This window comes from Paraburkholderia gardini, from assembly GCF_907164545.1.
Lineage (GTDB): Bacteria > Pseudomonadota > Gammaproteobacteria > Burkholderiales > Burkholderiaceae > Paraburkholderia > Paraburkholderia gardini.
In genome coordinates this window covers 112,088-201,333 of record NZ_CAJQZB010000004.1, presented here as the reverse complement: position 1 = coordinate 201,333, position 89,246 = coordinate 112,088, and the positions used below count along the sequence as shown (strand labels likewise).

General features: G+C 60.4%; 71 protein-coding genes and 1 pseudogene (1 of these 72 cut by a window edge). 38 read left to right on the top strand and 34 right to left on the bottom strand.

The window, feature by feature from the left end:
• The first annotated feature begins 285 nt into the window (after positions 1–285).
• The 3 genes from LPA37_RS05380 to LPA37_RS05370 are packed head-to-tail and all read left to right on the top strand — an operon-like array spanning position 286 to position 5,506.
• Positions 286–3,060, top strand: coding sequence for a hypothetical protein (locus tag LPA37_RS05380; RefSeq protein WP_229011958.1), 2,775 nt, complete (start codon positions 286–288; stop codon positions 3,058–3,060).
• Complete coding sequence (locus LPA37_RS05375; RefSeq protein WP_229011955.1) at positions 3,057–4,079, top strand: hypothetical protein; 1,023 nt, start codon at positions 3,057–3,059, stop codon at positions 4,077–4,079. Before LPA37_RS05380 ends, LPA37_RS05375 begins: the two co-directional genes overlap by 4 nt.
• Positions 4,076–5,506, top strand: a complete 1,431-nt coding sequence (locus LPA37_RS05370) for a hypothetical protein (RefSeq protein ID WP_229011953.1) — start codon at positions 4,076–4,078, stop codon at positions 5,504–5,506. Before LPA37_RS05375 ends, LPA37_RS05370 begins: the two co-directional genes overlap by 4 nt.
• A gap of 81 nt (positions 5,507–5,587) precedes the next feature.
• Here LPA37_RS05370 and LPA37_RS05365 read toward each other — a convergent pair whose 3' ends face one another.
• Both LPA37_RS05365 and LPA37_RS05360 read right to left on the bottom strand, forming a co-directional pair.
• Entirely contained in the window at positions 5,588–6,301 is a 714-nt protein-coding gene (locus tag LPA37_RS05365) for a hypothetical protein (protein WP_229011951.1), read from the bottom strand.
• A 32-nt stretch (positions 6,302–6,333) separates the two neighbouring features.
• Positions 6,334–6,582: a helix-turn-helix domain-containing protein gene (locus LPA37_RS05360; RefSeq protein ID WP_229011971.1), complete on the bottom strand. Its 249-nt coding sequence runs from the start codon at positions 6,580–6,582 to the stop codon at positions 6,334–6,336.
• Between the two features lie 196 nt (positions 6,583–6,778).
• Between LPA37_RS05360 and LPA37_RS05355 the strand changes: the two genes are divergently transcribed.
• From LPA37_RS05355 to LPA37_RS27800, 3 genes are all read left to right on the top strand, one after another.
• On the top strand, positions 6,779–7,249 hold the full coding sequence (locus LPA37_RS05355; RefSeq protein ID WP_143788288.1) for a hypothetical protein: 471 nt from the start codon (positions 6,779–6,781) through the stop codon (positions 7,247–7,249).
• A gap of 187 nt (positions 7,250–7,436) precedes the next feature.
• Positions 7,437–8,099 carry a type IV toxin-antitoxin system AbiEi family antitoxin domain-containing protein gene (locus LPA37_RS05350; protein WP_229011949.1) on the top strand — a complete coding sequence of 221 codons (663 nt, stop codon included), beginning with the start codon at positions 7,437–7,439 and terminating at the stop codon, positions 8,097–8,099.
• Positions 8,100–8,229: 130 nt separating this feature from the next.
• Positions 8,230–8,607, top strand: coding sequence for an MbcA/ParS/Xre antitoxin family protein (locus LPA37_RS27800; protein ID WP_324251871.1), 378 nt, complete (start codon positions 8,230–8,232; stop codon positions 8,605–8,607).
• A gap of 71 nt (positions 8,608–8,678) precedes the next feature.
• On the opposite strand, the gene LPA37_RS05340 is transcribed toward LPA37_RS27800, so the two are convergent.
• A complete protein-coding gene (locus tag LPA37_RS05340) occupies positions 8,679–8,834 on the bottom strand; it encodes a hypothetical protein (protein ID WP_229011945.1) in 156 nt (51 codons plus the stop codon).
• 642 nt (positions 8,835–9,476) lie between these two features.
• On the opposite strand from LPA37_RS05340, the gene LPA37_RS05335 reads away from it, so the two are divergent.
• The 3 genes from LPA37_RS05335 to LPA37_RS05325 all read left to right on the top strand — a co-directional run bounded on the left by LPA37_RS05335 (position 9,477) and on the right by LPA37_RS05325 (position 11,764).
• Positions 9,477–10,244, top strand: coding sequence for an HNH endonuclease (locus tag LPA37_RS05335; RefSeq protein WP_229011943.1), 768 nt, complete (start codon positions 9,477–9,479; stop codon positions 10,242–10,244).
• Between the two features lie 12 nt (positions 10,245–10,256).
• A complete protein-coding gene (locus LPA37_RS05330; protein ID WP_229011942.1) occupies positions 10,257–11,096 on the top strand; it encodes a hypothetical protein in 840 nt (279 codons plus the stop codon).
• Between the two features lie 248 nt (positions 11,097–11,344).
• On the top strand, positions 11,345–11,764 hold the full coding sequence (locus LPA37_RS05325; protein WP_229011939.1) for a hypothetical protein: 420 nt from the start codon (positions 11,345–11,347) through the stop codon (positions 11,762–11,764).
• Between the two features lie 439 nt (positions 11,765–12,203).
• Here the strand turns inward: LPA37_RS05325 and LPA37_RS05320 are convergent, their stop codons facing one another.
• Positions 12,204–12,743 (bottom strand): hypothetical protein, encoded by a 540-nt coding sequence (locus LPA37_RS05320; protein ID WP_229011938.1) that lies wholly within the window; start codon positions 12,741–12,743, stop codon positions 12,204–12,206.
• A 225-nt stretch (positions 12,744–12,968) separates the two neighbouring features.
• Between LPA37_RS05320 and LPA37_RS05315 the strand changes: the two genes are divergently transcribed.
• From LPA37_RS05315 to LPA37_RS05275, 9 genes and pseudogenes are all read left to right on the top strand, one after another.
• A complete protein-coding gene (locus LPA37_RS05315; RefSeq protein WP_229011936.1) occupies positions 12,969–13,514 on the top strand; it encodes a hypothetical protein in 546 nt (181 codons plus the stop codon).
• 655 nt (positions 13,515–14,169) lie between these two features.
• Positions 14,170–14,604, top strand: coding sequence for a hypothetical protein (locus tag LPA37_RS05310; RefSeq protein WP_229011934.1), 435 nt, complete (start codon positions 14,170–14,172; stop codon positions 14,602–14,604).
• A 182-nt stretch (positions 14,605–14,786) separates the two neighbouring features.
• Positions 14,787–14,960: a hypothetical protein gene (locus tag LPA37_RS05305; protein ID WP_229011932.1), complete on the top strand. Its 174-nt coding sequence runs from the start codon at positions 14,787–14,789 to the stop codon at positions 14,958–14,960.
• A 54-nt stretch (positions 14,961–15,014) separates the two neighbouring features.
• Positions 15,015–15,497 (top strand): hypothetical protein, encoded by a 483-nt coding sequence (locus LPA37_RS05300; RefSeq protein ID WP_229011930.1) that lies wholly within the window; start codon positions 15,015–15,017, stop codon positions 15,495–15,497.
• A 99-nt stretch (positions 15,498–15,596) separates the two neighbouring features.
• Positions 15,597–15,803 (top strand): hypothetical protein, encoded by a 207-nt coding sequence (locus tag LPA37_RS05295; protein ID WP_229011928.1) that lies wholly within the window; start codon positions 15,597–15,599, stop codon positions 15,801–15,803.
• Positions 15,804–16,125: 322 nt separating this feature from the next.
• Positions 16,126–18,915 (top strand): UvrD-helicase domain-containing protein, encoded by a 2,790-nt coding sequence (locus tag LPA37_RS05290; protein WP_229011926.1) that lies wholly within the window; start codon positions 16,126–16,128, stop codon positions 18,913–18,915.
• 146 nt (positions 18,916–19,061) lie between these two features.
• Positions 19,062–19,259: pseudogene (locus LPA37_RS05285) on the top strand (diguanylate cyclase); the annotation flags it as partial.
• 453 nt (positions 19,260–19,712) lie between these two features.
• Complete coding sequence (locus tag LPA37_RS05280) at positions 19,713–21,455, top strand: hypothetical protein (RefSeq protein WP_229011924.1); 1,743 nt, start codon at positions 19,713–19,715, stop codon at positions 21,453–21,455.
• Between the two features lie 39 nt (positions 21,456–21,494).
• On the top strand, positions 21,495–22,043 hold the full coding sequence (locus LPA37_RS05275) for a hypothetical protein (protein WP_229011922.1): 549 nt from the start codon (positions 21,495–21,497) through the stop codon (positions 22,041–22,043).
• 199 nt (positions 22,044–22,242) lie between these two features.
• Here the strand turns inward: LPA37_RS05275 and LPA37_RS05270 are convergent, their stop codons facing one another.
• Complete coding sequence (locus LPA37_RS05270) at positions 22,243–23,196, bottom strand: DNA-binding protein (protein WP_229011920.1); 954 nt, start codon at positions 23,194–23,196, stop codon at positions 22,243–22,245.
• 179 nt (positions 23,197–23,375) lie between these two features.
• On the opposite strand from LPA37_RS05270, the gene LPA37_RS05265 reads away from it, so the two are divergent.
• The 13 genes from LPA37_RS05265 to LPA37_RS05205 all read left to right on the top strand — a co-directional run bounded on the left by LPA37_RS05265 (position 23,376) and on the right by LPA37_RS05205 (position 43,506).
• Entirely contained in the window at positions 23,376–24,530 is a 1,155-nt protein-coding gene (locus tag LPA37_RS05265; RefSeq protein WP_229011918.1) for a tyrosine-type recombinase/integrase, read from the top strand.
• A gap of 387 nt (positions 24,531–24,917) precedes the next feature.
• Entirely contained in the window at positions 24,918–26,132 is a 1,215-nt protein-coding gene (locus tag LPA37_RS05260) for an ABC-three component system protein (protein WP_229011916.1), read from the top strand.
• Entirely contained in the window at positions 26,129–26,644 is a 516-nt protein-coding gene (locus LPA37_RS05255; RefSeq protein ID WP_229011914.1) for a three component ABC system middle component, read from the top strand. The genes LPA37_RS05260 and LPA37_RS05255 overlap by 4 nt, the downstream gene beginning before the upstream one ends.
• A gap of 71 nt (positions 26,645–26,715) precedes the next feature.
• Positions 26,716–28,587, top strand: coding sequence for a DUF3732 domain-containing protein (locus tag LPA37_RS05250; protein ID WP_229011912.1), 1,872 nt, complete (start codon positions 26,716–26,718; stop codon positions 28,585–28,587).
• A 182-nt stretch (positions 28,588–28,769) separates the two neighbouring features.
• The gene (locus LPA37_RS05245; protein WP_229011910.1) at positions 28,770–29,537 is read left to right on the top strand and encodes a hypothetical protein; all 768 of its coding nucleotides are present in this window, start codon (positions 28,770–28,772) and stop codon (positions 29,535–29,537) included.
• A 24-nt stretch (positions 29,538–29,561) separates the two neighbouring features.
• Entirely contained in the window at positions 29,562–30,488 is a 927-nt protein-coding gene (locus LPA37_RS05240) for a toll/interleukin-1 receptor domain-containing protein (RefSeq protein ID WP_229011908.1), read from the top strand.
• Positions 30,489–30,672: 184 nt separating this feature from the next.
• Positions 30,673–31,101, top strand: a complete 429-nt coding sequence (locus LPA37_RS05235) for a hypothetical protein (RefSeq protein ID WP_229011907.1) — start codon at positions 30,673–30,675, stop codon at positions 31,099–31,101.
• Between the two features lie 418 nt (positions 31,102–31,519).
• Positions 31,520–33,196 carry an ATP-dependent nuclease gene (locus LPA37_RS05230; protein WP_229011905.1) on the top strand — a complete coding sequence of 559 codons (1,677 nt, stop codon included), beginning with the start codon at positions 31,520–31,522 and terminating at the stop codon, positions 33,194–33,196.
• Positions 33,193–34,722, top strand: coding sequence for a UvrD-helicase domain-containing protein (locus LPA37_RS05225; protein ID WP_229011904.1), 1,530 nt, complete (start codon positions 33,193–33,195; stop codon positions 34,720–34,722). The genes LPA37_RS05230 and LPA37_RS05225 overlap by 4 nt, the downstream gene beginning before the upstream one ends.
• 101 nt (positions 34,723–34,823) lie before the next feature.
• Positions 34,824–39,827 carry an AAA domain-containing protein gene (locus tag LPA37_RS05220; RefSeq protein WP_229011902.1) on the top strand — a complete coding sequence of 1,668 codons (5,004 nt, stop codon included), beginning with the start codon at positions 34,824–34,826 and terminating at the stop codon, positions 39,825–39,827.
• The gene (locus LPA37_RS05215; protein WP_229011900.1) at positions 39,824–41,260 is read left to right on the top strand and encodes a hypothetical protein; all 1,437 of its coding nucleotides are present in this window, start codon (positions 39,824–39,826) and stop codon (positions 41,258–41,260) included. The genes LPA37_RS05220 and LPA37_RS05215 overlap by 4 nt, the downstream gene beginning before the upstream one ends.
• Positions 41,261–41,566: 306 nt before the next feature.
• Complete coding sequence (locus tag LPA37_RS05210; RefSeq protein WP_229011897.1) at positions 41,567–41,845, top strand: TIR domain-containing protein; 279 nt, start codon at positions 41,567–41,569, stop codon at positions 41,843–41,845.
• 662 nt (positions 41,846–42,507) lie between these two features.
• Entirely contained in the window at positions 42,508–43,506 is a 999-nt protein-coding gene (locus LPA37_RS05205; protein WP_407672482.1) for a hypothetical protein, read from the top strand.
• A 15-nt stretch (positions 43,507–43,521) separates the two neighbouring features.
• Here the strand turns inward: LPA37_RS05205 and LPA37_RS05200 are convergent, their stop codons facing one another.
• The 18 genes from LPA37_RS05200 to poxB all read right to left on the bottom strand — a co-directional run bounded on the left by LPA37_RS05200 (position 43,522) and on the right by poxB (position 68,841).
• Positions 43,522–44,040: a DUF3828 domain-containing protein gene (locus LPA37_RS05200; RefSeq protein WP_229011896.1), complete on the bottom strand. Its 519-nt coding sequence runs from the start codon at positions 44,038–44,040 to the stop codon at positions 43,522–43,524.
• 618 nt (positions 44,041–44,658) lie between these two features.
• Positions 44,659–46,170, bottom strand: coding sequence for an efflux transporter outer membrane subunit (locus tag LPA37_RS05195; RefSeq protein WP_229011894.1), 1,512 nt, complete (start codon positions 46,168–46,170; stop codon positions 44,659–44,661).
• Between the two features lie 20 nt (positions 46,171–46,190).
• Entirely contained in the window at positions 46,191–49,307 is a 3,117-nt protein-coding gene (locus tag LPA37_RS05190; protein ID WP_229011967.1) for an efflux RND transporter permease subunit, read from the bottom strand.
• On the bottom strand, positions 49,307–52,687 hold the full coding sequence (locus LPA37_RS05185) for an efflux RND transporter permease subunit (RefSeq protein ID WP_229011892.1): 3,381 nt from the start codon (positions 52,685–52,687) through the stop codon (positions 49,307–49,309). The genes LPA37_RS05190 and LPA37_RS05185 overlap by 1 nt, the downstream gene beginning before the upstream one ends.
• Complete coding sequence (locus LPA37_RS05180) at positions 52,684–54,036, bottom strand: efflux RND transporter periplasmic adaptor subunit (protein ID WP_229011890.1); 1,353 nt, start codon at positions 54,034–54,036, stop codon at positions 52,684–52,686. The genes LPA37_RS05185 and LPA37_RS05180 overlap by 4 nt, the downstream gene beginning before the upstream one ends.
• Complete coding sequence (locus LPA37_RS05175; RefSeq protein ID WP_229011888.1) at positions 54,033–54,692, bottom strand: TetR/AcrR family transcriptional regulator; 660 nt, start codon at positions 54,690–54,692, stop codon at positions 54,033–54,035. Before LPA37_RS05175 ends, LPA37_RS05180 begins: the two co-directional genes overlap by 4 nt.
• Positions 54,693–54,807: 115 nt before the next feature.
• The gene (locus tag LPA37_RS05170) at positions 54,808–55,791 is read right to left on the bottom strand and encodes a GlxA family transcriptional regulator (protein ID WP_228983096.1); all 984 of its coding nucleotides are present in this window, start codon (positions 55,789–55,791) and stop codon (positions 54,808–54,810) included.
• A 108-nt stretch (positions 55,792–55,899) separates the two neighbouring features.
• Positions 55,900–57,237, bottom strand: a complete 1,338-nt coding sequence (locus LPA37_RS05165; protein WP_229011886.1) for an MmgE/PrpD family protein — start codon at positions 57,235–57,237, stop codon at positions 55,900–55,902.
• Between the two features lie 3 nt (positions 57,238–57,240).
• Positions 57,241–58,041, bottom strand: coding sequence for a crotonase/enoyl-CoA hydratase family protein (locus tag LPA37_RS05160; RefSeq protein WP_229011884.1), 801 nt, complete (start codon positions 58,039–58,041; stop codon positions 57,241–57,243).
• Between the two features lie 2 nt (positions 58,042–58,043).
• On the bottom strand, positions 58,044–59,624 hold the full coding sequence (locus LPA37_RS05155) for a class I adenylate-forming enzyme family protein (RefSeq protein WP_229011882.1): 1,581 nt from the start codon (positions 59,622–59,624) through the stop codon (positions 58,044–58,046).
• Between the two features lie 18 nt (positions 59,625–59,642).
• Positions 59,643–60,833 carry an acyl-CoA dehydrogenase family protein gene (locus LPA37_RS05150; RefSeq protein WP_228983103.1) on the bottom strand — a complete coding sequence of 397 codons (1,191 nt, stop codon included), beginning with the start codon at positions 60,831–60,833 and terminating at the stop codon, positions 59,643–59,645.
• Positions 60,834–60,842: 9 nt separating this feature from the next.
• On the bottom strand, positions 60,843–61,727 hold the full coding sequence (locus tag LPA37_RS05145) for a nitrilase-related carbon-nitrogen hydrolase (protein ID WP_229011880.1): 885 nt from the start codon (positions 61,725–61,727) through the stop codon (positions 60,843–60,845).
• Between the two features lie 43 nt (positions 61,728–61,770).
• Positions 61,771–62,667: a glycine betaine ABC transporter substrate-binding protein gene (locus LPA37_RS05140; protein WP_228983111.1), complete on the bottom strand. Its 897-nt coding sequence runs from the start codon at positions 62,665–62,667 to the stop codon at positions 61,771–61,773.
• A gap of 36 nt (positions 62,668–62,703) precedes the next feature.
• On the bottom strand, positions 62,704–63,441 hold the full coding sequence (locus LPA37_RS05135; protein ID WP_228983115.1) for an ABC transporter permease: 738 nt from the start codon (positions 63,439–63,441) through the stop codon (positions 62,704–62,706).
• Positions 63,438–64,556, bottom strand: a complete 1,119-nt coding sequence (locus tag LPA37_RS05130; protein ID WP_229011878.1) for an ABC transporter ATP-binding protein — start codon at positions 64,554–64,556, stop codon at positions 63,438–63,440. The genes LPA37_RS05135 and LPA37_RS05130 overlap by 4 nt, the downstream gene beginning before the upstream one ends.
• A 2-nt stretch (positions 64,557–64,558) precedes the next feature.
• Positions 64,559–65,284: an ABC transporter permease gene (locus tag LPA37_RS05125; RefSeq protein WP_228983122.1), complete on the bottom strand. Its 726-nt coding sequence runs from the start codon at positions 65,282–65,284 to the stop codon at positions 64,559–64,561.
• A gap of 314 nt (positions 65,285–65,598) precedes the next feature.
• The gene (locus LPA37_RS05120) at positions 65,599–66,774 is read right to left on the bottom strand and encodes an MFS transporter (protein WP_229011874.1); all 1,176 of its coding nucleotides are present in this window, start codon (positions 66,772–66,774) and stop codon (positions 65,599–65,601) included.
• Positions 66,775–67,119: 345 nt separating this feature from the next.
• Complete coding sequence (gene poxB, locus LPA37_RS05115) at positions 67,120–68,841, bottom strand: ubiquinone-dependent pyruvate dehydrogenase (RefSeq protein ID WP_229011872.1); 1,722 nt, start codon at positions 68,839–68,841, stop codon at positions 67,120–67,122.
• Between the two features lie 428 nt (positions 68,842–69,269).
• Here poxB and LPA37_RS05110 point away from each other — a divergent pair, with 428 nt between their 5' ends.
• Complete coding sequence (locus tag LPA37_RS05110; RefSeq protein ID WP_229011870.1) at positions 69,270–69,995, top strand: DeoR/GlpR family DNA-binding transcription regulator; 726 nt, start codon at positions 69,270–69,272, stop codon at positions 69,993–69,995.
• A 73-nt stretch (positions 69,996–70,068) separates the two neighbouring features.
• On the opposite strand, the gene LPA37_RS05105 is transcribed toward LPA37_RS05110, so the two are convergent.
• The 8 genes from LPA37_RS05105 to deoC form a co-directional block, all read right to left on the bottom strand.
• Positions 70,069–71,115, bottom strand: coding sequence for an ABC transporter permease (locus LPA37_RS05105; protein WP_229011868.1), 1,047 nt, complete (start codon positions 71,113–71,115; stop codon positions 70,069–70,071).
• A gap of 25 nt (positions 71,116–71,140) precedes the next feature.
• The gene (locus LPA37_RS05100; protein ID WP_229011866.1) at positions 71,141–72,691 is read right to left on the bottom strand and encodes a sugar ABC transporter ATP-binding protein; all 1,551 of its coding nucleotides are present in this window, start codon (positions 72,689–72,691) and stop codon (positions 71,141–71,143) included.
• A gap of 64 nt (positions 72,692–72,755) precedes the next feature.
• The gene (locus LPA37_RS05095) at positions 72,756–73,760 is read right to left on the bottom strand and encodes an autoinducer 2 ABC transporter substrate-binding protein (protein ID WP_229011864.1); all 1,005 of its coding nucleotides are present in this window, start codon (positions 73,758–73,760) and stop codon (positions 72,756–72,758) included.
• A gap of 104 nt (positions 73,761–73,864) precedes the next feature.
• The gene (locus LPA37_RS05090) at positions 73,865–74,938 is read right to left on the bottom strand and encodes an ABC transporter permease (RefSeq protein WP_229011861.1); all 1,074 of its coding nucleotides are present in this window, start codon (positions 74,936–74,938) and stop codon (positions 73,865–73,867) included.
• A gap of 58 nt (positions 74,939–74,996) precedes the next feature.
• The gene (gene rbsK / locus LPA37_RS05085; RefSeq protein WP_229011859.1) at positions 74,997–75,959 is read right to left on the bottom strand and encodes a ribokinase; all 963 of its coding nucleotides are present in this window, start codon (positions 75,957–75,959) and stop codon (positions 74,997–74,999) included.
• Positions 75,956–76,429 (bottom strand): RbsD/FucU family protein, encoded by a 474-nt coding sequence (locus tag LPA37_RS05080; protein WP_228983150.1) that lies wholly within the window; start codon positions 76,427–76,429, stop codon positions 75,956–75,958. Before LPA37_RS05080 ends, rbsK begins: the two co-directional genes overlap by 4 nt.
• Before the next feature lie 58 nt (positions 76,430–76,487).
• Complete coding sequence (locus tag LPA37_RS05075; RefSeq protein ID WP_229011857.1) at positions 76,488–78,875, bottom strand: aldehyde dehydrogenase family protein; 2,388 nt, start codon at positions 78,873–78,875, stop codon at positions 76,488–76,490.
• A 16-nt stretch (positions 78,876–78,891) separates the two neighbouring features.
• On the bottom strand, positions 78,892–79,902 hold the full coding sequence (gene deoC / locus LPA37_RS05070; protein ID WP_229011856.1) for a deoxyribose-phosphate aldolase: 1,011 nt from the start codon (positions 79,900–79,902) through the stop codon (positions 78,892–78,894).
• Positions 79,903–80,152: 250 nt separating this feature from the next.
• On the opposite strand from deoC, the gene LPA37_RS05065 reads away from it, so the two are divergent.
• The 3 genes from LPA37_RS05065 (at position 80,153) to LPA37_RS05055 (ending at position 84,050) form a co-directional block, all read left to right on the top strand.
• On the top strand, positions 80,153–81,787 hold the full coding sequence (locus LPA37_RS05065) for a sugar ABC transporter ATP-binding protein (RefSeq protein ID WP_229011854.1): 1,635 nt from the start codon (positions 80,153–80,155) through the stop codon (positions 81,785–81,787).
• Entirely contained in the window at positions 81,784–82,788 is a 1,005-nt protein-coding gene (locus tag LPA37_RS05060) for an ABC transporter permease (protein WP_229011852.1), read from the top strand. Before LPA37_RS05065 ends, LPA37_RS05060 begins: the two co-directional genes overlap by 4 nt.
• 116 nt (positions 82,789–82,904) lie before the next feature.
• Positions 82,905–84,050, top strand: coding sequence for a substrate-binding domain-containing protein (locus tag LPA37_RS05055; RefSeq protein ID WP_229011849.1), 1,146 nt, complete (start codon positions 82,905–82,907; stop codon positions 84,048–84,050).
• A gap of 65 nt (positions 84,051–84,115) precedes the next feature.
• Here the strand turns inward: LPA37_RS05055 and hpnK are convergent, their stop codons facing one another.
• From hpnK to LPA37_RS05040, 3 genes are all read right to left on the bottom strand, one after another.
• Positions 84,116–85,021, bottom strand: coding sequence for a hopanoid biosynthesis-associated protein HpnK (gene hpnK, locus LPA37_RS05050; RefSeq protein WP_229011964.1), 906 nt, complete (start codon positions 85,019–85,021; stop codon positions 84,116–84,118).
• Between the two features lie 31 nt (positions 85,022–85,052).
• A complete protein-coding gene (gene hpnI / locus LPA37_RS05045; RefSeq protein WP_229011847.1) occupies positions 85,053–86,273 on the bottom strand; it encodes a bacteriohopanetetrol glucosamine biosynthesis glycosyltransferase HpnI in 1,221 nt (406 codons plus the stop codon).
• Positions 86,274–86,579: 306 nt separating this feature from the next.
• Positions 86,580–87,503, bottom strand: coding sequence for a sterol desaturase family protein (locus tag LPA37_RS05040; RefSeq protein WP_228983174.1), 924 nt, complete (start codon positions 87,501–87,503; stop codon positions 86,580–86,582).
• A 322-nt stretch (positions 87,504–87,825) separates the two neighbouring features.
• On the opposite strand from LPA37_RS05040, the gene LPA37_RS05035 reads away from it, so the two are divergent.
• The 3 genes from LPA37_RS05035 to LPA37_RS05025 all read left to right on the top strand — a co-directional run.
• Positions 87,826–88,812, top strand: a complete 987-nt coding sequence (locus LPA37_RS05035) for a hypothetical protein (protein ID WP_229011845.1) — start codon at positions 87,826–87,828, stop codon at positions 88,810–88,812.
• 66 nt (positions 88,813–88,878) lie between these two features.
• The gene (locus tag LPA37_RS05030; protein ID WP_228983191.1) at positions 88,879–89,169 is read left to right on the top strand and encodes an EF-hand domain-containing protein; all 291 of its coding nucleotides are present in this window, start codon (positions 88,879–88,881) and stop codon (positions 89,167–89,169) included.
• Between the two features lie 26 nt (positions 89,170–89,195).
• A protein-coding gene (locus tag LPA37_RS05025) for a response regulator (RefSeq protein ID WP_229011842.1) crosses the window boundary here: on the top strand, positions 89,196–89,246 show its 5' portion. The gene runs 663 nt beyond the window's last position; 51 of the gene's 714 nt are visible here — the first part of the coding sequence; the start codon lies at positions 89,196–89,198; its stop codon lies beyond the right edge, outside the window.

Sequence of the window (89,246 nt, the reverse complement as noted above, 5' to 3'; positions counted from 1 at the left end):
TCGCAGTTGCGCTTCGCTTCGCTCGCTGTGATCAACTTACGGTGGGACTTGCACCCACAAGAGTGCGCCCATGCTGGGCGCACAAATAAAAAAGCCGACTGGCGGGTCGGCTTTCTTGAGAGGTGCTATCGAGTACGCAACTACCGTGCAATCCACTACTAACTGGGGCCAGGCGATCTTTGCGGTGATCCTGGCCACCCGCGTCATTTTGATTCTCTACCATTCACGGGGAAAGTCAAGAGGATTCTTTTTCCGACGCGGGCGTGTGCAAGGAGATGATTTTTCATGCCTCGTCTTTTTAGCATGTCCCCTGGATTTTCGAAGGCAGGGGAAAGCGCGGCTCGGCTAATCGAGCATCGCGCTGACCCCCGGGCCAATTATTGGATTTTCCACTCCAATAAAATAAACCATCTGATGGTGGCGGAGACAGATGTTGTTTTTGCTTGCTCAATTTTTTTTGAAATGGATCCGCAAGTCGTCTGGTACGGCGCCGCGCCGCCACAGACTCCCGATGCAGATCAGGAAGCGGATGGTTTTAAGCCCGATCTGATAGCCCGCTATGCAGATGGCAGACAGGAACTTGTCTGCTGCAGAAGGGAGCCGGGGACGTCAAAAAAGTCGATGTTGAAGCGAATTCCGCTTGGGGTGCGCCTGGTCACTGGTCGCGACGTCGTGGAGCGGCAGATCGAATTCGACAATTGTTTGTCGCTGTCGACCTGGCTTACTGCAACGCTTGACTACACATCGCCGGCAGCGAGACTCGCGATCCTGGATCGAATCGGTCCGGGGACCCAAGGCACTATCCGGCAGATATTCGATATTCCCGGTGTTGATCCTGGCCTATTAAGAGGTGCTCTGGCATCCCTCGTAGCCGAGGGCACATTGGTGACCGACCTGACGCGATTACTGTCTCTTGAAACGGTAATGGCCAACATTACAGGCAGTAGCGCGAGCAAGTTCTCGGCCCTTAAGCGGTCGGAGAATTCGTCGGGCGACGGTGCGATACCTGGCGCTCACAATCCATCTGCCGACGGGCACGGTCTGGATGAGACGACGCTCGATACCGCAAATTCATTCGGCACCGCGAGATCGCGGCGGCGGCTGATTCCGCCGGAGCACCGCTTTGCCGAATGGCCGACCCCGGAAGAGTCCAACATGTCAGACGACGACCGCAAAAAATTCCGCGCGAAGAAAGAGGGGATCGTTGCATACCGTAGGGGGGCCGAATTCTCGGAAATTAAAGAAAAACATCTGCTGTCCAAGAATGAGGTGCTTCGTCTGGTAAAGCGATGCATCACACCCGCCGGACCCGGCTCGATTCACGGCTATTTCGCCCTCCAAGAGTACTACCGTATCGCTCAGCCAGGGGAAGGGGCTACGACGACGCGAAGGAAGGTTAAGGAACAGGACGGTGGCGAGGACGAAAAGAGTCGTAACGGCCCATGGGCATGGACGCGGCTGCTTCAGGGCGTTGTCGGCCTCGAGGAGCTCATCACGGACCTCGTGCTTGGTCACGAGCCTACGGAAAACGGGAAAAGGATTGATCTGGACGACTGCTGGGCGAAGATGAAAGACTTCCTGCGAACGAAAGGACTCGGGGACAGTGATTATCCGTTTACCAACACTGACCTCGGTCGCAATGCGCTCCAGAATTATATCAAGACGATTTGCGACCGCCACGCGGACCGCTACATAGGAATTTATCATGGGGAGACTTCGAGCAAGCGCGCCCGGCAGATTGGCGGGACCCCCGTGCGGATCATTCGCCCGATCCGTCCCGGGTCCTTCCTTCAACTGGATTACTACAGGATAGACCGGCCCACAGGGGTCATGCGACGTAACCCGGCGGGCGAGCTCTTCAAACAGACACTGCCCCGCTGGTACTACGCCCTGCTCGTGGACGCATACCACTGGTCCGTCTTATCGCGATATCCCACGCTCGAGATCAACCCAAGTACGGCAAGTGCGATTGAAACTTTTGATCGCTATGTGCATCCTGAAGCCTACCGTCTGGAAAATGACCCTGATGGGGAGGACCGGTTGTTCTATGAACAGTTTGAGGGGATGACTGGCAATGGCTTCAACGTGTTGTCTGCGGACAATGCCAAGTGCAACCTGAACGATAGCTTCATCAGGGCGAGCATCTACACATTTGGCTGTGCAGTCAATTTTGGACCGACTTATAACTGGGTGACGCGCGCTGTTTGTGAGAGGGCGATCGGCGATGTTTCGAGGCGAGTGAACGCCTTGCATGACGGCGAGTCAGCGATCGATCTCGATTCGTTTATCCTTGACCTGGCGCGAGCCTGCAATCAGCATAACACCGAGCGTACAGAACGGCTTTGGCAAACTTCGCCGCTCATCGCGTTCCGAAATGCATTGAACAATGTAAGCGCCGGTCTCATCGCTGCGCCGCTTCCTCGCGCCACTATCGTCGACAGCAAATACCTTGATCATTACTTTGAAGCTGTAGTGCGGGGCAACCTGGCCAAAGGCGTGATGCCTTACTGCAACTCGCTGGGACGACGTTATACAAATGACACGTTAAGGAGTCGCCCGGATCTGATCCAGCCTCACGGGTCGAACGAAACGAACCTGGTTGGCCGGGTGAAGCGCTGGGACATCCGCCAGGCGTCCGGCGCCGTGAATAATATTCCCATAGGCAAACTCAAACCAGACAGACAGCGTGACGCCAAAATATCGGTGTCGGATTGGAAATTCTTCGACAAAACGGGAGGGAACTTGAAGACGCGTGAGCGCCTGGAACAGGCGGCCTCGTCGGTCAAAGAGGAGGCGCTGGACCAAGGTTCTCGAAAAGCAAAAAGCAAAAAGCCAGGAAAGGCGAGTGCTCCTACGCTAGAAGAGGAGAGGCAGCGTCGCAGGGGGACCTATCATGGCCAGCAGGCGGATGCTGAGAATGCCACCGCTAATGTTGACGCGGAGTCGATTGAAACGGTGCAACCCGTGGAATCACGGGGACAGCCGGATAAGACTATCTGGGAAGGCGGGGTAGACCGGTTCCGCCTGCGTGTTATCAGGGGTAGCAGGAGGTTCGGGTGAGCGACATCCAGCCGCTTACAGTGCCGCAAGGATCTTCTGACCAGCAGTCGCAGCAGCTAGATATCCTGGCGCCGAATCAGCGCACGGAGCAGGAGTTGCTGATCAGGATTCCTTTTTATTCTTCGCCAGTGATCCAAACCGAGCCAGCTATTCAGGCATATCTGGAATTCAAAGACGAGTTTCTGTTTGGCGCATCTGGCTTCACGCTGCTCGGACAGCGCGGCGACGGCCGAAAGACCGCGTTACTGGTCATGAGAAATTTGCTTCGGCAGGAGTTTCCAGAGGTTGAAGCTGTGACTTGGGCTCCGCTAGGTGAGGAACTGACAACGCCCACGGCAAGATGGGGTTCGCTGCTGGCCGCAGCAGGTTATCGTTTCTGGCGCGGAACTCCCGAAGAAATCAAATGGCGACTACTTAATCTGATCGACGAACGAACAGCAATCACCGGTGTGTATAGATTTGTGCTCTTTGTGCAGAGCGTTGAAAAACTGGAATGGGAAATGATACAAGCGCTGGCCGCTCTCAAAACCAATCTGCAGGTAAAGGGCATTCAGCTTTTCCTCGTGGGCACCGCCGAGATTAACGCGTTCAAGGCGATGGTCGAAGACACGAAAGCTCTCGATCGATTGGCAACGATCCGCTCACTTCTGGGTTCAGGTCGCGTTCTGCGGCCACTCACTTCGGCTCTCGATCTTGATTCGGTACTGCGCGAGATCGAAACCTCTGTTTATACGGAGGCGGGCTCTGTGACATGGGTGCAATTTCTCCTTCCGAAGGCGTGCAAGGCGGGTTTCAAACTTTCAGATCACGCGGAGGCGTTTAAAGTAGCTGTGGATGAGTATGCGGCAAACGGACGCGTGACAGCCGAATTCATATTTAGGACTATCAAGCGCTCGCTGGGAGAGGCTTCAAAGAATGACCAACCTGGGCTGACGATTGGTGTCGACCAGTGGAAAAAAGCCATGGGGCTCGTTCTGGACGGCATTGTCTATCTGCCCGAGCCAAAGGAGGGGAATTGATTCGACAAACAAATGGACGCGTGACAGGAGAGACGCTCACGCGCTTGCCGCATGAGTCAACCTTCTCGGTCGCCGCAAGGATTATGTGGCTCAACACCCTTCCGTTTGGTCAATTTGCAAAACTGTGCGGTGTGTCGTCTGTGCGTAAAAGCTTTTGGACAGATAGCAACTGGATCGATCTTCACATTGATTTGCTGATGGGATGGAGCAAGGGGGAAGCTTCTGGAAGAAGCGATGCAAGATGGTTGTCCGCGTTTTCTCCAAACGTGTGGTTTATCGACAGACTCCGAATATGCCCGGAGTGTGCGGGCGCGCTCTATCACAGCATATGGTACCAGTGGAAGGCACTCGACTGTTGCCCGCTTCATGGATGCGCACTTGTCGAGACCTGCTGGCGTTGCGGACACGAATTTGGGATGTATGAGTTTGATAGAGCGATACTTCGCTTGCCATATGAGTGCGTGCACTGCAGTGCTTCACTCACTCCCGGAAATTTGCCATCTGTACGTGCACATGTGGAACTGAGGAAGTCAACAGACCTCGGTCGGATTTTTGCATCGTGCCTCAAACGTCACAAGAGGGCCGTACACCGCATGATTCCGCTTGGTCCGTTTGCTGAACTTGTAAATAAGCGTGCGATCGACCAATGGTGGGGAACATCGGAGATGATTTTTCAGATTGCCCGATCATTGAGCGCGGATGCACAAGACGGAATCATGCCAAAGCCGAAACTGTCGTGGCTATTATGGGCGGACGAGAATAACGCCTCGGCGTCCGTTGCCGATGGTTCCACGAACCGGTATCCGAATCGCCATCTGGAGGAAGCGGACCTCATATATATGGAGACGCTCTCGGATCTCAAGTTATGGCTGACAGGAGCCTACGGGCACATGGTTCCAGATGAGCCGTATCCGTCGCTGATTGGCGAGGACGGCTTGCTGTTGCGCGATGCGGCTCCTCCGGCCGTAATGGCATACATGTTGTTGCGTGGGGCATGGGAGGGCGACAAGCCCAAGGGGTTACACTCACCAATCGGCAACGCTCGTGTTGTCCGCTGGAGGTCCGCTTCAGCCCGAATCTGGCCCACAACTCTGTCCGGGCGAGGTTGGGAGGCCGTTTTCCTTAGTACGTTTGCTGCGTTCTACTGGAGATTGAACGGCACCCGGCCCAAATATGCAGACTTTTCCGCGGAGGCGGGGTTCGACACATATTTTCAGTATCAGGTCTCGCCTGTGCTGCGCATCTCTGCAACCGTTTTTCCGGAAGTTGAGGGTCTCCCACTTCGTCACTTCGATCCGCCTCGTCTGCGGCTAAGAGACGCCTTGGTACTCTTGCGGAACGCGAACCGTCATAACAGGAAGTTAGAGACGGATTTCCGTGCCTTGCTTAACCCTGGCTTCGATGAGTATGGGGGCGGGCGAATATAGCCTGAGGGCAACTCAAGCGGTGCGAAGTTCACTCCGTTGCGCGCCGGCGATCCTTGCGGCGGGGTGGAAACACTGGGTGCTTCACGAGTGGAACGGCAGGATGTCCGGAATCTCAGTCACGTAGCATCCTGGTTTGGTCCCGCCATCGACAAGGACCTGTCCGCGTGGCGATACGATGGTGCTACCTCCACAATCATGATTGGCAGAAAATACTCCCTCACGGACGGCGAACCGGGCCACCATCCTGTAAGCGTTCAACCGATGTGACGATCGGAGATCCATCGGACCCGAATCGGCTTCGACTCGCGCCTCCCGGTGAGAGGCCGATACCATCAGTATCTGCGCGTCCTCCAGTCGGAACATCTGCAAATGGTCGTCTGCTAAAAGTAGCCCCTCATCCGGCGCAACATCCTGGAACACGCCGGCCCTCACGGACTCCGTGGCGACGTAGCATGGCCGCCAGTCGTTGATCATCCTGGCCTTGGATGAAGTTACGGAGCTTGTATAAAGCCTGCCGTCGTATGCAGCATGGACGGCGCACGAGACTTCACGTCCAATGTACGTCCTGATCCCAAAACCGATGAGGGCGTGCTTCCTCCTGCTCAATTCCATGAAATACGAAGCGATTTGTGTGGAAGTATCTGTTTCAGCCTCACGGGCACATGCAATCGACGGGGTGGGTAAAACCAGCACATCGAATTCTGCGCGGCAAACGGCCTGCTCGACGAGCGCTATGAAAGCTGAAGGATCGTCGGAGAACCAATGGAACTCGGGCTGTAGTACTGCGAGGAGCATGGGAATCTCCAGGGCCGCCATACCGGGCGACGCTAGCCGCTTACGATGTCGTACTTCTCAAGTCCGGCAATCTCAGAGCGAACAACGTGGCCCAGCTCACGAACTTCTTGCGGCGTCAAGCCAACTGCGTACGCATAGTAGAGAACACTGAGGGGATGAACGCCTATGGCTCGCGCGATTTCGTCGAGCTTGTCTAGCGTAGGCGTCTGCTTTCCAAGCTCGAGCGCACTTAGATATGTCCTGCTGGATACGCCGAGACCGTCTTGAGAAACGCCGCGCATTTTGCGAGCAGCTCTCAATCCGCGTGCCAGGCCAAGACGAATCGACATCAGTCATGTAGGTAAATTTTGAAGATGTCACTGTCGTCGGACGCACACGATTGCGCTACAATTGATAATGTGCAAAATGTAACGAACGATCCCTTGCGGACCATACATCACCCGAACCACAGGGCTGGATCTCGCAAGCCCCTGCGCTTTGGGCAATGACGCCGATGACTTCAGCCCATTGATTTTTCTCGAAAAGATGCTGTTTACAAAATCTCCCTGGGAGACGCCGTATCGGATCAGACATGACCCGTTTAACCGTTGGCGCCTCGCCGGCATCAATCACGTAGCCACGACGTTCCTGATTCGGGCTGCTGAGGTGCGCCCCGATGATCCTGACGGCTATTCCTTTATCGTCGCGGATCCATCAATTCTTGTTTCGGTTCTCGAAGGATACGGAGACGCCAAGCCTCGTTTGTTGGCGATCGATTGGGAAACGTTGGTTCCTGTTTCGAGCGTGTGGTCGTACACGTATGCTGAAGATGGCCGGAATTATCTTGCCTATAGGGATGCACACGGTCGTCTGCGAGCCTGCGAACCTCAGCAACCCGATCCTGTTGAAGCTCGTAGCAAGATGCTTGTTTGGGCGCATGCAGATTCGGACGCGGCGTGCCTGTCTTGACTCAAAAACTTATGGATAAGCGTAGACGGCCAATCTTCCAGATATCTCTGTACGAATATCTGCTGATGTGATGTCGGGCGGCGGGGCGTTCCTTTACTGGACTGTCCGCGCCGTCTCCATGAGCGAATCGGCGCACCGCCGCTTTTCGGCGCCGACTACGCGACTCGGTACATCGGCTAACAAGAACATGTTCAACCCCACTCAAATCGTGCAGTTCCTGATGGACTTCGCGCCACGATCGCAGCCGCTTGGTCTGCGCTACTTCGCGGCACTTGGAATTGACGCGCAGCAGTTGAGCGAACTCGTGCAACAGGGATGGTTGCGACGGTTGTCCGACGATGCTTATCTGCTTCGCGGCGACCAGCCGGGCGTCGATGGAACGATCGCCTATTTGCGGGCGTTTATCCCAAATCTCCATGTAGGAGGAAGAACGGCGCTAGAGTGGCACCGGATGGTGCATCATCTTCGTTTCCGCGAACGGATTGATTTATGGGGGCGAGGCTATTGCAGCATTCCTTCCTGGGCGGTGGATAGGCTTGCCTGCTCCTACAATTCCCACTCCTTGTTCGACACGGGGATGGACGAAGGCTACGGGTTGAAGCCGCTTGCGTGGCGCCATCCACAGGTGCTGGTTTCGGTTCCGGAACGCGCAATTCTCGAATACGTCAGTGTCTCACTGGAGCTGGTCCTGATAGAAGACGTGAGAGACCTCATCGGCAGCCTGAGGAACATTCGGCTGAACGTTCTGCAGGAGCTGGTCGATTGCTGTCCCCGCAGGGACGTAGTGTGGGGGCTGAAGTTTCTCGCGGAGGATGAGGGCGTGGATTGGGCTCAGCAGTTGCGCGCCTGAAAAGACCTTGCTGTGACGACGCCGATTCCCTCACAGATGTGACGTAAATGATCACCTCTTCCATTCCTGAGAACTCGTCTGAGGCCGACCTAAGCCACTTGGCTCAGATGGTCATGTCGTTGTTCGATCACTGGAATCTGTCCAACGAAGATCAGGCATTCCTGCTTGGCTTGGCGCCGGGAAACCGGGCTGCCTTGGGCCGTTACCGGGAAGGCGCCCGTATATCGGTACGACGCGAGAGGAGTACGAACGTGTCGGGCATCTTCTCGGCGTTCACAGGAGCCTTCGTCTGCTGTTTCCGCGCAACCGGGACGTGGCGTACGGCTGGATGAAGATGTGTAATCGCGCCTTCGGCGGCATGACACCTGTTGATGTGATCAAGGAGTACGGGTTCGCCGGATTGCTGATGGTGCGCGCATATCTGGATCGCGTTGAGAAACAGCGAATTGGCGCAATCAATAAAAATGAATTGAGGCCATACAGCGCTTCCCATCCAGTTCTGGACTAATCAACTAGCATTTCATGAGGCGGGACTTTGCGATACCTGCCAACTCTGAAAGTTGGCCGACCGCACGTCGGTCATTTAGTGAATTTGTGAACCACCCACGCGTTTAGGGCGAAGGCCGCTAGAGCAACCACCATCACCGCGCCGACGGGACTGTGCTGGAAGGCTTCGGCCATCTTGCTCACGGCAGTGGCGACGACGGGAATGAGATTCTGATACGAATACGACATACAGACTCCTGTGAAAAGGGTAGATGGTGCGTATAGCGAATCTGTCGTCACGACTCGCGACGCGCCTTGCCGTTCCGTCCGGCTGCAGTCTGGTGACGTTCGTCACGATCAGCGGTTGTCAAGGGGGCACATTCGAAAATGTACGTGGGCCTGTCGATGGCAGCCATCACAAAAGAGCCACGTATTGAGGGGGTCTTTCAGGTGTTTAAGAGGAAACGGTATGGGTCAGGCGGGGAGTCGGTCGAAGATCCGAGATCGCCGCAGGGGCCGTGTCGTTGAAGGAAGATGGATCGTGCAATCCATTTTTCGCGGGCGCAAAAATGCATGCCGTCAACAACTATCCAAAATGAACAGGGTGCGTGAAAGATGACGCGCGAGGCCTCACAATCAGCCGTGGGCGTGGGCGTGGGCGTGGGTGGGGTGAGCAACGTCTCGTCCACCGCGATTGTGCAGAGACTGTCTGCAAATTTTTCGCGCCCGCGAAAAATTTCCGCGAACTCTTACCATACATCAGCTCTGAGCCGCTTTCGGGGCTACGGGATGGATCAACGAGCTTGCTCTTCCCGTTGGACATCGATGCGGGTATGCTGGCCCGTCCCAAACACCACCGGACAGCAGCACAGGCCTGCTGTCCGTCGCAAAATGGCGAAATACGACTCCCTCGAAGCGCACCTGCGCGAACTGCCCGGCGATTCGGCCCGGCTCACGTTTGCGGAGATCAACGCGATACTTCCTTCGCCACTACCCCGCTCAGCCTATGAGTATTCGCCGTTCTGGAGCAATACAACGGTCGGTAGCACTCATGTCTGGGCCGACGCCTGGCAGAGGGCGGGATGGCGCGTAACGGGCCACAACCTAGAGCAACAGTATGTGGATTTTGGCCGCTTTCAGGGATCGTCGCATGACGCGACCCAGAATCACGCGGGAAACCTGGATGAACCGACGGCCTCGCAGCCAGAGGAAATGTTGCCCGCGGCGCCAGGCAATGACGGCCAGACGGACGAAGAGGAAAAGCAGCTCGTGGCCATCAGGACGCGCCGTGGCCAAGCGGATTTCCGCAACCGGCTGCATGGTGCGTACGGTGCTACCTGCGCCATCAGCGGCTCGACGGTCGAACCGCTGCTCGAGGCGGCGCATATCGTCCCGCATGCGCTCGAAACCAACTACGCCACCTCCAACGGTCTCCTGCTGCGCGCCGACATTCACACCCTGTTCGATCTGCACCTGATTGCTGTGGATACCGACGGTCGCGTCGCTGTTTCGCGTTCGCTGGAATGGACTGAGTACGCCCAGTTCCGTGGTCGTCGACTCGTCGCTATTCCTGCTGACGAGAAGGCACGACCGGCACCCGATCAGCTGAAACGTCATCACGACCTGTTCATGGCACGCGAAGAGGCATTGGACGCCTAGCCCACCAGATTGATGCAGCCCGTGAATTCTCTCCCCGTCCCGACGCGGACCATTTTCCTGCTCGACCGCAACGTCGTGGCGCTCATCAAGGATGCCGCAGTCGATGGCAAGCAGCGCGACGCGAAAAAGCAGGCCTACCTGGACTGGCTGCGAACACTCGATCGCCCGGAGAATGGATTCAGCCCGCTCCTGTCGATCATGGAGGGCGAGAAGGGTTACGCTGACAACGCGGTCGACAAAGCAGCGTGCCTTGAGACGGAAGCGGGTGCCGTGGGACGGTTCTTCACACACGCGAGCACGGACGCAGCGCAGTTGCGACTCTTTGCGGACGGTGTTGCGACGATGCTTTCGGGGTTGCAGGAAAGCCAGTGGGGCAACCGGGTGGTTTTTTTCACGAGCGCAGCCCCGCTCGTTGTCCAGAAAGTCGCGCAGCGGGAACGTCGGGGTGTCGAGGATAAACTTATCCAGCTCGCGGCAGGGTCCGGACTGGCTACTGACGATGCGATCGTGATGCTTCTGCTCGCCTGCCTGTACGGGAGTGATGCAGCGCGCAGGGTACTTAAGCCAGCGAGGCCAAACGCCTACAACGTGCTCTCCGATCTCCATGTCATCTCGCGCGTGGGCCTGATCAAGGCAGTTGCGCAACAATCACCGGTTCCTGTCAGGGTCCGGTTTCTGACGCTGGACGAGGGGCTGTTTGGCATCCTCGATCACATCGGCATCGTGCGCCCGCAGCTCACTGCTACCGGCGGCTTGGCGATGCAGATCCGTTACAGTCCGGCGCTCTTTCCTGCGCTTTCCGCCGCAGACGCCGTTGCACTGTTGCGGCGACACGTGAGAACCGAGCCCTAACTGCGTACGCGCAGCGCGAGCACATACAGCGCGTATCCCGTCACGTTGAGAGCCAGCGCAACGGATGGCGAATCCCGCGCTCCGGGCGGTGAACGGGTAAGATGTGCGTGCGCCGTCCATCAATGCGCCGGAGCATTAATACCCGGTGTGAAAGAGGCGCATGGGTGGCTCCTCCCGAGGGCCACCCCAAGACCTGCTGACGACGGATTGCGCTTCGCCGCAACCAGCCTAGCCAAAGTGAGAACCGTATGACCACACCGACACCAATCCCCGATGATCCAGATTTCGAAGCCGATTCCGAGGCGATCCAGGAACTGGCCGAGCAGGCACCCAATGCACCCGCTCCGGCAGACGTGGCCCATCGCGTGCAATGGCATGTGACCGACATCGCGGAAACACTCGAGCCTATCCGCGAAGCCATCGACAATGATTTCGACGAGATGATGCGCAATAACCCGGACATGGACCCCATCATGGCCGCGCGCAGTGACGCAGGCGAAAGCTCGGCCCAACTGAGCAGGAGCGAGGATGCCGTCGAAAAGGCTGAGCGGACCCTGAGCGGCCCCGCTCCGATAACGAATCAACAGGCCCACGCCATACTGCAGAGCATGGCCGAAGCGCTGAGTCAGGCAGAAGAAGCAAAACCGGCTGACTTCAAATACCGCTGACCGCAAGGAACGCAAACGGCCCTCGTTATTCGAGAGCCGAAGCTCTGCGCTCGGCCGGCAAAGAGGTCGGATGGACCCGGTGAGCGCGGAAGACGAGGCGGTGGATCGGGTGATGGATCGGGCAGCAGAACACCAGCGGAATGTGGAACTTCCCCCTTCCTAAGGACTGGTTGGGAGGGGCAGCCGAAGCATAACGTGATGCGCGCACGGAACCCGGCTAAGGCCGGGTTTTTTCGCGCCCGCGAAATCCACACGGACTGTCGCCATCGGCCTGGCCAGCGCGCATTCATAGGTTGCGAACAATGCAATGAACGAAGCAGCCCGCTTTATCTGGTAAGCCAGGCGGAGCAATCGCCCAACGCGTCGCCGTTTCACGGCGCCCCGACTCGGCAGCGGCACTATCAAAGAAATTCCTGGAAGGCAACCGGCCCATACCTGTCTACTCGGCGACATGGGAGTCCAGCAGTCCAAGTCGAGGCAGGGCCCGCGACCAGATGTAATCGAGCAATAGTACGAGGTCCGGGCCAGAGATGCTGTTGCGGGGCGTTCGGACCATGATTTCATCCTGGCCGCGCAGTTCGTGAACGGTGGTCTCCGGGGCGACCTGAAACTCGATGGTGGTAAGCACTTCGAGGCCCGTGTCTTGTCCAACGTCGAAATGCTTGGCGGCAGTGGCAAGTTGAAAGCACACATTCATCCACGGGCTGTTTTCGCACAGGAACGTACCGAAGTCTTTCTTTCCCCGAATGATGCGGCCCGCGAATTCGTTCAGGTGATTGAGTGCGCCTGCCTCGCGCAGAGCCTCGTAGACCCAATCTTTCATCTGCCACGCGGTAGTAACCGCGTTCATGACCGCGTACGCACGGTGCTCCAGGTCGTTGGGGGGATTATTGTGGAGCTCCAGGGCTTCGAAGTTTAGTTTTCTGTAAAGATCGGCGGGAGTCTGAAGCGAGAACGTTCGGCGGTTTGGCGTGGCCATGGAGTCTCCTATCGATAACGGCGATGACAGAACTATTGCAGTCTACGGTTTTCGCGCCCGAGAAAACTCCCCGCGAACGGTCGTACCCGGCCGGTTAAACTGGCAGCTACGATAGGTTGTTCAGGGGCGCGTGTACATGGGTATCAAGAAAGCCGCCAAAGTCATCGTGGCCTATGCGGGCGAGCCGCTTCCAATTCTCCATGGCGCAAGACTGCGACACGACCTATGAAAGTTGCTGACTTTCACATTGGCCTCGAATTCATTTGCGGCCCATTTTGGTGGCGTTGTACCGATATAGGTACCCGCACGGTTGCAGCAATCCGGCTGGTTGAGGATGACCCTCGGTGGTACGAGGGCCCACCGTATATGGTGGAGGAGCTGGTGCTTGACGAAACCGAACTGGAAGACGCCCACCTGACAGAAGATGACCATATCCGTAGCTCACTGGCCGAAGCTGACGCGTCAGGGCATCCTGGCTTTCCTGGCGAAGCGGTGAGACGGATGCATGCGCGGCGCGACGACGATTGCTATCCCAGAAAGCAGCTATTCCGTTTTGACCGTGTGCGTGCGGACGGTGAGATCCTTCACCCTTATGCCGGTCGGCGGGAGGACGAAAAATGGGTCATCTGTTTTTATCTGCCATTCACAGAGGCATGGGGAGAGATGCCCGAGGCTGAGTTCATCAGGCTCCCGGTTTCAACCACGGCCGATCTACGAAAGCGGGCGCTTCGACTGACCACGGGCTCCGCACCGACGGACACTGACCAATGACCGGCATTGTCCGCACCATCCGCCGGCGCGCGCAGCGGCGCCGGCCCGTCCTCGAAACCGCGCACTTGGCCAGGTCTATCGGCCAGCTCCGGCTCGCCCGGAAGAACACCGCCGTGCCCCAGGCAGTCCCGGGGAGGGCGGTGCAGGACAATCCGGACCCGCGACCTTCGTCGCCAAATACCTTGGCTGCGACGGCCGAAGCGCGTGCACGTGCATCCATCGCTGCGGGCCGCCTCGCCGGCCTGGGCGGCAGCGAGCCGGCTGTCACGGCCGGCCGGCGCCGTCGATGCGATTTGCCGCGTTCAGGGCGAGGTCTGGCGTCGCCGCCTACGCTGATAATTCCCATTATCAGCGTAGCATTTAACGCGCAAAAATCCCGGGGGTAACGCCTTCACGCCATGTCTTGACGTGGCCTGCCGCCGGTGTACTGACCGTAGCAGTTCGTTCCTGCCCGGCCGCGCGAATGATGATGGCTTCCATGTCGGTCATCACGTGGCCATGTGGCATGTTGGGACGCGGGTCGTCGAGCTAGGCCTGAATCTTGATCTGAAACCAGCGCTCATACGTCCCGGTGTCTTCGACCGTGGCGAACTCCGACTCGATGGGGAAAGGACGTGTGCTATGAGTGCAGCATAGTCGTCTGGAGGGGGATGTAGTGGTAACGAAGAATAAATTGCCTGGCACCGTGTCGGCGATTGAGTTCCGTGACGAACTGCTTGAGAAGGAGTGGCCCGACGATCACCGGGTTGCTGAGCTGGCCGGCAACGCGTCCGGTCCCGAAGCCACAACGTACGCGATCCGGGCGCAAGCGAGCGGTGCCTTGCTGGGAGTGTGGTCTGCGCCCCGGCATTGCTTCCTTTACCCGGACTTCCAGTTCGACCGCTCAGGCGCCATACGGAAGGACGTTGCCGGACTCCTCGTCGTCCTGCCCAGCGAAGACGATCGCGGCGGCTGGAGACGGACGTTCTGGCTGTATCCGCCGCATGCGTTGCTCAATAACCGGACGCCGGCGGAGATATTTACTGACGATCCGAAGCGGGTGATTGCTGTTGCGCAAGAGGAATTTCTGGGCGATCGCGAGGCGACCTAGTGAATCGTCAACTGGCCACTGACGGCCCGTGCGGCCGGCAGGATTCCGATATCGCGTATGCCTCGGTGGGTCCGCGGCACGCCGAGGTGGCAATGAACAGCAGACGACCCGCTGGCCGGTACACTGGCAGCATTTTTCCCCCGGGGACGAACCGTGACGGTGCGTCGCATCGAGAACGAGGTATGAACGACGAGGAATACCGCGAAGCGCTCTGGACCGTCTCAGCGCTGGTTGATCTCGATCTGGTGCCCGGCTCGCCGGACGGCGACCGACTGGTGGCGCTCGTGCGCCTGATGGAGCAGTACGAGCCGCGGTTCATGCACGAGGTGGAGTCAGGCAAGCCCGCTGTACGATAATGGCCTGCCGTCCGTCGGGCGGAATCTACGGGCAGATTCAAACGAGGACCCACAATGGCAATGGTCAGAACAAAAACACAGTCCCTGCTCGAAGCAGCCGGATTCGAGCTGCAACCGGGCCACGGCCTCGGTATCGGTGACACCTACCATCGTCGCCTCGACGACGAATGGTTCGTCCAGGCAACGGGCCTGTACGCCCATCCTGACGGCGAGGCGATCGATGAGACGCGCTACAGGTTCATGCACCTGTCGTTGAACGGGCACGGCACGCGGCACGATTTCACGACCTTCGCGGCGCTGGAAAAGCACCTGGCCGCGGCGATCAAGGAGATGGAAACGGTCGCCGCGCATCCCGCGCGCATCCATTGCCCGAAATGCAAGGTCAGGATGGTCCGTGTGAAGGAGCCACACGCGGGCTCGACGAAATCGTTCAAGGCTTTTCTGTCCTGTGACGGGATGACGATCAACCGAAGCACGCGCAACGTGTCGTGCGACGGCGTACTCAAGAGTGAGCCCGCGATACGGCACTGGGGATGAAGCGTCGTCGAGTGCAATTCGTCGAACGTAGGGAAAAGCCACGGCTCCGTGTCGCCGTAGCCTGTGGCTACACGAGAGCATAACCATCAAGGTCGATCGATGACACCTGCCGAAGTACGTGAAACGCTTCTGGACTTGGGAAACACGTTGTTTCCCGTTACCTTCGCAAGTTATCTGACGGCTCAGGGCCGGCCGCTGTGGGGCCTCCTGATAGAACCGGAACACCGCCGCTTTTCGGAGCTGTTCGGTAATATTCTGGATCGCGATCTCCAACTGTTCAACACTAGGTTCGCGATGTTCGCGTGACGATCTATTATTGGGCGGTCCACCGTTCCGTTGACGGCACAAAGTGCTGAAATTTGTAATACTGTAGTGCGTGCGGGGTCACGTGAATCACCGTTGTCCTGGGAACGGAAACTATCCATCCGGCATGTCGACGTTACAGATGACGGGTGCAGATGTGGACGGGTATTCGCCAGTACTACTGCATTCTTATGTGCCGTCGAGCAGCTCTGCGCTTCAGGCGCGCGCAATGACACCAGGAACACTCCGGCCATCGCCGGACGACCGGCCCCGCTAGAACGCGCGGAGTCGGTGTCGTATAAAAAAGAATCGAATAAAGGAATATATGATTTCATTTTCGCCGAGTTGGTGGGGACGCCTAGTTGCAGGAGTATCCCAATGGACGCTTGTTCTGAACTCACCTGAGAGTGAGATCAATGAAGCAGACGGAAGTCGCCGGAGCGTCGCGGTAGCTGCTATCGAATCCGCGCGCATTCTTCCAAAGTGGTTCTGGGCGACCGTCGTCATTGATTTTCACGGGGAAGAGTTTGCGCTTGCCGGGTTGACGAGAAGAAATGCATCTGCCCTGGTGAAGTCTGCAGCCAATCTCGAGCAGCAACGGAAAACCGGTCTGGAAAAAGAGTTGCGAAGAAAATACACCGAGATCCTTCCACATGTGCGGGCACTTGACACTGAGATCAAGACACTCATCCAGCGAAACCGCTATATCCGTGACTATGACGTGCGTGTTCTTCTCGATGCAGTTCACCCACATCTGGCACATCTTCCGGTCATGACAGCGCTGCTCGACAAATGGCCCTTCGTTGGCGACGTCCGATACGACAAGGCCAGGGCACGGGCTCTTGAAATCTCGGAGATGATCAAACCACCGCACACGGGTGTCCACAAGTGGAACGCTGACTATGTCAAGCGCGAAATGGCTGATCCTCACTGGATTGACTTCTTCCAGCGGGTGGAGAAATCGGAACTAACGGTGGAACAGCAGGAAGCCGTGGTCGTTCACGAGGATCGTAACCGACTGGTGGCGGCCGCAGGTTCTGGCAAGAGCTCAACGCTCGTCGCGAAGGTCGGATATGCGATACAAAAAGGCTATGCCGACGCGGAGGAAGTGCTTGCCCTTGCATTCAATGACAAAGCGGCGGAGGAGATCCGGATTCGCCTCGCAGACCGGCTTGGCATATCGATCAGGGCACAGACGTTCCACAGCCTTGGAAATTCGATTATTCGCGATGTGACCGGGCAGAAGACCCGTCCTGAAGTCGGTTCGCGGCAACTCATGCAAAAAGTGGTCACCGAACTCAGGACGAGCGACAGCTCGTTTCTGTCGCGCTGGCTCCTCTTCAAGGCAGTCCATTGGGAAGCGGAGCCGGAAATGGAGTTCGACGACGTCGAATCCTATGAAGCCTACATCCGGAGCAAGGGAAGGAACGAAGGTGACCCGGAAAAATGGGGTATTCCGACGCTTCAGGGAGACCCCGTAAAGTCGTTCGAGGAGCTCTCGATCGCTAACTGGCTTTACGTTCATGGGGTGCAGTACCGCTACGAATCACCGTACGAACACAGCGTTGCCGAGCATGGCTGGAGAAAATACGAGCCGGATTTCATGTATGTCCTGCCTGATGGTCGTCGGCTCTATCACGAGCATTTCGCGTTACGAGGGGACGGAACATCGCCCTTCGGCGAATCCTATGTCAGGTCGTCGGCAAGCAAGCGCAGATTGCACGCTGCTTGCGGAACGATCCTGATCGAAACGTCGAGCGCCCAGTTCAAGGATGGCTCCATATTCACGTATCTGCACGATACGCTCAGTTCATATGGGGTGACTTTTTCACCCAGATCGATTGAAGAACTGCAGCGACGTCTGAAAGATCGCAATGATCTGGATTTGGTAAAGCTCATGCTGACAATCGTCTCGCACTCCAAGGAAAGCGGGCACAGCGAAGATCACATAAAGAGCCAGACGAAACACCAGACTAATCTGGTTCGCGCACTTGCATTTGTGGATCTGCTCGTTCCGGTTTGGCAAGCCTATGATTTCCGCCTTCATGAGGGGCTTAACTCGATCGATTTCGCAGACATGATCGGCATGGCCGCAACTCACGTTGAAGAAAAGCGCTACCCGTCACGTGCGAAGCTCATTCTGGTGGATGAATTTCAGGACATCTCCCCCGGACGCGCAAGGCTGGTCAAGGCTTTGCTAGCCCGGCATCCTGATTCTGTCCTTTTCGCCGTAGGAGACGACTGGCAAGCGATCAACCGCTTTGCTGGTTCGGACCTGTCCATCATGCGTTCGTTTGATGAGCATTTCGGAAAGACTGAAACCCGCTATCTCAGCAAGACCTTTCGAAGCAACCAGGGAATCAGCACAGTTGCGGCGCGATTCGTGGCGAAAAATCCGACGCAGATTCCGAAGACGGTGTTGGCGGACAACAAGGAGAGCAGGGGCGTGATCCGGATCGTCGAATATTCGGGCGACGCTGGCTTACTGGAGTGTATCGAGACCAAGATCAGCGAACTTGCCGCACTTGCGGTTGAGCGCAAACAGGTCATCACAGTCCTTTTGCTCGGTCGCTACAGGTATCAAACGACCGGCCCGGTTACCGAAGCACATGTAGACAAATGGAATCAGCAGTACAACGGACGCATCGAGATAAAAAAGAAGCTGACGAACAGGGAAAAGGCCTCGGAGCCGCTTGATACGGTTCACAAGTCGAAGGGGCTCGAAGCCGATTTCGTCATTGTTCATAGTTTGCAGGCAAAGTGGTATGGGTTTCCGTCGGAGATGGAAGACGATCCACTCTTGAGCCTGTCTTTCACGGGTCGGGAGGCCTTCGAATACGCGGAGGAGCGCAGACTGTTTTACGTAGCTCTCACGCGGGCTCGCGAGCAGGTGACCTTGCTGATGTCATCGAAGGAGCCTTCGAGATTTGCGCTTGAGTTGCTCGACAAAGAGTATGACGGTGCCGTCGTTTTCGAGGGAAAGCCTGACAAGCCCAGGAGATGTGACGTCTGCAAACAGGGCTACATGACACCGAGATTCGGGCGGCGGGGCCCATTTTTCGGTTGTACGAGATTTAGCTCGGCACAATGCTTCAATACGGCGGACACGATTTAACTATTCCGACGATGTAAATGGCCTCGACTTGCCGGATGTCGGCGCTTCTGGCCACACAGTGCACCGTTGCGCCCGAATGGATCTAACGACGGGCGACCACTGAAGACCGCATTTGCACACAGTTGGCCAATCTCGCGCGCACGATCGCGGACAAACTGCGTCAGTGCATCGAGTTGTAGAATTTCGAGCACACGTGGCGCCAGAAGCCGATTCCGTTCACCGTCAGTATCGGCATGGTCACACGAGAGGCGGGCGAGTGCGACGTCGACGCGTTGATAAGGCGCGCGGACCGGGCGCTCTACCGGGCGAAGGAATCGGGCCGCAATCGCGTCGAGGTTGGATAAGTGTTGAAAGCGTCGAGTGATCGGATAGCGTTGTCCCGACCGGGGGGATCGATGACCTGAACTACGCACTGGAAGCCCCCCATATGCGGAAACTACCAATCAAAAAGACCTTGGATGGACTTGAGAAGAACTGGTTATCGAGAGTTCTTTTGGCACGAAGCTCAACACGCTGCTCCGGCGGGGCAAAAAGTAGGTATCGTGCAGTGGCAGTGAGCTTGCCTTGTTGCACGTGCCCGCTCAGGAGAAATGCCACAGACCGTTTCGGATCGCCAATCGGCCATTCGATTAGTGAAGTCGAACGCGGGCTTGGGTCGTGTCACGAGGTTCAACGCTATGATGATATAGAGGCCCGGAACACCGGGGAAAACACTGGCGCCCAAAAGCGCTTTCGCAATCAGGCATGACATGGTGTCCTGCCACCTTCGCGCCGTTCGTTTATAAGATATTACAAGCATGCGCATCATCGACTTGATTCATCATCTCCTTCCCGCCGGGACCGACGCTGCATATCTGCTGGAAGCGCCAACGAAAGAAGTGCTGAACCGGCCGGGAGGCGTACGCGCAACATTCCCCAGCTACACGCTGTGCCCTATTTGGCCACCCGATCTGTTTGCGGTCACGGGCGCAATCATCGATCGTAGTGGTTGTTACACAGAAGCAAGCCCGGACCGCAACGCCCTCCGGGAACATGAGAGCTATATCGAAGATGTTCTCGTGATCGCCACTTGCTGGGATTCGCTGTTTTCGCCCCCACCGCAGGTGGAGGCATTGTGGCGGAAGATTGTCTCGGACTACGGACAGGTCGCCATATCCGAGCTGTGCGAAAATAAGCCGGCCGTGGACGCCCTGCTAAAGCTGTTTGCCATTGCCGACGAAGCTAGCATCGGCATGGGGTGGGACGCATCTGCGTCAGGCAAGGCGCTTACAGAGTTCGCCTCCGTGGTGATGCTCAATGCGGCGCAAGGGGACCACTCGAGGTTCGTACTTCCGTACTGGCCGACGTCCCTTTGTGGCATGGTGTCGCCCGACGTAGCAGTTGTCCTGCCAAAGTCGATTACCACGACCAAGGGCTGCACCATACGCTCACTGAGTCATCATCTTGCGCTGCTGCCTTGTCGCTCGACTATCGAACCTTCATGGTCGCTCGTTTCGCGCTTGCCCGATGCAGCAGATTCGTCAACAGACATTCGGCTGCTGCTGGTGCCGTTCCCGTTCCACGTATCTAACGATAGTTTTCGGCTCAGCGTGCCTAAAACGAAGTTGTCGAACAACACCTCCCTCGCAGCGTTTTTCGATCTTGAACAGAAGTGGCTTACCGACTCCAAGGGCGAAATTTCAGGAGCTCGACTTGCAAAGGAACTCGTTTTACCCCTGATTAAACGGGCGAAGTTGGAAGCAGGGGGAGCAGTCCCCCATGGAATCGTCCTGCCAGAGTGCGCGCTCTCGCCGCGCGTAGCAAAGGGGCTCGTGGCAGCAGTAGCCTCTTCAGGCGTCGAATTCATTACCACCGGCGTTCTTGAATTTGACCCGGCCAGCCAACGCTGGTTGAATCAGGCCCAGACATTCGTCATCACCGATCCGCACAGGGCAGTCCCGCTTACGCAGAACAAGCACCATCGGTGGCGCATCGACAAGACCCAAGCCACGCAATACGGATTGGACTTCGACGCAGACCCGACGAATGATCAATGGTGGGAGGATATCGGCGTATCGCATCGGACGTTGCCGTTTTATGCGATCCGGGAAGACATGACAATGGTGACGCTGATTTGTGAAGACCTCGCGCGAATGGATCCAGCAATGAATGCCATCCGTGCGATCGGCCCCAATCTGGTTATCGCTCTCCTCATGGATGGTCCTCAACGAAGCGCCCGCTGGCCGGGCAGGTATTCCGGGGTGTTGGCCGATGAACCGGGTTGCGCGGTCCTGACTCTTACATGCGCCGCCATGATGGACCGGTCGAACAGCGGATTTACCGGTGGAGAGCCGCGACGCGCAACGGGTCTGTGGTCACAGGCGGACGGACGGAAAGAGGAAATCATCCTTCCGGAAAATGCCAATGGGATGCTACTGACCGTGGCATCCAAAAGCAAACACCAGACAACCTTGGACAACCGTTCAGACCAAAGCCTGTCACGAGAGCTGTCTTACAAGGGAGCAATTCCGCTATATGCAGGCGCGCGACTTGCGACCTGATCTGCGGCCCTATAGACTTGAAAGCAAAGGGGTGACCTCATGAGCAAGAGAAAATTTAGCTTCAATGTGACTGGTCGGGAGCTTTTTGCTTCCGAATGGCCGATCGCGCAGGCTTTAGACGCGAAATACGGAAAAGCAGAGGTGGTTGTCACTCCAAAACTGAGTGCGCAGAAGATAGCCACCGTCCGGCGTACAGTGCAAAGCGGCAAGCCGCGTGAATCCGCATTCTTCGGCATCGTCGAGGAACTCCGGAAAGCCGGCACGGTCACCGTGACGGTGCTCAAGTCCCACAATCGCAAGCCTCTCGTAATCCAGGCGCATAGTGCCAAGAGTGGTGGTGCGCTCACGACTGCGGCAAAGGCTGGCGTCGTGAAGTCCGCCGCTGCCAAAACCGGCGGTGGCGTGAAGGCCAAAGTTGGGAAAGCCGGTCGCGCTGTGAGCGTCGCGACTCCCGGAACCGCTGTGCATAAGGCGCCAGCCAAGAAAGTGGCGACTACGAATGTCGCAGCCGTGAAGCGTCCGACTGTCGCTGTCAAATCGACCGTGCGGCGTACTCGCAGCAATCCGGTGATTAGCAAAACCATCTGAGAAACGTCAGGACGGACCGAAACAAAAAGCGGCCCTAGGCCGCTTTTTGTCTTTTCGTCGTGCGAGAACGTAATGGTCGTCACGCAAGCTGGCTGATGGCACGCTCGCCATCACAGGGGCAGCATCGGCGTCCGATGCGGCGACCTCTGTTGACGGTCCGGCGAGGTGTTCACGGACGTCCGAATAGCCCGGCGTACTATCAGGCTTCCTGACGCGAACGCCTGGTTTTACGCGCCGACGAGGACTCATCACGGGCCTTGAGTTGTCCCTGGAGTCGCGCGAGTTGCTGGGCGAGCGTGTCGCGTTCGCGCCGCAGGTCGCGAGCCTCTTCCATAGCACTACCGAGCTGCCGCTCATGCCTCCCGGCAAGCCGCCTGTGCTCGGCGGCGTCTGCCGAGAGCCGCTGGACATCGGCGACAAGCTGCTCATTTCGCTGCCGGGCTTCCGAAAGCGCGGCTTCCGCGCGCCGTTGCGCATCTCGCGCCTCCTCGGTCTGCAGCATCACGCGCTTCTGGACGCCCTCGAGCCGGGACGTCGCCCGATCAACCTCTGCCCGCAACGCCGCTTCATGTTCGGTGTGGGTGGTGCGTAAAGCTTCGAGTTCATGGAGATGGGCAGATCGCATGTCGTGCAGCGCCTGTTCCGATTGCGTGCGGAGGGTGTCCCTTTCGGCTGCAGATGCTTCGGCCAGCCGGAGGGAGGCGTCACGTCCGGTTTGGGTCTGTGCGAGTTCCGCAAGCACCGTGGCAAGTCGTGCCTGCTGGTCATCAAGCTGGCCGCGAACGCTGCGAAGTTCGCCCTGAAGTTCCGCATTGGCGGTCTCGAGTGTCCCGGCGCGTGTGAGGGCCGCGGCCGCTTCCGCTTCGAGTTCGTCGCCACGCTGCGCAAAGACTCGTTCGCCTTGTTCGACCGCGAGCGCCCATACCGACAGCATCGCATTGGCGACCGGCGGCGGCAGCGCTGCGGCGAGCGCGTCATTGCGCGTCTGCTCGTCCTTCCACAGTTTCAGTTCGTCATTGATGGTGGTGCGGCTGCCCTGGCGGATTTCCGCGTAGATCAGGTCGACGGTGAGTTCATGCGCGAGCCGGCCTGAGGTGACGAGCCGCACTGCGGCTTCGCGAGTGCGGATTCGGGTATCACTGATACGGCTCATGGATGGAGTTTCACCGTGCAAAGCGGTTGAAGAGGGCGTCTCGCCGGAAAATTATAACTGTATATTGCTGTATAACATTATATGCATAACGATTACCGAGTAAAATTTGTGATAACGCCCATAATCGCAAGTGCTGATCGTGTACGCTGCGAAAACTCCATTCGAAAACGCGTCTCACCATGAATCTGCCAGCCACCACCCCGGAGTCGCGAGAGCCAGTCCTGCCGATTGCGCTGCCGGCGGCCCTCGATGGGCGCGACGGTATCAACCGCGCACGCGGCGGGCATCGGCAGATCGCCGCTGACAGCGACGTCGAGGCCGTGCGCCTGTGGCTCGCGGAATATGCGGGTTCGCCGCACACATTGCGCAGCTATCGCAAGGAAGCGGTGCGCCTGCTGCTGTGGGCCACCCAGGCGCTGGGCAAGCCACTCTCGAGCCTGACGCGCGAGGACTTTCTGCTCTATGAGCAGTTTCTCGCGGCGCCGACCGGCAGCTGGGCCGATCCGACCCGGCCGCGGCGCGGGGGCACGCGACGACTGTTCGACGGGCCCTTGTCCGAGCGCAGCCAGCATCAGGCGCTTGGGATCGTGTCGGGTCTGCTGTCCTATCTGGTCAGTGCCGGCTATCTGGCCGGCAATCCGCTCGCGTTGCGCCGCCGGACGGGTGCAGCGGCGAGGCGCACGCGGCGGGTCGAGAGGTATCTGGATCACGCGCTGTGGGACCACGTGCTCGCCAGCGTCGAGCAATGGCCGCGGATCACGACCCGCGATCACCAGCACTATGAGCGCAGCCGATGGCTCATCCGCCTGCTGTACCACACGGGGCTGCGGGTCTCGGAAGCGGCAAATGCGAAAGCCGCAGACTTCTATCAGCGCCGGAGCAAATGGTGGCTGCACGTGGTCGGGAAGGGCGGCACCGAAGGGGAGGTGCCGGTGAGCGCCGCGCTGATGGCGGACCTCGCGCGGTACCGGGTTTTTCATGGGCTGGCACCGACGCCGTCGGGAAATGAGACGGCGGCCGCGGTGATGAGCGTCGCGGGCGATCCGCACAGACACCTGACGCCAGCCGCGGTCTATCTGATCGTCAAGGAAGTGTTTCGACGCGCCGCCGATATGATCGAAGCGGGCGACGTGGCCAGCGCTGAAACGCTGCGACGCGCGTCAACACACTGGCTCCGCCATAGCGCTGCGACACATCAAGCCGATGCAGGCACGGACCTGCGCTTCATCCAGAAGAACATGCGTCATGCGTCGATCCAGACAACCGGCATCTATCTGCACGCTGAAGATGACCAGCGGCACGCCGATACCGTGCGCGAACTCGAGCAGAACTGATCCCTGCAACACATAAACATAATGTGAGAGAATCGCTTCGCTATTTAAAACCATAAGAAATCGGGGGCAACATGGCGGACGAGAGCGCCAATCTCTGTTTCGACAAGTCTAGGGCGAAAGCCGACGATGTTCCGCAATCTCATGCAAATCGCATATTCAATGAGATGCCACAGCGTCGGCTGCACTCAACGTGTGTGACCAGCGCAAATACTTGCCCCCGCCTACCCCCCCCCGCAACGGACGTGGCAACCCGGCTGCCATCACGGGCACCCCGTTTTATTTCGAGGCCTGGACCTGGTCTGCTGCGCTTTCACCAGAAGGTGGAAGGCCGTAATGTGCCGAGCAGTTGCACGTAGTCCGAGCGCGGTGAGCAGGAGCAAACACACGATGAAGCAGACGAGCGTTAGTGCTTTCAACGCCGGGCCGTCAATGCTCGGATACCTCTATCAGGTTCGGCTTGCGCTAGTGTGGGCAGTCAGGAAAAGCCGGACTGCGGACTTCGTTGTCAAAATCGAAGCACTCGATGACGTGAGTTTTCACGCCGACGGTGATCCTGTTGCGGTGTTGCAAACGAAACATGCACTCAATACCGCCGCGAGCCTTGGTGATCTGAGCGCCGAGCTCTGGAAGACATTGCGCGTCTGGCTGGTCGGTTCTTCGTCCGGTGAGATCCCGGTAGCTGTCTCGCATTTCCTGATCACGACGTCCACCGTCTCGGAAGGAACGGCATGTGAGGCACTTTCCTGCGACCAGACGAAGCGGAACGTGGAAACCGCCGCGAAGCTTTTGAAGCACGCCGCTACTACGTCAACGAACGAAGAGCTTTCCGACATCTTCAAGGCCTATCTCGCGTTGGAAGACGGCGCGAGAAAGGCGCTCCTCGAGAATATCTTCGTGGTCCCAGCGCAGCCGAACGTGGACGAAATCACTGATCAGTTGCAGTCAGAGCTTTACCACGTCTCACTCCATCACCATGAAATGGCCGTCCAGATGCTTGAGGGCTGGTGGCTGAGCCGCGTGGTCCACGGACTCGTAAGCGCCGATGACGGCATCAGCCGTGCGGAAATGGATGCGCAGATACTTGAAATACAGGAGTCGTTGAAGCCTGATTCATTACCTATTGATCACGAGATCGATGCGCTCATGGTCGCGCTCGATTCCTTGCCAGAGTTTGCTAACCGCCCCTTCTACAAGCAGATCGAACTGGTCGGTGGCAGCAGGTTGCGCATCCACAATGCGATCACAAGTTACTTGCAGGCATTCCGCCAGAGATCCCTCTGGACCCGTCATGATCTGCTCTTCGAGACTGATCTGAAGCAATACGAAACGCGGCTGCTTCGTGAGTGGGAACTCGTCCGCGCCCAGGTTTGTGATGAACTGCAAGAGACCGCGGGCGAAGAAGAGATGATGCGGGCTGGCCGGGCAATTCTGAAGTGGGCGGAAGACGGATTGGTGCCTATCAAGAAAGGCGTCAGTGTTCCGTGGGTATGTCGCGGGTCACTGCATATGCTCGCCGACGAGCGACGGCTTGGCTGGCATCCCGATTTTGCGGGGCGGCTTGAAGCACTTCTCGATCTGCAGGTCGAGGGCAGTACGTCATGACATCATGGCATGAGCGAACTATTGAGCAGCGCAATCTCCTGAATCCTGCATTCTGTGCAGTTGTCCTGTGGCACATCGCGCTGGGATACAGGGAGGAGGCGCTCTCGACGGAATCAGACGAAGACGGTTTGCCGCTGGAACTATCGTTTGTGGGTGCAAGCCTCGTGCTTCGTGGCCAGACGCGCTCGCAGCTACCCAGCACCATCCGAACCTCTCTCATCGCCTGGCTTCAGGATAATCCGCTTGAGCGATCCGCGATCGCAAGAGGAGTCGAAATATTGCGACCCTACGTGAGGGAAGCAATCATTTTTGGCGTTCATCACGGGGCGCTTATTACTGCCGGGCCGAGCGTGGCTCCGATTGACAGCGCAAAAAAGAAAATGACAAGCTATGTGAAACACGCGGGTCCTGATGTGCAGGATTGCGCCCGCCGGGGCCAGTTTGTAGGCCGCTGGCTACAAAAGAACGGAACATCCGCTACCACGCTTGCGCTTCTGGGACTTCAGCCATGATTCAGATAAGAGCGATCGTCGCATATAGTCATGACGGTCGTCACCGGGTATTGCCATTGGAGCCCGGAAAGGTGAACATCATCTCCGGCGACTCGCGCACGGGAAAATCCGCAATCCTCGGCGTAATCGACTATTGCTTCGGCTCGTCCGCACTCGATGTTCCCGAGGGAATCATCCGGCGGGGCGCCGGATGGTTTGGTCTTTTGTTGCAGACAACGCACGGGCAGGCGTTTATAGCGCGGAAGCTGCCTGTCGGTAACGGCAAATCGAACGAGGCAGTTTTCATCAAGATTGGCCAATCGCTCGATATTCCGCAATCCGCCGAACTTCGGCAGACCACGAACACCGACGGGCTGGCGGCGATGCTGGCGTCCTGGGTGGGGATAACAGACTATCTGCACGAGCCGCCGGCAGGACACTCACGTCCGCCGCTGTCCGCGACCTTTAATCACGCGCTTACGTTCTGCTTCCAGTCACAAAACGAGATTGGCCAGAAGGGCGTCCTGTTTCATGGTGCTAGCGATCGCTTTGTAGCCCAGGCGATCAAGGACACGTTGCCATACTTTCTTGGCGCCGTTACAGACGAATACATCCGGAACCAGCAGCTGCTGAAGCAGGTTCGCGCCGAAATCCGGCAACTCGAAAAGCGGCTGGCCGAAGCGTCCGCAATCGTCGGCGACGGCGTGAGTCGTGCTGACACCCTGCTGGCAGAGGCTAAATCGGTCGGGCTGTCCGACCTCGCGGATGACGCTTCGTGGGCTGACAAAGTGGAAGTCCTAAAACGGATACAGAACTCTCCGATCGCTCCGCCTGTTGCCGAAGGTGATGACCAGGCCGAATTCCATAGACTGACACAGAAACGTACTGAGTTATTGCAGGCGCAACGCGCCATACAGGTTGCAATTGACAGGGCGCGCGCGTTTGAAGGCAATTCCCGGGGATTCGCAAAAGAAGCCGCCGAGCATGTCGCGCGACTGGGGGCAATTTCCGTTTTTGAACCTTCTGCTCAAGGTCACGCGTGCCCATTGTGTCTGCAGGACCTTCCGGCAGCGTCCGCTGCACCGTCAATCGATGAGCTGCGCGCAGCGAAGGACAATATCGGAGAGCGCGGCGGCGCGATGGATTCGGCGACGCCACGCATTGAATCCGCGATTGTCGAGATTGAAGAAAAACTCATAGAGAACCGTCGCGACCTGGAGACGAATCGCGAGTTACTTGGTTCCATCAAGCGGTCAAGCAAGCGACTACAGCTCGCGTCGGACACAGAGGCGCGTCAGGCCCTGGTAGTCGGGCGTATCAGCCTGTACGTCGAAAACATTCCGGAGATGCCAGACGTAAGTGAGCAACGCAACAAGCTTGCAAAGCTCAGAGAGCAGGAACTGGAGCTCTACGAAGCCGTCAGTGCGGACGCCATCCAGGAACGTCTGGAGTCGTGCCTGTCCAACGTCAACCGCAGTCTCTCCGACTACGCTGAACGTGTCGACCTCGAATACTCGGATAGTCCGCTGCGCCTCGACCCGAGGGCGCTGACTATTGTTGCAGACACCCCGAATCGGCCGATCCCGATGCGAGAAATTGGCAGCGGGGAAAACCACGTTGGCTACCATATCGTTGCGCATCTTGCCCTGCACAAGTGGTTCGCAGAACGGAAGCGCCCCGTTCCCTCATTTCTTCTGCTCGATCAGCTTTCGCAGGCGCATTTCTCTCCAGATGCCGTCCAGCGCGAAAACGTGGATCCCAGCAAAATCGATACAGACCGCAAGGCGGTCAAAGCGCTTTACAGGTTGATATTCGACGTGATTGAAGAAGAGGAAGGCCGCTTCCAGGTCATTATCACGGACCATCCTGACTTCAGCGATGACCCACGGTTTCAGGCAGCCGTGCGTGAGCGTTGGCGCAACGGGGTCAAGCTTATCCCGCAAGACTGGCCGCTATTGAGTTAGTAGTGCATTTCTATTTTCGTGCGTTTGTCGGACTGCTTTTCTACTGATTTTCTTCTGTGAGTCCAGACTAAGAGCGCTGTTCCGGCTTTCCTCGACCTTCGCCTGTTCCCGCGACGGTTCCGCGCAAGGGTCGCACACCGGAAGACGCAGCAACCGTGGATCATAGAAAGAGAGGGCGTGTCATGGTTAGTCAACGAACAAGGCTATCGCTGTGTCAGTTTCTGGCCCTTCAGGAGCCGACGGTCTGCACCGTACTGCTCGGCAAGGCCGGTATCTTTTCGGATCTGTATCCGGCACTGCTGCTTCGCGGCCTCACGGATACGCTGACGCGCGCCGATCAGAATGCAATGATGGTCGTGCTTGACGAAATTGTTCGCACGCAAGGCAACCTGCGGTCCGCAGTTAGCCCAAGGTACCGCTTCGACGAACGCTGGACCGATCTTGTGCAATGTCTCGTGCTCGATGGCTACGTGGTTGAGGACAGGGAGATCCGGGCGAGCGATCCGTCAATCGGGGATGCTACTCCGATCGACGATGATCTGTTGCGGGAGTTGGGAAGCTGCGGTGCACCACGTGCTTCAGAGATCATTCGCAAGATCAACGAATCGACAGAAATGTTTCGCGCAACTCCTCCAAATTACAACGCGTCTCTCAACGACGCTCGCATCGCTCTAGAAACGCTTGCGGTAGATATCGCGGAAAGTATGAAGGCACCGAAGGACCATAACTACAACGCGTCAAAATGGGGGACAGTGATCTCCTATCTGAGGACGGCTGGCCTGATCACCCTGGAGGAAGAGAAAGGCCTGGCAGGCGTGTATGGTTTCGTCAGCCCCGGGTCCCATCGGCCAGTCGGAGTCTCAGAAGAGCAAATGGCTCGGCTTGGCCGATCACTCGCACTGGGCATGTGCTGGTTTCTGCTGAAGCGAAAACTCGGCTCGGGATTGTAAGCACAACGTTAAGCAGGGATTCTCATGCAAAACCAATATTACAATTTGCTGATGTCCGGCAATGACGAAGCTTGGACCGGTACATCTTGGACGATGGGTTACGACCGGGTCTTCGAATATACGCACGATAGTGTGAAGCAGCGTTTCAGCATTGCGGACGAGAGCGCGCTCGCCGCGCTGATGTCATTGCCCACTCTATTTGCGTACGAGAAATATGTTCAGGCGCCCGCCCGGGTCGGCCGGATTACCGGGTTGATGCGCAGGCAGTCAGAGTTCGGCTTGACGTTTGCGCTTGATCCCACCATCCCGGGAATATCTCCACAAGTTCTTTCTGGCCTGTGGGATGCACTGGACATCGGGTCCAAGGGGGAGGTCACCCGTACCCATTGGGCAGTGAAGAACGTTGATCTCGGCCACGTACTCCACGCTGCAGGCATTACATCCGACCCGATACTCGCGCCGCAAGCGCGACCTCCGCGCGTCTTCATTTCGTATTCCTGGGATTCACCGGAGCATCGTACGTGGGTCGCGCAGCTGGCAACGGCCCTGCGGCGCGACGGCATCGACGTAGTCCTGGATCAGTGGCATCTCGGCCTTGGTGAGGACCTAAGCACGTTTATGGTCAGAGGCGTTCGCGAAAGTGATCGCGTGCTTGTTATCTCGACCGAGCAATATGTGCGTAGGGGCTACGAACGGCAGGGCGGCGTGGGCTATGAACAGATGCTCTTAAGCAGTCACATCATGCGCGACGTCGGAACAAATAAATTCATTCCTGTTGTGCGTCGATCTTCGGCCGGCGAGGCTTTCGTCCCGCAGGATCTGCAGGGACGGAGATATTTGGACCTGACCGACGGCCCGGATGCGGAAAATGCATACAAGGACCTGGTTCGGGAACTTCACAACGTTCCAATCCCAGTGCCGCCGCTAGGCCCTCGTCCAGTTTCATTTTGATCACCCCGATTCAGCGATCTGCGCGCTTGTGGGCGACTCAGGTGACTGTATTTGCACGCAGCTTTGCGGCAACGGACCGGTTGAGGACAGTCGGACGCGTCGAGAGATGCCGAGAACTCGGCTAGTCATGCGGCAGTTGGGTGGCGACCAGCCGTATCAGTTGGATGGCCTAAAAAGGATGGGTATGCTTTATCGCGGTCAAAATCGTAGTGGTCACGATCGGAACAACGGCGTTGTCTACCCGAAAGGTAGCAGCCTGACTGTGGTGCCTCGTTTCGATGGTTCATGGGTTGCCGATGGGAAGTTTACCTACGGAGAGTCGGAAAATAACGCTGTACGTCCGCATCACATCGACACGGGAAAATGGAATGGATGCTTCATTTCGACCACGCGAAACTATGAGGTCGCACGTTATTTCGCGACGACTGACAACACATGCGATGGTGTGATTTATCACATCGATGAGACGCTGTTCGATAGGTATGGGGTCGTGGCCAGCGAACTTTCGGATCTCCTGTACGCCGGAGAGACTGAGGTATCTGTTCGGTCCGAAGACTGTGGACCACTTCCGCCCAAGATCATCGTCCGGATTGATGAGGTTTCGCCACTCTAGTTGAAGTCGACAGAAACGGCGGCTAAGCGTCGATCAGGGTGGGGAATCGTCCAGTGCCGCTTCTGGGGTTCCGCCTGGTCGCCGTTGATCATGAAGTCGTTCAGCATGCTCCAAACAACAGCAATGGCTAACCGTTGCGGAGCTACGCATGGATACACGCAGCCGCAGACGGGCCATAGGAGCGGGCGTACCGCCGATGGTTTCGAGCCGACCTGCGCGTTGGTTTGTCGAGAACACTGAAGTTTTCGGGGGAGCGCACCGCCGATGAGAGGCAGCAGGATGCCTTTGTGCAGGGGGACGCTTGGCTACGCGCTTTGGGACTGAGGGGGTAACAGTGGCTTTAACTGCACAGATCCGCAAGCTGACCATCCAGCGCTTTAGGGGTATCAAGTCCCTGATATGGCTACCGGCGGAGGGTATGAACGTCATTCTCGGCGGAGGAGACGTCGGAAAGACAACGGTCTTGGAAGCGATCGCTTTGCTGCTTTCGCCATCGAACACCACGGTCATCTCCGAGGCAGACTATTGGGCGCGGGACAGCGCGCAGGAATTCCTGATCGAGGCAGTCATGACGCTCCCCGATGCCACCGGCATTGGATCGCAAAACACTTTTGCCTGGCCATGGGCATGGAACGGCCAGGACGCCCTCGCACCATCCGCAGATGGGGACGTCGATCCGTCAAGTCCTGGCGAGCCGGTATATCGCGTGCGCGTGAGGGGGACCACGGAGCTGGAGCTTGCGTGGGAGGTCGTCCAGCCCAACGACGAATTCGACCATTTCTCCACAGCCGTTCGCCGACGCATCGGCCTGGTTCGAATGAGCGCAGACGAGCGTAATGATCGCGACTTGCGCCTGGTCTATGGCTCTGCTCTCGACCGCTTGCTGGCCGACAATGCCTTGCGGGCCAGGATCGGGAAACAGGTGTCAGACCTTGACCTGCACAAAACGCTCAACGAGAAGGGCAAGGAGGCGATTGGGGCGTTGGACACGCGCATGACAGATGCAGCACTTCCCGGTGAACTGAAGCTCGGTCTCACGACCAGCCAGGGGCTGTCCATCGGTGCGTTGATCGGTTTGCTGGCGACCAAAAATGGCGTTGCTCTACCCCTGAGCAGTTGGGGGGCAGGTACTCGCCGGATGGCTGCGCTGGAGATCGCCTCGTCGACGGACAAGGAGGCAAGTGTCACCCTTATCGACGAAATCGAACGCGGTTTGGAGCCCTACCGCCTGCGCAAGCTAATCAACATCCTGGCCAAACAGCAAGGCCAGATATTTCTCACAACTCATAGCCCCGTTGCCATCTCCTGCGCCAAGGATGCACACCTCTGGTATCTCGACAGCCTTGGGGCTATAGGCTCTTTGCCCAGGGACAAGATCGGTCCGCAACAAAGGCGGGATCCCGAAACATTTTTGTCGCGCGTCGCCGTCATCGCAGAGGGCCCTACCGAGGTCGGATTCTTGCAGTTTCTGCTGGAGAAGGCGTTCGTGGGCAACCCGCTCGATTACGGTGTTCGCGTATGCGACGGCCAAGGAAACGAGGCGACCTTGGACCTGTTGGAGACACTTGTCTCTTCCGGGCTACTGTTCGCCGGCCTGGCAGACGATGAGGGCACTGCGCCAAAACGCTGGAAGGATCTCAAGGAGAAACTGAAAGCGCGCCTGTACCAATGGCCAAAAGGTTGCACGGAAGACCACGTACTCGCGGCTGTCCCCGAGGCCAAGCTTCTTGAACTGCTCAAGGACCGTGATGGCGAACTGGATGGCTATCGGCTTCGGACATTGGCTGACCGGCTTGGTCTCCAGGAGAAGACGCCGGAGGCGATCGGTGCGGCGTTGATTGCTTCGGGAAAGAGCTGGCGAGCCCTGATCATTTCGGCCGCTACTGGCAACAAAGAGGGAGCTCCTGCGGGGCAGGAGAAGGCTTGGAAAAAGCACTCTCAGCAATGGTTCAAGTCCACCGCTGGCGGGCGTGAACTGGCGGAAAAGATGGTCGCACTGGGGGCGTTGCGTGACTTGGAAAAGAAGCTGCTTCCGCTCATCAATTCGGTACTGGTGGCCGTGGGGCAGCCCGCTTTGGAAAAACTCGATCTATGAGCGACGAGGTCGTCACAAAGCTTCTTCGATCACGCGAACCGTTGGTGATCATTGAGGCCGCTGCCGGTTGCGGTAAGACGTACCAAGGTGCCTCCTATGCACAGGATGTCGTGGGAAGCCTTGGCGATGGCCGGCTGCTGATCCTGACGCACACCCATGCCGCGTGCTCGGTTTTCGCGGATCGCACCAGAACAGCCGGCCCACGGGTGGAAATCAAGACCATTGACGCCTTGATTGCACAGATCGCGCTGGCTTACCACAAGCCATTGGACCTGCCCCGAGATTTGACATCGTGGGCTTGGCAGAATGGTGGTCAGGGTTTCGAGATCATGGCAGCCAAGGTTGCCGGATTTCTCCGCCTTCAGCCGATGGTGGCGCGTGCGCTTGCACGACGCTATCCGGTCATCGTCTGTGATGAGCACCAGGACTCCAGTGTCGACCAGCATGGTGTCGTGATGTCCCTGTTGTCCGCCGGGTCGATGGTCCGAATTTTTGGTGATCCCATGCAGCGGATCTACGGCGCCAAAAGTGACAAGGCTGCGCGTGAGGACCGTACACGCTGGGAGGCCCTGAAAGCGTTGGGTGCCAGCGAGAGATTGATCACCCCGTATCGCTGGGAAGACGGTTGCCCCCTGTTAGGAGCGTGGGTTGTCAAGGCTCGCGAGAGCCTGGAGCAGGGGACGCCAATTGACCTGACAAACAATCTGCCTCCGTCGGTAAGGGTGCTGCCGGGGAACAACACATCTCAGACGCGCACTGGCTATCAACTGTCCAAGGAGCACAGAACTCCGATAGACAAGGTGCTGCGCGACACCCCCCAGCTGATGATTCTGGCGTCACAGAACGACATGGTGACCGCGTTTCGGTCTTTCTGGGGACGTGCAGTACCGATCTGGGAAGGACATACACGCGAAGCATTGGGTACGCTGGTGCAAACGCTACGTGACGAACATGGTGATGCTGAAGCGCTAGCGCGAGGTGTGATCACCTTTATGGGCAGCGTTGCAGCCGGATTCAGTCCGTCGAGCCATGGTAACAGGCTGATTCAGGAGATTCGCGCTGGTGCAGTCCGTCCCACCACGGGAAAACCAGCCCACCTACAGGCGATTGCACGTAGCCTATTGAATGATCCGACGCACATTGGAGTTTCGGACGCGCTGTCGAAGATAAGCGCCTTGGTGAAAGAGGCCGCTTCGGGCTTCGACACGGTGAAAATCGACCATAGTTCTGAACTCAGAGATGCCATACGTATCGGCCAGTTCGCGGGACCCGACGAGGGCTTTGCCGAGGTGTCGCGCATGCGCTCGTACTCTCGCCCATTCCCGCCCAGGAAGGTGCTCAGCACTATTCACAAGGCGAAGGGACTCGAGTGTGACCATGCGATGCTGATGGCCTGCGACAAGACGCAGTTCACCTCCACCCTCTACGCGAAGTCTAAGATGTATGTCGCGCTCAGCAGGGGTAAGAAAAGCCTGACGCTGGTGGTCCCCACATCCAACCCCAGTCCCCTTTTCAAACTCCGTTGAGAGCGCAATCACATGCACGAAACGATCATCGCGACCGGCAGGCGCTCTTCGAGCGCAAATCGGACTGCCGGAGCCGCATTTGAACTTGAGAGAAAAGCCAATTGAAAATCTATAACAAGGGCCGAGGCATCCACGATCGTGAAATACACGGTATCAATCGGCTGCAGACTGAACTGCCAAGCGGTTGGATGGCGTTCACCAACCTGGAGCTTGCACTGCCCTATGGCGGTCGTGAAATCGACGTAATACTGGTGATCGAAGATCGGGTCCTCGCGATAGACCTGAAAGACTGGCACGGCAAGATCACAAGCTCGGGAGGGGCGTGGAGCGTAAATGGAAGTGCTCGCGAGGGCGGATCTCCTGTCGATAAGATCCTTGGGAATTCCCGGGAACTCTATCTGATGCTGCAGCGCTTTTTGAAAACGCCCGCAGCACGAGCAAGACTGAACGGATTTACCACGTGCCCCAGGGTCGACGGCTGTGTGGTGCTGACGGGAACAAACGACCGTTCCGGTATATCTCTGACGGAAATTAACCGCGTATTTTCTCTCGATGCTTTCATCAAGGCTCTTCAAGACCCGAAGCAACGGGTTGCAATGCTTGCTGGGGTTCCCGCCGCATTCCACTCAAAGGACCTGACGACCGAGCCGTGGCGGAACCTGTGGCAGCAGTTTTTTAACGTGAAGGAGGGATACTTCAAGCCATCAAGCCGCCGGTATGGAGGCTTTCAGGCTCTGTCGGACGCCCACACGTTTGAACATCCAAAACAGATTTATCGCGAATACGACGTAGCCGATAACACAGCCGGCGGCGCGACAGGACTGTTGCGCCGCTGGGATTTTACAAGGGCAGAGACACGATTCCAGAACGAGGACGGTCGCCGCGAGATTGCGGGACGCGAACGCGAAGTTATCGCCTGGCTTAACGATCGAAATGCCGAATTTGAGACTACGATTCTGCAGCCTCGCACCGACGATGATGAAAAAGGCATCGAATATTGGGAAGTCTTCGACCGTCGAAAGAGGTTGCAGCGCCTTCTGGATCTGAGTCGCAACCAGATTCTCGAGTTCCCGCGCGAAATGCGGATCGAACTTGTCCGCCAGATCGTACACAGGGGCGCATTGATGCACGGTCTTAAAGCATCACACCTTGATATCGGCGCGCACAGCGTCTGGATCGAGCCACCGTCCCTTGTTCGGCTGTCGCATCTGATGTCAGCGAGCTTTCAAGATGTGAAGTCCCTCGGCAGTCACCGGCATCAATTCCTGTCCACAGTGAGACTCCCAGAAGACGAGTTTGGACTCGACGTCGACTCCAGAAAGAAAGACGTTTTTCTGTTGGGGTGTGTTGCTCATCAATTGCTCTTTGCCTGTCCTCCGGCAGCAACCTCTGGCAATCCTCCCGAATGGAACGCGTCAGTAGACAAGGATGGTGCATTCGAAGCTCTGCATAAGTGGTTTGAGAGTTCGCTCGCATGGTCTGCGGACGATCGGTACGCCGACGCCTCCACGATGCTCGAGACGTTGAATTCAGCTCTGGAATCAAAACCGTCTGCCGCGGACGTTCTGAAAGGACTCGAGCGATTCCGCACAGTCGCGTCACAAATGAAGCTCATGCGGGAATATCCCGTCGTCGAAGAGATTAGAGATGACGCGTATATCGCGATGTGGCGAAGCGTTTCTGAGGGGAAGCCAGTCCTTGTAAAAATGTGGAAACGCGAAGGGTGGGGCGACCAGGCGCGCGAGGCACCGCGGTTGTTGGCGTTCCTTGAGCAGGCGGAAGGCATGATCATCGATCGCCCTGCGGGATGCGCAGGGATTCTGCGTGCTATTTGGCTCGGTGACGCGGTTGTGCTGATCCAGGACTTCATCGAAAGTCCGAATCTCGCCCAATCCTTGTCAACCTCGGACCTTCCATGGACGGAGGCGCAGTTCGGTCTTGCCTTCCTGCGATCGCTCGTTGCTACGGTGGTGTCGCTACACGAGAAAAAGATCGCCCACGGCGACATTAAGCCTGAAAACATTCTCGTTATCACCGAAGAATCGCCGCGTCCGCTTCTCGTGGATCTTCTTGATTTCGTCCACGTCGATGACGGAGAGAAAATGTCGCGGGCGTACGCGCCCATGACAGGTGGCCGCTTCGAGCGAGACTGCTACGCCACAACATGTATTGTCGAGGAGGTTGTCGCCCGTACAAACATAGCTGCTGGCGGATTGGAAAAGCTTAGTGAAGCCATTCTGAAAATCCGCACTGAGTCGCCACAGAATGGAACATTGCTGCCTCTTGCAGAGGCCCTCGATTTCATTCTTGACACAGCCATCGACAATACTGCCCGTGAGATTACCCTAAGCGTTTGGTCAACTGACACACGTCCATTCCTCTCGGACGAGGGGTCTCTGGCATTCCGGGTAACGTCCGGGGGGAGGCAGTTGCGTGTTCGCGGGGCAGTCGAACAGCTGATCTTTCAATTGGACGGTCGGAGGCAAGCCGTTTCCGTACGCCGGGAATCCATTGACCAGAAACAGATCGCAAGTATCGCGCGATGGGAATTCGCAGCGATTGCGGCGGAGTTCACGCTCGTAGCTGCGGATCGAGACGATTTCAGCGATCTTGAGGATGTCTTATCCGACAAGGATATCGTGGAAGCATGGGATGCAGCATACAGGTTGGCGCTAAATAGCGAGGCCGACCGTCAGGCATCCGCTGGGGACGATGTCAACGAGGACATCGAGCCTCCTTCGGAAATTTCAACCGACGAGCTTGAAGAGAAAATTTCGTCGCAGTCCGCGGCAGGGCAACTCGACGTCCTGGCCCTTTGGCGTCACCTGATCGATTCGGAAGCAGAATTTGTCATCGAGGGTGAAGCGACAGGTGCAAGTGCTTATAAGCGTCAAACGCAACGACACGTCGTTCCGTTCGATCTGGACTCTGGGACGTTTGACTTCGGCCGGGAAGACACGGTTACCGTCATCCGACTTGACAAAGGCGATCGATGGACACGTATCGGCCAGCTCGATCTGACTACGTCCACGGCCAACCAGCTTGAGATTGATGTCCGCAAGTGGGGCGGAAAGGCAGGGGAAGGGTTAGTGGCCGATGGGCAGCGGTTGAGGTTCGAAAGTCACTTTGAGGTCACGAGCCGCTCGAGGCGCCGAGACGCGACCATGCGGTTGCTCGCCCGCGAGGGGCGGTGTCCTGACCTTATTGACGTCTTCGATAGCAGAAGCGCGGACTCGGTAACCAAGCGTTCAGTGGCCGCAGAACCATCGGACCTAGCCACGCGATACGGGCTGAATAAGGTCCAGGCAGAAGCACTGTCGAACCTTCTTGAAACGCGGCCAGTCGGTCTACTCCAGGGGCCACCTGGAACTGGAAAAACCCGATTCATAGGGGCTCTGGTTCATTTCGCTCTTACACAGGGCTTGGCTCGCAACGTGCTCGTGGCCAGCCAGTCACACGAGGCAGTGAATGGGGCAGCCGAAGCAGTCGTTAAGCTTTTTCACGAGGCAGGAGAAACGCCAAATCTGCTAAGAGTAGGGCATGAGAGTAATGTCTCAGACCGCTTGCTGGCTTATCACACAGAGAAGGTCGAAAACCTTTTCAAGGACCGGTTTCGGGCAGACCAGTCGGTTCGTCTTCGTCTGGCCGGCAGTGTACTGGGAATTCCAGATGACCTCGTCGAGCAGCTAATCGTTCTTGAGACACTCATTCGTCCAGTCGTTGAGCGTCTGGAACAAATTCAGGATGAATTGTCAGACTCATCTGCAGATGCACGCGAATCAGGCCTGCGTCAAACTCTGGAGTTGCTATTCGAAAAGCTCGCGCACCGGTTCGACATCAAGGACATCGTCGCAGCGGACGACCTAGATGACGTGGCGGTTGATCTCGCAGGTCAAGCTGGATTTACAAACGCAGCAAAGCTCGAACATTTCAGGGATATTGCGAATCTCGCACGTGATTTCGTCGGCAGCGTATCGACTCGCGAAAGAACATTTGAGACGTTTCTTGCCGGCACTAGACAAATCGTCGCTGGTACATGTGTCGGACTGGGTCGGGCCTCACTTGGGTTGACGTCCACTTCCTTTGATTTGGTCATCGTGGACGAGGCTGCGCGATGCACCGCGAGCGAATTGGCAGTTCCGCTGCAAGCGGGGCGATGGATCGTCCTCGTGGGAGATCACTGCCAACTGGAACCGACACACCGTCCGGAGGTGGTAAAGCATGTAGCAAAAAAAATCTCAACCACCGAACGTCAGGTTGTCATGAGCGACTTCGAGCGGGTTTTCAGTTCAGGTTACGGTACTGCGGCAGGCCAGACACTCACCGAACAGTATCGTATGCTATCGCCAATCGGGAGCATCGCTTCGGAAGCGTTTTACGGCGGCACGTTGACGCACGGCAGAACCGATCCTATTATCCCAAAGGACTGTCTTCCGACTACGCTCGATAAGCCGTTAGTTTGGCTAGCGACTGATAAATTTGGTGAGCTTGCTCATCAAAATGAACCCGATAATCGCAAACACGCGATCAACAACCCCATTGAAGCCGAACTGATCGTTGACCTTATTAAAGAATGGGATCGACACACCAAGTTTCGCGAATGGGTTGAGACACAGACCGAGCACGCGCATGCCATCGGCATCATCTGCACCTATCGAGCGCAGTGCGAACTGGTTCGCCAAAAGCTACGCAGCGCCTTTATAAGCGACAGCATGCGTTCGACAATCAAAATCGATACCGTCGACAGCTATCAGGGCAAAGAGAATCCAGTAGTCATCCTGTCGCTGGTAAGAAACAACAGCGATGGAAGAATCGAAGCTGGAACGAACACTATTCTTGAGGGTTTCATGTCCCGCCCTAACAGACTGAATGTCGCCGTCAGCCGTGCGATGGATCGGCTGGTGTTAGTTGGCGCTATGCGAGGCTGGCGATCCACGGGTCCAATGGGGAAAGTTCGCAAAGAATTCGCAACGCAGATGGACCAGGGCGATGCGAGGGAAATAGATGCGGTTGCGTACAGAGGGCTAAGAGAGACGGACACTGTCCAGCGTTCCGCAACTCCATCTGGACGCTCGCGCAGACCTATGAAGGGGACCTCGCGATGACACAGACAAATCGCCCGATACTCAAATTACCGTCCCGTTCAGCCGAATCCGTGGACGAACAGGTTATCGTCCTGGACTCGATCGACGTGCTGCTTCCGTGTCGTCGCTTTGCCGTGTCGTTCAAGGTGTCCGAGCGCGGATCGGTGTCGCCAACCAGTGAGTTCCTGCTGCGTCTGCTGCACGCGGCGGACGGCGTTCTGGAAGCCGACATAGCCAGTTTTTTCGGTTTTAATCAGCGTGAATTGTCTTTTGTGCTCGAAGAGGTTACGTCGCGTGACTACGTGTCCCGCTCAAACGGACAAGCCTGGCTCACGGCCTCGGGACAAAGCCTGTTTCTCGAAGATCAGCAGTCGCCGGCAATTTACGCCGTGGAAAAACGGACCGAGAGCGTTTCGTTCGATTTGCTCTCTCTATGTCCGGTCGACCTTCGCGGACTCAGCGTGTTTGCCATGAAGCTTGATGAACTCCCGGTCCTGGACGTCGAGATAGTTGCAAATGCTAGACAACGCGTGCCCAAAGCATTCTGGACGCATTTTTCCGAGCTGTTCCTAGCATCGGATCGAAAACTGGCCAACAAAAAGCCGACGCTCTATTCAATCGATAATGTGGTCGCGGGAGACCGATTTTCGACGATCGTTCCGATCACCGTCACCGCGACGACTGGCCGACCCCATGCAGCTGAAGCCGATCTTTCGCACTGGCGAGAGGCTCAGCAGCTTGAGGATCGATACACGGTGGTCGAGTCCGTCACCGCATTCATGGAAACGCTGAAAGTTAGCAAGCGACCAGACGATATTCAGGGCTATCAGCTACTTACAAAATGGGCACCCGATTTTCTTCGGGAATTCATTCGCCGCGACGGACTAGCGGTCGAAAGGTATTTCCACGCTGCGGGCACCCGGGCAGGGGAGTTGCGTTCCGATCGGCCCACGGTTCCTTTACTAGGCACACTATTTACTCCGGCTAACAATGAGCGTCTGCACAATGCAGTCAGATATGCCCTTGAACGGTCTGCAAACAAACCACTGATTGTGGAAATCCAATGGATAGTTCCGGAAGTGCGGTGGGGTCATACGAGAGTTCTTCCTGCCACACTGAACAGCATTGAACGCCTGCTTTTTCCAGAGCCTTCGGGAGATGCTGAACCCCAACGGGTCAGTGCGACTGCGATAACTCGCAACCCTCTGCCGCGCTACCTCGCCGAGGCTTTTGATCACCATCAGTTCCTCGCCGAACAGGCCGCGATTGCACCGGCCGTTGAGGTTTTTATAATTCCGGATCTGGTTTGCGCAGTGCTGGTGCACGCACCGATCAAGGCGAATAATGGCATTCCCGTGCCGCTCGGTTTCCTCTCGTTCGATGCTTCGGTTGTCCAGCGCGTGGCGGAGGACCTGGGGAAAATTGCTGCCAGAGAGACTCCTACAGGCCAATGAGGTAGTGTTCGCTCTCGGAACGTGCTGCTTGACGAAGCCTGCGGAGCCGCTCATCTGGGGCCTGTGGTTGGAGGTCGGCGACGTCCCCGGGTCGTCGACCGTGAATTTCCAGCGGAAACGAACAGGTACAACTTTGCTTAGCCTCCCTCTATCCCGACGGGATGAAAAGCTGGACACCTTCACCGTCCCGAGGGAGGCACCGAAATACTTAAGGATTGAGCGCGAAGGCCGTCGCCCGTTTCCTCGAGAAAATTGGCTTCGAGCCGGTGATCTTGCACGAGCAGGCAAGCCAGAACCGTCGCGGTCGTGCTTTTGACACCGGACGATGAAGGGTCTGTCAAAGGCGGCAAACCTGAACCGCCAGCACGACAGAATGTTCTGCTCGAGCTGGGCTATTTTATGGGCCATCTCGGGCGCGACAAGGTGTGCGCACTCAAGCGCGCTGAGGTCGAAATTCCCAGCGATTTTGCCGGTGTAGTTTGGGTGCCCATAGACGCCAGCCACGCCTGGAAACAGGCGCTGGCCCGCGAACTCGAGGCAGCCGGCCATACCATCGACTGGAACATGGTGATGCGCGGATGTTGAGAGAGAATCGTCCGCTCGGGCAAACCACCAATTTTCCGATGAAAGCTTGCCCACATTCACCCGACTGACGCTAGCATCAGCGACAAAGTGTGTGCTCAGGATGTGCAATTTTGACCCCCGAGTAAAAGTACGTGCTCAGTGTGGCGGCCCAGGTAAACCATGTGCTGGCTGTGCAAACTGCTTGAGCGTACATACATTGTCTCCGGCGCACTATCCACACTTCGATGGCTGGCCCGACACGGTTCAGCTGAATTATGGCAACCCGGAGTTGCAGCAGGCCATGATTGGCGAACTGGAGAGAATCGCCGGGTGTGAACTTTCGTCGTTAAGGAGCCAAACCGTTACACCAATGCTCGATAATTTATCTTATGTCAACTTATAGACGTAAAATAAAGCGCGGCGAGTCCGTAACACGTTCCCTCCCACTTGCTATGAAAACGCACGTCCCTGTGTCGTCTGCGCAGTTAGCCAGCAACGAACATCCCAACTGCGGGTCCGCGTGACCGGATACAGGCAGTCGATGCGAGTTCTGCGTTCTGCGTCGCACCCTCAGGCGATGCCAGGATAACGACACGGTCGATGCTCGAACTGGCCTTCATTATCCTTGGGCGTCGTACGCGACGAATCGCGGAAGCCACCAACCTGAACATCCGATATCACGCGTGCACAAGACTCTTTCGAAATGCGCCTCCCTGCCGGTCCCGTTTCTGCTCAGTGGCTGCCTCATTTTTTCGACGCCCGCGAGTGCACAGGAATTCTCCTTCCTCGCCGGGCCTCTTGTCGGCGACAGCGCGAACTCCTATTCATGGGAAGGCAGTTACCGAGAGGGTCTCGGACGCTACGCGGCATGGAGTTTCTCCTGGCTGAACGAAGGCCACATACCCAATCATCATCGCGATGGCCCATCCGTGCAGGTCTGGGGTCGACTGCCCCTGTGGAACGACCGGCTCGAACTGTCGGCCGGCGTTGGGCCCTACCACTACTTTGACACGACTGCAGCAGAGGCCGGTGCGGGCTATTCGAACACGCACGGCTGGGGTGCATTATGGAGCGCCCGTGCTGCCTGGTATTTCGATAGCCGCTGGATTGCCCAGATGCAGCTCAACCACGCCCAGGTGTCTGGCGACCGCGACACGACAGCGCTGCTCTTCGGCGTGGGTTACGAACTGGATGGGAACGACGAACCCGGCCCGCGACAGCGGCCCACTCCGCGCACATCGAACGTCACGAACAACGAACTCACCGTGTTGTTCGGCGAGACGATCCTGAACAGCACCAGTTCGGAAACGGCTCTCGCGGGAGGCCTCGAATACAGACGGGGCGTGTGGCGGTACGTCGATGTGACCGCTTCGTATATTCATGAAGGCAACCGTTCACAGCCGCGTCGGGATGGCGCCGCGGTTCAGATCTGGGGCACGCGTGCTTTCTTCGACGACCGCCTGACATTGTCGGCCGGTGTCGGCCCATACTTCGCAATCACACAAAACGAGGATTCTCCGCAAAACCAGACGGGCGACGGCCGCATTTCCGGGCTCATCTCGGTGTCGGCGAGTTACCGGTCCGGCCAGCGCTGGTTGACGCGAGTGACATGGAATCGCGTCGTCACGCGCTACGATCGCGATACCGATGTGATCGAAGCCGGCGTCGGGCTGCGGTTCTGAGCGCGCTCAGTCTGTTCAGCGATGAACCTCTGGCGAAACGCTGTCGCGGACGGGGAGATGGCCGGGTGAATCCGCATCCTGACCAGCCGCTTCGGGTGTGTCGTCCACCTTTATGATCCGCCACGTTCCGCCCTGTTTGCGCAGAGACACCAGCACGCTGGTTTTGTCTTTTGAACCGAAGGTAACGCACACAACCGCGACGTCGCGGCGCACGACCGCCCGATGCGTTGCGATGTGGGCGGACCAGTCCTGCTCGTCGTAGTCCTGCACCTTCGTGAAATAATCGCTGTCGCCAGGCAACCGGTCGTGGCGCCAGGCGCTCCGTAGCGCGTCGACTGTCGCCTTCGACACGTAGGTGTAAATGCCTTTATTCAGTAACGGATAGCTGTCGTCGGATTGCACCTTGATGTACCACGCGTAAAACGCGCGAGTCGTAGATTCCGGCGTGGCGCTGTCTGCAAGCGCTGCATGCTGGCAAAGCAGCCCGCTAACGAGCAGGAGAACCGACACGGCGAGGGAGAACAGTTTCTTCATCGTTTCCTCAGTTGTGTCGATAAAACCTGTATGTGGGCTGTGCCGCCCGGTATGCCGGTCCCGGATAGAATCCTTGCGGGCCGGCGTGTGTTTGTTTGAAGTCAGACACCCAGATAGAGCCGTTAAAGATCGCCATATGTCCTGCGGGATGCCCCGGAACGGGCTGTATCACGACGATGTCTCCTCTCTGTGGTTCCCCGCTCACTTGAATAAATCCTGCAGCTTCAAGGTATGAGCCGTAATCCTTCGCGTAGTGCGCGTGCTGGAGTGAGAACTCCACCCCACTCGATAGCTCTGCGCACGTACTTTGCGCAGTTTCCTGTGCTGTGCGATTCCGCGTGACTATCGGCGTAATGTGCGGCGCCGGCTTTATCGAACGGCATTTACATCTCCATGAAAGCGTCTTTGTTGTCTTGAACGCTACCATGACGAACGGATTGAAACTGTCAAAAATGGATGTGTAGGGTAACGCGTATGGCGTAGCCATGACCGATCCCGTTGCATTGAACCGCCATGGAAAGCAATGGACGTTCAAATCACCCGCTAGATCGCGATACCGATGTGATCGAAGCCGGCGTCGGGCTGCGGTTCTGAGCGCGCTCAAGCAGACCGAACCCTCTACATCCCCTCCACCGAAGTCACATCCTTCTCCGCCGGAAGCTGCGACACGTCCCACCCACCGCCCAGCGCCTCGATCAACTGCACGCTGTTCGTCATCTGCTGCACGCGCAGCGTGATCATCGTCTGCTGATCGGAGAGCAACGCCGTCTGCGCGACGAACACATTCAGGTACGTATCCACACCCGTGCGATACCGCGCCGTCGAAAGATCGTAGTAACGCTGCGCAGCCGCCACCACTGCCTTCTGCTGTTCCAGCTGCGTGGCCAGAATACGCTGCGCGGCGAGGTAATCCTCTGTCTGCTGAAAAGCCGCCAGCACGGTCTGACGATACGCCGCCACCGTGCCCTCGTACTGCGCCTCGTATTGCGCGACCGTCGCCGTGCGCAAACCGCCGTCAAAGAGCGTCTGGGAAACCGACGGTCCCAGCGAGAAAAACCGGGCCGGCCACGTGAACCAGTTCTGCAGCAACGAGCTTTCGAAGCCGCCCGACAGCGAAATGCTCACCGTCGGATAAAACGCCGCCGTCTCTACGCCGATCAACGCGTTCGCCTGCGACATCGAGCGCTCCGCCGCCGCGATGTCGGGCCTGCGCTGGAGAAGCGTCGATGGAATCCCGGCGGGAATCGCCGGCGCAACTGTCGTGAGCGGCCTGGAAGGCAACGAGAACGTCGAAGCCGGTTCGCCAGTCAGCAACGCAATCGCATGCTCATACTGCGCGCGCGCGAGTCGCAGATTCGTCGCCGACGCCTCCGCTGTCTTCAGATTCAGTTGCGCCTGAGCCACCGACTGCGCGCTATCGATGCCCGTGCGTCCCAGCACTTCGGTCAAGGCAAGACTCTTGCGATAAGCCTCGATCGTCTGTTCGTTCAGCGCGATGAGTTCGTCCTGCCCGCGCAGTTCAAAATAGTATTGAGCGAGGTTGGCCTGTTCGCTAAGCCGCTTGTTGGCCAGATCGGCGGCGCTCACCTGCGCTGCGTTCGCGTATTCCCGCACGGTGTTGCCGATGCGCCCCCACAGGTCCGGTTCCCACGATATCGCCAGCGGAAAGTTGAAATCGTTGCTCGTGAACCGCATGCCGTTGCTGGGTATCCCGGGCGCGGAAAACGAAGACCCGGAGCGCGTGTAGGCCGGCTGAAGCGTGGCCGTCGGCGCGTAGCTGGCGCGCGCCTGATTCACCTGCGCGCGAGCTGCCATGAAATTCTGGTACGCCTGCGCGATGTTCTGGTTCGAGCGGTTCAGGCGCTCTTCCAGCGCGTCCAGTTCCGGCTCCTGATAGATTGTCCACCACGCGCCGCGCTGCGCCGCGTCCTGCGGACTGGCCGGTGTCCACGTCGTGCCATCGGGCGAGACGGCCGGCCCTGCTTCCTTGAACGACGCGGGCGTCGCAACCGAAGGACGGACATAGTCCGGTCCGACCGTACACCCCGCTTCCATGGCTAACGCGGTAAACTGAACCGCGCACGCGAGGATGCGCAGTGAAGGAGCGATGAATCGGGCGAACTTCTGCATGGCTTTTCCGGCAGATCAGATCAGGTTTGCGCGGGCGAATTGCGACCCGCGCGGTCTTGGCGGCGTCGGTTGAAGCGCTGACGCATGCGGTCGAAATACAGGTAGATCACAGGCGTCGTATAAAGCGTGAGCATCTGGCTGAAGATCAATCCGCCGACAATCGCAATGCCCAGCGGCCGTCTCAACTCCGAGCCCGTGCCGTGACCGATCGCTAGCGGCAGCGCGCCCAGCGCCGCAGCAACCGTCGTCATCAGGATAGGCCTGAAACGCAGCATGCAGGCTTCGAAGATCGCGTCTTCGGTGCTTTTGCCTTCGATACGTTCGGCCTGCAACGCGAAATCGATCATCAGAATCGCGTTCTTCTTGACGATCCCGATCAGCAGGAAAATGCCGATCAGCGAGATCACGTCCAGCTCGCTATGAAAGAGGATGAGCGCAATCATCGCGCCCACGCTCGCGGACGGCAGCGTGGTGAGAATCGTCACCGGATGAATCAAGCTTTCATAAAGCATGCCGAGCACGATATAGATCGCCAGCAGCGCACCGAGAATCAGGAACGGCTCGCTGGCAAGCGAGCTCTGGAACGCCTGCGCGGTGCCCGCGAACTGGGCGGTGATATTCGCGGGCGTGCCGAGGCGTTGCTGCATCTGCGTGATGAGCGCGGTGGCCTGTCCGAGCGATACGTTCGGCGCGAGATTGAACGCGATGGTGACCGAAGGAAAGAACGAGGAATGGTTGACCGAGAGCGGCGAAGTCGACACCCGCGTGGTCGAGAACGCCCCGAGCGGCACCGCGCCCTTCCCCGATGCATGAACATATGTCGATTGCAATGTCGATGGCGATTGCAGGAGCGCGGGATTCGCCTGCATCACGACGTAATACTGGTTGAGCGACGTGTAGATGGTCGAAACCTGCGACTCGCCGAATTCGTAGTAAAGCGCGTTGTCGATCAGCTTTGGCGTGATGCCGAACCGGGCGGCCGTCATGCGGTCGTAATCGATCAGGGCCTGCAGGCCGTTGTTCTGCTGGTCGGTTGTGACATCCCTGATCTGCGGCATTTTCTGCATCGCGTGATACAGCACGGGCGCCCATTGACTCAACGCATCGACGGTATCGGCGGATAGCTGGTACTGGTACTGCGCATTGCTCTGCCGCCCGCCCACGCCGATATCCTGCGCCGCCTGCAGGAACGTCGACGCCCCCGCGATCGCGTTGAGTTCTGGACGCAGGCGGTCGACGACTTCCGTCGCGGTCACGTCCCGTTCGTTGCGCGGCTTGAGCGTGATGAACACAAACCCCACGTTGCTCGCGCCGCCGCCCGGGCCGCCCTGCCCGCCGGCGAATCCGGCCGCGTTCTCGACGGCGGGATCCTGGCGGATCACGCTTTGAATGCTCATCAGCGAGCGGTTCATCGACTGGAACGAAGCGTCCTGCGCGCCCTGAAAGCCACCGAATATCGTGCCCGTATCCTGCTGCGGGAACAACCCTTTCTGCACGATGCCCGCCAGCACGACGTTAAGTGCAAGCGTCAGCACGAGGCTGAATATCACCGTGCGTGGATGCTGGATCGCCCAGCCGAGCGTGGTCCGGTACGCCGCCAGAATATGGTTGAAGCCACGCTCGCTCCACCGGTACAGCCTGCCATGCTGCGTGTCGCTCGCGGGCTTGAGCAGGTACGCGCACATCGCGGGCGTCACGGTCAGCGAGATCACCATCGATATCGCAACGGAAGTCGCGAGCGTGAACGCGAATTCGTGAAAGAGACGCCCCGGCACGCCGCCCATGAACAAAATGGGCACGAAAACCGCGAGCAGCGAAAGACTCATCGCGATCACCGTGAACGCGACTTCCTGCGTGCCCTGGAACGCGGCACGCAGGGTCGGTACGCCCCGCTCGATCAGCCGCGTGATGTTCTCCATCACCACGATCGCGTCGTCGACCACAAAGCCGGTCGAGACGGTCAGCGCCATCAGCGACAGATTATCGAGCGTGAAACCCAGCAGATACATTACGGCGAACGTGCCGATCAGCGAAATCGCCACGGCGACACCTGGGATCAACGTCGCACCGGGGCTGCGCAGAAACACGAACACCACACCGATCACGAGCACGATCGACAGCATGAGCGTGCGTTCGACGTCGTTCACGGACGACCGGATCGTGGTGGTCGTATCGAGCATGAGCTGCAGGTGATCGCTTGCGGGCATCGACGCGCGGATCGACGGCAACGCCTGCTTGATACGATCCACCGTATCGATCACGTTCGCGTTCGGCAGCCTGAAAACAAGCAGGATGACCGACGGCTTGCCGTTGACGTAGCCCGCCGAACGCAGCGTCTGCACGGAATCGTAGACATGCGCGACGTCGCGCAGGCGCACGACCTTGCCGTTGCTCGTACTGACCACCAGCGGCGCGTAATCCTGCGCGCGGGAGATCTGGTCGTTTGCGGTAATGACCGAAGTGGTCAGATCGTCGCTGAAGCCGCCTTTCGGCCGGTTCGAGTTCTGGACCGACAGGGCCTTCGCGACGTTCTGCACGCCGATGCCATAGCTGTTGAGCTGGGCCGGGTTCAGATCGACGCGCACAGCGGGCAACGAGCTGCCCACCACCTGAACCTGCCCGACGCCCTGCAGCTGCGCGATTTTCTGCGAAATGACCGAGGACGCGAGGTCGTACAGCCGGCCCCGGTCGGCGGAATCCGAGGTCAGGCTCAGCACCGTTATCGGCGCGATCGCGGAATTGATCTTCCGGTAGGTCGGATTGGAAGGCAGGTTGGCCGGCAGGTCGGCGCGCGCGGCATTGATGGCAGCTTCGACGTCCCGTGCGGCGCCGTCGACATCGCGGCTGAGGTCGAACTGCAGCGTCACGGAGGTCACGCCCAGCGTGCTGGACGATGTCATCTGCGTCACGCCGGCGATGCGGCCGAACTGGCGTTCGAGCGGCGTCGCGATGGAAGACGCCATCACTTCCGGGCTCGCGCCCGGCAACGTGGCGGCGACGGTGATCGTCGCGAAGTCCACCTGCGGCAGCGACGCCACCGGCAGTTGCCTGAACGCGATCGCGCCGGCGATGACGATCGCCATCGCCATCAGCGTCGTCGCGACGGGCCGCTTGATGAACGGTGACGAGATGTTGATCACGTTTCGCCAGCCGTCCATGGACCGCGAGGCCGCGCGCCACGCGGCCGGAAACGCTTCGCGAGTCCGTCGAAGAAAACGTAGACGACGGGCGTCGTGTACAGCGTCAGCACCTGGCTCAGCAGCAGGCCGCCCACCATCGAAATACCGAGCGGCCGGCGCAGTTCCGCGCCGATGCCCGAGCCGAACGCGAGCGGCAGGCCGGCGAAGAGCGCGCAGAGCGTCGTCATCAGGATCGGCCGCAGGCGCAGTTGCGCCGCTTCGAACACGGCTTCGACAGGGCTCAGGCCGCGCGTGCGCTCCGCCTCGAGCGCGAAATCGACGAGCATGATGCCGTTCTTCTTCACGATACCGATCAGCAGGATGATGCCGATCACCGCGATGATGCCAAGGTCCTCGTGGAAGAGCCGCAGCGCCAGCAACGCGCCCACGCCCGCGGAAGGCAACGTCGAAAGAATCGTGACCGGGTGAATAAAACTCTCGTACAGGATGCCCAGCACGATATAGACGGCGACCAGCGCGGCGAGAATCAGCAACGCTTCGTTCGAGCCGATATCTTCATACGCTGCTGCCGTGCCCTGAAAATCCGGCTGCACGCTGGCGGGCATCTTCAGGTCGCCCTGGGCGCGCTGGATCGCCGCGACAGCCTGCCCGAGCGACGCGCCCGGCGCCACGTTGAACGAGATCGTGACAACCGGAAACTGCCCCTGATGGGTGATCGTCAAAGGCGCGGAGCGTGTCGTGAACCGGCTGATGGCGCTAAGCGGCACTGGTGTCGATTGCGACGTCGAGTTACCTGAAGTGCTGCCTGTTCCCGCGCCGCCCGATCCGCCAGCGTTACCCGTACTGTTCGAACCCGCATTCGCCCCGGACGAGGACGACGATGAACCTGAACCCGATCCACCCGATGCGCGTGACGCAAGCACGGTAGTGGGTGTTGTCGCTGCGAGGCCCTGGTTCGAAGATGCAACGAGATTCGACACCGTCCCGCTCGAACTCAACGACGTGCGGCCCGACGTGCTCTGCGCCGCAGACGTGGCGGCGGAATTCGTGCTGCCCTGAATGTAGATGCGATTGAGTTGCGCAGGATTACGCTGGAACTCCGGCAGTGCTTCGAGGATCACGTGATACTGGTTCGACTGCGTATAGAGCGTGCTCACCTGGCGTTGGCCGAACGCGTCGTACAGCGTGGAGTCGATCTGGTCCGGCGTGATGTTCAGACGCGAGGCCGTGGGCCGGTCGATGGTCAGATCGGTGCTGATGCCATTGTTCTGCTGGTCGGTCGTCACGTCGACCAGTTCGGGCAGTGTCCGCAGTTTCGCGACGAGCCGGCCGGTCCACTGGTTGAGTTCCTGCATGTCCGGGTCTTCGAGCGTGTACTGATACTGCGTACGGCTCACGCGGTCGTCCACGGTCAGGTCCTGCACCGGCTGAAGATAAAGCTGCACGCCGGGCACATCGCGCAGCCGGTCGCGCAGACGGTCGATCACTTCGCTCGCCGTCAGGCCCCGTTCGGCGACCGGCTTCAGGTTGATCTGGATTCTGCCGCTATTGAGCGTCGTGTTGATACCGTCCTGTCCGATGAACGACGACAGGCTCGCCACCGCCGGATCCTTGAGGATTTCGCTCGCCAATTGCTGCTGCTTTCGCGACATCGCGGCGAACGAGATCGACTCGGGCGCCTGCGAAATCGCCTGGATGATGCCGGTATCCTGCGGCGGAAAAAATCCCTTGGGAATCTCGATGTACTGGAAGACGGTGAGCACCAGCGTCGCGAGCACCACGAACAGCGTGGCGGTCGAATGATCGAGCACCCAGCGCAAACTGCGTCCGTACGCGGCGATCACGCGATCGAAACGTGCCTGCGTCCAGCGGTAAAAGCGGTTCTGTTCGGCGTCCGGCGTATGACGCAAAAGACGTGAACTCATCATCGGCGTCAGCGTCAGCGAAACGATGCCTGAAATAAGCACCGTGACGCTCAGCGTGACCGCGAACTCGCGGAACAGCCGTCCGACCACATCGCCCATGAACAGCAGCGGAATCAATACGGCGATCAGCGAAATGGTCAGCGAGACGATCGTGAAGCCGATCTGACGCGCGCCTTCCAGCGCGGCCTCCATCGGCTTCATCCCCTCTTCGAGAAAACGCGAGATGTTCTCGATCATCACGATCGCGTCGTCGACGACGAAACCCGTCGCGATCGTGAACGCCATCATCGTGAGATTGTTGATGCTGTAGCCGAGCGCGTGCATGACGGCGAGTGTGCCGATCAGCGAGAGCGGCACGGCAACCGTCGGAATGATCGTGGCGGCGAAGCTGCGCAGGAACAGGAACATCACCATCACGACGAGCGCGATCGTGAGCATCAGTTCGAACTGCACGTTCTTCACCGATGCGCGGATCGTCGTCGTGCGGTCGGTCAGCACGGTCACTTCCACCGCGGCAGGCAGTGTGGCTTTCAGCTTCGGCAGCAACTGCTGGATTTCATTGACGACGGCGATCGTGTTCGCGCCAGGCTGCCGCTGGATATTGACGAGTATCGCCGGCGTTTCGTTTTTCCAGGCCGCGAGTTTCGTGTTCTCGATGCCGTCCGTGATCTTCGCGACATCGGTGAGCATCACCGGCGCGCCGTTTTTATACGCGACGATGACGTCGCGAAAGCCTTTCGCCGACAGCAGCTGGTCGTTCGCGTTGATCTGGAACGCCTGCGCGGGGCCGTCGAACGTGCCCTTCGCCATGTTGACGGAGGTGCTTGTAAGCGCCGATCTCAGGTCTTCCAGGTTCAGGCCGTATGACGCGAGCGCAACCGGGTTCGCCTGGATTCGCACAGCCGGTTTGTGGCCGCCGCTGATCGTCACGAGACCGACACCGCTCAGTTGTGAAATCTTCGGTGCGAGCCGCGTATCGACCAGGTCCTCGATCGCCGGGAGCGGCAACGCGCGGGACGTCAGCGCGAGCGTGATGACCGGCGCGTCGGCCGGATTCGATTTGCTGTAGACCGGTGGCGCGGGCAGATCGGTCGGCAGGTAGCTGGCGGCGGCGTTGATCGCGGCCTGCACTTCCTGCTCGGCGACATCGATGTTCAGCGCAAGCGCGAACTGCAGCACGATGACCGAACTGCCGTCCGAACTGGTCGACGTCATCTGCGTGAGGCCCGCGACCTGGCCGAACTGGCGCTCGAGCGGCGCCGTCACCGCCGACGACATCACGTCCGGACTCGCGCCTGGATAGAACGTCTTGACCTGGATCGTCGGATAGTCGGCTTCCGGCAGCGCGGAAACCGGCAGCCCCGGCAGCGCGGCGAGGCCGATGACCAGAATGGCGATCATCAGCAGCGCAGTCGCCACCGGCCGGACGATGAAGAGTCGCGACGGGTTCATGACGTCTGGCCGGCCTTCATGTCCGCGTCTTTCGTGCCGCTGGCGCCACTGCCGCCTTCCGCCGCGGCTGTCCCGCTCGCGCCACTTGCGGCGCCCGTATCGGGCCCGTTCCCCGCTGACGTTTTCGACCCCGGCGCGGTTGCGTTCTGGACCGTGATCCGCGCCCCGTCCTGAAGCTTGTCGAAACTGGAAATCGCCACAACCGTGCCCGCATCGATTCCGCTCACGGCCGCCGCGTCGTTCTCCGTCGCCAGCTCGGTGAGGGTGTGCATCTTCACGGTATTACCCGCGACCACGTAGACGAACGCCTGCGTGCCGTTATGCTGGAGCGCCGCCGTCGGGACGAGCACGACGTTCTTCAATGTCTTCACCAGCAACCGCGCGTTGACGAACTGGTTCGGATAGAGCGTGAGCTGCGCGTTGTCGAACTGCCCGCGAAAACGCACTGTCCCGGTCGACGTATCGACCTGGTTGTCGAGCGTCAGCAGTTTGCCGGTCGTGATTTTTGTCTGCTGCGACCGGTCGAAAATATCGACGGGCAGCGACGCGCGCCGGGTGATTTCGTCGTGGACCTGCGCGAGGTTGTCCTCCGCGACGTTGAACACAACCGTGATGGGTTGCAACTGCGTGATGACGGCAATCGAAGTCGAGCTGCCCGAGAACACCACGTTGCCGGGATCGACCAGACGCAGCCCGATACGCCCGGAAATCGGCGACGTGATGTGGCAATAACCCAGCTGGACCTTCGCGTACTGAACCTGTCCTTCGTCGTTCTTCACGGTTCCGCGATCCTGCTCGACGATAAGCCGCTGATCCTCGTACTGCTGACGCGCGATCGCCTGCTGGCTGGACGCTTCCTGATAGCGCGCGAGATCCATCTCCGCCTGGGCGAGCACGGCGCGGTCGTGCTGCAACGTGCCTTCGGCCTGCTGCAGCTGCGCCGCGTAGCCACGCGGGTCGATGTCGATGAGCGGGTCGCCGCGCTGGACCATCTGGCCTTCCGTGTAGTGAACGGCTTCGACCGTGCCGTTCACCTGGCTGTAGACGTTGACAGTCGCGACGGGCGTCACCGTGCCGAGCGCCTCGACGTATACGCCCATATCGCCGGCATGCGCGGATGCCGTGCGGATCGTGACGGCTTGAGGCGCCTGCGCTTCCCCGTTGCCGCTTTTCGGCTTGCGCACCACGATCAGCACCAGGATCACAGCGAACGCGATGGCCGCGCCGATCAGCACCCAGTGGCGTTTGCGACGGGGCGGCGGTTCGCCCGGAGCACCAGGCTCGCCTCCAGGGCCGGGGCCGTTGCGCGAAGGTTCGGCTTCGTGTTCGCCGTGCGTGGGTTCATTCATGTTTTTTTTTCACCCTTTCTGGCTGAAGGCACGGATGCAACGCCGCGGGCAAAGAGCGCCGCAAAGCCATCCGCCATCCGCTCGATATCGGCAGGTTGAGTCTGATGCAGTTCGCGGTGCATGAACGCCAGCTGAAAGACGAAACCCAGCAGCAGTTCGGTCGCCATGTCGAGATCGAGTGCCGGGTCGATCATGCCCGCATCGATGTAGCGCGCAAGGCGCTCCTTGAGACTGCGCCGGACTTCCTGGCGCGTCGAGATGCGCTGGAAATCGGCCTGGAACGCACGGTCCAGCAGGACACGCGAGAAGACGATGCGGATCGTTTCAGCGCGCTCCGCGAAAACGGCCATGCCGTGATCGATCATCTCGCGCGCTTCCCGCGCGAGCGAAGTACAGAGCGGCCGCTCGAAGAACGGGTCGCGTCTCGATGCGCCCTGGCGCTTCAACACGGCCAGCAGAAGCCCTTCCTTGCCGTTGAAATAGCGCTGGATGAGGCCTTCGGAGCATCCAGCTGCCTCGGCGATGCCACGTGTCGTGGCCTTTTCGAAGCCTCGTTCCGCGAAGGCAACCGCCGCCGCCGCGATGAGTTCTTCCTCCGTGGCCTGACGATCCCGTTGTCGTGCCCTGCCCGCCGTTGGTAGCGATGATGGTTTCACAGCCTGCCCATGTGTATGTGCGTGACCACATACATCATGCTGACCCGTCGGGCTGACGTCAAGCCGAAGATAGACATCGGGGACCGATGAATCGACGGGCGTTGGGAGCGATCCGCTATCGTGCGTCGCTGGCCGCGCGCTCCTGACCTGGCGTCTTCCCGAAGCACTGCTTGTAGCAGCGCCCGAGGTGGGACGGGCTCGCGAAACCACAATGCATCGCAATATCGAACAGGGACCAGGTCGATTCCCGGATCAGCTTCTGCGCGGCTTTCAGGCGCAGTTCCAGATAGAACTGCGAGGGCCGGACGCTGAAATGCTTAAGCCACATCCTTTCGAAGGTTCGCGGCGAAATCCCGGCCAGCGAAGCGATGGTTTTCATCGGAATCGGGCGTTCGATGTTCTGTTCCATCAGCGTGATGGCGTTGACGATGCGACGGTCTTCGACACCGTATCGCCACTGGATCGCCATCTTCTGGCTTTCCTGCGCGGTGCGCATGCGCGTATGGATGAACTGGTCGGCCACCTCCCCTGCCATCTGGTGGCCGTGCTGGCGTGCGATCAGTTCGAGCATCATGTCGATGGCTGCCGTGCCGCCGCTGCAGGTCATCCGGTCGCCGTCGATACAGTAGATATCGCGGCTCACGTCGAGCGACGGAAACTCCTCGGCGAGTTCCCTGAGCGCCTCCCAGTGGATCGTGCAGCGGCGCCTGTCGAGCAGCCCGGCGCGCGCGAGGATCATGGTGCCGAGGCTGATCCCGCCGAGCGTCAGACCTGTCGCCGCATAACGCCGCAAAAAATCGAATACCTGTGCGTTCCGGTAGTCCGACACACCGATACTGGCAACGACAAAAAGATGGCTGAATTCCGGTGATGACGTAATCGCGAATTCGGGCAGAAGTGCGAAGCCAGAACTCGATGACACCGGCTCGCCGTCGACACTGATCAGATGCCAGCTGTAGAGCGGCTTGCCACTGACCCGGTTGGCCGCGCGCAGTGGCTCCGTCACCGAACTGAGCGCCATCATCGAAAAATGGGGAACCAGAAAGAAACCCATCCGCTGGGTTACCGGGTCGACGTTGTCGGTTTCTGATGGGTCCATGAGCGCATGTGCATTGAGTGCAGGAGAGCCCGTGGCATCCCGGGCGGGTCGAACGTGGTCCATCTTCGCCAGGGTATCGATGAGCCGCGTGTCGATCGACCTCACAGGTTAGACCCTGATTTCGCCAAGCACCAGATCGAGCAACGCCGCGATCGGCGCGTCATTCGAACCCAGTTCGTCGACGCGGTTCTCCAGTTCCGTCGCCAGCCGGGTGCTGCAGGCGCCTTCAGCAAAGCGCCGGAATTTCTGCCGGATCGCGGCGGCGCCAAGCGGCAGATCCGGATCGCCGAGCGCCTGGGTCGTCCCGGAGTCAAGGCAGCGGCCATCGAGCAGTTCCACACTTACCTCCGCCAGGCGTTCGCCCGGAAAACGCGCGGTGAATTCCGCCTGCTCTTCGGTACGTATCAGATGGCTCAGGCGCAGCACTTCGGCATCCTTGAGTGCGTCGCCGTGAATCGCATCGAAATCGACGACGCCATACCTGAGCGCAACCGCTACCGGAAAGAGCAGACTGTATTGCGCTTCCTCGGTCGTGGCCGGATGCGCGTGGGCGAGCCGGGTTGCGTGATGGAAGGTCCGCACCCTGACCGCGCGGATCTGCTCGCTCGAGAAACCGTGCTGCTGCCTGAGTGCCTGCGCCGCATCGATCGCCGGATGCGCCCAGCGACAGACGGGCTGCGGCTTGAAATACTGTTCCATGATGCGCCAGCGCTCGCCAAGATCGCCCCAGTATGCCTGCACTTCGGGCTGCTCGACGGTAATCGCGGGTGCGCCGGTGAATCCCTGCTGCGCCAGAAACCCCGCGCTCAAACCTGCCATGCACCCCCATCCCGAGCCATCCTTCACCATCGTCGGATGGTCGATGCAGCGCATCATCTGGCTGCGGGGCCCGTGGTATTCGGCAATGCCGAGCGCCTCGCGGGTCTGCCGCGCATCGAGCGGCAAGAGGCGTGCGACGAGCGCGGCCGCAGCCAGCGCATTCCATGCGCCCGACGTGTGATAGTCGCAGGCACTGGCATGCAGCGCCATGCCGGCGCGCGTCCCGATCTCGTAACCCAGCACGAGCGACGTGAGGAATTCCCGGCCGCTCATGTCGGGCCGCTGTTCGGCCAGCGCAAGCAATGCCGGCAGCACGGTCACGCCGACATGCCCTTTCGTTTGCGCATGGCCATCGTGGCCGTCGCAGCTATCGATGGTCATCGCGCCCGCGAGGCCGGCGCCGATCGGGCTCGCGACCCGCCCGTCGAAGAGAATGCGCGAGCGCAGCCTGCCGGCCGCGAAGAACTCGACCGCGTGATCGCCTGCGATACGCGATAACGCGGTCTGTCTGCCGGCCAGTGCAACGCCCAGCAGATCGAGCAGGCACAATCTGCCCTGCCCGGCGACGCCCTCGGGCAAATCATCGAACGTCAGTTGGTGAATGAACGCAATGGCGGGGACACCCATCAATCAGTCTCCAGTAAAAATCGGCGGGCGTTTCTGAAAGGTCGCGGCGAGCGCCTCGCGATGGTCCGCTGTCCGGTGCGCAATGCCCTGAAACGCGGCCGACAGTTCGAGCAGGCTCGGCAGGTCCATCCGCTGTCCTTCCCGGATGAGCCGCTTGGACATCCGCAACACGCCAGGCGGATTGCTGGCGATCTCCCGCGCGAGCGAAAGCGCGGCATCCATCAATGCTTCATCCGGCACGACCCGGGACACCAGTCCCCATTCGTGGGCACGCTGCGCATCGATCGGCGTGCCCGTGAAGATCATTTCACTGGCTCGCGAGAGTCCGATCACACGGGGTAGCAGCCAGGCGCCGCCGTCGCCGGGAATGATGCCAACCTTGGCGAAGCTTTCCGCGAACACCGCACTGGCGGCGGCAATACGGATATCGCACATCAAGGTCAGGTCGCAGCCGGCGCCATGCGCCGGGCCGTTCACCGCAGCGATGCACGGCACATCCAGCTCATGAAACGCTTTCGGAATGCGCTGGATGCCGCGGCGATAGTTCTCGCGAATGTGTGCCGAACTGCCCGCGAATGTGCCGACGTCGTCGCGCATGTGCTTGATGTTGCCGCCCGACGAGAACGCCGGACCGGCGCCGGTCAGCACGATCGCGCGGACGCCGTTATCGGCCTGCGCACGTTCGAGGGCGGCCACCAGTGCGTCGACGACCTCCAGCTCGGTCAGCGCGTTGCGCGTGGCCGGCCGGTTGAGGGTCAGCGCGACGACGGATTCGTCCTGCTCATACAGTACTGCGTCGCTCATCGTCAGGCTCCTGCCACCAGTTTCTGATAGACCGCTCCGGCCAGCTCGTGCCGCAACACCTTGCCGCTCGGATTGAGCGGCAGCTGGTCAACGAAGAACACTTTTTTCGGGCGCTTGTAGGGCGCGAGATCGTCGCTCGCCTTGCAGAACGCGACGACGTCCGCTTCAGTGAGCGCGGCGTCGCTGCGCACCACGAACGCGGTCACCGCCTGCCCCCACTTCGGGTCGGCGATGCCGATGACCGCGGCCTCCTGCACGCCCGGGCAGTGATACAGCACTTCCTCGACTTCGCGCGGATAGATGTTTTCGCCGCCCGACACGATCATGTCGTCGGCGCGGCCGTGAAAGTGGAAATATCCGGCTTCATCGACGCTAAAGAGGTCGCCCGTATAGAGCCAGCCGCCCCTGAATTTCTTCTCCGTTTCAACGGGATTGTTCCAGTAGCTGGCAGCGAGCTGCGGGCCTTTCACGATCAACTGGCCAACTTCCCCGGTGGCCACGCTCTCGGTGGGCGGCACCGTGCGTCCGGGATCGTTCCTGACGACACGGCACGTGCTGATCAGCGTCGGCTTGCCGCAGGAGCCGAGATACGCCAGTGCGTCGCGCGGATGCAGCAGCAGCGTCAGGCTCGCTTCGGTCATCCCGTAGCCGTTGAAGATGTTCGGGCAGAACGCCTGGATCACGCGCTGCATGGTCGCGGCGGGGATGGCCGCGCCGCCTGTCGTGATCATGCGCAGACTGCTGACATCGATGGACGCGAAATCAGGGTGGAACAACATGTCCTGGATCTGCGTGGGCACCGCGAACAGCGTCGTGATGCGATGCTCCGCGATTGCCTCGAGCGTGGCGCGCGGCTCATAGCGCGGCAGGATCACGTTCGCGGCGCCCACCATCAGGTGAGGCACGAAATACGCCTGCATGCCGCCCACGTGGTAAAGCGGCGCGATATGCAGCGCCGCGTCGGTGCTCGTCAGGCTGTATTCCATCACGCAGTTGGTCGCGATCGCGACGTCATTGCCGTGCGTGTGGATCGCACCCTTGGGCCGGCCGGTCGTGCCCGACGTGTAGACGAGTGCCGAGATGTCGTCCGGCTTCAGGCGCGGCAGTGGCGCATCGAGCGGCCCGGCGCCCTCGATCAGCGCCTCGAACGAATGATGATGTGCCGGCGCTGCGGACGCATCGGGCGGGCTGCCCGCGACACGGATGTAGACGCGCAGATCGGGCAGCGCCTGCTCGATCTTGCCGATGACGGGCAGCATCGAATCGTCGTAGATCACGGCGCGCGCACCGGCATCGCGCAGGATGAATGCCGCCTCGTTGGCCGAGAGCCGGAAATTCATCGGCACCGCGATCGCGCCAAGCAGCTGGCACGCCATGTAGGCCGTCGGCGTCGCGTCGGAGGTTTTCTGCAGGATCGCCACCCGGTCCATCTGCCGGACCCCGAGATTGAACAGCGCCTGCGCAAGGCATCTGACACGGCGGTTCCACGCCACATAGGTGAGCCGGGTGTCGCCGCAAACGAGGGCAAGGCGGTCGGGATATTTTTCGACCGTGTTTTCGAAGAGAGACGTGATCGTGAGCATGGGATGGGGCGAAGCTGTCTAGAGATTGATCCGGATGTCCGGAAGGTCGCGCCCTGCGATCAGGTATTTGGCGATCTCGGACGTACCGCCGACGATCGTCAACGCGCGGGCATCGCGATAGAGTTGCTCGGCACGGCCAAACTCCTTGGTGATGCCATCGCCGCCCAGAATCTGTACGGTTTCGTTCGCGCAGAAATTCGCGGTTTCGGTCGCGACCAGTTTTGCCATGGCGGCCTCTTTCATCAGCGCCTTGCCGTCGGCCCCTGCGTCGTACATCTTCGTCGCCCGATAGGTGAGCAGTTCCGCTGCGTCGATCCGCCAGCTCATTTGCGCGATCTTCTCCCAGATCAGCTGCTTGCAGCCAAGCGCCTGACCGAACGACTGGCGCCGCTGCGCATGCGCGGTCGCAATATCGAATGCGCTGCGTGCGACGCCGAGCCCCGAACCGCCGAGGATGGCCCGTTCGAAATTGAACATGCCGCGCATGATGCGAAAGCCGCCGCCCTGCTCGCCGAGCAGATGGTCCGCGGGCACGCGGCAGTCGCTAAATTCGACTTCACCCACGATGCAGCCGCGCCGGCCCATGAAGGTGTAATTGCGCGGAAAGCGGATGCCGGCCGCGGTAGCCGGCACCGCGACCGCCGTCATGCCGGCCTGCGACGGGTCCGTGCCGGTCGCGATGCCATAGACGATGTAGACGTCGGCAACCGACGCGTTCGAGATATATCGCTTGAAACCGTTGATGACCCACTCATTGGTCCTTGCGTCAAAATCGATCCGCGTTTCCATGCCGGCGGAATCGCTGCCGACGTTGGCTTCGGTCACGCAGATCGCGCCGATCGCTGTCCCGTCGAGAATCGGCGCCAGATAGGCGTCGCGCAACCGCTCGCTGGCATGGCGATGCAGCGGATAGGCGCAGCTCAACGCGGTCCCGATGGTGGTTTCGAACGCGTAGTTGAGGTATGCCGCTTCCTCGGAAAGGATCGTTGCGTGGGTGAGCCCCGGGCTCGTCAGCGTGCCCCGATACAGATCGGGGAACATCAGCCGGAGATAGCCGGCCTCCCCCAGCGCGCGGACGACATGCTTCACGGCCGACCAGTCCTGCCGGTCTTCGATATCGGCCGCCCGTGGCGCGAGTTCGCGCTGCAGGAATTCCCGGACTTCGCTCCGGAACGCGCGGTCGGCGTCATCAAGAAGAAAATCTCGCATCGTCGTGCCTCAATCCGGATTAAAGGTAAAGTCGCGCTTCGCCGTGTCCTGGCGCAATGCAAACGCGCGTGCGTCCCGCACGGTCGGCAACAGGAACCGCGCCCGACGAACCGATTCATAGTCGAGCTCGCCGATGACGAGCCCTTCTTCAGTCTCCGGGCCGAGCGCGACAGTCTTGCCGAACGGATCGAGAATGCGCGAGCCGCCCCAGAAGGTCATCATCCCTTCGGTGCCGACGCGGTTTGCCATGACGATGCCCACGCCGTACGTCATCGCGTAGAAACGCAGGTTGACGTCCCAGCCGGCAGGATTGTCGAAACCTTCGCCCACCGCCTCGCGGGCCGAGCTGATCGGCGCCGCGATCAACGTGACGCCATCGCAGGCGAGCGCATGCACAAGCGCCGGATTCCACAGATCCGCGCAGATCGGCGTCGCCATCCGCCAGCGCTCATTGAACGGGAAACTCCCGAGCGTCGTGCCGGCCGCGTAGTAAAGTCCGTCCCTCAGCTTGCCGTAGGTCGCCAGTTGCGCCTTGCGGTGAATATGGACAACCTCGCCATTCGAGACGCTCGCCTGGCTGTTATAGAACTGCCCGCCAGGTGCTTCCTCGATGAACCCGAACACCGTATGCAGATCGGTGCTGGCCTGCGCAAGCGTCGCGATCACGGAATCATCGGGGCTCATCGCGAGCCTCAGGGCGTCCTTGCCCGCGCTGTGCCCGCACAGCGAGAGCTCGGGGAAAACGAGAAGCCGTACGCCGTTCGCCCGCGCCTGCTCCATGTGCCCAAGGTGCTTCGCCAGGTTTGCACCGACATCGCCGTAGGCGCCGTCGATCTGGGCGGCGGCCACCTTGATCAGGTTGTGCCGCGGATCGTTGCCGGCCATCGAATTCATCTCTCTTCTCTCGCGTTGCGTGAATGGGCGCCCTGACCGTGCATCAGATCAGCCCGGACTGTTTCAGGAATTCGTGCGCGACATCGGTGAAGGACTTCTTCGACACGTCGACGCTCGCATTCAGCCGGGCCATCGTCGGCGCATCGAGCTTCGCCGAGAGCGAATTCAGGATCGGCCCGAGCGACGGGTTGGCATCGAGCGTGGCCTTGCGGATAACCGGTGTGAGCGCATAGGCCGGGAAGTAGCCCTTGTCGTCCTTGAGCAGCACGAAGTGGAAGGCCGGCACGCGGCCATCGGTGGCGAACACCAGCGCGAGGTCGACCTGGCGGTCTTTCAACGCCTGATAGGTCAGCCCCGAATCCATCCGCTTGACCTCATCCTGGCTGAACTCGAAGCCGTACATCTTCTCGAGCGGATGCAGGCCATCGGGGCGCGCATAGAACTCCGAGTTGCATGCGAACGTGAGCGTCTTGCCACCCTTGAGCGCTTTGGCGAGATCGCTGATCGTCACGATGCCGAGCTTCTTCGCTTCATCCTCGTTCATCGCGAACGCGTAGACATTGTTGGCGCGCGACGGGTTCAGCCACACGAGACCCTTCGCCGCATCCAGCTCCTTGACCTTTTTATAGGTGTCTTCGGGGCTGAGACGGTCGTTGATCTTGTTGTAGGTGATCAGCGACGTGCCGGTGTACTCCCAGTAGATATCGACCTGGCCGTTTTCCTGGGCCTGCCGCAATACCGCGCTGCCCATGCCGTCCTTCTTGGTCACCGTGAAGCCCTTGGCTTCCAGCAGTTGCGTGGTCATCTCCGCCATCAACTGCTGCTCGGTGAAGTTCTTGCCACCGACAATGACCGTCGCGGCCGATGAAGGGATGATCCAGCAGGCTGCAATCAGTACGCAGATCAGCGCGAACGCGCGCGCAAACAATGAATTTTTCATGGTCTCCTCGATGGATAGATACAACTGGCAGGGGGTTCAGCTTCTGGAAGTGACGCCGCGCGAGACGAGCCTGCGCTGCATCTGCCCGACAAATGCATCGGTCAGGATCGCCAGCAGGGCGGTCGGGATAGCACCGGCGAGCAGCATGGTGAAATCGTTGAGGTCGATGCCGGTGAAGATCAGTTCACCGAGACCGCCGCCACCGATCAGGAAGGCGAGCGGCGCCGTCCCGACGGTGATCGCGAGCGCCGTGCGGATGCCCGCGAATATCACGTACAGCGCGTTGGGCAACTCGACGCGCAAGAGGATCTGTAGCGGCGTCATGCCCATTCCGGTGGCCGCCTCGATCAGCGAACGCGGCACGGCGCGCAGGCCCTCGTAGGTATTCAGGGCGATCGGCAGCAACGTCGCCACCCACAGCCCGAAAATCGCGGGAATCGAGCCGATACCCAGCGCGCTCATCGCCAGCGCGAGCAGGGCGAGCTTCGGGATCGCCTGCCCGACGTTCAATGTCTGCATGACGACCGCCGCACCGTGCCGCTGTGAGGGCCGGCTCATATAGATGCCGACCGGTACCGCGACGACGATCGCGAGGACACCGGCGATCGCGACCATCGTCATCATCTGGACCGACTGGTACACCATGTCGCTACGATACTGGGCGACGCCGGAGAACCAGCTATCGGCGCGGGCGCCCATCGACACCCCGGCGAGCAGCAGGCCGGTCGCGGCGCTGACACACCTTGCCGCGCGGATACGTGGTTCGGGTTTCATGCCTGCTCTCCGGCCGGTACGCGCAACAGTTCGACGATATGCGCCTGGCTGACATAGCCGACAAACCGGCCGTCGTCGTCGACCGCGGGCAGCCGCGATGCGCCGCTCGCGAACATCGCCGAGACCACCGAGCGCAGATCGTCTGCCGGATTGGTCGTTCCCTGAACCGGGGTGGCGTGGGCCACGCTCAGCGCACCATCGACCGCCTGTAGCTGGGCGACGGTCAGATAGCCCTGCGGCCTGTCGGCCCCGTCGACGAGCACGATCTGGTCGACGCCGTGCTCGGCCATGAGCGCCTGCGCGCGGGCACTGCTCTCGCCGACGCGCACGAGGCATTCGCATTCCGACAGCGCATCTTTCGCGCGGACCAGACGCAGGCGCTTGAGCGCACGGTCCGTCCCGACGAAGCCCGCGATGAACGGCGTCGCGGGGCGCGCGAGGATGTTATCCGGCGTATCGAACTGCTCGAGCCGGCCGGCGCGGAAAATCGCGATCCGGTCGGCCATCTTCACCGCCTCATCGATGTCGTGACTGACAAAGACGATGGTCTTCCTGACCTGCTTCTGGATCCTGAGGAACTCGTCCTGGATCAGCTCCCGGTTGATCGGATCGATCGCACCGAACGGCTCGTCCATCAGCATGACGGGCGGATCGGTCGCCAGCGCCCGGGCTACGCCGACACGCTGTGCCTGGCCACCCGACAGATCCTTCGGGTAGCGGGTGAGGTAAATGGCCGGATCGAGTGCGACGATCTCGAGCAGTTCCGCCGCCCGCCGGCGCGCCTTCGCCTTGTCCCAGCCCAGCAGCTGCGGCACCACGCAGATGTTTTCCTCGACGGTCATGTTGGGAAACAGGCCGATCTGCTGGATCACGTAGCCGATGCGGCGGCGCAACGCCACCACGTCGAATTCATCGGTGTCCTTGCCTTCGAGAAATATCTTGCCGGAAGTGGGCTGGACCAGACGATTGATCATCTTGAGCGTCGTCGTCTTGCCGCATCCTGACGGGCCCAGCAGTACGCAGATTTCTCCGGCACCCACTTCCATGTTGATGCCGTCGACCACCGGACCGCTCGCGCCGTCGTAGCGCTTCGTAACGTTGGATAGCTTGATCATGATTAATGCGCCTGTCGTGGTTGTTTGCGAATCCCCGTCAACACGCCCAGTCGCAGCGCGAAACTGGCCGTACGCGAGGGACTGCGCAATCCCTTTGGTGTCAGGAACCGTTGAACCCAGCCGAGGCCGAAGTCTGCCGCGATGGCGAGCAGGCTGACCAGAATGGCGCCCGCGATCAACTGGCGTGGATCCGATTGGGAGATGCCGCGACTGATGAGCTTGCCCAGACCGCCGGCCCCGATGTAGGCCGCAATCGCCGCGACCCCGACATTGATGACCACCGCCATGCGCACGCCAGCCATGATGATGGGCAGCGCGATCGGGAGTTCAACCTTGCGCAGCCGCTCGCCTGTCTTCATCCCCATCCCTCTCGCGGCTTCGCGCAGGGCCGGGTCGATATTGGTAATCGCGGTATAGGTATTGCGGACGATCGGCAGTTGCGAGTAGAGGAACAGCGCGATGACCGTCGGCAGGAAACCGATACCCTGGCCGATCACGGAGAGCACCGGAATCATGATGCCGAACAGGGCGACGGACGGAATCGTCATGATGATCGACGCGACGTACAGCACGATTTTCGCGACGCGCTCGTTGATGGTGATCGCGATGCCGAGCGGCACGCCGGTGAGGATCGCGAAGCCGACACCCACGCCGACGATCTCGATATGCTCGACGGTCATCCTGCCGATGCTGGCCAGGTTGTCCCAGATGAAAGCAAGGGTTTCCACAATGTCTCCTGGACTCTGAAAGAGCCATTTTCTCGTGTGTGCTGCTTTGGTGACAGGATAGGGGCGGAGTGGGCACCGCCTTTAACATGGGATCGACATTGTTTGTCACAAAAGCGGCGTGTCGCGGCTGTGATAAATTTTTATCCTTGTAAATCAATGCGATATAGGGTTACCACCGATGTCTCAAGAAGACGCTTCCAGCTTTGCCGCGCGCTGCGCGGGTGGCTCCGTTCTGTAACGATCCTCAGGCTTGCAGCCCGGATGCGAGTTGTTTTGAGCAGAGCAGAATTGAAGTGAAGGAAAGCGTCACACGATCACGCCGCTCTCGTCATGCCGCGACGGGCGCTCACGCTGAGCAACGCTTGAATGGCAAGGACCGCGGTCACGGTCATGGTGAACAGATAGATGCCGAGGGGGCCGACCCACTTCATCACCAGCGATGCGATGATCGGTCCGGCACTCCCCCCGAGCGCGAAAGTCAGCAGCAGGCCGGCACTAACGGCGACGCGGTGGGTCGATGGAACCCGGTCGTTGGCGTGCGCGATGGACAGGCCGTAGACGGTAAAGATCAGGCTGACGTAGAGGTACGCTACAGGTTGAAGTGCCCCGTCGCCATGGAACAGCAAGAGTGTCGCGCTGCTCAGGGTCAGCAACAACGAAACGGCCAGGATGACCCACCTCCGGTCGACGCGGTCAGACAGCCAGGCCACCGGCCATTGCGGCAGGAGCGCTGCGATCAGGGCGGTACCCATGAAATGGGACACCGCCGGCACCGGATAACCGGCGTTACGCATGTACACCGGATACAGCGAGTAGAACACGCTGCTCAGCAAGCCGGCCGCAACGCACCCGCACAGACCCAGCGGCGCCAGTCGACAGAGCGCGCGCACGCCGTCCAGCCCGGGACCGGGTCTCGACGCCGGCGTGCTGTCGTGTGCGTGCGCGGAGGCTTCGGTGGCAAGGCTGCGAGCGAGGGTCACGGGCACCAGGGATGCCGCGAACAGGCAGCCCACGAGACTGAAAAGCTCGAAGCCGTAGGGATCGGTCATGCTGACCAGAAATTGTCCGGCACCCACGCAGAGATAGGTAGTGATCAGATACACGGAAAAGACCCGCGCCCGCCGCGCGTTGCGCGCCACGCCATTCAGCCAGCTTTCCATTACCGTGAAAATGCCGACCAGGCAAAAGCCCGTCATGAACCGCAGACACCCCCAGATGAGCGGCTGGGTGGAAACAGCATATCCGAGCGCCGTGCAGGTCGCGACAGCGGCGAAGATTGCAAATGCGCGGTGATGGCCAATCCGTGCGATGAGTGATCCGCCACGCCAGGCGCCAAGCATGAAGCCGGCGTAATACGCGGCCTGAACGCATCCAACGGTCATCGAAGGAAAGTTTGCATGAACCATGCGCAGCGCGATCAGCGTGCCGAGCAGGCCGTTCCCCATGACCAGCAGGGCAAATCCGAGCAGCAGGCTGGAAATGGCTGACACCACACCGGGCGCCGGGGCTCCCGTGCGTACGTCACTGGCGCGGGCATTCGCCCGTGTCCCGCACGGCAGTCCGTCGGTGCTCACGTTCGCGACCTCACTGGTTGGAGAATCGATGGCTCGGCACGCGTGCCGACGTGTCTGTCGAGACCGGAACCACTTGCCAGATCATCTGGCGTCACGAGCAGCGATGTGCCGACGGTCTGACGCGTCGCCGCAGCCTTTACAGACTGTTCGACTATAAGGAAGAGTGTTCGCTCACGAATAACACCGCTGCGACATTGTTCGGCACAGAGACGACACGTTGCGACGGCAAACGCGATCGTCGCCGGACACGCCGCGCGCCGCTTACCGCAGGTTCGTTCTCGCGAGTTCGACGATCTCGTCGCCGCGCCCGCTCAATACGGCACGCAGCATATAGAGGCTGAAGCCCTTTGCGTGCGCCAGTTCGATGTTGGGCGGCATTGCCAGTTCGTGCTTCGACGTGACCACGTCGACGAGCGCCGGCCCTGGATGCGCGAACGCCTCCTTCAACGCACCTTCGAGCGCTTCCGATTCCGTCACCCGCACGCTGAAAATGCCGGCACCGTGCGCGATCGCCGCGAAGTCCGTCTTGCTCAGATCCACGTTCGTATCGAGGTAGCCGCCGGCTTTCAGTTCCATCGATACGAAACCGAGCAGGCTGTTGTTGAACACGACGACCTTGATCGGCAGGTCGAGCTGACGCGCGGACAGCAGGTCGCCCAGCAGCATCGACAGTCCGCCGTCGCCCGACAGCGAAATCACCATCCGCCCCGGATGAGCAGCCTGCGCGCCAAGCGCCTGCGGCATCGCGTTCGCCATCGATCCGTGATTGAACGAACCATGCAGTTGCCGTCTGCCGTTCATCGTCAGATAGCGCGCTGCCCAGAGTGTGGGGGTGCCGACGTCGGCGGAAAAAATCGCATCGTCGCTGGCGACTTCGTCGATCATTCGCGTCAGATACTGCGGATGAATCGGCCTGCCGGGCCCCGAGGGCGTCGCAAGTTCGTCGAGGCCCTTGCGCGCCGACAGATAGTGCTTGCGCGCCTTGTCGATAAACGTGCGATCCGCTTTACGCTGCAGCTTTGGCAACAGCGCCGCGACCGTTTCCTTCACGGTGCCGACAAGCCCGAGCGCAAGCGGCGTGCGGCGCCCCAGTTGCGAGCCCTTCCAGTCGATCTGCACGACTTTTGCTTCGGGCGGATAGAAAGGGCGATACGGAAAATCGCATCCCAGCAAAAGCAGTGTGTCGCACGACATCATCGCGTGATAGCCGGAGCTGAAGCCGATCAACCCCGTCATGCCGACGTCGAACGGATTGTCGTATTCGATGAACTGCTTGCCGCGCAGCGCGTGAACGACCGGAGCGCCCAGCGTATCGGCGAGTTGCACGACTTCGGCATGCGCACCGGCCACGCCACTGCCGCACATGATCGTCACGGCTTCGCAGCCGTTCAGCATCGATGCCAGCCGGTCGATGTCGGACTCCGGCGGCAGGATTGTCGAAGGTCCACCCAGGTTCCATTCGGGCACCGGCACCCGACATTCGGTGAGCGCGACATCGCCCGGCAACACGATCACCGCGACGCCGCGCTCCTCGGTGGCGGCGCGCATCGCGCGCTCCAGCACACGCGGAAACTGTGATGCGTTCGACACCAGTTCGACGAAATGGCTGCACTCCCGGAACAGATCCTGCGGATGCGTTTCCTGAAAGTAGCCGAGACCGATTTCGGTCGACGGAATATGCGCGGCAATCGCTAGCACGGGCTGCTGGTTGCGATGGCAGTCGAAGAGCCCGTTGATCAGATGCAGGTTACCGGGTCCGCAGCTGCCCGCGCATACGGCGAGACGGCCGGTTGTAGCGGCATCGGCGCCCGCGGCGAACGCGGCGACTTCCTCATGACGCGTGTGCATCCAGCGGATCGTGCCGACCTGATCGAGGCTGTATGCGAGGCCGTTCAGGCTGTCGCCCGTTACGCCCCAGATACGCTCGACGCCCGCAGCCGAAAGCGTCCTTGCCAGATAATCCGCGACCGTCTGTGTAGCCATGTGCTGCTCCTCGCCAAGTACGCCAGCCGGACTCCTGAAACGGAATCCGGACCGGCACGAAATCCGGTGAAGAAGATCGACACGCCCCGTGTACAACGCGCGAACCGGTAAACGTGTCGCCGATGCATCTGAATGCTGACTTTCCTGCGCCCGCGTAGCCCCACCGCGCCTGAAAGCACTGCGTGACATCCGTTGCATACTACGCCGGGATCGCATTAGCCGCGCTTTAACAGCCCGCGTCGTTTTCGACACCGGCATGGCGCGACATCCGATTCGATAACCGCACCGCCTCGTCGCACGTTAACACCTGCAAAACAAGGGTCTTCCATCATGACGCGAGGCTCGCCGTGCGCGTGACCTCTTGTTATAATTCTCTCAGGAAATCGAACGAAACATAACGCGCACCCACGCCAAGCGCCAGGACCTTCATGCTGAAAACCGACCGCCTCCGCACCCTGGCCGATGCGCTGGCCAGGCAAAATGTGATGCGCCTGCGTGACGCCGCCACCCTGCTCGGCGTTTCGGAAATGACCGTGCGCCGCGATATCGCGGGTAGCCCCGAGCGGTTCACCTATCTTGGCGGCTACATCGTCAGCGCCACCGATGTCCCGAACAACGCCGGCTACTCGCTTGAAGAAGAGAAAGACCATTTCGCGCAGGCCAAGGCTGAAGCGTCGGCGGTCGCGGCGAGCCTGATCGGCGATAACGAAACGCTCTTTATCGACTGCGGCACGACGCTCACCACGCTCGCGCGGCTGATTCCGGTCGAGCGCCACGTCACGGTGGTGTGCTATTCGCTGAACGTCGCCGAAATCCTGCGGCGCAAGCCGAACGTCCGGATGATCCTGCTAGGCGGTGTCTACGTGCCGTCGTCCGATTCGTTCGCGGGCGAAGAAAGCCTGGAGGTGCTGCGCCGCATGGGCATCAACAAGGCGTTTATTTCCGCCGGCGGCGTGGATCCGGGGCGTGGCGTGACTTGCTGGAATTTTCACGAAGTCGCGCTGAAACAGGCCGCGATGGCGAGCGCTGTCGAGCGGCATCTCGTGGTGGACATGAGCAAGTTCGGTGTGGTGAAAGCGGTGCGCTTTTCACAGATCGACGACTTCGATTCGATCATCACCGAGAAAGGCCAGGATCACCGCAAGCGCAAATAACTGAGCCTGCTGTTGCGACGGTGGATCGCGTCGCAACAACAGACAGCGGGTTTCATAAACGCGGCAGGAACGCTCAGTTCTTGCGTTGCAGGGCGAAGAGCGTGCCGGCCACCAGAATGAACGCGCCGATGATCACCTTCTGCCAGGTGCTCGGAACGCCGATCAGAATCAGCACGCTGTTGATCAGCGTCACCAGCGCGACACCCAGCAGGGTCCCCGCTACCGTCCCGGTGCCGCCTGTGATGCGCGCGCCACCCAGAATCACGGCGGCGATTACGTCGAGTTCCGAGCCGACCAGATCGAACGGATTCGCGAGACGGTTGTTCGACACATGCAGGATGCCCGCGATACCGGCGAGCATGCCCGTATAGCCGAACACGAACAGATGGATCGCACGCAGGTTGTATCCGAGCCGTTCTGCAATCGCGAGACTGCCGCCCATCGCATACACACCGCGCCCCATCATCGTCCGGTTGAGCAGCCACCACGTAACGATCGCGGCCGCGACGAGCGCCAGCACCGATACCGGCAACACGGCACGCAGGCCTTCGCTGGTGTGATAGAAGAACAGCGGAATGCGGCCGAACCGGTCCATGCTGTGCGGAATGTTCATGAAGAACGACGTGCCGATGAACGTCAGGAGCACACCGCGAAACAGATACTGCGTGCCGATCGTGACGATCAGCGAAGGCGCCTTCAGCCGGTAAACCAGCAGTCCGTTGACGATGCCGAGCACGATGCCGCCGAGCGCGCCGGCAATCAGGATCAGCGCAAACGGCGCGTCGGGCCACCACGCGAACACGGCCTTGGTGATGCCGTACATCGTCAGCGCGGCGATCGCGGTGAACGATACGTCGATGCCGCCCGATGCCAGCACGACGAGCGTGCCCAGCGCGAAGAGCGACATCGTCGTCGCCGAATGCAGCAGGTCGAACAGCGTCGCGAGCTGGAAGAAGCGTGGATTGATCGCGCCGACAATCAAACAGGTCGCCACGATCAGCGCGGCGGTGAACCACTCGGGATTGCGCGCGAGCTTCGCGCGCACGCTGGGCGGCTTGACCTTGGGTGCGATTTCGACGACGGTTGGGGTGGTCATGGTCTGATTAACACGGGAATTCATGCGTGGGGCGTCCTTTCGTTCCGGGTCAGGCCGCTTCCGAAAGCAGCGCGTGATACAGGTCGGCTTCGCTCAGCGTATCGGCCTTGTACTCGTTCGCGACGCGTCCTTTCTTCATCATCAGAATGCGATCGCAGTTCTGCAGCAGTTCGGGCAGATCGTCGCTGATGAGGACAATGCCAATGCCGCGCTGCGAAAGCCGCTGCATGATGCGATAGATGATGTCCTTCGATCCGACGTCAACGCCGACTGTCGGCCCGTGCAGGATCAGCACGCGCGGATCGATCGCGAGCCACCGGCCGATCAGCACGCGTTGCTGGTTGCCGCCGGAGAGCGACTGCACCGGCTTGTCGACGCCAGGCGTCGCGATCTGCAGATCCTTCACGGTCTGTTCGGCCAGTGCCTGCGCGCGCGCCCGGTCGATCTGGCCGAAGCGGTCGCGCAGGCTCGAAATCATCGCGGTGATCACGTTGTCGCGAATCGGCTTGTCGAGAAAGAGGCCCTCGTTCAGGCGGTCTTCCGGCACATAACCGATCCGGTGATGTTTCGCATCCGACGGCGTGTGCAATGTGACAGGCTTGCCATCGAGCACGACCTGCCCTGATTGCGCGGGCGCGACGCCTGCCAGCGCACGCGCGAGTTCATTGCGGCCCGAATCGAGCAGCCCGGTGATGCCCAGTATTTCGCCCGCATGCAGGGAGAACGAAACATCGCTGAACTGGCCCGCGCGCGCGAGACCGCGCACGTCGAGCACGACCTCCTGCCCGAGACTGCCTTCACGATAACGTTCGTTCGACAGATGACGACCCGTCATCAGTTCGCTGATCTGCGCTTTCGTGTACTGCGCGATCGGGCCTTGCGCCATCTTCTGGCCGTCACGCAGCACGATCACTTCGCCACCGATCGCGTAGCACTCGTCGAGCTTGTGGCTGACGAAAAGCACCGTCACGCCCTGCGCGCGCAGATTCGCGAGCACGGCGATCAGGTTGTCGACTTCCTTTTGCGTGAGCGAGGTCGTCGGTTCGTCCATGATCACGAACTTCGCCTCGCTCGCGATCGCGCGGGCGATCGCGACGAGCTGACGTGTCGCGAGCGGCAACTGCTCGATCAGCGTCGCCTGAAATTCCGCGGTGCCGGGCAAGCCGACCGCTTCGAGCGCGCGCGCGGCGGTTCGCGCGAGTGCGCGCCGGTCGAACGTGCGGGCAAGCCGGCCGCCGTGTTCGGCGAGCTCGGACGTGAGCGCGACGTTTTCGGCGACGTTCATGTTCGGCAGCAGCGACAGGTCCTGATACACCGTTTCGATCCCCGCCGCGAGCGATTCGAGCGCGGAGAGCCGCGCGTGCCGCACGCCTTCGATCACCAGTTCGCCTTCGTCGGGCGGCTGCGCACCGGAGATGATCTTGATGAGCGTGCTCTTGCCGCAGCCGTTTTCGCCGAGCAGGTGATAGATCTGGCCGCGCTCGAACGAAAGATTCACCCCGCGCAACGCATGCACGCCGGTGAAACGCTTGTGTACGCCGACCACTTCCAGAAACGGTTGCGATGGCGAAGACCGCGGTGTCGATACGTCTTGAGTCATGATGGCAAGCCAGTGAATCGCGAATTAAAAGGCGTGCCCGCCCGGGCACGCCACGACACAACGGTCAGAACGGATACTGCTTGTAGTTCGACTTGTCGACATTCACCCAGCCCTGGCCGCGCACGATGATGCCCTTGCCCGGACCCTTCTCGACCGTGACCTTCGTGTAGCCCGGAATGCCGAGGTCGGCGCCGTTCTGAACGGTCTTGCCGTCGATCAGCATCTTCGCGATCTTGTTCATCGCGATGCCGGCGAGCTTCGGATCCCAGAACGCGATGCCGTTGATCGCGCCGCTTTCGAGGAACTTGCCCGCTTCGGTCGGCAGCCCCGTACCGTACACGCAGATCTTGCCCTGCAGACCCGCCTCCTCGACGGCGCGGCCAATGCCGATCACGTCGAGCGACGACGAGCCCTGGAAGCCCTTCAGGTCCGGATGCTTGCGCAGCACTTCCTTCGCGACTTCGTACGCACGCTCACCGTCGTTATTCGTTTCGAGTTTCGGCTCGACCAGATTCATCTTCGGATACTTCGCTTTCGCGTTGCCGATGCCGCCGTCCGCCCACTGCACCTGCGAGCGGCTGCCGAGCGAGCCGACCAGCACGGCCCACTTGCCCTCGTCGTGCATGCACGATGCGAGACGTTCGTTCAGGCCCGCACCGTATGCGGTGTTGTCGAAGGCCTCGATGTCGACCATCGTGTTCTTCTCGTTGTCCGCTTCATGCGTGACCACCTTGATGCCGCGATCCATTGCCTTTTTCAGCGCCGGTTCCAGCGTCGGCGGATCGTACGGCACGACCGCGATCGCGGTCACTTTCTTCGCGATCAGGTCTTCGATGATCTTCAGCTGCTGCGCGGCATCGGCGCGGCCCGGGCCGGTCTGATAGGCCTTCACGCCGGGGTTGTCCTTCGCGAATTCCTTGACGCCGTCGTCCATCCGGTTGAACCAGTTGATGCCTGTCACCTTGACGACCGTGACGATCGTCTCGTCCGTTGCTGCCTGCGCCGCTGCAATGACGCCTACCGTAAGGACGCCTGCTGTGAGCGCGGCAGCCAGTCGAGTCAATTTCATGCGATGTCTCCTTTATCGTTCGATGTCGCCCTGTTCATGGTCGCGGACAACCAGGGCTCCGATGTCCGCCGCGTACTGAAAACCTTCTGGTACGGATGCCTTCGCTAACGCCCGGGCGTTGAACCGGGACTGCCCGAGCCACCGGAACTGCCTGCAGCCGGATTGCCGCCCGTACCGCCGAAACCAAAGATCGCGCGCACCCGCTCGCCGCCCGCGAACGCAAGCGAAAGCAGCAGCAGGAAACCCCATGCGCAGTCGCCGAAGAACTGGGATACGCCGAGCAGATTGAACAGGCTCGACAGAAACTGCAGCACGGTCGCGGCGAAGAACACGCAGATGATGCGTCCGTGGCCGCCCGCCGGATTCACGCCGCCCATCACAGCGATCAGGATGGCGATCAGCAGATACGAATTGCCGTAGTCCCATTTCGCGCTGGAGGTGTGCGTGGCGCTGATCAGCCCGGCCAGCGAGGCGAGCACGCCGCACATCGCGTAGGTCGTGACCAGCATGCGTACACGCGGAATGCCCGCATAAAACGCCGCTTTCGGATTCGTGCCCATCAGGTACAGGCGCAGGCCGAACGGGCTGCGCCTGAGCAGCCAGCCCAGCACCACGATCGCCGCGATAAAGATGCAGAACGCGATCGGCACCTGAAACACCGTACCGTTGCCGATCTCCGACAGCGGGTCGACATAGTCGACATGCACGGATGCACCGTTGCTGAGCACCACGGCAATGCCGGTGAACAACAACTGCGTGCCGAGCGTGCAGAGAATCGGCGTGAGCTTGAGCCGCGCGATGACGACGCCGTTCAGCAGGCCGCCAAGCAACCCCATGACGACGACGATCACGCAGAAGAGCGACGTATAGAGCACCGGCGAGTTGTCGCCGTTCACGTACAGCGGCACGACCATCGCCGCGACCATGCCCGAGAGGTTCGCAAGTCCGACGCCCGACAGGTCGATCCCGCCGTTGCCGGACACCATCGAGAGCATGATGCCGAGCGCGAGCAGGCCGAGTTCGGGCAACTGGCCGCCCATCGACTGCAGGTTGTCGATATCGACGAACTGTCCCTGCGACATCCACGTCGCGACCAGCACGACGAGCACGTTGACGATCAGCAGAAAATTCAGTTGCCGGTCGGCGAACAGTTTTCCATTGGCAAACGAGGACTTCATGGTGATGACGAACTCCTTCAAACTGCACAGCCAGCCACGCGGCCGGCGACGTGTGGCGCTACGGATGCGATGGCGATGGGGTCGGTTGCCCAAGAACCTGGTTCACTTCATCGAGCGTCGGCATCGAGGGCGCCGTGCCGGCACGCGTGACGGAAATGCCCGCCAGCGCGCAACCGAAGCGCATGGCCGCGATCGGCTCTTCGCCACGTGCGAGCGCGGCGGCGAAACCGCCCGTGAAGCCGTCCCCGGCGCCCGCTGTCTCGACCACGCGACCGCAGTGATACGCGGGCACCAGCACCGATTGCGTCGCCGAATGCAGCAGCGCGCCGCCTTCGCCCAGCGTGACGATCACCGTGCCGACGCCTTTGGCAAGCAGCACATCAGCGGCGCGGCGTGCGTCGTCGGCGTTCGCGATCGGCACGCCGGTGAGCGCCGTGGCTTCCGTTTCATTCGGGGTGATGTAGTCGCACAGCGGGAAAATGTCGTCGTCGAGCGGCAATGCAGGTGCTGGATTGAACACCGTGATCACGCCGTGCTTGCGGGCCACTTCCAGCCCGCGTCGCGCGGCGGGCAGCGGCTGCTCGAGCTGCGTGACGAACACGCGCGCCGCGGCGATATCCGCCTCGATCGCATCGACGTCGGCGGCGGTCATCGTGCCCGCCGCGCCGGACGCGACGATAATCGCGTTCTTGCCGGTGATGTCGTCGACAAAGATATGGGCCGCGCCTGTCGAGACGCCGTTGAGCACTGTGGCGCGCGCGGTAATGCCTTCGTCGTTCCATGTCGCGCGCGCGATCGAACCGAACGCGTCGTCGCCGATGCGGGTACAGAACACGACCTGCGCGCCCGCACGTGCGGCTGCGACCGCCTGATTCGAACCCTTGCCGCCTGGGCCCATCGCGAATGCGGAGCCTGCAATCGTTTCGCCGATCAGCGGCATGCGGTCCGCGCGAAACGTCAGGTCGGTCACATAGATGCCGAGAATGACGACGCGCCCGTTACGCTCCTCGCGGGCGATCATGTGCGATTCCCCTGAGGGGCGTCCGGTGCGAGGAGCACGCCCTTCTTGAACATGAAGCATCCATAGCCGCGCTGTTCGCCGGTCGCGATCACGCAGTACGCGCGCCGTGCCCGTTCGTAAAACGCGAAACGTTCGATCGAAGCGAACGGCAGATCGCGTCCTTCCGCCCTGTTCACTTCGGCCTGCGCCTCGCGCTGCACTGCGGGAACCGTATCCGGTTCGCCGACCACTTCCATGCGCAGCGCCGGATCGTCGACGAAGGTGTCGAGCGGCATCACCGACAGCACCGCGCGAATCGCGCGTGCCGCATCGACGCCGTCAAGGCGCAGCAGCTTGCCGGTGACCGTTGCGCGTGCAACGGAGTCGGCCGGGAAATTCGCATCGCAAATGACGAGTTCATCGCCATGGCCCATCGCGCTCAACGCGTGCAGCACGTCGGCGCTCAACAGCGGGTCCAGATTCTTCAGCACGTTGTCTCCTCCATTTCCTGGCTGGCGTGCAATTCGTTGCAGACAGTCAGACGTTCAGTCAGTCACCGTAGGGTATCCAGATGTTCTTCACCTGCACCGCCTGGCGCAGGAACGGCAGTCCTTCGCTCGACCGGTCGTACCAGTCGAACTGACGCCCATGATCGACAAACGTGCGCTTCAGATTGCCAGTCGACTCGCGTTCGGCCAGCGTCGAATCCGACGCGTTGCCAAAGCACCAGAGCGCATCGACATCGTCGTGCTTCGCGAGCGCCGGCAGCAGCGCGCCGCGCTCGCCCGTGACGATGTTCAGCACACCGCCCGGCACGTCCGAGGTTTCCGCCACCTGATAGAAATCGGTAACGGCCAGCGGACACGCCGCGCCCGGCAACACGACGACACGGTTACCCATCGCGAGCGCCGGCGCCACGAGCGAAACGAAACCGAGCAACGGCGCTTCGTCCGGGCACGCAATGCCGATCACACCGAGCGGCTCGTGCATGGCGAGCGCAACGCCGCGCAGCGGCGGCGTATGCACGGCGCCATCGAACTTGTCGGCCCACGCGGCGTATGTGAAAAGCCGCGATACCGATGCGTCGACTTCAGCACGGGCCGCCGCTTCCGTTGCGCCGTTACGCACGACGAGCTGGCGCGCGAATTCATCGGCACGTACCGCGAGATTCTCGGCGAGGTAATACAGCACCTGCGCGCGATTGTGCGTGCTGGCCTGAGACCACTTGTGCGCCGCCCGTGCCGCTTCCACGGCATTACGGATGTCCTTGCGGTTGCCCTCGCCCACTTCACCGACCGGCGTGCCATCGGGCGCGTACACCGGCAGCGAATAGCCGCTGTCCGGACGCACCTGCCTGCCGCCGATAAAGAGTTTCGCGGTACGGTCGATCAACGCGACGTTCGAAGGCTCATCACGCTTCGATGCGCGCGCCGCAGCCCGCAACGGCACGCGATCCGCAAGCTTGAGCCACGCGCGCGGCTTCAGATATTCGTAAATGCCCTCACGTCCGCCTTCGCGGCCATAGCCCGACTCGCGATAGCCGCCAAAGCCGACCGCCGCATCGAACAGGTTCGTCGCGTTGATCCACACGACGCCGCACGCGAGGCGCGGTGCGATATCGAGCGCGCGCCCGATCGTCTCGCTCCACACGCTCGCCGCAAGCCCATAGCGCGAGTTGTTCGCGAGCGCGATGGCCTCGTCGGGCGTGCGAAAGCTCATCGCGATCAGTACCGGACCAAAGATTTCTTCCTGCGCGAGCGTCGAAGCGGGCGCGACGCCAGTGACCAGCGTCGGCGGATAAAAGCAGCCGCTTGCGGGCATCGTTGCATCGGGCGATTGCCAGACTGCGCAGCCTTCGCGCTTGCCGGCTTCCACCAGCGAATGGATGCGCTCCAGCTGGACCGGATCGACGATCGCACCCATATCGATGCTCTTGTCGAGCGAGTTGCCCACGCGCAGCGTTTCCATCCGGCGCTTGAGCTTCGCGATGAAACGCGCTTCGATACCTTCCTGCACGAGCAGACGCGAGCCCGCGCAGCAAACCTGGCCCTGGTTGAACCAGATCGCGTCGACCACGCCCTCCACCGCGCCGTCGATATCCGCATCGTCGAATACGATGAACGGCGACTTGCCGCCGAGTTCGAGCGTCAGTGACTTGCCCGAACCCGCCGTCACCGAGCGGATCAACCGGCCGACTTCCGTCGAACCCGTGAACGCGATCTTGTCGACCTGCGGATGCGCGACGAGTGCGGCACCCGTGCTGCCATCGCCCGTCACCACGTTCAGCACGCCCGCCGGCAAGCCGGCACGATGCGCGAGTTCGGCGAACAGCAGCGCGCTGAGCGGCGTGTATTCGGCGGGCTTCAATACCACGCAGTTGCCCGTGGCAATCGCGGGCGCGATCTTCCACGCGAGCATCAGCAGCGGAAAATTCCACGGCACGATCTGGCCAACGACACCGAGCGGCGCGTAATCGCGGAACTCGTTGTCCTGCAACTGCGCCCAGCCGGCGTGATGCAGGAAATGGCGCGCGACGAGGGGCACGTCGATATCGCGTGTTTCGCGGATCGGCTTGCCGTTGTCGAGCGCTTCGAGCACCGCGAAAAGCCGGCTATGGCGCTGGACCATGCGTGCGAGCGCATACAGATGGCGCGCGCGTCCGGCGCCGCCCAGCGCGAGCCAGGCCGGCTGCGCGGCACGCGCGACGGCAACGGCCGCGTCGACATCGGCCGCGTCGCCCTGCGCGATATCGGCAAGACGCTCGCCCGTGGCGGGTGCATGCGAAACGAAATGTTCACCGGCAGCCGGCGCATGCCACGCGCCGCCGATGAAATGCCCAAAGGTCGCCTCGTGCTGCGCGAGCCAGGCGCGCGCGGGCTGATCGTCCTCGGGTGCGGGACCGTACTCCATCGAAGAAAAATACTCGGCTACGCTCATGGGATCGGTCTTGAGTTCAGGCTACAGGGTGACGGTTGAAAGCGGAATAACGGCCGCTCACATGATGTTCGAGCTGACGTTCGATATCCGCCAGCAGGCTCGACGCGCCGATACGGAACAGCTCCGGTTCGAGCCACGGACGGCCCAGTTCTTCTTTCATCAGGAACTGGTACGACAGCACGGACTTCGCGCCGGATACACCGCCCGCCGGCTTGAACCCGATCAGCACGCCAGTGCGCTCCTGGTATTCGCGGATCATGCGGACCATCACGAGCGACACGTCGAGCGTGGCGTTCACGCCCTCCTTGCCGGTCGACGTCTTGATGAAATCGGCGCCCGCCATCATGCAGACCATCGACGCACGCGCGACGTTCGACAGCGTGCGGATGTCGCCGGTGGCGAGAATCGCCTTCAGATGCGCCGGGCCGCAGGCCGCGCGGAAATCGCGCACTTCGTCATAAAGCGCCTGCCAGTTGCCGGTGAGCACATGTTCGCGCGTCACGACGATATCGATTTCCTTCGCGCCGTCCGCAACCGATGCCTCGATTTCCTTCAGCTTGAGCGGATGCGGAATCAGCCCGGCCGGAAAACCCGTGGAAACCGCGGCGACCGGAATGTTGCTGCCCTTGAGCGCATCGACGGCGGCCGCGACGAAGCGGTGATAGACGCAGACCGCGCCGGTCGTGATGCTTCGCGGCGCGATGCCGAGCGCTTCGAGAATGTCGGTGCGCACGGGCTGCCGCGCCTTCGCGCACAGACGCCTGACGCGGCCCTCGGTGTCGTCGCCGTTCAGTGTGGTGAGGTCGATGCAGGTCACCGCCTTCAGCAGCCAGGCCGCCTGTGCGTCTTTCTTGACGGTGCGGCGCGTGGCCAGCGTGGCCGTGCGCCGCTCGACCGCCGACTGGTTCACACGCAGACCGTCCAGCCATGACGCGTCGAACGGCGTACCTGGGTTGCGCACCGGATGGATTAGCGGCCCGCCGCGCAGCGCGATGACCGTGGAAGACGAAGAAGGAGCTTCAGGCATGAGACATCCGGAAATTGGTGCAATGCACAGCAAAAAGCCTATGGGCCGTTCAGGTCTATGCTACATCGATTGATATGATTCTAACAAGTCCTGCGAATCGATCATGACATTTCAGCCATATAAGGCTTGTCAAAGGCCGTTAATGTTATTGACTCACCAAATCCGTGATGCGAAGATCACAACATCACATGCGACAGATCGCGCGATAAAGACAGGAATTTCGTCGCTCCCGACGAAGGAGACAAGCCAGATGAGTGAGCCGGTAACGGTCACGGCCGCTTCATCGCCTCAGGTACCCCTGATCCGTGTTGCGGGCGTCACCAAACGTTTTGGCGGCGTGCAGGCACTGCGCGGCGTCAACCTCGAAGTCATGCCCGGAGAAGTTCATGCGTTGCTCGGCGAGAATGGCGCCGGCAAATCCACGCTGATCAAGATCCTGAGCGGTGTTCACGCCTACGACGAAGGCAGCATCGAGATCGATGGCCGCAATGTTGCGTTTGCCACGCCGGCGCAGTCGCGCGACGCGGGCGTCGCGGTGGTCTACCAGGATCTGAGTCTCGTCGAGTCGCTTTCGGTCGGCGCCAATCTGATGCTGGGGCGCGAGCCGCGCACGCGCTTCGGTTTCGTGAAGCAGCACCAGTTGATGGCGGAAGTCGGCGCGTTTTTGCAGCGGCATGGCATTCCACTCGATCCACGTGTTCAGGTCGGCTCCCTCCCCTTTGCGTACCGGCAGATGACGGAAATCAGCAAGGCGCTGATGGGCGACGTGCGCGTGCTGATTCTGGACGAGCCCACCTCCGCGCTCACGGGTGGCGAGGAACAGATCCTGTTCGACGCGATACGCGCGGTGACCGGTCGCGGCGTCGGCGTGATCTACGTGACGCACCGGCTGAACGAGGTGTTCCGTATTTCGCAACGCGTCACCGTGTTTCGCGACGGCGCCAACGCGGGCCAGTTCTCGACGGCGCAAACCGACATGAAGGAGCTGGTCGCCGCGATCGTCGGCCCGGGTCATGCCGCGCTGCATGCGCGGGAGATGACCGCGAGCAGTTCAGGCGCAATGAGCAATTCATCCGCTGCCTCAGGTCGCGAAGCGGATGCGGCATCCAGCGCGCCGGTGCTGACTTTATCGGGCGTCGGCAACGACAGACTGCACGCGGTCGACCTCGCCGTGCACCGGAGCGAGATTCACGGGCTTGCCGGCCTCATCGGCAGTGGTCGCACTGAAATCCTGCAAACCATTTTCGGTCTGAGAAGCGTCGATACCGGCACCATCGTCATCGACGGCCAGCCGCTCACCCACCTCACGCCCGCGCAGGCAATCAAATGCGGCATCGCGCTTGTTCCTGAAGATCGCCATCTCGAAGGCCTCGTGCTCGATCATTCGATTGAACGCAACCTGACACTGCCGCGGCTGCCGCATTTTTCACGCTGGGGCTGGCTGCGCGGCAAGGCCGCTGTTCAACAGGCAAAAAGCGCGATGAAGCTGCTTGCCGTGAAGGCGCCGAACGCATCCACGTCAGTCAGGTTCCTGTCCGGCGGCAACCAGCAGAAGGTGGTTTTCGCGAAGTGGAACAACCCGCGCCCGAAGCTTCTCATGCTCGATGAACCGACCGTCGGCGTCGACGTCGGCGCACGCGAGGAAATTTACGACGTAGTGCACGACGCGGCGCGGGCGGGCACTGGCGTGCTCATCGTGTCGTCCGATCTCGACGAACTGCTGCGCCTGTGCGACCGGATTTCGATCGTCGTCGACGGCGGCATCGCCAGGACCGTCGAGCGCGCCGACCTCGCTAACGCCGAGGCGCTGCATCACCTGATCCAGCTTTCCCGTTCTTCAATCGAGTCCCGCCATGGGACTTCCTTCGGGGCGTCCGCAACATGAACGATTCCGTCTCGCCGCTGACAACCGGGCAGCAGGTTTTGCCGCAACAACGGCACAGCCGTGGCCGGCGGCTCGCGCAGCTCCTGCTGCAAGGCGACAGGCCGTACGCGCTGTACATCGCTTTCGCGATCCTGCTGGTTGTTTTCAGCTTCGCTTCACCCTGGTTTCTCTCCATCGACAACTTCCTGAACATCGGCCGCCAGACCGCGCTTGTTTCGATTGTCGCGATCGGCATGACGTTCGTGATCATCGCGCGGCAGATCGATCTGTCGGTGGGCTCGACGCTCGCGTTGTCGGGCATGGCCGCGGCGCTCGCGATGTCGTATGTCGGCGACAACTGGATCATCGGCGCGATTGCCGGCATCGGCACGGGCGCGATTGTCGGCGCGCTCAACGGTGTATTGACCATGCGCCTGAATATTCCTTCGTTCCTTGTGACGCTCGGCACATTGAGCGCCGCGCGTGGACTCGCGCTGATGGTGACCACGACCAGGCCCGTCATCATCACCAACGACGCCTTCGTGGCGATCTTCGGCGAGGGTTCCATTTTCGGCGTGCCCGTGCCGATCGCCTGGACACTGCTCGCCGTGATCGCCGGCATCCTGCTGCTGCATTACAGCGTGTTCGGCCGGCAGATCTACGCAGCGGGCGGCAATCCGACAGCGGCGCTTTACTCCGGCATCAATATCCGCCGCGTGACCACGCTCGCCTTTGTCCTGACCGGCGCGCTCGCCGGCCTCGCTGCGCTCGTGCTTTCGGCACGCTCGCACGCGGCGCGACCCGACGTCGTGCAGGGACTCGAACTCGACGTGATTGCTTCCGTGACGTTAGGCGGATGCAGCCTCTTCGGTGGCCGGGGATTTGTTCTCGGCACGCTGCTTGGCAGCCTGATCATCGGCACGCTTAACAACGGGCTGGTTTTGCTGGGCGTGAGTTCTTCGCTTCAGCTTGTCATCAAGGGCGCCATCATCGTCGCAGCGGTCGCATTTACGAAGAAGTGACAGGGCATGACGATCGCCCGTGAAATCCGGGATTCCGGAATCCTGGCGACGTGTCTGCAGGATTCCGCAAGCGGCAGAGGACTTAACACCGATATGAAGACCAACGGAGGAGAATCATGAATCATCGTCGTGGCTCTAGAATGGTTTTAGCCAGTGTCATGGCAGCGGGAACGCTTGCCGCCCTGTCCTCGTTTGCCGTTAGCGCGCAATGCGTGACCGGATTGCCGGTTGCTTCGATCGGCCCGAAAACGATCATCGGGCAAGGGCCAAACGGCGAAAAGGCCGCTTCGGTCGATTCCGTGCAACTGAGCGCGGCCGATGCAGCCAAAGTCAAGGCCGGCAAGTTCAAGGTCGGCATTTCGATGCAGACGATGAATCTCGACTGGTCGCAACTCCAGGTACAAGGCATTACCGATACGCTCAAGAAGTACGGCGTCGACGTGATCGGTACGGCTTCCGCCGAGTATCAGGTCGACAAGCAGATCGCGGATATCGAGAACACCATCCAGCGCCATCCGGACGGAATCATTTCGATTCCGGTCGACGGCACGGCAACGGCGGCGACCTACAAGAAGGTCTCCGCGGCCGGTATCAAGCTCGTGTTCATGGACAACGTGCCGACCGGGCTCAAGCATCCGGAACAGTACGCCTCGATGATTTCAGCGGATAGCGAAGGTAACGGCCAGATTGCCGCGAAGGTGCTCGCTTCGTGCGTGCCGCACGGCGCGACGATCGGGCTCGTCAACTTCGGCGTCGATTACTTCAGCACGAAGGAACGCACGAAAGCCGTTAACGACTGGATGAAGAAGAACCGTCCGGACATCAGGATCAAGCAGGTCGACTTCACGGACCCGTCGAAGGTCGGCCAGATCGCCGGCGACTTCCTGACCGGCAATCCGGACGTCAAGGGTCTCTTCGCGGTATGGGATCAGCCTGCCCTCGATACGCTCACGTCGATGCGTGCGCAGGGCGTGAACATTCCGGTGACGACGGTCGATCTGGGTCTGGAATCGGCGATTGAAATTGCGAGAGGCGGACCGCTCAAGGCAACGGGCTCGCAACGTCCGTACGACCAGGGCGTCGCCGAGGCAATGGCGATGATGAAAGCGTTGATCGGTCAGACGCCGCCCGCGTGGATCGGCGTGCAATCGCTGCCGGTCGTTCAGTCGAACGTGCTCGAAGCATACAAGACCGTGTTCAAGAAAGACCCGCTGCCCCAACTCGCCGAAGCGTGCACGAAAGCGAAGCCGGCTTGCGGTTGATGTGAAGCCTGCCTGACCCCGGAGGCGCGCGATCTGCAAGGATGCCCGCCTCCCGGCGTTTACATTCAGAACAGGTCGCCAAAGCCACCCGGCTTCGCACCGGACGCGTATAGCGCGGCGGCAACACGAGGTGAAAGCAGTGCATGGAGTTCGTCTGCGTGACGATAGTCGCGCATGCCGTCACTCAATGGACCCTCGCCTGCTATCGCGGGATGGCAATAGATCTCGCCGACACCTTCAGGCAAACCGGCCAGTGCGGCAAGCCACGTCGCTTCGTCCATCCGGCCCGAGCCGGCAATGCCCACGACGTAATCGTTATGGGCGATGCCAGCCCGATCGAGCTGGCGACATACGTGTGTGATCCACGGCTTCAACCAGAGTGGCCCGCCAACTCGTGCGTCTGGCTTCGCGCTTATCTTCGCGTTTACCTCCGCGCTTACCTCCGCGCTTACCTCGTAAGGCAGGCGCATCGCGCGCATGCCATAGTCGCGCCCGATTTCCAGAATCAGCCGCAGCACGGTGGGATGCAGATGAAAATGCTTGTGCGTATTGACGTGATCGAGCGTCAGGCCGGTCTTTTCGAACGCGTCGAACTGCGCACGGATTTCGCGCGTGAGCTGCCTGCGCACATGCGGCAGCAGGAAAAACCGTACGCCGTCGAGCACCATGTTATTGCCGAAGCGGCCTTCGCGATCGACCAGCGCGGGAATAAGCGCACGCGGCGTGAGTGCAGCACCATCGGCCAGCACCAGATGCAGTCCGACGCGCAAATCCGGCAGCGCGCGCGCCCGTTCCACGGCATCGCGCGCAGCGGGCGCGCCGACCATCAGGCTCGCGGCTGTCAGAACGCCGTGCTGATGCGCCCACTCGACTGCCAGATTGACACGCCCGTGCAAGCCGAAATCGTCTGCGGTAATGATCAGCCTGCGTGTCGCCTTAAGCTCGCCCTTAACGCCTGCCGCCTGAATCATCTCATTGCGTGACGACGCTAGTTGCCGTGCCTCAACCGCCATCCGATGTCTCCATGACGTTGACGTCCCGCTCCACCGGCACCTCCAGTGGCACGCGGGTGCCGCGCCACATGACATGCGAACCGAACGTGGCCGCGAACCATTGCACTGCCAGCAACGTATCGCGCAGCGGCGTCAGCGCAAGATCGCGCCAGAACGTACCTGCGTGACGCGCGCTGCGCCAGTGCAGGAGCACACGCGCCACACCGCCCGCGATGATGCTCGCCTCGCTCGCCAGTGCGGCCGGACCATGCGCGCTGCCCGTTGCGGCTTCAAGTCCATAAGCGATACACGCGGCAAGCATCAGCCAGGGCGAGGTGAACGTAATGAACAGGAACGCGAAGCCGTGCGGCCGCACCGAGCGGATCGTCCGCAGCCAGCGCGTCTCGCGTTGCCATAGTGTCGCCAGCGTCGGCTCGATGACGTCGGTGGTGACTATCACACGCGAGAGCACGGTGCGCAACCCGAGCGCGCGGACGTGCTCGGCGAGCCAGTAGTCGTCGGCGAGACAGTTGCGCAGCGCGCTAAAGCCGCCGATGCGTTCGAGCGTCGAGCGGCGCAACGCCAGCGTTGCGCCAAAGCCGAAACGGCGGGAGCCGGTCGCGTGCGCGACACGCACGGACGGCGCGAACCATTCGTTGACGAAGAGTGCACCGACACGCGGCCAGAATCCGCCGATACCCTGCGCAACATACAGACACGTGACCACGCCGACGTGTCGATCGCTTAATGGCGCCGCGACCCGGTCGAGATAATCGGGAGGGACAGCGATATCGCTGTCCGCGATGACGATCATTTCATATCGGGCACGCTCGGCCATATTGATCAGATTGCTGACCTTGCGGTTGCTGCCATGCACGCGCCCGTTCACCACGAGTTCGATATCGTGCGCGGGCCACGCGGCCTGCAGACGCCGGACCACGGAAACCGCAGGATCGTCCTGTGACGAAACGCCCAGCACCAGCTGGAAACGTTCATGACGCTGCTTGCAGAACGTCGTGAGATTTTCGTAGAGACGCGGCTCCGCCCCACACAACGGCTTGAGAACACTGACACCGGTCGTGGCGAACAGTCGAGCCGTGTGATGACCGTTAGCGGAATGATGTCTCGGAAACAGTGGCATGGCGAGCGCGGCAAATACGGCATACAGCGACGCCGCGCAACAGCCTGCTAGCAACATCCATAGAACTGCGGACAACGCATGAGCCGCCATTGTCTGATTCCACTACTGTATGAAAGAAATGGAAAGTCCCCGACTGACACACATATTGTCGATATTGAATGGATGATTCATGAACATGGGCTCGCGATACGCACGACGGAATCCAGTCGTGCTTTCCATAGGTGCGCGTGTGTTGGCGTTGCGATGCGCGAACGGTTGCACTGCGCCTTGCGATACGCGCAAGCGCGTCACGCTCACCGTTCAAGGAGCGATAGTATCGACGCATCCTGAAGGAAATCTTAAGCATCGCGTTGCCTGATGAATCTGTCAGGCAGGTGCCCTTCGTCAACGTCCCCTTCATCGTCCCTGCGTGCGCACGGGAACCGCACATCGTGCGGCCAGCTTCTGCTGACGCAATTCTTCGGTGGTTTCGCTGGAACCGTCCGCACGCCAGCCCGGCGGCAGGATCACGTAGCTGATCGCCGTCCACACGCTGCCCGCCGATGCGATATCCCGCGCAAGACTGACCCAGTGTTCGAACTCGACGACGAGCGGATTGCGCGAGCGTGTCGGTGTCACGAGGCCGTAGCGACACGGCTCGTCAGCGCGTTCCTCGACGTACGTGCCGAACAGGCGGTCGAATACGACGAGCACGCCGCCATAGTTCGCATCGAGATAATCGACGTTCGATGCGTGGTGAACGCGATGCGCGGACGGCGTATTGAACACGTATTCGAGCCAGCCGAGTTTCGGCGTCCAGGTGTTATGCAGCCAGAACTGATAGAGCAGATTGAACATCAGCGTCGCAAGCACGATTTCCGGGCGTACGCCGAGCCATACGAGTGGCGTGAAGAACATCGCCGAACCGGTCAGCTTGCCGGTCACACCTAGCCGGTAAGCAGACGAAAGCGTCAACTGGTTCGGCGAATGGTGAACCGCATGCGTCGCCCAGAAAAAGCGGATGCGGTGCGACGCACGGTGATACCAGTAGTAGCAGAACTCCTGGCCGATAAAGAGCACGAACACCATCAGCGCGCTGTCGAGTGTGACGGTAAAAATCCGGTGATCCCAGGCGAACGCGAAAACCGGCGTTGCGAGCGAAAGCGGCAGCAATGCGAGCAGCTTGCGCCCGACCAGGTCGGCCAGCGAAATCCATACTTCATACCAGTCGAAGGGCGTCGCGCCATTGCGCTGTTTAAGGGTGAGCACGCAGGCCTCGACCAGCGAAACGGCCACGACGAACAACGTGACACAAACCGCGATTTTTCCAGTGGTAACCATGATGGGCAGATAACCGGTTCAGGTGGGACGCGTCGTCTGCGGGAAAAGGCCGCTATCGCGTCGGGTGAAGCTAATGTAGTGGGCCATCCGCATAAAAACCATGCGAAAACCATGTCGCCAGATGTCACCGGATTTCGGCCGCGTTGGCCGGCTGGCGCCGCAGGCCAGTCGTAGAGGCCCGGTGCGGTAAGACGCTGACGGAGCGCCGCCGCCGTGTAACACCGCGACATCTTTTGCACGGCGATTATTTCGCGCACTCCTTCTATAGTTCGTCCCGTTGCCACGCCGTAGTGCGTGACTGAACCGAACCGAAGGACATCTGATGAAACGCCATTACCTTGCCGCAGCCACCGCTTCGCTGCTTATCGCCGTCAGCACGCCCGCGTTCGCGGGATGGTCGGGTCACGGTAGCGCCTACACGCCGCACGGCACCTATAACGGCGCGCATTACGGCTCCTGCGCAGGCGGCAGCTGCACGCACGCCGGCGGCGTCGCGAATCCCTATGGCGGCATCGCCACCAACAGTGGCACGGTGACCCGGACCGCACCGGGCCAGTTTTCGAATTCGGGCACGGCAACCGGCCCGAACGGCCGTCAGGTCCAGCACTCAGGCGACACGAGTTGCGCAGGCGGCACGTGTGACCACACCGGCAGTCTGACCGGCTCCAACGGCCACAGCGCGACCACCTCGGGGAGCGTGACGCGCGACGCCCCGGGTCAGTATTCGTCCTCCGGCACGATCACCGGTGCGAACGGCAACACCACCAGCCACACGGCATCGACGAGCTGCGCCGGGTCCGCCTGCGTGCGTTCCGGCACCGTGACGGGCACCGACGGCGCAACCGTCGCCCACTCAGGCAGTGCGACACGCGTGGCCCCCGGTGTAGTGACGACGGGTGGCGGCACAACGGTTGTGCACGGCGGCACGGTAACCACCGGCGGCGCGGTTGCCGTGAGCACCGCACCGGTCGTGGTCGCGTCCCCGCCGGTCGTCGTTGCAGCTGCGCCGGTCGTCGTGGCACCCCCGCCTGCCGTCGTCGTGCCGCCGCCGGTCGCGTATGTGCCGCCGCCCCCGCCGAAGGTCGCCTACGTTGCACCGCCCGCGCCGAAAGCCATCTATGTCGCGCCGCCCCCGCCGAAGGTCGTCTACGTCGCGCCGCCTCCGCCGCGCGTTGTGTTTATCGCACCGCAGGCCCGCACGCTGTATGTCGCGCCGCGAGCCGTCTATGTGGCACCCGCGCCGCATGCCGCGGTGATGGTGCCGGGTCACTGGGTCGGCCGCGTCTGGGTGCCGGCGCACTGGGCGTAACGACAACGTCAGATCAGTTAGCCAACCCTGCCGGCGACGAGCGTCGGCTACACCACGGAGTAGATGATGAAAAAGATGATCACGATTCTTGTCTTGTGTATTGTTTCGGCAACGGCTTCGGCCCAGGGCGCGCTTCCGCCTGGCGAAACCACGCGCGGCGAGCGTGCGATGCAGCAATTGCAGACGCGCTTTGCCAGCGCGAACACCACGCACGACGGCAAGCTGACACGTGAACAGGCGGCTGCCGGCATGCCGGGGGTCGCGAAGCATTTCGACGAAATCGACACACAGCACGCCGGTTATGTCACGCTGTCGCAGATCGAAAACCTGATGAAACAGAGAGCAATGGCACGCTGAATGCCGATGCGCGCCGGAGATGCGTCATGGACCAGGTCAACAGGATTATCGTGCTGGACGACGAAGCCGAATTGCGC

Excerpts from the sequence above, each read along its gene's own strand:
- LPA37_RS05135 (WP_228983115.1), bottom strand. The coding sequence starts at position 63,441 with ATGAAACCCGAACCACGTATCCGCGCGGCAAGGTGTGTCAGCGCCGCG.
- LPA37_RS05060 (WP_229011852.1), top strand. The coding sequence starts at position 81,784 with ATGAACGATTCCGTCTCGCCGCTGACAACCGGGCAGCAGGTTTTGCCG.
- LPA37_RS05075 (WP_229011857.1), bottom strand. The coding sequence starts at position 78,875 with ATGAGCGTAGCCGAGTATTTTTCTTCGATGGAGTACGGTCCCGCACCC.
- LPA37_RS05330 (WP_229011942.1), top strand. The coding sequence starts at position 10,257 with ATGCAGCCCGTGAATTCTCTCCCCGTCCCGACGCGGACCATTTTCCTG.
- LPA37_RS05380 (WP_229011958.1), top strand. The coding sequence starts at position 286 with ATGCCTCGTCTTTTTAGCATGTCCCCTGGATTTTCGAAGGCAGGGGAA.
- LPA37_RS05195 (WP_229011894.1), bottom strand. The coding sequence starts at position 46,170 with ATGCAGAAGTTCGCCCGATTCATCGCTCCTTCACTGCGCATCCTCGCG.
- LPA37_RS05280 (WP_229011924.1), top strand. The coding sequence starts at position 19,713 with ATGCGCATCATCGACTTGATTCATCATCTCCTTCCCGCCGGGACCGAC.
- LPA37_RS05145 (WP_229011880.1), bottom strand. The coding sequence starts at position 61,727 with ATGAATTCGATGGCCGGCAACGATCCGCGGCACAACCTGATCAAGGTG.
- LPA37_RS05055 (WP_229011849.1), top strand. The coding sequence starts at position 82,905 with ATGAATCATCGTCGTGGCTCTAGAATGGTTTTAGCCAGTGTCATGGCA.
- LPA37_RS05030 (WP_228983191.1), top strand. The coding sequence starts at position 88,879 with ATGAAAAAGATGATCACGATTCTTGTCTTGTGTATTGTTTCGGCAACG.
- LPA37_RS05320 (WP_229011938.1), bottom strand. The coding sequence starts at position 12,743 with ATGGCCACGCCAAACCGCCGAACGTTCTCGCTTCAGACTCCCGCCGAT.
- LPA37_RS05315 (WP_229011936.1), top strand. The coding sequence starts at position 12,969 with ATGAAAGTTGCTGACTTTCACATTGGCCTCGAATTCATTTGCGGCCCA.
- LPA37_RS05325 (WP_229011939.1), top strand. The coding sequence starts at position 11,345 with ATGACCACACCGACACCAATCCCCGATGATCCAGATTTCGAAGCCGAT.
- LPA37_RS05265 (WP_229011918.1), top strand. The coding sequence starts at position 23,376 with ATGAATCTGCCAGCCACCACCCCGGAGTCGCGAGAGCCAGTCCTGCCG.
- LPA37_RS05305 (WP_229011932.1), top strand. The coding sequence starts at position 14,787 with ATGAACGACGAGGAATACCGCGAAGCGCTCTGGACCGTCTCAGCGCTG.
- LPA37_RS05275 (WP_229011922.1), top strand. The coding sequence starts at position 21,495 with ATGAGCAAGAGAAAATTTAGCTTCAATGTGACTGGTCGGGAGCTTTTT.
- hpnK (WP_229011964.1), bottom strand. The coding sequence starts at position 85,021 with ATGATTCAGGCGGCAGGCGTTAAGGGCGAGCTTAAGGCGACACGCAGG.
- LPA37_RS05300 (WP_229011930.1), top strand. The coding sequence starts at position 15,015 with ATGGCAATGGTCAGAACAAAAACACAGTCCCTGCTCGAAGCAGCCGGA.
- LPA37_RS05340 (WP_229011945.1), bottom strand. The coding sequence starts at position 8,834 with ATGTCGTATTCGTATCAGAATCTCATTCCCGTCGTCGCCACTGCCGTG.
- LPA37_RS05180 (WP_229011890.1), bottom strand. The coding sequence starts at position 54,036 with ATGAATGAACCCACGCACGGCGAACACGAAGCCGAACCTTCGCGCAAC.
- LPA37_RS05140 (WP_228983111.1), bottom strand. The coding sequence starts at position 62,667 with ATGAAAAATTCATTGTTTGCGCGCGCGTTCGCGCTGATCTGCGTACTG.
- poxB (WP_229011872.1), bottom strand. The coding sequence starts at position 68,841 with ATGGCTACACAGACGGTCGCGGATTATCTGGCAAGGACGCTTTCGGCT.
- LPA37_RS05235 (WP_229011907.1), top strand. The coding sequence starts at position 30,673 with ATGCTTTATCGCGGTCAAAATCGTAGTGGTCACGATCGGAACAACGGC.
- LPA37_RS05065 (WP_229011854.1), top strand. The coding sequence starts at position 80,153 with ATGAGTGAGCCGGTAACGGTCACGGCCGCTTCATCGCCTCAGGTACCC.
- LPA37_RS05230 (WP_229011905.1), top strand. The coding sequence starts at position 31,520 with ATGAACGTCATTCTCGGCGGAGGAGACGTCGGAAAGACAACGGTCTTG.
- LPA37_RS05240 (WP_229011908.1), top strand. The coding sequence starts at position 29,562 with ATGCAAAACCAATATTACAATTTGCTGATGTCCGGCAATGACGAAGCT.
- LPA37_RS05360 (WP_229011971.1), bottom strand. The coding sequence starts at position 6,582 with ATGCGCGGCGTTTCTCAAGACGGTCTCGGCGTATCCAGCAGGACATAT.
- LPA37_RS05260 (WP_229011916.1), top strand. The coding sequence starts at position 24,918 with ATGAAGCAGACGAGCGTTAGTGCTTTCAACGCCGGGCCGTCAATGCTC.
- LPA37_RS05170 (WP_228983096.1), bottom strand. The coding sequence starts at position 55,791 with ATGGACCCATCAGAAACCGACAACGTCGACCCGGTAACCCAGCGGATG.
- LPA37_RS05365 (WP_229011951.1), bottom strand. The coding sequence starts at position 6,301 with ATGCTCCTCGCAGTACTACAGCCCGAGTTCCATTGGTTCTCCGACGAT.
- LPA37_RS05245 (WP_229011910.1), top strand. The coding sequence starts at position 28,770 with ATGGTTAGTCAACGAACAAGGCTATCGCTGTGTCAGTTTCTGGCCCTT.
- LPA37_RS05165 (WP_229011886.1), bottom strand. The coding sequence starts at position 57,237 with ATGGGTGTCCCCGCCATTGCGTTCATTCACCAACTGACGTTCGATGAT.
- LPA37_RS05215 (WP_229011900.1), top strand. The coding sequence starts at position 39,824 with ATGACACAGACAAATCGCCCGATACTCAAATTACCGTCCCGTTCAGCC.
- LPA37_RS05155 (WP_229011882.1), bottom strand. The coding sequence starts at position 59,624 with ATGCTCACGATCACGTCTCTCTTCGAAAACACGGTCGAAAAATATCCC.
- LPA37_RS05095 (WP_229011864.1), bottom strand. The coding sequence starts at position 73,760 with ATGAAATTGACTCGACTGGCTGCCGCGCTCACAGCAGGCGTCCTTACG.
- LPA37_RS05225 (WP_229011904.1), top strand. The coding sequence starts at position 33,193 with ATGAGCGACGAGGTCGTCACAAAGCTTCTTCGATCACGCGAACCGTTG.
- LPA37_RS05295 (WP_229011928.1), top strand. The coding sequence starts at position 15,597 with ATGACACCTGCCGAAGTACGTGAAACGCTTCTGGACTTGGGAAACACG.
- LPA37_RS05350 (WP_229011949.1), top strand. The coding sequence starts at position 7,437 with ATGTTCAACCCCACTCAAATCGTGCAGTTCCTGATGGACTTCGCGCCA.
- LPA37_RS05160 (WP_229011884.1), bottom strand. The coding sequence starts at position 58,041 with ATGAGCGACGCAGTACTGTATGAGCAGGACGAATCCGTCGTCGCGCTG.
- LPA37_RS05290 (WP_229011926.1), top strand. The coding sequence starts at position 16,126 with ATGATTTCATTTTCGCCGAGTTGGTGGGGACGCCTAGTTGCAGGAGTA.
- LPA37_RS05105 (WP_229011868.1), bottom strand. The coding sequence starts at position 71,115 with ATGAATTCCCGTGTTAATCAGACCATGACCACCCCAACCGTCGTCGAA.
- deoC (WP_229011856.1), bottom strand. The coding sequence starts at position 79,902 with ATGCCTGAAGCTCCTTCTTCGTCTTCCACGGTCATCGCGCTGCGCGGC.
- LPA37_RS05200 (WP_229011896.1), bottom strand. The coding sequence starts at position 44,040 with ATGAAGAAACTGTTCTCCCTCGCCGTGTCGGTTCTCCTGCTCGTTAGC.
- hpnI (WP_229011847.1), bottom strand. The coding sequence starts at position 86,273 with ATGGCGGCTCATGCGTTGTCCGCAGTTCTATGGATGTTGCTAGCAGGC.
- LPA37_RS05110 (WP_229011870.1), top strand. The coding sequence starts at position 69,270 with ATGCTGAAAACCGACCGCCTCCGCACCCTGGCCGATGCGCTGGCCAGG.
- rbsK (WP_229011859.1), bottom strand. The coding sequence starts at position 75,959 with ATGATCGCCCGCGAGGAGCGTAACGGGCGCGTCGTCATTCTCGGCATC.
- LPA37_RS05130 (WP_229011878.1), bottom strand. The coding sequence starts at position 64,556 with ATGATCAAGCTATCCAACGTTACGAAGCGCTACGACGGCGCGAGCGGT.
- LPA37_RS05270 (WP_229011920.1), bottom strand. The coding sequence starts at position 23,196 with ATGAGCCGTATCAGTGATACCCGAATCCGCACTCGCGAAGCCGCAGTG.
- LPA37_RS05335 (WP_229011943.1), top strand. The coding sequence starts at position 9,477 with ATGGCGAAATACGACTCCCTCGAAGCGCACCTGCGCGAACTGCCCGGC.
- LPA37_RS05040 (WP_228983174.1), bottom strand. The coding sequence starts at position 87,503 with ATGGTTACCACTGGAAAAATCGCGGTTTGTGTCACGTTGTTCGTCGTG.
- LPA37_RS05100 (WP_229011866.1), bottom strand. The coding sequence starts at position 72,691 with ATGACTCAAGACGTATCGACACCGCGGTCTTCGCCATCGCAACCGTTT.
- LPA37_RS05150 (WP_228983103.1), bottom strand. The coding sequence starts at position 60,833 with ATGCGAGATTTTCTTCTTGATGACGCCGACCGCGCGTTCCGGAGCGAA.
- LPA37_RS05255 (WP_229011914.1), top strand. The coding sequence starts at position 26,129 with ATGACATCATGGCATGAGCGAACTATTGAGCAGCGCAATCTCCTGAAT.
- LPA37_RS05090 (WP_229011861.1), bottom strand. The coding sequence starts at position 74,938 with ATGAAGTCCTCGTTTGCCAATGGAAAACTGTTCGCCGACCGGCAACTG.
- LPA37_RS05035 (WP_229011845.1), top strand. The coding sequence starts at position 87,826 with ATGAAACGCCATTACCTTGCCGCAGCCACCGCTTCGCTGCTTATCGCC.
- LPA37_RS05185 (WP_229011892.1), bottom strand. The coding sequence starts at position 52,687 with ATGAACCCGTCGCGACTCTTCATCGTCCGGCCGGTGGCGACTGCGCTG.